Source organism: Acinetobacter sp. WCHAc060042, assembly GCF_003231195.1.
In the GTDB taxonomy this organism is placed as follows: Bacteria; Pseudomonadota; Gammaproteobacteria; order Pseudomonadales; family Moraxellaceae; genus Acinetobacter.
The window spans coordinates 1-115,343 of the sequence record NZ_QKVN01000002.1 but is presented as its reverse complement, the minus strand read 5'-3'; the positions used below and the strand labels follow the sequence as shown (position 1 = coordinate 115,343).

The window sequence follows — 115,343 nt, the reverse complement described above, 5'->3', positions numbered from 1 at the left end:
TTCCAAAGATTTATGATGAAAACTGTCTCATATTTACCTATTGAATGGATGATGTAATGACAAAGAGATGACGATTAAACATTTTAACTCACTTACTCCAACTCACTATACACTGCACAAAGTCTTCATATTGATCATTTGGTTTAAAAAATAAGTTGAGCTAAAAGCCAAATGTAGTGAACGTTATGAAAAAATAAGCCCAAACTCATCTTATTTAATACTTAAATTCGCTCATAGCTTTGAAAGATTTTACTCACTCCAGACTTTGATTTAACATATCCAGCTTTCGTTATATCCCTCCTTTTAAAGCTCAGTAATGCAATTTTTTGATTTAAGCCAACAGTTTAATTTAAGCAATATTTTAACCCCATATAAAACACTTGATGATTTGGCTAAGCAAGAGTGGGTTCTAAGTAAAGTTCGTGTAGAGCATGATTGTTTAAGTGATCAAGACAATATAGAAGGACAAGTGGTTTTAAAGTCCAACGAAAATATTCAAATCGAACTCGAATGGCTCATCCAAGATACTGGACATGAACTATTGATCCAGTTTAAAGGAATAGAAACGCCAGTAACCGAAGAAACCTTTGTCCTCATCAAAGGTGTCCAGTTAATAGATGAAAGTCGGAGTCCTCTTTCCTCAAGTGCACTCAGTCTCTGGCTAGATGGAACTTTATTTCCCTTACTACCACAACTACGCCAGCAAATTAAAGCACGATTGAATTTATGGGACTATGTTGAATATGATGATTAATACAAATCATTTATCCATCAGATCAACTAAAATGACTTAAAGTAAGCCTATTTCTTTAAATAAGCATTGATAAGCATCAGCTTTTTTCTCTAAAGCCAAAGGATAAGCGCGCGAAGAGGATGGCATGCGATACAGACTCAAGTCTCGTCCTGCAAAATGTGTCTCAGACTTCATTCCAATTTGTGGTTTTAAAGTCCCATTAGGCATAGACAGCATGAGCGTATCAGTGGCTTTATCACCGGTGGTCATGACATTATGACACTCGGGCATCTGTTTAAGTAAATATTGTAGATTGGTCGGGGTAACGATTTGTAGAAACTTATCCGAAGCATTGCCTTTTTGGCGGATCACTTTATAGGCTGTATCAAATATCGCAATACCTCGTTCATTTAAAAAAGTACGGATTTGTTGTTCTTTAAATGTCTTCTGCTCGATATTGAGAAAATAGTTTTTATCTTGAAAAAAACATAGACCAAATATTTTCCACATATCATTTTGAAAATTTGGATAATAAAAATCCATTTTCCAGCGTGTTTTCGGTGGAGGAAAACTACCTAGCATTAATAATTTGGCATTCTGTGGTAAAAACGGTTTGAGTGGATGTGTTTCAATTTCAACTGAGGTCGTCATAAATTATTTTAAACCCGTTCAAAATGCTGACGTATTTTTTCAGCTACTTGTTTGCCCCATAGCTGATAAATTTCTTTGCTCGGGTGAAAGCCGTCCTCTGCCATATCCAAATTCAGATTTTTAAATTTCTCTAAATCGTATTCAATCCAATCCATCTGCTGTTCTTGCGCAACAAATTGACTGAGTTTTAAATTCATCGCTTTAGCGTATTGACCAAATAACCATGCAAGTGGGTTTGGAAGTGCAGGAAACTGATCCATCGGAGGTACTCCCGATGCAATCGTCAGTTGTGGGCTAAATTTATGTTTGAGTATTTGATAAAGTTGTTTCTGTTTTACGATCCAAGCCCGTGGCGAGGTAAATTTTGTAATGTCATTGACACCGACAGAAGTAATAATCACATCAAAATGCCGTGTCTCAAGTGTTTGAATGGCATGAATGACTTGATCTGTGGTGAAGCCAGTCGTTGCATGTAAATAAAATTGAATACTAAATTCAGATGACAGCTCAGTTAAAATTGAACCTAATAATGCATCATCCTGCACATTTACACCAACACCTGCTGCCGCTGAGTCACCCAAAATGAGTAATGACAGTGTTTTGCCTACACCTTTTTTTCCAACGCGCTCACCAATTGGCTCGGGCAGTCGTGGTGTATTTTTTTTTACTTGGTAACCCTGTAAAAGAATGACAGGAACTAAAACAAGTGTATAAATTTTTAAGCGCATGTTAGCTAACTAGATCTTCGGTAGCCTAAATATAAAAACAGTATACGTTGAATTGAATCCATGCAAAGAATGAAAAACTGTAAAGTTAAAAAACATATTTAGAAAACTGCCATAACACGCAAAGTAAACATGTGGCAGTTTCTACATTCAAATTCACTATTTTTAATATATGAACGACTATAAACATGCCAGTTGAGCAATTTAACTCTCAGCAGATCAAGTCAAAAATCCATCTCTTTTCAGCTTAATTTTTTATTTTTCTAAATGACAAATATAATCAACCACTTCGCTTGCCATCATACTAAAGCGACTATTGGCAGGCACATCAAAACTTTCACCCGCATGATAAAGCATCATCTCAGTCTGTAGCCCAATTTTGACTTGGCATTGACCTGAAACAATTTCAATATGTTCCGCAACATGTGTTTCAAAAGTTAAAGGTTGATCTGTAGGCAAAATAACCCCTAGGGTCTTTCGTGAACCATCTTCACATTGAATGACATGACTGATTGAGCGCCCACCAAAGTGAACATTGGGTTTTTTTCTTACCGAAACAAAGTCGAACTGATTTGACATCTTCATCACCTCTTTTCTTCAATGCTACACTGATTTTATGACTAACTCATGAATCCATTCAAATGCTCATCTGACATAACAGTATTTGTTTAGAAATGCCCTGACATTGTTCAAGATAAAAAGGCTGATTTACAGCCTTTTTATCTCAAGGATTAGCCCAGTTTATTAACCAATTTCAGTGGTAAAACTTTCATCGCTAAACCGAGCGGTAACCAAGGCCATTTAGGAACATAGGCTTTTACTGGAGCTTTTTCAATTTCTACTGCCAAGAGTCGTGAACCTGTTTTTTCATCCACTTCAAAAGGCAGTGGTTTAGCACCCTCGTTGATTTCTGTACGAATATAGCCAGGGAAAATCGTGGTGACTTTGATTGGGGTATTCAGCAGTTCGGCACGGATCCCTTCAGCCAAATGTGCAACACCTGCTTTACTTGCACCGTATGCTGTCAAATGTTTCGGCATACCACGGACTGCACTCATAGACGAGATAACAACCAAATGTCCTGCATTTTGCTCACGGAAAATTTCAACCGCAGCTTCACACTGTGCCAAAGCTGAAATAAAGTTGGTTTCTACCGTAGCTTTATTAATTGCAAAACTTCCTTTACCAATACGACGCCCATCACCAATTCCAGCATTGACAATGACTCGATCTAAATGACCAAAGTCTTGTTTAAATGAGCGAAACACTTCGAAGACTTGTTCATAATTGGTCACATCTAAAACTTTAGTTATGACTTTTACCCCGTACTGGCTTTCAAGTTCTTGCTTTAAGCTTTCAAGGCGTTCCAAGCGCCGTGCACAAATAGCCAAATTGTAGCCTTTCTGTGCAAATTCGCGTGCCATACCTGCACCAATACCAGAACTTGCCCCTGTAATTAAAATTGTTTTAGCCATGTCTTAATCCTTCCCTTAGATCCATGTCAATAAGTTTGAGTTTTCGGCTTTAATAAAATGATGTTCATTGAGGCTTAACAGTTGTGGTTCATTCCCCACCAAGCGCAAAGTGGTCATGCTACTGTTGGCAATGGCCCAATTTAAAGCGAAGGTTTTATTTGGACTCAGTCCTAACAGCTTACCAGCCACCACAGAGATTACGCCGCCTGACGTAAATACCACTGCATAACGAGGCTTAGTTTGTGCCAGTTCATCACACAAATCTTGTAAAGCACCTTCAATCCGACTTTTAAAAGCAGGCCACGATTCATCATATTCATGATGATAGTCACCACCTGTCCAGCGTTCAATTGCCCCTTCAAATATCTTGGCTAAATAAGCACGTGGATTGGATTCTTTGGCCACATCAGCTTTGAGTAAGTGCGGCTCATTAAAACGCGGTTCATAGTGAGCAAAGACTTGCTGATGATTAAACTCATTCCATGCAGAATTGGTCAAAACATCCACTTCAGGAAAACATTCCGCCAAAGAAATACACGCGGTTTGCTGATGTCGTTGCATAGAGCCAGACACCGCTACAGGTGCTTCTTTTAAAATTTGATCAAAATATTGACCCAAAATTTTGGCTTGCAACTCTCCATTTGGTGAAAGTTGGTCATAACTTTCAGCACCAAAAGATGCTTGTCCGTGGCGAATGAAATAAATAGTGGTCATTTACCTAAAATTTCCTTCATTTTGACAATATATTTTTGTGCCACATCATTGGCCTCAATTTTCTGTAAACCAATCAGTTTGAGCGCGCGAATGTGTAAAGCATGAATGACTATCCAAAAATCTTTAAAGGCAGGGTTATTGGTCTGTTTATGGTGAAAACGATAATAAATCTGTTGTGCAATTACAGCTAAACGGAAAATGCCAAAGACTTCATAGAAAGTCCAATTGTCCGTTTCTAAGCCTGTTTTTTCTAAATAATATTCCACCACTTGTTTACGTGTGTACATTCCCTTTAAGTTAGTCGGCTGGCGACGTGTCGCTTTAAACAAAGCATTGTCAGATTCTTCAACCCAATAAGCCAAAGCCGAACCTAAGTCCATGAGTGGATCGCCAAGCGTTGCCATTTCCCAATCTAAAACGCCAATAATTTGCGTCGGATGATTCGGATCTAAAATGACATTATCAAAACGCCAATCATTATGAATCACACAGGTTTTTGAATCCGCAGGAATGTTGTCTTTGAGCCAATTCCGCACATATTTAAATGAAGGCACATTAATGGTTTTGGCTTTCTGAAAGCGTGCATCCCAACCTTCAACTTGACGGCGGCAGTAACCCTCACCCTTGCCTAGGTTTTCCAGTTCTGTGCCTTGATAAGGTACTTGATGCAACTCGATGAGTTTATCAATCACATTGACACATAACTCACGAACTTGGGTTTCACTGAAATTCAACTCTCTAGGCAAATTAGCACGTGGAATAATGCCTTCTACGCGTTTCATTACATAGAAGTCACAGCCAAGAACAGATTCGTCCTGACACAATGCAACCATTTCAGGTAAAACAGGATAAAAAGGACTTAAGTTTTTTTGTACATGATATTCACGTGCCATGTCATGTGCAGATTTGGCTTTGGTCCCTTTAGGCGGGCGACGTAAAATCAGGTCAAGATTGTCGTATTTCAACCGATACGTCCAGTTCGATGCACCACCAGAGTATTGTGTCACCTCGACCTGCCCTTGTAGATCGACACCTTGTGCTTTAAGCCAATTTTCCACAGCTACAGCGTCTAGTTCTTCACCTGCTCGAACTGTTCCACCTACATCAATCGCTGACATTTTCTTTTTCCCAAACTATCAATCTTTTCTTCACGTTTTAGAAGATCATCTATTCTTTTTAAACTGCGAACCAAATAGATGATCTATCCCACTCTTATTTTTTACGACGTGTACTATGTCCACGTTTTGCTAACTCTAATTTGGCAATCATGCCTTTATGCACTTCATCTGGTCCATCTGCCAAACGCAGTGAACGTGCTTGAGCAAAGAAGCCAGTCAAAGGTGTATCTCGTGATACTCCTGCACCACCGTGAATTTGAATGGCCATATCGACCACTTTTTCAAGCACACTTGGTGCAACCACTTTGATGGCAGAAATTTCTGTTAATGCCGCCATATTCCCTAAAGTATCCATTTTATACGCAGCATACAAGGTTAATAAACGTGCTTGATCAATCGCAACACGTGCATCTGCCACACGCTCAAGGTTCCCACCTAGTTTTAAAATTTCTTTGCCAAATGCAGTACGGCTCATCCCACGGTCAATCATTAACTCTAAAGATTTTTCCGCAGCCCCAATACAACGCATGCAGTGATGAATACGTCCAGGCCCTAAACGACCTTGCGCAATCTCAAAACCTTGACCTGCGCCACCAATAAAGTTAGAAACAGGTACACGAACATTATTAAAGCTAATTTCGCCGTGACCATGTGGAGCATCATAGTCACCAAAGACTGGTAACATCCGTTCTATTTTGACTCCAGCAGTTTCAACAGGCACTAGAACCATCGAATGTTGATGGTGGCGATCTTTGGTTTCATCGGGTGTATGCGCCATAAAAATAATAATTTTGGCATTTGGGTCACCTAAGCCTGAAGACCACCATTTACGTCCATTTAAGACAATTTCATCGCCTTCAATCACAGCTGTCGCTTGCATATTGGTCGCATCAGATGAAGCAACAGCAGGTTCTGTCATACAGAAAACAGAGCGAATTTTTCCATCTAGGAGTTGAGTCAACCATTGTTGCTTTTGCTCTTCTGAACCATAACGCCATAATACCTCCATATTGCCACTGTCAGGTGCATTACAGTTAAATACGGTCGGCGCAAGAAGACTCCGACCTGTGAGTTCTGCAATGTGAGCATACTCTTGTACGGATAGACCTTGGCCCAACTCTGGACACGGCAAAAACATATTCCATAAACCCGCAGCTTTTGCTTTTGCTTTTAGCACTTCAAGTTGTACAGGCCACTGCCATTTAGTCCAGTCCCCACCTTGATTGAGCTCATGTACTTCATGCCAGAACTCGGTTTCAATAGGTTCAATTTCATTTTGAATAAATTGTTTAGTACGTTGTACATAATCTTGAGCACGTGCTGATAGTTCAAACATGACGACTTCCTTCGATATATTTTGATATTTTCGCTTTACATCAACATAACCTGAAAACTAATATGAACAAAATGATTTTATTTTATAGACAAACATGACTAATATTCATAGTAAGTCCCCTATCGACATGGGACTTTTTCATCGTATTGATATTAATTTATACCCACTTTTTATTGCCATTTATGAGCAAAAAAGTATTTCAAAAGCAGCGCAGATCTTGTCGATTACACAATCTGCGGCAAGCCATGCCTTGCAACGCTTACGGGGGCATTTAAAAGATGATTTGTTCGTTCGTTCGGGCAGCCAAATGCTTCCAACCCCTTTTGCCGAGCAAAGTTATCCCATCATTAAAAGTGCTCTAATTGCAATTCAAAGTATCTCTATTCAGCAGCAAAGCTTTGATCCAAACATGGTAAACAGCTTAAAAATTGCCATTCATGATGAAATCGAACCTATTATTTTCCCAAAGTTAGTTGCTCACTTTCAGAAACTTGGCTTAAGTATTCAATTCGTAAGTAGCAAACTCGACCGCAAAACAGTCGATGCTGATTTGGTTTCTCAGCAAATTGATTTTGTGATTGACTTAGAGCAAAATTTTGGTGAAAGAATTCAATTTAATAGCTTAGTTAAGGACCAATTTGTCGCATGCACACTACTTAAACAGATTGATGCGAATACTTACTTGGCTGCCCCGCATATTGGTGTGTCTTCGCGGCGTACTGGCGTTTTGGTTGAAGACATTTATTTAAATCGGAAACAACTATCTCGGCAGGTCTTTTTACGCTGTCAACACTATTCCACTGCATTGCAAATTTTAGAGCAATACCCCAATGCAATTTTAACGATTCCTAAAAATATTCTGACTCATCTCAATATCTCCCCGTCTCTCAATATTTTTGATGTACCTATTGAACTGCCGAAAATGAATATTGGTATTTATTGGCATAAGAATTTGTCTGAGAATAAAAGACATCTTTTTTTGAAATCTGAAATTTTTAAAATTTTTGCTTAGGCTATTTGTTATTATATTTTTTGCTTAGGCTATTTTATAGAGTCAACCTAACCCGTATATAGATGCTTAATAGAAAGATTTTTTTGTACCTTGATTAACAAAACTATCATCCATTGGTTTAGTTTATTCATTATCGAGGCCGTGACAAAAAATTGTATCTGTATCCTAAATCACCATGTCAGTGTTCATGGTGAGACCGTATGGATGATGTAGTTGTGAATGTAGATAGATGTAAAAGTAGGCGATGAAATATGCATATTAAGCTTTGGTTGGAATCAAAGCACACACATCAGCTGTTGTTTTTTATAAAAATTATCTTAAATTATAAGCCTTCAGCTTTGCTTTCCAGACTGCATATCTAATGAAAACATGACTTGAAATTTGATGCTAATTCGCTTTATTGAATAACAGTATCGTAAACTCAGATCAAAGCTAATCCTACTAAATAGTCGCTTATTCGAAGCAGAAGCTTTAAAATAGAGATAAAAGACAACTGTAATGAATTAGCACATATAGGTATGCAACAACAAAAACCACACTATCCTTTGGGAGCTCATCTCATAGTCAAGCATTTTGGCTATACGCATCACGGCATCTATGCTGGGCGTGGGCGTGTGATTCATTATTCAGGTTTTGCTCATCTTTTTAGAAAGCATCCCATTGAAATGACCTCGATTGAAAATTTCAGTCATGGACGTAAAATTATTGTTAATCAATACCAAAACCCCAAGTATAAAGGCCGTAAGGTTGTGCGACGAATGCGGTCACGTATGCATGAAAACAACTATCATCTTATTATTAACAACTGTGAACACTTGTGTACCTGGGCCATTACGGGCGTTGAAAGCAGCCCACAAGTCATTAAGATGATGAACCGACTGACGACTATTGGTTACGTCAGTTCTGTAATGAGCTTTATGAACAGTCTCATGTTAACGCTCACCACGACCTGTTTTGCTTTGGTACTCTATATCAAGAAAAAATTACGTGATAAAGCCAAACGGCAGATTGGTAGCTATCTTGAGTTTAAAGAACAACGCTCTAAAAAAAATCACTAACGCGAACGAAGTTGAAATGGCGGAAACTTATCTTCAACCAAATTGAGTTGAATATCATACTCTAACCAAGCTTTCGCACCATCAAGCACGGTCGTAAAACCACCCGTAGCATCCATCACGTAATGCATCAACTCATTGCCCTGAAGCTCAATGTCATAGTTTCGAATCATGACATAGGTATTCATACTGTCGATTTGCTCAAATACGAAGTCAACTTTGGTTTTAGGTGCTCCCCATTCAATACTAATAAGTTCATGCTCAACGACTTGTAATACATGAATAGAGTGCGTAATTTGGTATTTATCCCATGTCCAATCCACAACAGCCCCTTTTTCAATATAACCCGATGACTGACTGAACCAAAATTTAGTGGTAATGAGTGGGTCAACGAAAGCATTAAACACAATATTCACAGAACGCCGAATCAACATTTGGGTTTCAATTACTGTAGTCATTTTTATATCCTAATCATTTTTAAGCTTAGTGATAGCACATCTTGATGAACCAAGAATATCGAAGAATTGTTATGGCTTAGATGATGCCGATCTTCTCTTGAGTATTTGTTTTAGTTAACGCAGATTCGCTTTATGTGGACTCATTTCGGGAGGTAGAGGATGTTTGAGAGAGCTGAGCATTTCACGTTCTATTCCACGAACAATTGCATCCAAAGCCAAATCGTTTTCCTGAAGCCCAAAAGGTTCTTCTAACTCTGCACTTAACGCATCTAAACCTAAAACAAGATAAGCAATTAATGCCACGATCACAGGTGACCAGAAACCTAAACTGGAACTTAGGCTAAAGGGCAAAATCACACAGAAAGAATACACGGCGCGATGTAATAGAACGGAATAAGAGAATGGTAATGGCGTCGATGAAATACGATCGCAACCTGCATGAATATCTCCCATTGCAACTGTATGCTGGCGTAAACCACTGTAAATAATGTCGCTAATTTCTCCTTGCTTATAAAGGACGGTCAAATCTTTTTGTGCAAGCTCTAATACGTATTGAGGTTGATTTGAATGATTCTTTAACACTTGCCACTCTTTATCTTTGAATTGTGTTTTTTCTCGATAATGTTCAAATGCATAGCTTTGTTTGCGTAAACGGTCACGGAGTAAATGACTAAATAACATGACGCGATACATTAAAACTTCACGCGCTGTATCATTTAATACATAGCTATCACGAATTATATGTCTCGAATTGGCAATCAATGCACCCCACAGCTTGCGCCCCTCCCACCAACGGTCATAACATGCCGTATTTCGAAAACTTAAAAATATAGAAAGAATCACACCAAACACGGTGAAACCAATAGTTGGTACCGCAGGAACAGAAACAAAATGCTGTGTAGATAAATAAACCAATAGCGTTGAAATCAGAACACCAACCATTAGTGCAGGAAAAACCTTGGGAAGTATGGTGCCACGCCATGCAAAGAGTAATGCAAAACTATTGGTTTTATCTCGAACAATCACAGTTCATTCCTCTTGATTTCGCTACGAAAAGGCTCAACCGAAGTTGAGCCTTATATCTATTTCCACATCCATAAAAGCATAGCTTTATTTAGTGTTTAAGCAAAAGCCTTATTTCGGCTTAAAACTATCTTTTAAGTCCAAAATACGGTTAAACACTGGTTTATCACTGCTATGGTCGTACTGATCTGCAACAAAATAACCTTCACGTTCAAACTGGAAACGTTCTTCAGGCTGTGCTTGTGCAAGTGCAGGCTCAATCACTGCTTGTACAGTTTTCAATGACTCAGGGTTGAGATGTACAAGGAAATCATCATCCGCATCAGGTGCTGCTTCGTTAAATAAACGATCATAAATACGGACTTCAGCTGGAATACCTTTAGTCGCAGATACCCAATGAATCACACCTTTAACTTTACGACCTTCAGGGTTTTTACCTAAAGTTTCAGGGTCAATTGAACATTTCAACTCAACCACTTCACCGTTTTCATCTTTAATTACTTCATCGCACTTAATCACATAAGCATGACGTAGACGAACTTCACCACCCGGAATTAAACGCTTGAAGCCTTTTGGTGGTTCTTCTTCAAAGTCTTTACGGTCGATATAAATTTCAGATGTTAATGGGATCACACGCTCACCCATGTCTACATTTGGATGACGTGAATGAGTTAAATCTATATCGTTAGGCAAATTTGTGAGTGTGACTTTGAGTGGATTCAATACTGCCATACCACGAGCAGCTGTATTTTCCAAAGACTGACGGATGCAGTATTCAAGCATTGCAACATCAACAATACCATCTGACTTCGATACACCTACACGCTTACAGAAGTCACGTAGACCTTCTGGGGTAAAACCACGACGTCGCATACCGACAACCGTTGGCATACGTGGGTCATCCCAGCCATTAACATAACCACCTTCAACCAATTTACGTAATTTACGCTTAGAGGTAATGGTGTAGTCTACATTTAATCGACTCGACTCATACTGACGTGGTACTGCTTCCGAGTGAACTTTTTCAACCACCCAGTCATAAAACGGACGGTGGTCTTGGAACTCTAGGGTACACAATGAGTGAGTAATCCCTTCAATTGCATCTGATAATGGATGCGCATAGTCGTACATTGGGTACATTTTCCATTTATCACCTGTTTGGTGATGCTCTGAATGGAGTACACGGTACAAAATAGGGTCACGCATATGCACATTTGGAGATGCCATATCAATCTTGGCACGCAGAACAGCTTCACCTTCTGCAAACTCACCATTGTTCATTTTTTCAAAACGGGCAAGGTTTTCTTCAACTGAAGTATCACGATAAGGCGAGTTTTTACCTGGCTCAATAAAGTTACCGCGGTTCAAACGAATTTCTTCAGGTGACTGTAAATCAACGTAAGCATCACCCTGTTTAATCAGTTGAATCGCCCATGTATGGAGTTGATCGAAATAGCTTGACGCATAGCGTGGTTCGCCATTCCATTCAAAACCTAACCACTTAACGTCATTGGCGATCCCATCGACATATTCTTGTTCTTCTGCATCAGGGTTGGTGTCATCAAAACGGAGGTTGCAAGAACCATCAAATTCGTTAGCAATACCAAAGTTTAGGCAAATCGCTTTCACGTGGCCAATATGTAAATAACCATTCGGCTCTGGTGGAAAACGTGTGACAACTTTTTGCGTACGTCCTTCGGCCAAATCTTCAGTAATTACTTGGCGCACAAAGTCTAAGCCTGGCTGTTGTTCTTGCTGCGCTGCGACAGAGGCATTGTTACTTGGTGTCGGGTTATTTGGCAGTGTTGAAACAACATCATTCGGCTTCATAGTTTAAAAATCACTTTGATGAAAAAATTGAGGAAAAATAGGCTGTGCTACATCAGCATAATTCTAACCGATCTATCGGCTAATTTATGAATATTTTACAGCCCCTTAAACGATATTTGATCTATTTTACAAAGAAAATAACGTTTTTACTTGCCTTGTAGTTTACAGTTTGCTTATGCTTCTCACAACCAAAAAACCCATGGCTTTGATGTCCATGATCAGGAGATTACACAATGAGTTTTCCTCAAGTCGAATTAAACACCAATAAAGGTCGTATTGTTCTTGAACTTAACAACGAAAAAGCACCGATTACTGTTGCTAACTTCTTAGAATACGTACGTGACGGTTTCTATGACGGCGTAATTTTCCACCGCGTGATCGACGGCTTCATGATCCAAGGTGGTGGTATGGATGAAAACTTCAAAGAAAAAGCAACACGTGATGCAATTGAAAACGAAGCTGATAACGGCTTAACCAATGACCTTGGTACAATTGCAATGGCACGTACACAAGCACCTCACTCGGCATCTGCTCAGTTCTTTATTAACGTGGGTAACAACTCGTTCCTTAACCACTCGGGCAAAACGGCTCAAGGTTGGGGTTATGCAGTTTTCGGTAAAGTAACTGAAGGCCTAGACGTAGTAAACGAAATTAAAGGCGTTCGTACTGGCAACCGTGGCTACCATGCTGACGTTCCACTAGAAAACGTTGTAATTGAATCTGCTAAGATCATTTCTGAATAAAAATCCCTCCTAACCTCCCTTTAAAAAAGGGAGGAAGTCCCTCTTTTTAAAGAGGGATTTAGGGAGATTAAATTAAAATGGAAACTTCCGTGACCTATCTGTTTATCGCCGATTTACACTTGTCACCAGATCACCCTCGACTCATTCGGGGGTTTTTAGATTTATTAGATGCTTATAAAAACAAAAATACCCAGCTGTATATTTTAGGCGATTGGTTCAACGCATGGATTGGCGACGACTACACAGCTCCTTGGCTAGATGAAATCGTAAGTGCGCTACAACAATTTTCAAATGTAGGCAATCATATCTACTTCTTAACAGGTAACCGTGATTTTGCTCTTGGACAAACATTTCTTGATCAATTCAATGGGGAACTTTTATCTGAGATCACGACACTTCATATTGCAGGGAGTATCATTCGTATTGAACATGGTGACCTACTCTGCACGGACGATATATCTTATCAGCGTTTCCGGAAGATTATTCGAAACCCACTATTGCTGAAATTATTAAAAAATACACCTCTCAGCTTTAGACAAAAACTAGCCAACGGCTTCCGTAAAAAAAGTCATCAAGCACAGCAGTTGAAAAGCTATGAAGTGATGGATGTGAATCAAGATGCGGTTCAAACAGCCCTAAAAAATGTCGATTTACTCATCCATGGACATACTCACCGTGCCAATATTCATGATGTCGAAAGTAAAAAAAGAATTGTACTTGGTGACTGGAAAGAAGATTCTGCTCAGATTTTAGAAATTGACCCGACACAAAATGATCATGCATTGTATTTAAACACGTGGCGGTATTAATCATCTTTTAAACATCTAATCCAAGCACACTATGTCGCCATTAACTTAAAGTACTACAATGATTCATTACTTATGTGTCCGTGTTTTTCTAAGTTCGGTGGGTGTAATTCCAAATAACTGTTTAAATTTACTGGTAAATTTTGATTGTGAATGATAGCCGCATTGCTCTGCAATTAGTCCTATTGGTTCCATTGTTGTTTGTATCAAATGTAAACCATACCCTAGTTTGGTTTGGCGAATCAAAGATAAAATATCAATTTCTTCGGCAATAAGTTTTCTTCTTAAGGTCGATTCACTCATTGCAAGTTGCGTTGATACCCGCTTCATATTCCATGCAATACTCACATCATGACTGATAATGTCATGTATTCGATGCCCAAGAGAAGGATTTCTCGCAATCGCGCCCACATCTGCATACCCTAAACAGTAAAGTAGCTGTAGGATCTCCTGCCTTCTAAAGTGCCACGTCTCAGGTGGGGAGACGAGTGACCATTCAATCAATTGCATTAACGTTGTTTTTAAAATATCGTGTATTTCCCCTTGAAAATAATTTTTCTGACTCACCCCTGCATGTTTGAATTGAACAAAATCCTGATAATCAAACTCTATAAGCACTGCAACATATTCATCATGTTCATTTGGAATATTTCTCATATCTATTTTTGGGCTATTCGATAAAAATACAAAGGAGCCTTGTGGGCATACAATCTCACCACTAGAGCCGAGCTGCTTTTCACCAGAAAGTACAAATATGATTAACGGTTTTATAATCGGAGCACTCAATATAAGTTGCTCTTGTTTAGATGAATACAACGAAAAAGGTAATTTTTTCTTTTCATTTACGAGTTTTTTTACTAACCCTAATACTTCTTGCATACATCAATAATCATATTAATTTTTGATAAAATACAGCCTAATGTGTATAAAGTCATATTAAATTCAAAATTTTAAGCGCACACTTAAAAAAGAATTGAGCAAATTCAAATTTTCCCAAAAACACTGTCTAAAGCAAAGTAAATGCTTGAAACATTGTGAGATGTATTTGGCTATATAGATTTAATCACGCTGATATAAAGCAGTTATTGTGCTGGAAGCCAGAGCATTTGCCCGAACCATATACCCTGTTAAAGCACCTGATGCATTTTCAGGTAGATCCAACTTCTTAGATAAAGCAAAAACTGTAAATTGATAACGATGTACACCATGTCCTTGGGGTGGGCATGCACCGCCAAAGCCTGCTACACCATAATCGTTTTTAATACTTAGGCTTCCCTTCGGCGCCAAGTTTCGACTAAGATCACCTGCCCCTGTCGTTAATACAGTCACATCTTTCGGAATATTAACAATTTGCCAGTGCCACCACCCACTCCCCGTTGGAGCATCGGGGTCATACGCTAGAACAGCAAATGCTTCCGTTCCTTTTGGCGCGCCATGCCAAGAAAGTTGTGGTGATAGATTTTGACCATTACACCCAAACCCTTGAAACTCCTGAGCTTGACTCATCAATTTATCTTGTGAAATATCGGTACTTTTCAGTATGAATTCATCGGCCCAAGATGTTGCACCAATACCCAACATACAACTAGAAATCAATAGTTTAGAAAATAAATGACGCATATAAGATAGCCCTATTGTTATACCTCTTGATATGTAAAGTATAAAATATCTAAATCCAGTCACTTATCCCAAAACCTAGCAACTTTTATCCTTTTAGGTGTCAAATACAAATCAATTGCCATAAGCCCGCTAGATTACGGCTATCCCAACCATTAACGTTTTACAGTGACCAAGAGAAAACTTGTAGATATAAAGCAACTCTAAACCATTGCGAAAAATATGCTGAAATTGGACCTAAAACTTATTTTATCTATTACAATTATTTTAAGTTCAATTTGACTGATGACTAATGGACACTCTGATTACTGCAAAAACACGATATACAACTAAAGCTTATGACCCGAATAGAAAGATCCCTCATGAACAGTTTGTTCGATTATTAGAAATTCTCCGCTTAACGCCATCATCTATTAACATCCAACCTTGGCACTTCTTCATTGCAGAAAATACAAACGCCAAAGAGCGAATTGCCAAAGCATTGGTGGGTAAATATGCATACAATGCACCCAAAGTTTTAGATTCATCACATACCATTTTATTTTGTACTAAAGCCGATATTTCTGAACAGCATTTAGAAAATTTACTTCATCAGGATGAGCTCAACGGACGTTTTAAAGACGATGCCGCTAAACAAGGACAAAAAGACAGTCGCTCTGGTTATGTAGACTATTATCGTAATGAAAAAGGCGATATTCAGCGTTGGGCGGAAAACCAAACCTTTATTGCTTTAGGCCAAATTCTATTAGCAGCCGCTAGTGAAAAAATTGATGCAACACCGATCGGTGGCTTTGATGAGTCAATCATTAGTGAAGAACTCGATTTAGCTGCGAAAGGTCTAATTCCCTCTGTACTACTCACATTGGGCTACCGTAGCGATGCCGACTTTAATGCCAAATTACCCAAGTCTCGACTAAACAACGTAGATATTTTCACGCAGCTGTAATGATAGCTATATATAAAGAAGGGACTCTAAGTCCCTTCTTTATATTTTAGGTCTGAAAATTGCTTATTTATTTTTAAGCTAAATCATTTCAATCTAAACAAAACAAAAATAGTGAGGTTACTGATGTCAGTTACACCGTATATGCCAATGAAGTTTGAGTGTGCTCGTTGCAATAAAATCTATTTACGTCAGTATGAAAATAAAATACACACCCATTACCCTAACTGTCCCAGTTGTGAGCAACCAGGTTTATTACTCGGTATTGCTGTGCTTGAAGATCTACTCAAACACCCTCAGTCTTTTGTCCGCAATTTTTTTAAACAGACATTGCATAAGCTAAACAAGCTACACTGGTAATACCCAATACAAGTCCAATCACTGTTGCGGGCTTCAGCTTTTCTTTAAATAAAACCAGTCCGCTCAGCACACCTAAAAGTACCACCATAATATTCATGCCCGCAAAAACCACCGCAGGGCTGTCCTTGAGTAGCAGATGTGCTTTGACATACAGTGCTATATTGGCAAAGTTCAACACGCCAAGACATAAACCAGCCACAACGTTTTTGGTTAAGCCGACATTTTTTGTGGTCACGGCAACATAACTAACTGACAATAAAAATGCACAAATAAACATCAGGTTTAATGCAACAGAAAATTGGACACCTAAGCCTGTAGTATATTTGAGTAAAATGTCTATCAGCGCATAACCAAACCAAACAAGTGCTAAATACCATACAGCCTGCTTTTGCCCCTCTCCGCCACCCGATGCATTGGTAAATAAAATGCACATCACGGCAGCAAGACCTAACCCTACCCCAACAATTTTCAACTGATTAAACTGTTCTTGAAAAATAAAATAAGCCGCCAATAAAGACAAAATTACCGATAAGCGTTGTGCGATTTCTGTTTTGACAATACCCGCATATTGCAAAGACTTGGCTAAAAATAAAAATACACTCGGCAACAAGACACCAAGCGTTATAATCAGCCACCAAGGTGTATTTGAAATAGAAATGTGGCTAAGATCAGGTTTAAACCAGAAATAGCATAACAAACTGGCTGAAGCATAGTTCCAGCTAATCATCTGAATTGGATCAAAACCTTTGTTTTTACCCCATTTTAAAAGAATGGAGACCACCACACTACAACAGGCCGCAGCAAATATCAGTTCCATAGCACACTCTTATTATTGTCGCCTTGAATATAAACACACATAGAAAAGCCCACATCAAGGTGGGCTTTTCCAATATAAATCATTCAAAATGAATTATTTATAATGTTCAACCATTTTCTCTAAAGAAATTGGACGAATCTTGTCAGCATTGCCCGCTGTACCAAATGCTTCATAACGGTCAACACAAATTTGTTTCATTGCATCTACAGTTTTTGCGAAGAATTTACGTGGGTCAAATTCACTTGGTTGTTCAGCCATCATACGACGCATTGCACCAGTTGATGCTAAACGCAAGTCTGTATCAATGTTGATCTTACGAACACCGTGCTTGATTGCTTCAACCAGTTGTTCAACAGGAACACCATAGGTTTCTTTGATGTCACCGCCATACTGGTTAATGATCGCTAACCATTCTTGAGGAACAGAGCTTGAACCGTGCATAACAAGGTGGGTATTTGGAAGCGCCGCATGAATTTCTTTAATGCGGTCAATCGCCAAAATATCGCCTGTAGGTGGACGTGTAAACTTATACGCACCATGTGAAGTACCGACTGCAATTGCAAGTGCATCGACATTGGTATCTGCAACGAACTGACGTGCTTCTTCAACAGAAGTAAGAAGTTGAGAATGATCGAGTACACCTTCAGCACCCACACCATCTTCTTCACCCGCCATACCCGTTTCAAGGCTACCTAAACAACCGATTTCACCTTCAACTGAAACACCGCATGCATGCGCCATTTGTACTGTACGACGTGTTACATCAACATTATATTCATAAGTTGTTGGTGTTTTACCGTCTGCACCCAATGAACCATCCATCATCACTGATGAGAAGCCCAATTGAATTGAACGTTGGCAAACGTCTGGATCTGTACCGTGGTCTTGGTGCATTACCACTGGAATGTGTGGCCATTCTTCAATTGCTGCCAAAATAAGATGACGTAAGAATGGAGCACCTGCATATTTACGCGCACCCGCTGATGCTTGTACGATAACAGGTGAATTTGTCGCATCTGCTGCAAGCATGATTGCGCGCATTTGTTCTAAGTTGTTTACGTTGAATGCTGGTACGCCGTAAGCATGTTCGCCGGCGTGATCCAAGAGCTGGCGCAATGAAATAAGAGCCATAATGTCCTCCCAGTTGATGCGACATATTCTACATGGTCAAAGGTTTCAATTCAGCAACAAATAACACTATTTAAAAAAAATCCCCGCAATTGCAGGGACTTTTTACAAATTTCACATCTAATTAATGTGCTTGAGCCGCTGAAGCTTCTACCGCAGTATCCGCTGTTGCAGCATCGGCTGGTGCATTTGCGACTTCAGCAGGAATATCTTTATTCTTTTCATCTAATACTGGCTGATCAATCGCATCAATTGCTGCTTGTTGTTCAGCTGTTACAGCTTCTTCAACTGCTGCTGTTTCAGATGCTGCAACGGGTTGTTCTGGTGCTTCATTTTTCTTACAAGCAGTCAAAGCTAGTGGTGCTAACAAAAGTGCAGCAAGAGTCATTTTTAAATTCATAATGTTTTCCTAGAACAGATGATTTAATGCCCTGTAGTTTATTTCAGCAATATTTCATTTTCATGACTAAATGATGAATAGATTTGTTAAGCCCATAAAAAAGGTTGACCTAAGTCAACCTTTTTTAAAACAACTTTAAACAAGATACTTATTGTGCACGTTCTAGTAATGCGGCAACTGCTGGAAGGGTTTTGCCTTCGACAAACTCAAGGAAAGCACCACCACCAGTTGAGATATAACCAATTTTGTCTGCAACTTCGTATTTATCAATAGCAGCTAAAGTGTCACCACCACCCGCAATCGAGAAGCCAGCCGATTCAGCAATCGCTAAAGATAAAGTTTTAGTGCCTTCGCCAAATTGATCGACTTCAAACACACCGACTGGGCCATTCCACAAGATCGTTTTTGACGTTTTTAGAATGTCTGCAAATGCTTTTGCTGTTTCTGGGCCGACATCCAAAATCATGTCATTGTCAGTCACATCTTCAACTTTTTTCACGACTGCTTTAGCAGCAGCCAATGAACCCAAGAAGTCTGCAAAATCAATTTCAGAAGCATCCGCCACGACAACATCCGTTGGAAGCGGTACAGAAACTTTTGCAGCAATTGCTTTTGCGGTGTCAATCAAATCATTTTCACACAATGATTTACCAACATTAAAGCCTGCTGCTGCCAAGAACGTATTAGCAATACCGCCACCCACAATCAACTGATCGCAAATATCAGAAAGTGATGTCAACACATCCAACTTAGTCGATACTTTAGAACCCGCAACAATCGCAACCATTGGCTTTTCAGGCGTTTGTAATGCGCGACCTAAAGCATCAAGTTCAGCTGCAAGAAGTGGACCTGCTGCTGCAACTTTTGCTAAACGTGCTACACCTTCAGTTGATGCTTCTGCACGGTGCGCTGTACCAAATGCATCCATTACAAATACATCACAAAGCGCCGCATATTTTGCTGCAAGTTCTGGGTTATTTTTCTTTTCACCTGCGTTAAAACGGCAGTTTTCAAGGAGTACCACTTGACCTACTGTAACGTCAACGCCATCGAGATAGTCCGTCACTAATTGAACGTCTTGACCCAATGCTTCAGTCAAATATGCAGCAACAGGTGCTAATGATTGTTCTTGTTTTGGCTCACCTTCAACAGGACGACCAAGGTGAGAGTAAACCATTACGGCTGCGCCTTGTGCTAACGCTGCTTTAATTGTTGGTAAAGCGGCACGTAAACGCGCATCACTTGTAATCACACCATTTTTAACAGGAACGTTTAAATCTTCGCGAATAAGAACACGTTTACCTGTTAAATCGAGGTCAGTCATACGCTGAAAATTCATGTAGAGCTCTCTTTCTATATATAAAAATCGCGTCGATTTTAAATGATTATGCAGAAAAAGGTTAGCTTCTTTTGCAGAAAAGCAAACGAAAGGCAAAGTTTTGCTATCATAGTGAAAAGTCTCACTCGATTTATCATTTATGTCTATTCATCCTGATCCAAATCTGAACCGTTTAAACGTTTTGGGTGAACCTTTAGCGAGCTGCTGTTACTCCCCAATTACTGGTTATTTCCGTAATGGTTTTTGTCATACAGCACCCTCAGATTTGGGACAACACACCATCTGTGTCGAAATGACCTCTGAGTTTTTAAATTTTTCGCAACAAGTGGGCAATGACCTCATTACCCCTGTGCCTGAAGTTAACTTTCCGGGACTACAACCGGGAGATTTTTGGTGTATCTGTGTGACTCGTTGGGTAGAAGCTTATGAAGCAGGTTTTGCTCCTCCAGTTAAAGTTCAAGCTTGCCATCAGGCCGTACTGTCTTACGTACCGCTGAATGTGCTCATGGAATATGCAGTCGAATGAATACTTCCGAAATTATCTTGGCATCCAGCAGTCAAACTCGTAAAGATTTGATGAATCGCTTACGCTTAGACTACCGTTGCATTGTCCCTGATATAGACGAATCGCCTCGTGGAGAAAGCCATGCGGATGATTTGGCTAAACGCTTGGCATTTGAAAAGGCGCATGTAATTGCTAGACGACATCCAGATGCGATTGTGATTGGTTCCGACCAAGTCGCATGGCGTGAAGGTGCGCCCGATATTTTTATTGGAAAACCATTGTCTGCTGAAAAGGCGATTAAACAATTACAAGCCAATTCAGACAAGATTGTCTACTTCAGTACCGCTTTGAGTGTTCAACAGCATTCTACTGGATTTGAACATAGTTTGGTTGAACACTATAAAGTTAAGTTCCGTAAACTTAGCCTGCCTGAAATTCAACGTTATATTGAACTTGAGCAACCACTCATGTGCGCTGGTAGTTTTAAATGTGAAAGCCTAGGGATCAGTTTATTTGAACAAATGATAGGACAAGATCAAACTACTCTTATGGGTATGCCGATGATCCAGTTATGTAATATTCTGCGTGAATTAAAAGTGCTTGTGCCTTAATTCTATAGAAAGATTTTTAGTTTATGTCTAATAAATTGAACAGCACTCAGTGTTGCTGTTCGCTTTTTAGTACTAAGCTTAATCACATTATTTGCTCTCTTTCATAAGTTATACTCACTCTTTTTGATTTCCTTCTGTCATATCTGATTCGCTATTTTCTGGGCTTTGTCTTTATTTAATATTATGTTTATTTGCTATGTTTTAAACATATTATTCTGTAAAAATTTTAATGTGAGTAGCCTAACGGCTGATGCAGGCGCTAGTTATTTAAATCAGCGAATCACTTTCAAATAAATCTAACGATACTTGCGCATAGGCCTTCGATCATAAGACAATACACAATATTGTTTTAAATTTGCTTAGGCTATTTTCATGTCCCAAACTCTTGATGTTCTTGGCGGTATTACAGCCGAACAATTCCTTACCGAATATTGGCAAAAAAAGCCTTTATTGGTGCGTAATGCTATTCCTGAAATTGCCAATCTCTTAGAACCAAGTGATGTAATGGAACTGGCTTTGGATGAAAATGTCACAGCCCGTCTCATCAAACAAAAAGATCGCGATCCAAATCAATGGTCGGTAAAGTCTTCTCCACTCTTAAAAGCAGATTTTCAAAAGATGCCGAAGCTTTGGACTTTGTTGGTTCAAGCCGTCGACCATTACTCTTTTGATTTGGCAGCGCTATGGAAAAAATTTCCATTTATTCCACAGTGGCGTCGTGATGACATCATGGTCTCTTATGCACCTAAGGGTGGTTCTGTAGGAAAACATTTTGACTTTTATGATGTCTTTTTGGTGCAAGGCTATGGTCATCGTCGTTGGCAGTTGGGTCAAATGTGCGATGCTGAATCTGAGATTGTTGCAGGCCAGCCTTTAAAATTACTGCCTGAAATAGACACCCATTTCGATGAAGTATTAGCCCCAGGTGACCTACTTTATGTACCACCAGGTTTAGCTCATTATGGCGTCGCTGAAGATGACTGCCTGACCTTCTCTTTTGGCTTCCGTATGCCAAACGTCACTGATATGGTTGACCGTGTAGGTGACAAACTATCAGATAATGCCCTGCTGCGTAATCCTTTGCTCGATATTGTCCGTGACCAACAAAGCCCGATCGGTCAATTGACACAAAACGAATTGGATTATTTAAAAGCAGAAATTCTAGCTCAGTTACAAAATTCAACTCTGCTTGAAGATGCTATTATGACCTTGATGTCAGAGCCGAAATATCCTGAAAATATTCCTGAAGCTGAAGAAATTGGCACGGGAGATTTGGAAGGTATTTTAGACCAAGGCTACCAACTCATTTTAGAGCCTGCATCTCGCCTACTTTATACGTATGACGAAAATGCGTTCTTGTTCTGGGCTAATGGTGAAGGATTGTGTATTTCAGACCAATTTGCACCATTACTTAAAAGTTTAGCTGATGGTGAGGCATTATTGCTTGATGAAAGTTTATATGATGCCGATATTCTAGAAGATATTGCAATGCTTATGAACGAGTCTGTTTTGATGCTTCTACCTCCTGAAGAAGTTTAATAACACCAAGTGCTGAGCCTCTTACTCAGCACTTTCACCTTCTCCAAAACTTAAACAAGCCTTGATTTTGGTACAGCCTTTTTTAGACTCAATTTCCAACTCAGCACCAATTTTTTCTAAACGCATCTTCATGCTTCGCATACCAATACTCATTCCATGATTCAGCACACACTCTACGTCGAATCCAACACCATCATCTTGAACAATTAAGACCAATCGAGTTGTGCTTGGATAATACATTTTGACTTCAATATGACTTGCTTGGCTATGCTTCACAATATTTGTCAAGCTTTCTTCAAGTACACGAATCAAAGTCAAACACTGTAAAGCCGTAGGCTGTATCTCCCATGTAGCTGGTATCGTCCAAGTCGCTTGAATATCCAATTCATCCATAATTTGACTAAAACGGTGCCGAACAGGTGCAATCCACAGCACTGGATTGTCTGGAATTTTATTATTCGTAGATGAACCATTATCAATAATTTGCCTTAAATCATCACGCAATAATTTAAGAATCGAAAGAAATTGTTGATTCGACATAGCACTAGAACTCTGCCCCACCAAAATCATCGAACGAACCAAAGATGCACCCAGACCATCATGTAGATCATGTGACAAGTGAATGCGCTCTTGTAGCCGAACGTTTTCAAGCTCTAATTGATGTCGCGCGTATAGGCTTGAAGATAAATTACTGGTGACAAAGTTCACACGTTGTTCTAGCTCATTATTAAATCTTTGTATTTTTTTGATATTTTTATCTAAACGAGTTGCAAGAATGATCACAATAAAGAAAGTGACAATCGGTGAAGTATAGGGGGATAATGGCTGATGATCATTGATACGCTCATCAAATAATAGTGAAACGTCATACATCATTACAATACAAACAACACTCAAACACACAGCAAGTAAAATGTAATCACGACGCTTTGTTTTATTCGCACGATAAACCACAAATAAAAAAGAGGCTAAGAATAAGGCAATACACAGAAGAAAAATTATCGCAAAAACGGTTTTGACCATCAGACTCGGGATAAATAAAATCGTAACAATACAAACCGCTGCAACCAAAAATAATGTTTTTTCTAACTCAGCAAACTTCACCTTAACAAAACGGAGCAAATAAATAGAAAAGCAAACACTGTATAAAACAAAATAAGTTAGGTTAGCTTTCATAACCCATAAAGAATTTGGATAAGGAAACACTTCCCGATTGATCACATTCCAAATAAACAGCACCCAAAACAAACAACTAATAGAGAACCAAAGAAAAGTTGTTTCATTGCGCCTAAAAAACCAGATGACAAAGCATACTAAACCTAAGGTTGTCGAAATCACCAAATTAACCTGAAATAGTGCTCTTTTATTCCAAAGCCGTCTTTGCTGCTTATCATAGGCTTTTGTAATATCTGAAAATTCTAAATTTCCTAAACCGGGGCTTTCATAGCTATTACCAACCACATACACCCAAATATCATTCTTTTGTTGTTTTAAACTTTCGACAGGAAGAATCCAAAAACGCGGAGTATTCCAACTTTTTGATAAAGGTTCAACTAAATGTTTATCTTTCCACATCAAATTACGGTTAAAAAAGACAGCACCCGCACTACTCATACCTTCTACTGAAAAAGCGATCGGTTCTTTTAACTCATGACTATCGCTACAGCTCCAATGCCACGCAAAATGGTACCAAACACCACCATCATAATATGGCCAACGCTTGGTCCATACATCAGGATTTTTAACTTCGACCCAGCCCGTTTTAGGCACTTCATTAATAGATGTTGTTTTGACTGCAGAAATTTTATCGACAATCACATTACAAGTGGAGCCAACACTGAAGCGGGTTTCTGCATAACTGGCAAGACTAAACGCACACAAACATAGTGTGAAAAAAAGGCTCAGCCAGCCATTTTTCATAAAAGACCTAAAGAACGTGCTGTACTCACAGCCTTGGTGCGTTTGGTAACTGAAAGCTTTCGATAAATATGCTTAATATGACTTTCAACAGTATAGCGAGACACAAATAACTGCTCTGCAATTTCTCGATTACTTAAGCCCTGTGCAACTAAGTTTAGAATCTCAGTTTCTCGATTCGTCAATTCGTCATAATCTTGACCATCTAACTGATCTACACGTTCTGTTTGGGGTGTAGTTGATGTTGAAATTTGATTCAGAATTTCACGAGCAATGAATGGATCTATAGGAGCCCCACCACGTAAAATGCTACGTATAGACATAAGTACTTCAGCATCATCACGCTCTTTCAGTACATAACCATTCGCCCCTGCTTTAATCGAGGCAAATAGGCTTTGTTGTGTACTCCAAGCCGAAATCACTAAAATTAAAGCACTTTGGTCAATGTCTCTGAGTTTTTCAATCAGCGTAATACCATTGCCATCTGGTAAACCCAAGTCGACCAATGCCAAAGAAATTGGTTGCGATGCAATTATTGCCATTGCCTCCGCTAAATTCTTAGCAAAAATCAACATGTCATGGCTATAACCTAATTCCGAGAGAATAAGGTCTAGGCGAGAGCGAATCATCGCTTCATCTTCTACAATTAAAACAGGTGCAGGCAAAACTGTTTCCGTATTTTTCACTGAAGCATCCCCTTTTTATCATTCTTTAACAACACTATACCGATGCTAACTCGAAGCAACCTATCCCTAGAAGTAAGTAATTTATCAATTTTTATTGTTGAAGAATACGCATTCATTAAAATCATTTTATCGACTTTAAAAACTGAAAGATACTAATCTATGTGTAATTGATTCCTCCATTTTTAACATTCGCCATATTCAAAATCTATTCACAGAATGAACAACAATTTATTACTTGTAGATGAAACAAAGACTTGGCACATTAGTCCTAAAACAACACGGAAGGAAGCCAAGCCATATGTCTAGCCCTGCTCAATCCATACGTCACAAATTACTCAATACTTTCTTTTCCAGACATTCTATTTGGCTGCTTTGTATTTTTATCTTTTTAAGTATTAGCTTTTTTCATTATAGCCATACCCCTATTTACATCAATTACTTTATCTCAAACACTTTCTTAAACAGTATTTGGCTCATTACAGGTTTACTCAGTTTTGTCGGTTTACATGATGTTTTGCAAAACAGACATTCTATTTTGAAGAACTACCCGATCATGGGACACTTTCGTTTTATCTTTGAAGATTTTCGACCTGAAATCCGCCAGTATTTCATTGAAGCGGATCAAGATGCACTGCCATTTTCAAGAATGCAACGCAGTCTAGTTTATCAACGCTCAAAAAACCAAAATGCAGATAAGCCTTTTGGTTCTATTGTCAATGTCTATGCAGACAACTATCGTTTCATGACGCATTCATTAAGTCCATGCAAACCTGCCGACCCAAAAACCTTCCGTATATTAGTAGGCAATGCGCAATGCTCTCAGCCTTATAGTGCATCTATTTTTAATATTTCTGCCATGAGTTTTGGCAGCTTGAGTGCCAATGCCATTCGTGCTTTAAACAAAGGCGCACAAATGGGTGGTTTTTACCACGATACAGGTGAAGGCAGCTTAAGCCCTTACCATCTAGAATATGGTGGTGATATTGTCTGGGAACTCGGTAGTGGCTATTTTGGCTGCCGTACTTTAGAGGGCCAGTTTGACCCAGAAAAATTTGCCATTCAAGCTAAACGCCCTCAGGTTAAAATGATTGAAATCAAACTATCTCAAGGTGCTAAACCTGGACATGGAGGTATTCTACCTAAAGATAAAATTTCTGAAGAAATTGCTCAAATACGAGGTGTCAGCCGTGACCATGACTGTGTTTCTCCTTCAAGTCACTCGGCTTTTAAAACACCGATTGAAATGATGCATTTTATTCAACAACTGCGTGAATTATCTGAAGGAAAACCTATCGGTTTTAAACTGTGTATTGGTCAGCCTTGGCAATTTATGAGTATTGTCAAAGCCATGCTACACACCCAAATTATTCCCGATTTTATCGTCGTTGATGGTTCCGAAGGTGGTACTGGTGCCGCACCGATTGAGCTCATTGACAATATGGGTGTACCGCTACGTGAGGGCTTGCTTTTTGTACACAATACGCTGGTTGGTGCAGGTTTACGTGATCAAATCAAAATCGGTGCCAGTGGTAAATTGGTCAGCGCCTTCGATATTGCAAGCATTATGGCAATCGGTGCGGACTGGGTGAATTCTGCACGAGGCTTCATGTTTGCTGTAGGCTGTATTCAAGCACAAAGTTGTCATACCAACCAGTGTCCTGTAGGTGTTGCAACTCAAGATAAAGAACGTCAAAAAGCACTACACGTTCCCACCAAAGCCGAAAGGGTTCTACATTTTCATGACAATACATTGAAAGCCCTTTCAGAAATGATTGCCTCAGCAGGTTTAAAACATCCAGCAGAAATTAAAGCCCGCCATTTAGCACAGCGCATTAATGACCGAGAAATTCGAAACTATGCGCAACTCCACTTTTGGTTAAAGGAAGGTGAACTGCTGTCTTGTGAAAATAAAGACGAGGAAAATTTTTATTTCCGTATGTGGAACATGTCCCAATTAGAACACTTCTAAATAAAAAGGAGGCTGATAGAGCCTCCTTTTTATTCTCGATAAGCAAAATCACAGACTATTAGTAATATCCACTAGATGAACCCTGCGCATGTAAAAAAGCAGGGATTAAACCTGTTAATGCAGCACGAATGTCAGCACGTTCATTGATCAATTGGTGCGAACCTTCCTCTAGCATTAGCAAGGTCTGTAAACGAAACTTCTCTCGAATGAACTCGATGTTATACCGCCAATCTACCGTCTGATCCAGAGCGCCTTGAGCCAACCACACAGGAATACGACAGGCTGGACGTTGTTCCATTTCCAGCATCCACTTTGACATCGCCAAAATCCAATCCATACCCATCATACGCGGTTGCAAGGGATCTTTTAAACGGACAAAGCGCAAAAATTCAGGATTATGATTATTGCGTCTAAAATGACGCGGTACTTGGCGCTTTATCCGACGAATAATGCCTAATCCAACTGAATTATGCCACCAAGCCGATTTCGCAGGACGAATCAATGGTGAAAGCAACAGAACACGCTGTACATAAGGGTTTTCACGGCGTTCGGCAAATTCGAGTAAATGATGCATTAAAATTGCACCACCCGTACTCTGCCCGATGCCTAACCACGGCTGTGGTAACTGATCAGCATGCTTTACATAACGCACTACAGCATGAAGCACATCTTGATAATGGTCAAAGTTTTGGATATTTGCAGGCGATCCATCACTCAGACCATGCCCAGGCAAATCATAAGTCAGTACGCTAAACCCTTGCTCAAGCAGCTCTTTAATGATGGGTTGGTAAATACCACTGTGTTCTAAGTAACCGTGCAATAAACATACGGTTCCCTTGATCTTCTGGATTTTGGGCGCAAAGACCTGTACATGCAATTTAAACAAAGGCATTTGTACATAACCTTGCCACTGCTCACAGTCCAAAGTGTCTAAACCATAGAGCCTACGGTATGAAATAATTTCAACAGACGCTTCATAAGACTGGTTTAAATTGAGTGGTTCTAAAAGTTGTGGTGTGGTCTCACGACTTGGGACAGGAAGCTCAAGTTGTTTGAGTACTGAAGGATTTAAAAAAGGAAGTTCAGGCATTATGGAATCTCCCTACAGTCACTTGAGCCGACAAGTACATCACGCACAGTTGCAAGCATTTCATAATTGGCACGGCGACTATGATCATAGTTTTGTTGACTTGGTCGCCAACGTGTTAATTGGGTCGGCATAGGTGCTTCTATCGGCTGGGTTTCTATACCATTTAAGGCAAATAGACGACGGGTACGTGGCATATGGTATTGATCTGTAATTAGAATCACTCTAGGTGCGCCACCTTTTTTCTGTAGTAACAAGGAACTAAAACGTGAATTTTCGCAGGTATTCATACTACGATCTTCCAACAGTTTTGCATCGACTCCTCGTGCCTTTAACCATTTTTGCATATACGGTGCTTCTACCCCACTCAGTACAATAGGCAGCTTAAACTGCTGTTCAACTTGTAATGTGGTTTCAAGTCGCAAACGGGTATATTCATTCACGACGATATCCTTACCATTCTTATCTAAAGTTAACCCGCCTCCTAGAACAACGATGGCATTCGGCATATTTAAAGCTGCTTTTTTCTCTTCATTTTGTGCATGGATTTGTGCAATATCTTGATAAATTTGCTCATCAACGGGCTGTTCTTCGAGTTGTTCAACCTTATGCGTTTTTAAGAACGCTAGATAATGCTCCATTAACGCTTTATTTTCTTTACTGTTGAGTTCTAATAGTTCTTTTACATTCTCTGTCGGGTCTACTTCTGAACTTGCAGTCTCAACCACCAAAGGAATTTGAGGCTTCTGTTCTTTTTCCTGTTCCTCTTTTTGCTCAGCAATAATCAACTCTTGTAAGGCTTTGTAGCGCGCCTGAATGGTGGTTAAGTTTTGTGAATTATGCTCTTTAATCTGTTCTTCCATGAGCTGTAAATAAGCTTGACGTGCTATCCACAAATCAGAACCCGGTTCTAAGCTTTCTTGCTCACTCAATGCTGCCATCTTTTGGCTCTGTGCGGCCACTTCGTTAACATCGACAGGAACAAAAGTATTAAGCGCAGCAACAATGAGCTTAGAATAAAAAGGCGTATAAATAAAAATCATTAAACAGCCGAAAAGCGCAAATAACACCGAAGCGATTTGCACTAAACGTACCATTTTATGGGTTTTACTCATACTTTTAATGATCCTGATGAGATTGAATTAAACCGAGCGAATTAAACAAAACTGGCTCAGGCTCTAGTAAAACTTTAAATTTATTATACACATCCCGTTGTACCGCTCGGTATGTGCTCTGTACATCGTCTAAATTTGCATTGGCATAGTTCACCAAGACCAACGCCTGCTTATGAAACATGCCCACCGCCCCAAGTTGCTTGCCTTTCCACCCCGACTGGTCGATTAACCAACCAGCGGCAATTTTAACATCACCATTTGACTGTGGATAATGTGGCAATTTGTCAAATTGTTGGGCTAAATCGTCATACGCCTGCTGACTCATAATTGGGTTTTTGAAAAAACTCCCTACATTTGGAAACTCTTTAGGATCGGGTAATTTACTTTGGCGAATCTGAATCACTTGTTGCTGCAAATTTAATGCAGTTAAGTTATCCCCTACAGCCTGTTTTAAATCACCATAACTAATTTTTAAGTCTTCGTGTTTCAAGAGTTTAAATGTGACATGAGTAATCACATAGCGATTTGGATCATCCTTAAAAATACTATGGCGATAACTAAATGCACAATCTTCAGCAGGAATATCACTAAATTGTTTCAGTTGTCTGTCATAGACCTGCACACTTTCAATGAACTCACCTGCTTCGACACCATAAGCACCGATATTTTGTACTGGGGATGCACCGACTAAGCCTGGGATCAAGGCTAAATTCTGTAAACCAAATAAACGCTGTTCTGTCGTCCAAAGTACAAAGTCATGCCAAACTTGCCCTGCACCAACTCTTATGGTTTGGGTATTCGCATCTTCAGACAGATTCTCTATACCTAGAATATTCATATGCACAACCAAAGCATCAATTTGTGCAGGCAGAAGCATATTACTTCCACCTGATAAAATCATGACATTCAGCGCTTGTTGCTGCGCATAATCTAGGGCTTCAACCAATTCATCTGCACTATGAATTTGAACATAATGCGATGCAACTGCATGTAAACTTAAAGTATTAAAAGGTTTAAGCTGTTTTTGTGTTTCGATTTGCATGCGCTAACCTTAATAACTTTCAATTTGTTGTTTAAAAATGTGAACCCATGCTTGGCTACTTGATTCACATTGATCCAATACACGCTCAAAACCATCAGATCCGCCATAGTAAGGATCAGGTAAGGCTTGCTGTGGATATTGCGTATCATGCTCAGACATGAGAGCGACTTTAGCACGTAGTTGCCCCGTACCAAATTCACGTGATGCTGTTTGATACAGCATCTGAATCTCATCAAAATTATTGTGGTCCATCGCTAAAATTAAATCAAAATGGACAAAATCACGGGTCTGTAACTGTCGTGCACGTAAACCAGACAAATCATAACCACGTTTCAAAGCATGTTCTTGGCTGCGTAAGTCAGGTGCCTTATTCGGATGATAGTTACTCGTCCCTGCTGAGTCGATTTCAATATTAAGTTGATGCGCATCACAAAAATGTCTGAGAACCACTTCTGCCGTGGGAGAACGACAAATATTTCCTAAACAGACACATAACACCTTATAGGGCGTTGTGAATGACATAACCACCTCGAAACAGCTTTATTTTCAAGTATCTTATGTTAAGTTATTTAGAGGATGAATCCTATAGAAGTACAAAACATTATTGTTGAATAAGATATAAAAAAGGATGCTGTATGAACTCATTTCAATTTCAAACTGTGCCGAATATTATTTCAGGCTTAGGCAGCATTCAACAGCTTAGAGAACTTTTAACAGCACGCCCTTATCAACATCTGTTATTGGTTACAGATGCAGGCATGCTACAACATCAACTGCATTTTCCCATCTTAGAAATTTTAGAGGATCTCTCTCTCACTTACAGTATATACAGTGAGGTTGAAGCAGATCCGGGTGAACAAATTGTTTTAAATGCGGTTAATTTTGCCAAACAGCAAAGGGTAGATATCGTTTTAGGCTTTGGTGGTGGCAGCTCGATGGACGTTGCAAAAATTATTGCCATACTCAGCCATCCTGCACAGCAGCAACAGTTAGCTGATCTTTATGGGGTAAATAATGCCCAAACACCTCGACTGCCGTTAATTTTAGTCCCTACCACGGCAGGGACAGGTTCTGAAGTTACCCCGATTTCAATTATTACCACAGGTGAAACGACAAAGACTGGAATCGTCGCACCTGTTCTTTTTGCCGATGTAGCGATTTTGGATGCGACTTTTACTGAAAAGCTGCCGCGTCATATTAGTGCAGCGACAGGCATTGATGCGATGGTACATGCCATTGAAGCTTATACCTCTAAAATCAAGAAAAATCCTTATGCAGACATGTTAGCGAAACAGGCTTTAAAGCTGCTGAATCAAAACCTCAGTTTGGTGCTAGAAGATGGTCGAAATTTAGAAGCCCGACAAAACATGTTGGTCGGTTCAATGTTGGCAGGACAAGCTTTTGCCAATGCCCCAGTAGGTGCTGTACATGCACTTGCTTATCCACTGGGTGGACATTTTCACATTTCACATGGACATAGCAATGCCTTAGTGCTGACAGAGGTTTTAAAGTTTAATCTTCCGCAAGCCAAGCACCATTATGCAGAGTTGATCTGCTGGCTCGACCCAAAAAGTACAGGTTGTACTGATGGTCTTTCTGATCTCTTTGTCGATCATATACAAAACCATTTAGACCGTAGCGGTTTAACCTTAAAACTCAAGGCGTTGAATGTTCCTGAACACTGTCTAGATCAACTTGCAACAGATGCCATGTTGCAAACACGCCTACTACAAAACAACCCAAGAGAACTAGAGTGGCAACAGGCACGCGAGATTTATCAAGCCATTTACAGCTAACCCATATAATTAACTTAGGCTATTTATAATCATATTTTAAGGATGACGTCGATGAGACAAGCCGCAAAGACACGTGATCAATTTCATTATTTTTTACCGATTCAGACACGTTGGTCGGACAATGACCTCTATGGCCATGTCAACAACGTCACTTACTATAGCTATTTTGATACTGCCGCAAATGCCTTACTGATTGAAAAAGCAAATTTTGATATTCACCAATCCCCTATTATTGGCTTAGTGGTCGACTCAGCATGTAGTTTCTTACATGAGTTGTCTTACCCTGAGATTATTGACGTAGGTGTGACTATTTCCAAAATAGGAAACTCTTCACTTACTTACGAACTCGCCATTTTTAAATTTGGTCAAGAAACGGCTTCGGCTCAAGGACATTTTGTTCATGTCTTTGTAGACCGTGAAACACGAAAAAGCACCCCGATTCCCTCTGAAATGCGGAGTGCTTTGCGCCACTACTTAAGCCATGACATTACTTAAGCTGAATATTGTGTAATTCACCATCAAAAGTTTGTACAAGACCTTTGACCGTATCTTCGTTTTGCAGTAACTCATGCGCACGTTGAAATGCTTTTTGCTTGCGCTGCGCCTGCATGGTGTAAGGCGTAATCGTTTCAACTTCTGCATATTTCACATCAAAACGCGTCTGTGGCCATTCAGCTTTGAGTGCATCTTCCAAAACATGGCGTAATTGGGTGAGGAGTTGCTCATAGCGTTGCGGTATCATAAACACCGATTCTGCATCAATCTGTCCCGTCATTAAGCCTTGCTGTGCCAATTCTTGTACCGCGGGTGATAAATCGCTGTTTCTAAACCAATACTCCCACTTCTCCACTGTCCATTCACCGACTAACTGCTGTGCTTGTAGTTGCAAAATATCTTGTGGCATTAAATCGGTTGGTGCAGATGTAACCTGTTCAGGTTGACTAGGCTCTACAACAGCAGTAACAGTTTGCTGATTTTCGTTTTCTACAGCTTGGCTGTCCTCAACATTCACGACTGAAAGCACTTCACTTTCTAAATCAAAAGATTCCGCTTGTACAACCTCAACTATTGCTACAGCAGGTTCAACGGGTACTTCATTTTGAGTTTCTGTTTCTAACGGTACAATTTCATCAAATAGGAAATCATCACTATTTGGCTCATCGTCATTGCTTTGCGCATTAAATTCATCCGCTTCATCCAAATCGAACAACACTTCATCACTGGAAGGATCGAAAACGATTTGATCGGATTGCTGAGATACTTCAACTGATGGTTTATTCTCTTCGGCGCTTTCTGAAAGATTCACATCATCAAGTTCAGAATTAAAGTCAGTCTCTGCATCCTCATTTATCGCAGTATCTTCAAATGCCGCGTCAATATCTAGGCTTTGAGCATCTTGTTGCAAAGCCGTTGCTGGAGCAGAAGTCGGTATTACCGTTTGTTGTACAGATTCAGCTACAGCGCTATTGGCCTGAGCTACCAGCACTTCATTCGGTTGTAATGGACGGAACGCCAACATGCGCAGCACCGACATTTCAAAGCCTTGTTCTTGCGTGACAGCTAGCTGTAATTCAGCACGTCCTTTACATGCAATTTGGTAATAAAGTTGTAAGTCTTGCGCAGCAATCTGCTGAGACAATTGCATGATTTTTTTATTAATTTCAGCGCTATATTTGAGGCTTAGTTCTGGTAAATATTGTAATAATGCCAATTCATGTAAAGTCGAAATCAACTGATCCAAAACTAAAGATACATCCAGTGCTTGCTGGCGGAATTGCATCAGCAACTCACTCACCCGTTGTTTCTGGTTTTGATGTATCGCAAGGATCAAATCATAAATAATGGTACGGTCGATTAAACCTAACATCTCTTTGACATCTTGGTGCTGGATAGAGCCCTGACCATAGGCAATCGCTTGGTCTGTCAAAGAAAGTGCATCACGTAATGAGCCTTGGGCAGATTCCGCAATTTGCCAAATCGCATCCTGCTCGGCGGGAATGCTTTCTTTATTTAAAATATTACCCAGATGCTCGGTAATTTCATCTACAGCCAACGGGCGTAGAGTGAATTGCAAACAACGTGAAATCACGGTAATTGGGAGCTTTTGTGGATCTGTCGTTGCAAAAAGAAATTTCACATGTTCAGGCGGTTCTTCCAATGTTTTGAGTAAAGCATTAAAAGAATGCGTAGATAGCATATGTACTTCATCAATCAAATAGACCTTAAAACGACCTTGCGTCGGTGCATAAGGCACATTATCTAAAAGCTCACGCGTATCTTCAACTTTAGTCCGTGATGCCGCATCAATTTCAATCAAATCAATAAAACGGCCTTCATTCACAGCAGTACAGGTTGGGCAAACTTCGCACGGTGTTGAAGTCACACCTGTTTCACAGTTCAAGCACTTCGCCAAAATACGGGCAATGGTGGTTTTTCCGACCCCACGCGTTCCTGTAAATAAATAAGCATGGTGCAAACGTCCGCGCTCTAAAGCACTGGTTAGTGCCCGAGAAACGTGGTTTTGACCCACTAGCTCATTAAAATTGCGAGGACGATATTTCCGTGCAAGTACTTGATACATGTATGCTCCTTTTTATAGGTCTAAGCATACTGTTTTTTTGCCAAAGAGTGAATGAATTACTTCACCCCGTTCTCGCATTTCTAAGCTATAAACCTGATTTAGATCAATAATTCAAAAACCATTCGCTCCATTTTTATCCCACTCTCTATCTCAAGCTATTTATACATTTAGATTATGGATTTGAAATAAAATGAGAGCTTTGCAAAAGTAAAAAAGAGGTAAATATTAAAATGAATTCGTAAAATACAGCTATTTAGAAAATTAAGCCGACTTCACCAGAATAAAATCACTCTGCATTTGGTATTTTTTACCGGTCACATCTTCACGTATTTCTAAAACACGATCCTCTAAATCGACATAAAGTAAGTTTCGCTTGGTCACGTTCACCAACTCTATCTTGTGCTGATCTTGAGCATTAAAACGAAGTAGTCCAGTCAAAGTTTTGACTTCGTTATGGCCACTCAAACTTTCTCGTTTTAGGGTGTAGGTCATGTTTTCATGCAGCTCAAGTGCAACTGCCATACCCGGACAGTCTTCACAACGGGACAAACATCCCATACACGGCGTTGTGCCCTGATAACCCCCAACCCACGCAGGAATAATCTGCTTTTGTTCTGCCACTTGGAGTTTAGACTGATCATGTTGCGTTTGATTCGCCTCGGAACAACCCCACAATAGTCCTGTAGCCATCAGAGGAATAAGAATGGGAGCCTTCATGTCACAAATCTTCAAAACCTAAACCGCGACGAACATAACATATTTTAGACGATGACTAAATCTCAGACCTGTCAAAACCAGCCTTTTTTACCTTTTAAGACTGCGTCCGCACAACGTAAACTTTCTTGGCTCAAAGCCCAAAGTCGATAATCCCCAGTTAAAGAAGCTGTAGCAAAGTTATGTGTATAAGCAAAACTTAAACCTCGCTCACTATCGCCCCAAGCTCCTGAACCATTAAAGCCCATATGACCAAAACCCTGCTCTGCGGTTTTGCCTAGGGTTAATATACGGTGATATCCCAAGCGCCAATGCATCGGTATCGGCATCACGCGATCTCGATAGCTATATTGCACTCGACTCAATTCAGAAAACACATCGGGACGAATCAACTGCTGACCTTTCCAAATCCCTTTTTGAGATAGCGTCGCATACACTTTGGCTAAACTATTGGCGGTAAAGACACCATTTGCCGCCGGAATGATCGCCTGAATCGCATCATCATGATAAAAGCTGACCTTTTTCATGCCTTTGGGAATCATGCCATCCTGAAAGTCTTGTGGATCTTGCCCTGACCACTGTATCGCTTTATCAAGCACTGAAACTTTACGCACCTTCGTGGGACTTGTTTGATTTGCTTGGATAGGTACAGGACGAGTAATAGGGCGTGCGATACGTTTTAATTCAGCACTGGGTGCGCCAAAGTAGACTCCATCTAGCTCTAGCGGCTCAACTAAATAGGTTTGAAAAAGCTCAGTTAAAGGTTTCCCCGTTGCTTTTTCCAAAGCACCACCGACTAGCCAACCGAAGGATAAAGGTTGATAGGCAGCATCTTCACCAATTGCAAAGCGTGGTTGCGCCTTTTCAAATACGTCTAACATATATGCCCAGTTCAACATTTCTGTCGCATCGGCAATGTTATTACGGATATCAAATAATCCGCTTTGATGACTCAACACATGTCTTAGCGTCATCTTCCCTTTGCCATTTTGGGCAAATTCAGGCCAATAATCCGCAATCGGTTGATCGTAACTCAGCACACCTTGACTGACTAAAATATGCGCCAAGGTTGCAAGTACGCCTTTGCCTGTCGAATAACACACCGACATCGTATTGACCTGCCAAGGAGAATCTACCGCTGCCAAACCCATATAGATATCAACAACCTTTTCACCCTGAAAATATAAAACACAGGCCGCACCGCCATATGCTGAACGAGCATCTTGTAAGCGGCTAAAGAGATGGGCAACACTTTGAAAACGTGGGTCAACGTAGCCTTGGTAATGGTTCGGATTCGCTTGTAAATATTGTTTTAAACTTTTCATTTACACATCCATGTATTTTGAAGCTGACATAAAAAAGCCCAGTGTAATCTAAACTGGGCTTTTTAAAATTATAGTGCTTTGATCTGTCCCGTCACATGCGGTTTTTGATTCTTACTATTTCGAATTAAGAAAGCAGTATTTGCCCCTTTTGTCGCAGTCATAAAATCGACTGTTGACGGCAAATACATCGGCAGTTTAAACCAAACATCTGCTTCATAAGCATCAGGCAATGTGATCGAAGCCAACGCTCGTGCCTTACTCCACATGCCGTGCGCAATGGCCTGTTTAAAACCAAAGGCTTTTGCTGTCACCGCATGAATGTGGATCAGGTTAAAGTCGCCCGAAGTCATTGCATAACGACGGCCTGTATTTTCAGAGACTTCCCAGACTGCATTCGGCTGATAATCTGAAGCCGTTGCTTCGACTAATTTTGGTGCTGTTTTACCATCGGTCTTTTGACGTGCTAAATACGTGGTTAAAGCTTCAACCACGACTTCATTACCAACTTTCACCGTGGTAATAAAATCAAACTGAACACCTTTATCATGTGGCTCAAGCGCGCCATATTTACATGATAAAGTGAGGGTTTCATTGACGCCAACTTTACGCATTTGTTTGACTTGATTGCGAATATGCACCAAACCTAACACTGGAAATGGAAACGGCTCTTGCCCCATCATGTGCATTTGTAAGCTTTGCGATAATACAGCCAAATAAATCGCAGGAATATAACCATTATTCTTAAAGCCACATACTTCGTTATAGGCTTTCAAATGCTTTTGATCGACATTAAAAGAATCTACCACATACTCAACCTGCGGTAAGACTTTTTCACCTTTTGGCTTTTTAAAGATCAAACCTTGAATGACTTTCGGATAAGCCATATATGGTTTTGGAAGTTGACTAAAATGGCGAGTCTTCATACTGAACCTTTGAGAAGTTTTTATTGCAATATTTTTTTGAAAGCTCCTTCTCCCTCAGGGAGAAGGTTGGGATGAGGGAAAATGCCATCCCATTTATAATATAAAGAGTTTATCTCCCCCTCTAAAGGAGAGATAAATTCAAGCTTTTAAATTAAGCACCCAACAAGCTTTGACCACAAACGCGTACCACGTTGCCGTTTAAACCAGTCGATGCTGTCGCTGCAAATAGAGCAATGGTTTCAGCAACATCTACAGGTAAACCACCTTGGCTCATCGAGTTCATACGGCGACCCGCTTCACGGATTGCAAATGGAATTGCAGCAGTCATTTGGGTTTCAATGAAACCTGGTGCAACCGCATTGATGGTAATACCATTCGTCAAAGTTGGAGCAGTAAATTTAACCACACCAATGACACCTGCTTTCGACACAGCATAGTTAGTTTGACCTAGGTTACCTGCAATACCTGAAATAGATGATACACAAACAATACGACCATTGGCATTTAAACCGTCATTCGCAAGTAAATAATCATTTACACGTTCAATCGCAGACAAGTTAATGTTAATCACCAAGTCCCAAAGCTCAGGCTTCATATTCGCCAAAGTTTTGTCGCGGGTAATACCTGCGTTATGCACGATAATATCTAAACCACCTTGAGCAGCTGCTGCAGCTTTAATTTTCTCACCAGCATCGTTTGCTGTGATATCAATTGCCAGTGTTGAACCACCAATCACACCTGCAACACGGTCAAGATCTGCTTGTTGCTGTGGTACATCTAAACAAATCACATGCGCACCATCACGTGCCAAGACATGTGCAATCGCTTCACCAATACCACGGCTCGCACCTGTTACTACAGCCGTTTTACCTGCCAGTGGTTTAGCCCAATCTACATCTACAACAGCCGCTTTAGAAACGCGAATCACTTGACCAGAAACATAAGCAGAACGTGGAGATGCTGTAAAACGTAAAGTTGATTCAAGATTTTCTTCTGCACCTGCATCCACATAAATCAAATGTGCTGCAATCCCCTTTTTAAACTCTTTACCGACAGACTTCACAAAACCTTCAAGCGCGCGTTGTGCAATCGCTTTTTTCACGCTACCCGCAGTTTCAGGGGTAGTGCCTACCACAATCACACGACCAGAAGCAGCCACTTGACGTGCGATAGGGTTAAAGAAGTTATATAACTCATTGAGTTGTTCTGATGACTCAATGCCAGATGCATCAAAAATAACAACTTTGAATTTAGACTCTTTGTCGCCTGCATTAAATGCACTTAAGTTTAAGCCCACTTGAGCCGCAGCTTGCTGTAACTGTGCATTGTTACCTGCATAGCTATTGGCGTGAACATTTGCCAACACTTGCGCAATTGCACCAGATAATGAACTGTTTGCTGCTGCACCCAGTAAAACAGCACCTTTAATCACAGGCGTTGCTGACTCAAAACGGTCTAAAAAAGTTGGTGCAGGTAAACCCAAATTTTTAATGACAAATTTACCAATTGGAGATTTTGCAAAAGTTTGGTATTGATCAGTCATGTTTTTATCTCTCATACAAATTAATTGTTGATGGATTCAAAGATATCCTTTTAACTTCAAAGTGATGTCTAGAGTCTTATATTTCAATAGTTCCATCGGTTTCTATAGAATCATACTTGAGTTATAGATGATATGTCTTGACCTGAAAGCCTGTTGCAATGTCATTCTAGTCAATTCAGCCATTTTTATAATATGCTAATGTACACCCTAAGAATAGATTAACATGCTTGGAAAAGCCTTATGAGCAAAACAACTCAAGAAAATCCAGCAGTGGAAAATTCTGCTACGGAAACTGTGTCAAATACATCAAAAAGTACATCTCGTAGAACTAAAAGTACTGGCACAACAACCCAATCAGTAAATAATACGACTAAGCCGACTCGCACTCGTGCTGCGTCAACTCGTAGTAAAAGCCCCGCTTCTTCTACAAATGCTTCAAAACCAAAAACTCAAACTGCTGTTCAACAGGATCAAACCATGAGTCAAAACACTGTTCGCCGCGTGGCTATTATCGGTGGTAACCGTATTCCTTTCGCTCGCTCAAATGGCGCATATTTCACCGCTTCGAATACAGATATGTTCACAGCAGCGCTAAACGGTCTTGTTGAACGTTTTAACCTTCAAGGTCAACGCCTTGGTGAAGTGGTTGCTGGTGCGGTACTTAAGCACAGCCGTGACTTTAACATGACCCGTGAATGTGTACTAAACACTGCACTTGCACCAGAAACACCTGCTTACGATATTCAGCAAGCATGTGGCACTGGCTTACAAGCAGCTTTCTTAGTTGCCAACAAAATCGCACTGGGCCAAATTGAAGTGGGTGTTGCTGGTGGTGTAGATACGACTTCTGATGCACCAATTGCGTTTGGTGATGGTTTACGTAAAGCATTGCTTGAACTCAACATTGCAAAAACAGGTAAAGACCGTTTAAAAGCTTTGACTAAAATCAATCTAAAAGACTTGATGGATGCGCCAAAAAATGGTGAGCCACGCACGGGTCTTTCTATGGGTGATCACCAAGCTATTACTGCACTTGAATGGGGTATTGCACGTGAAGCACAAGACGAACTTGCTGCATCTTCACACCAAAAAATGGCTGCGGCTTACGAAGAAGGTTTCTTCGATGACCTAATCACACCATTCTTAGGTTTAGAGCGTGACAACAACTTACGTGCTGACTCTACTGTTGAAAAACTTGCTAAGCTCAAACCAGCTTTTGGTAAAGGCGATGCGCGTACCATGACTGCGGGTAACTCAACCCCACTTACGGATGGTGCATCTTGTGTGCTTTTAGCGTCAGAAGAATGGGCCAAAGCAAACGGTCACGAAGTACTTGCTTACTTAACATTCCAAGAAACAGCTGCTGTTGATTTCGTTGAGAAAAAAGAAGGCTTATTGATGGCGCCTGCTTATGCAGTTCCACGTATGCTTGAGCGTGCTGGCATTACACTTCAAGACTTCGACTACTACGAAATTCATGAAGCATTTGCATCGCAAGTACTTTCTACTTTGAAAGCTTGGGAAGATCCAAAATTCTGTAAAGACCGTTTAGGTTTAGATGCTCCACTCGGTTCAATTGACCGCACTAAACTCAACGTAAAAGGTTCTTCACTTGCAGCAGGTCACCCATTTGCTGCTACGGGTGGTCGTATCATTGCTACTGCTGCGAAGTTGATTAACCAAAAAGGTTCAGGTCGCGTACTGGTTTCAATTTGTGCTGCAGGTGGTCAAGGTGTAACAGCGATTATTGAAAAATAATCTCGCCTTCGCCATGATAAAGCACCTCTTTTGAGGTGCTTTTTAACTGGTCAAAACCATCAATTTGCTCTATAGATAAAAAATAAAATAACCAAATACAAAACTATGCGAAATTCATCCTCATTGTTGGCTTATCTCAATACACCCATTCGCTATTATTATTTTTACCTCATTCCCTTAGGACTAGCACTCCTTATGGTCAGTTTTGATGTTCACTTTCAAGGTGTGTTTCCAAATACCATCGCATCCAACTTATCCAGTCCACATAAATTTCTCAATGACTTTTTTGCTATATGTACTTTCATATGTATTGTCGTTATTTTTATCAATTATTTTCGCGTACAGCTCAACAGACAACAAATCCAGCACATTAAACTACACTACGCAAAACTGAATACACAGCAACGTTCAATGTTTAGCCCGTTAGGCTTATTGTTTTTTATTTTTATGTTGCTCTTTTTCTGCTTAAGCTGGTTTTTGATCAGTGATGAAATCCCATACACAGATTCCAGTACAAAGAAAGGCGCAACCATGGTCTATCTAAAAGGCTTTGCTCATCCGTATATTAGCGCTGTAGTGAATAGCTTACACTATGCCCTCACGGTTCTTTTCGCCTTGATGATCCCTTATATTTTCAATGTTAGAAAATTCACATAAGAATCGCTGCACATTAAAAAAGCCACGACATTGCGTGGCTTATTTTTAATTTGAATATTGTGCTTCAGGTTGAATACCCAATTTAGCTTCCAGCATGTCATAACACCACTGGAAGATAAAGGTATAAACCAAAATACACATGGTTAAACTGAAGTCGAGTACGATGGCTTGCCAAATACTCATTTGCATTGCATATGCGACCATTGGGATAGTTGCAAGCATCAAACCACCTTCAAAACCAATCGCGTGAAGAACACGCACACCGATGGTTCTTTTTAGCTTTCTTTTCGCTTCAAACTTTTCAAAAAAATGGTTAAACACCATATTCCATATGACCGAAGTGACAGCCATGGCAATACCGAGTACACCTGTGACTTCTAAAGGCATATGGAATATGAAACTTAAGGCAACAGCAATGATCACCAATAGGATGATTTCATAGCTGAGCGCTTGAATAATCCTTCTTTTGGAAATCAACATTTTTAATTACTCTTTCATGATTGGATGTTGGCTATTTTATTTTTATAATACTGATTAATCGAGTTAGATTCTTTCAATAAAATTGAAAGATAAAAAATTATGAATATCAATCAAGAGCAACTGATTATTTTTAAAACTGTGATTGAGTCAGGCTCATTTTCAGCTGCTGCACGCAAGTTAGGGAAAGTACCATCGGCCGTGAGTATGTCAATTGCTAACTTGGAAATAGACTTAAACCTACAGCTCTTCTTACGCGAAGGACGTGAGCCTACAGCAACAGCACAAGCCATGACCTTGTACGAAAAGACCGAGCAACTACTGACTGAAATGAATCAATGGAAACAGCATGCATATGCCCTAAGCCACGGTTTGGAGTCCTCGCTCAACATTGTAGTGGTATCTGAGCTTCTACATATGCAATGGATCGACTACATCGCAATATTAGAAGCCGAATTTCCCAGTCTACAAATCAATATTTTTTCTGCACCTCAAGAAGATGCTCAGAAAATGTTACTCAATGGTACAGCACAACTAGCACTGATGTTTGAACGTGAACAACTGGAAAGCAGCGAACAGTTTGTAGAATTAAAACTCGAAACTTTAGTTCCCGTTGCCAATAAGGACTTTACTCTGGCGAAATTTTCACAAGTCAGTTTTGAACAAATTCAACACAGCCGTCAAATCGTGGTTGCCAGTCGCGATAAAAGCATTAAGCCAGAATTGCTCTATTCCAAACAGTATTGGCGGACAGACAACCATCACTCGGCTTGCGCCTTAATCATGCAAAACTTTGGCTGGGGTGTTTTACCCTTAGAAATGTTAAATGAAAGCCCTCAGCTCAAAAAGCAGCTCAAAATATTAGATCTGATGGATTTCACCCCCAAGTTTGAATATTTTGTGGACTTGGTCTGGAGTCGTGAAAGTGAATTGGGTGCGGCTGCACGTTTTTTAATCCAACACATCCGAAATCAGCGTAAAAAAGTATAATTACTGCTGTTAAAACGTCCGAATCTACTTGGGTTAAAAGCAGTTTGTGTTATAAATATTTTACGGGTAATAACTTTAAGAACGAACGATCAATGACACAAACCGCATTAAACCAATTAAAAAGCTTAACCACCATTGTTGCCGACAGTAGCGATTTAGCGGCGATTAACCAATTTCGCCCGCTCGATGCAACCACCAATCCTTCTCTAATTACAGCAGCTGCAAGTCAACCTGAAAATAAAGAGTTGATTGAAGACGCTTTCGCTCAAGCCAAAGCGGAAGGCTTTGAAGATGACTTACTTATTGAACGTACGATTGACATTCTTACCGTCAAATTTGGTGTTGAAATTCTCAAGTTGATCGAAGGTCGTGTTTCCACAGAAGTAGATGCAGCGCTGTCTTATGATACCAATGCCACCATCAAAAAAGCCAAAGAGCTGCTGGCGCTATATAAAAACTACGGCGTAGATCAAGATCGTATTTTAATTAAAATTGCTTCGACATGGGCAGGCATTCAAGCAGCGAAAGTGCTGGAAGCTGAAGGCATCCATACCAACTTAACGCTTTTGTTTGGTGTGCATCAAGCACATGCTTGTGCGGAAGCGAATGTCACTTTAATCTCACCTTTTGTTGGACGTATTTTAGATTGGTACAAAAAGGCCGAAGGCGTGGACAGCTATCCCGTTGAAAAAGACCCTGGCGTACTCTCTGTGAAGCAAATTTACCAGTTTTATAAAGCACATGGGGTCAAAACAGAAATTATGGGGGCAAGCTTCCGTAGTATTGACCAAGTGTTGGGACTAGCTGGCTGTGACCTGCTGACTGTTGCACCTAATTTATTGGCTGCACTTGAACAAGACACGCGTGAAGTCAAAGCACAACTGTCAACAAGTGATATTGCGCCAGCGACAACTGCACTTAACGCACTCGGTGAAACTGAGTTTAGAGATCAAATTGAACATGACCTCATGGCAACGCAACTGCTACAAGGGGGGATTGATGGATTTATTAAAGCTCGTCAACAACTGAACACACTGTTACGTCAGTCTTTTGGTTTAGATGAAGAAATTTCAGCTTAACTTGATTTTTCTTCTTTTAAAAGCCGATTTTGTTATCATGCAACATCGGCTTTTTTATTGAGAATACGTTGTGTTTGGTATTATCGACATCGGTACTTATATCATCGGTACAATTCTAATTGTGATTTTGCCAGGCCCAAATTCTCTTTATGTGATGTCTATCGCCTCACGATTTGGTATTAAGACGGGGTACTGGGGTGCACTAGGTGTTTTCACAGGCGATTTGATCCTCATTCTATGTACCGTGCTGGGTGCAACATCTCTTTTACATGCTTTTCCTTGGCTGTTTATTTTATTAAAAATTGTAGGTGCACTCTATCTGTCATATTTAGGTATAAAACTCTTGATTGCAGGAGTCAAAACCTGGAGCTCTAGCCCACAACAGCTTGCAGCAAGTACAGATCAGAGCACTTTACAAACCTTGTATCCTTTTCGCTCAGCGCTGACCATTAGCCTTTTAAACCCAAAAGCCATTTTGTTTTATCTGTCTTTTTTTGTGCAGTTTGTCGACCCAAATTATGCCTACCCAGCACTAAGCTTTGCCTTACTTTCCATTATTCTACAAATCATCAGTATGGCTTATCTCAGTATCCTGATTTTTTCAGGTATTAAGCTGGCGAGCTATTTCAACCAACAGTTTAAAGTTGCCGCCGTTGCAGTGGCGACCGTCGGTCTGCTGTTTTGTGGCTTCGGCTTAAAACTGGCACTTTCCACACTATAATTTTCGTGAATAATCTCATTATTTTCGACAAAAAATCCATCATGTGCTGTTTTCTTTTTCAAGAACCAGCGTATGATCCTTGAACAATAGTAATTTTCACTCATTCAAATTATGTTTTGATCTTCATGCAAAAATTATTTCAAGATTTCTCTGTTCCAGCAGTATTCGCAGGTTTTATTACCTTCCTCATTGGCATTAGTGTGTCTTCAGTCTTGGTCATTCAATCCGCCCAAGTCTTAGGTGCAAATACCGCACAAATCAACTCATGGTTCTGGGCTTTAGGTCTGGGTATTGGTTTAAGTGGGCTGCTTTTATCTTGGAAACTTAAATATCCTGTATCGACCTCATGGTCTACGGCAGCACTGGCCTTAATTATTGCGACAGGCAGTGGTTATAGTTTGCATGAAGCGATTGGCGCATTTTTGGTCTGTGGTTTAGTTACTGCCATTTTGGGCTTTTTCGGTATCTTTGAAAAAGTTCTGACGTATATCCCGCAAAGCCTAACCAGTGCCATGCTAGCTGGTGTGTTATTGAAGTTTGGTATTTCATTGTTCGCTAGTATGCAAGACCATTGGGGTTTTATTTTATCCATGCTGGCGGCTTATATTGTTTCTAAGCGACTTACTCCACGTTACTGCATTGTCATTACAGTGATTGCAGGCTTGTTACTCTGCCCGTTGTTCTTAGACTTCCATACTCCTCAAATCACATGGAGCCTAGCGCAACCTGTTTGGATGACGCCTGAATTTAGTATGTCTGCTATTTTAGGTTTAGCGCTGCCTTTATTTGTGATCAATATGGCATCGCAATACTTACCGGGTATTGCCATGATTAAAAGCTATGGCTATAACCCCCACGTCAATCAACTGATTGGTTGGACGGGTACCGCTCAAGCCTTACTCGCACCCTTTGGCTGTTATAGTGTCAATACCGCAGCAATTAGTGCTGCCGTCAGTTTAGATGAACAAGTTCACCCTGATCCATCGAAACGTTATATTGCGGGCATGAGCTGCGGTTTCTTCTACATCTTAATGGGACTATTCGCAGCCACCCTGACCAGTCTTTTGCTGTCTTTCCCTGCGATTTTTATTACAGCCTTGGCTGGTATTGCTTTGTTTGGCACGATTAGTCATAACATCGCGATTGCATTTGAAGCGGTATCAGACCGTGAAGCTGCGCTCATGACCTTCTTATTCAGCGCATCTGGGGTACAGTTCTTTGGTATTGGCTCTGCCTTTTGGGGACTACTCTTTGGTTTTGCAGTTATGCTTATATTTAAATTTAAAGCCAAAAAAGTTTAAGCCCTCATACAAAAAGCACCCTCGATGGGTGCTTTTTTTATTGTTAAATATTGCTAACTTGAAAAATTAATGCTGATAACTTCGTTGAATCAATTCTTGCTTAAGTTGCATCGTCTCAGACAGATTTTCCACCTCGGTAAATGCTGTGAGCCAAATACCATCTGCAGCATAGCGCAAAATTTTAAGTTCCAAGTCATTGTCTGTATCCTGATGTCGAGCCAAACGTTTTTCTAGCCACTCAATCCAATACTCATTAAAGGTACGATCCGTCAGCATAATCATCGAAATAGCTGACCAAGAATGCTCCAAGCCTAGCACCTGCTTTTCCAAAGTAATCTCGATATAGGCTCGGGTAAAGCAACCATAACGATCACGATCTTGGCTAATCAACTCATCAATAACACGATCTAATTGTTCAAGCTGTTCCACAACCATCGCTTCTAGTAGCTTTTGTTTGTTTGGAAAATGATGAAAAACGCCGCCCTTACTCACGCCAACCAAATCAGCCACTGCTTGTATGGAGACCCCAGTCACGCCTTTTTCAGCAGCCAAACAGATCGCATGTTGTAGGATACTTTGGCGAACCTGTTCTGGTGCCTTTTTACGTGGACTTGCTTGTTGCATCGAACTTAATGCCCTGTTGAATTTGAAAATAAGTTAATCACGACCACACCAGAAACAATCAGTGCAATACCGATCATTGCTGCAAAATCTAGACTTTGTCGGAAAACAAAGTAACCAATCAGAGCGGTTAAAACAATACCAACACCCGCCCAAATCGCATAAGCGATACCCAATGGAATCACTTTAATCACTTGAGACAATAAATAAAATGCCAACGAAAATAGAACCACTACGGCCAGAGAAGGCAATAGCTTGGTAAAACCTTCCGACTTTACCAAAAAAGTCGAACCAATCACTTCAGAAATAATTGCCATCGCCAGCAATGCATAAGCCATTAATATAGGATTCATCAGGAACTCAATAATTAACATACCAATCGGTCGGTATGTTATTTAAATACTAAAAATTAAACAAGTCTTTCTGTATACTTTTTTATTTTGTTTCAGTCGGCCTTGAGGTTTGCTTTATAAAATCAATGGTTCGATCAAAGGTGATCTGACTCGCTTGTTTGCTCATCATGAACTGATATTCATGCACCAAAAACTCCTTAGAGTCTGGATAAAAAGCCTCCGTGACTGCAACCTGATGCTGCTTCAACACCTCGACGAAAGGTAAAGACTGGCTCTTGGTTAAAAAGTCTTTATTTCCTCCACTGATAAAGACAGATGGATACTGTGGCGTAATATGTTCACTGGTTGAAATTGACTTTAAAAAAGCTGCATCTTCTTTACGCTCCCCTGTATAAGCTTGAACCAAGTTATAAACGCCCCATTCAATGAGCCTGAGTTCCTCAGGAGCGGTGTTTACAAAGCGATATAAGTCATAAATACCACAATGCAAAATTAGCCCTTTAAGCTGTTTCGGCTGAATGCTCGGCTTAAAATTGGATGCTTGAGCAAATGCGGGATTAGTCAAAAGTGCAGCATAATGACTGGCAATATTGGCTCCAGCAGAGTCTCCTGCTAAATACAGTTGGTTCGGGTTAATATGATACTGAGCAGCATTCAATTGTAAGAAATTCAGTGCATGATCGACTTGCTGTAACTGAGTGGGATAAATAGCCTCAGGTGCAAACTGATACTCTACCGAGACCACGTTAAAGCCTTGATTAGCTAAAAGCTTAAAATAACCTCGCGCATGCTTTTTTGACCCCGAAACCCATCCGCCGCCATGAATCCAAACCACCGTGGGCACTGTGTTTAATTGTTCAATATTTTTGGGTTGATAGATATCAACATTCAGCTCAGGACTAGCTTGATATGGAATATTATTGTGTACGATGACATCGGGAGGCGCAAAGCGATCTAGCATTTTCATTTGAATATTGGTTGCTGTATTGAACGTTCCCGCAATCAGTTTGGTGTTCTTTTCTACACTTTGACACGCACTCAAAAGCACAATCATGAAAACAGTACTAAGTACTTTTATTATTGATTGAAAAATCATACTGTTCGGCCCCACCCTTTTTTCAAATGATTCTAATACAATCTCTATCACATCGCATGATTAAACAGGTCACATTTCAGCCTCATTTAAACACTAGAAGCATCTTTTAGAGAATATTGCTTTAAATCTGAAACTTGAGTTTTTCACTCAAGATTTTGGAGACGTAAATCGGCTTTTTTTGAATTATTTTCTTTAAATTTCATGAATTTTCAATTTTTAGCCCGATCAAAATTGAACATTTAATGGCAGTGTGTTATCAATAAATCAAGAACTAAATCTTATACAAAAGGAGTCCCTCTGATGGCTTACCAACATATTTTAGTCCCTGTTGACGGTTCACAAATTTCTTTTTCTGCGGTTAAACAAGCGGCTGAAATTGCCAAAGTTTTTGGCAGTCAACTCACATTGATTAGCTTAGTTGCTGAAGACCCTCTCAAAGATGCTGATTTTTACTATACTTCTCCAATCATGAAAGACTATTTCATACAAGCCTACAACAATGCTGAGAAAGCCCTTCAGGATGCTGTTCAAATTGCACAAGAACAAGGTATAACAGCACAGTCTAAAATCATCAAAGGTGAAGTCTCTGAAGATGCTGTGGTCGAAGCAGCCGCTTCACTAAAAAATGACTTGATTGTGATGGGTTCACATGGCCGTAAAGGCTTTCAAAAATTCCTATTAGGCAGCTTTGCTCAAGATGTTCTCAAGTCTACTGAGCTCCCAGTTCTCATTGTTAAAGCTTAATCAACTATAACGCGTCTTTATATGAATTGATTTCGCATGTACTGCAAAATAATCCGCATAAAGATGCACCATTAAGGAGAAGATAATGAGCTACAAACACATTTTGGTTGCCGTCGATGAATCCCCGATGTCTTATGCTGCTGTTGAACAAGCACTTGAGTTGGCCAAAGATTTAAATAGTCGTGTAACACTCATGAGCGTGATTGCAGTCGATCCATTTGTCGGAGTCGACTTTTATAAAGTTGCACCAGCCATCACCGACTATTTCCTACATGCTGAAAAAGTCGCTCAAGACCGTTTAGCCGAAGTAAAGCTCTCATTTGACCGCGATGAAATTGAGGTGGATACCAAAGTGATTCGCGGCATCTCTCCTTCTGAAGGTATTATTCATGTGGCCGATGAAGTCGGTGCAGACCTGATTTTGATGGGCTCACATGGCCGTACAGGCTTTAAAAAGATGATGTTAGGTAGTGTGGCGCAAAATGTTCTCACACAGTCTCCGATACCTGTGCTGATCGTAAAAGTTTAAGTATTGTTTTAAACAAAAAAGACTGCCGAAGCAGTCTTTTTTTGTTTGGCAGAACTTGTTCACTTTATTAGCTTTTACTAATCTGCTGATGCAAATTTTGCAAATAATGCTCTGCTGCCGACTGTTGCATAAAAGTTTTTTGAAATAACCCCGAAGCCTGATGGTTATGCGGGCTATACTCAACATTGACTTGAAATGTTCCCAGTTCAGCACTTTTCGCAATACGAATAGCAATAATATGAACGGTATTTAAATAAAACCCATCTTCAATTTTAACTAACATATCTGTTTACACTCTACATGTTTGTGTGCCCAATAGCCTGTATACAGAAGCCGAAAAAATACAGAATATTGAGCTAATCATCTGTTATGCCATAACATTATACCCATAAAATGCGATTCAATTCACACTATTCACATGAATGTTCATTATTTAGAAAAATACCAATGTGAGCTCTTCATGCTGTCATTCTTCAGTTTGCATAAAAAAAGCCAGTCAGTAGACTGGCTTTTTTTATGCGTAGATCAGTTAAATACTTAACATACTGCTTAAAGTTTCACTGACATTTTTAGATTTCACTTGTGGTTTTAAAGCCTCAAGCTTTGCTTTCACTTCGCTACGCTGTGGCTCTGCCAAGCTATACCAGCGAGACAAAACTTGAAGTAAACGAGAACCAACAATTGGGTTTTTCTCATCTAAATATTTTGCCAGCCCAATGAAATGATCCACACCAAAACTCCATGTGTTCACTGGATTTGCATTTAAACCACCACTCACTGAACGAATACGGTTCGGTACGCCCAAATCATAATCGGCATGTGAAGTGAGGTATTGAATGGTGTCTTCTGTAGCACAAGGATGTGCCGCTTGAAGTGTGAACCACTGATCTAGTGACAAAGCCTCATCTTTAAAACGTAGATAAAAATCACGTAATGCAGCTTCTGCTTGTGGTGCATCGTTCCACACCAAGACACGTAATGCACCTAACCGTTCAGACATATTGCCTGTGGCTTCATATTGCTGATACGCCAGTTCAAAAGCAGTTTCATCACCTTGGCGAGCCATCATACTGAGCATGATATTTTTCAGTGCACGGACACCCATGGCTTGTGAGAACTCTTTTTGCAAATCTGGGTCTAAAGCCAAATACGTGTCTTTACAGAACGCCCCTAACTCACGTGCAAGTTTGTCAATCAGAGCATTACGCTGTTCTTGAACTTTCTCAGGTTCATAATCGGTGTCGATACGGCTACCTAAATATCCTTCACTTGGCACATCAAATAAACGCGATGCCAAGAGTGGATCTTGCTCAACAAGCGCAGGCAACGTGTTTTTAATGGCTTGAATATAAATATGCGCATCATGACCATTGAGCAAAATACGCTCAAGCAGTGTTTGTGTTGCTTGCCATTGGTTAAATCCATTGGTTTCGTATTGAATTAAGAATGCCAACTCTTCATCGGTATAGTTGAACTCTAAGTTGACGGGCGCAGAAAAATTACGCAGTAATGACACGACCGGCTTCGTGCTTAAACCGCTAAATACAATGCTGGCTTGGTCTTGATCAAAAAGATACACACCGTCTTTGACTGCATTTTCAAATAAACTGTCTGAGTTTAAAAGCAATTGCTCACCTGTTGCAGCATCGAACAGTGCTAAAGCAACAGGAATTGGAACAGCTTTTAGGTTCGGATACTTAGGATGTGCTTTTAAACTTTGCTTAAAGTTTAAGGTATAAGTTTGTGCAGCAGCATCATAGTGACCTTCAGCTTCTAACTTTGGTGTACCTGGTTGGTTATACCACGTTAAGAAGTTGGATAAATCTACACCTGAACCCGCGGTCAAAGCAGCGACCCAATCTTCAACTGTCACAGCTTGACCATCATGGCGTTCAAAGTATTCATCGGTTCCTTTACGGAATTTTTCTTTGCCTAATAAGGTTGCCATCATGCGGTTAATTTCCGCACCTTTTTCATAGACTGTTGCCGTATAGAAGTTATTGATTTCCACAAAATGGTCTGGACGCGGTGGATGAGACAATGGGCCTGAATCTTCTGGGAACTGATGCGCTTTGAGTACCGCAACGTCGTCAATACGTTGAACCGCAGCAGACAGTAAATCTTCTGAGAAAGATTGATCACGGAAAACCGTTAAGCCTTCTTTTAAACACAATTGGAACCAATCACGGCAAGTAATTCGATTACCTGTCCAGTTATGGAAGTATTCATGGGCAATCACCGACTGTACACGCATGATCGCGGCATCTGTCGTGTATTCTTCGTCAGCCAAAACACATGAGGTATTAAAAATATTGAGACCTTTGTTTTCCATCGCCCCCATGTTGAAAGCACTGGTCGCCACAATCATATAATTGTCTAGGTCATAGGGACGACCATAGTGTTCTTCATCCCAACGCATTGAATGCTTTAAAGCTTCCATCGCAATATGACATTTCGGAATATCTTTTTCTTCGGCATAAATTTCCAAAGCCACATCACGACCTTCGGAAGTCACATAACGGTCTTTTAAAACAGCCAAATCACCAATCACACAAGCAAATAAATACGCTGGTTTTTTGGTTGGGTCTTGCCAAATGGTATAGTGACGACCTTCTCCTGCCTCGCCCGCTTCAATTAAGTTACCATTAGCAAGCAGCACAGGATATTTTTTGTCAGCTTCTACACGTGTGGTAAACACTGAAAGAACATCAGGACGGTCTGGGTAAAAGGTAATTTTACGGAAACCTTCAGGCTCATTTTGGGTTACGAACAAATCTGATGCGGCTTGGTATAAGCCTTCAAGTTGTGTATTTGACTCAGGATGAATGATCACTGATGTCTCAAGCTTGATCTGATTTGGTGCATTGCGAATTACCAACTGCTCAGCATCAAGTGCATATTGCTCTTGGCTGAGTTGCTGACCATTCAGCACTAAACGCTTTAGCTCTAAATCACGCCCGAGTAGAACCAAATCACCTTCAGCTTGGCGCGTTAACTCCAGTACAGCATCAACTTTGCTATGCTCATCATAGACTTGAATATCGAGGTGAATGCTGTCTACTAAAAAAGATGGCTTTTGGTAGTCTTTTAAATAAACAGTTTGATCTGCCTCAATAATTGGATTTGCCGCAATATTCATGTCATGTCCTAATGCTATTGGTCTACAGCTTTATATTGTGTATGTTTTGATCATACGACAAGTTTGTCATGCTGTCTGTGTTCGTTGAATGATATTTATATGGGCACATTGAATTGGCTTTTCAATTGTATTTCCCTTGTCGCTATCCACTATCTTTATCAATTGAATAAGAAACAGGCAATTCCGTTCATTGTGCTGGTGTTGTTCTGCAATATTTACACCAGCACTCAAAACCAATTTCATACAAATGGTACAAATTCAATAAAATCAGGCTTTCTCAAAACTCTATAGCACTATAAGGGAGACGTTTTCGAATTTATAACTTAATTTTCAAATCGTCTACATTTTGTGCACAGTTCTTGCTTGTATCTCATTATGCATAGCGCATGATAAAACTTAGACAAAATAAAAGAGGTGTGAGATGTATTTAAAAGACCATATCGTCCGCGTCGAAAATATAAAAATGCTGCAAGCACTGGATGCTGCAAAAATTGATCATAAAGTGATTGCTATGTTTATGAGCTGTGAAGGAATGCCATTACAAGCACATGACGTCACCAGTATCTTAAACCACTATGATAACCTTAGTCGCAAAAAGCTCCCCAACAGGAAGGTTCAAGCTATGATTGAAGCCAAAAAATTAGGTAGAGAAGACGACTCTTTGCCTTGCCCCGTTTAAATTCGACTTCTACAAAAAATACGGCGCATGCCGTATTTTTTTGCCCTATATTCGCCCCTGCATCCCTTCTTCTATCTCGTCGTCACAAAGCGCCTCTGCTTGTTCAATTACACTGCAATTTACAACGCCTTTCTGAAATTTTAGCGTGTATAATTTGAGAAAATCCTGAGTTTCAGATTCATCCTATGTCGCTTCAAATTTTGCACAAACAACTTGATGAAAGCACGCCATGTCCACTGTGTCAGGCGGCTATGTTTTGGGTGGATGCTGAACAATACGATAAAGAAATTAACTTTCATGAATGTAGCCACTGCCAACATCGTGTTTTTAGTCATTCAAATCTAAATTGTCACTGTGACAGCTGTTTAGCGCAACGCAAAAAAATATTGAAAGAAACTCGCCAGCAAGAACAACGTAAAACTAAAAATCAAAAAGACATTTATGAGTTTGAGCTAGGTCAACTTAGTTTTATGCATAAATTATTTTTATTGGCCCTGCTTGATGACTACGTACAAGAACATACTCAACACCAAGAGTTTATTGATTGGGAACAGATCAAATATTTTAGCATCAGCCCCAATTACCTGTTTCAAAATAGCCTTGTTAAACAACTGGTAAAAGAACAAATCCTCGTTGCCAAAGATTTTGCCAGTGAAGCACATCAGTACTATATGAATGTCCGTTTAGATGGTTATTCGGAACCCAGCTTATTTAGCATTACCCAACAGCTTCGTTATTGGTTTTACGAGAACCTGAGCCTCGGTGTTCCATTTAAAACCTCAGATGAAGTCAAAAATGCCTTATACCAATTGCTTTATCAGGAAATTATCCAGTTTATGCAGTTTTACTGCCGTACTTGGGGCATTCAAATTGCGGGAAATAACAGTTTCCAAGTGTTTTGTTATCGTTTACTCGATGTACTCGCAGTCGGACAAATTTATTATTTAATCCAAACTGCATTGGAGTATTTGTACGAACGTAAAGCCTTACAAATACGCAATGAAAACTTTATCAATACCAACTTGTTGAAAAAAACCTTGCAACAATACCGTGAACGTAGTGTGGCTGAAAAATGGGAAACTTCAACGTTGCCTCGACCGCATAACTTACCATTCAGTAAAATGAGCGAAGTCTTGTTTTTCCGCTTCTTGGGTTATGACGAAACTATTTTCTTCCAACCTGTTTCACGTTCATGGCAAAAAATTGAACCGCGTTTAAGTTTCTATTCGCAAAAGCGCTGTATGTACTGTGGTTCAAATGAACTCACTGTAGACTACGATGCTGACCAATATGTGACATTATTTTGTCGTAAATGTAAGCACCAAGACCACTATTTCACCAAATAAGGGCACCCACTATGACCGAGCTTTTAGACCTTTCCTTGCTTAACTCAAAACAATCAATTCAAGACCAAACCGATGTCTTGGTGGAATATGTTGCTGAAGCTTGGACTGCCCTGCAAACACAACAACCTTTGGTGCAATGTATCACCAACAGTGTTGCAGCCAACTATGCAGCTAACGTTTTATTGGCTTCGGGTGCCTCACCTGCCATGATTGATAATCCCTTTGAAGCGGAAAGTTTCACCCGCATTAGTGCAGCACTTAGTATCAACCTAGGAACACCAACCTCTGAACAAATGCAAGCCATGCAAATCTCAGCTCAAACTGCGCAGCAACAAGGCATTCCATGGGTTCTAGATCCTGTTGGTTATGGTGCATTTTTAAAATGGCGCTCTGAAATGGTCGATCAGCTTTTAGCCTTTAAACCCACGATTATCCGTGGCAATGCTTCAGAGATCAGCACACTTGCAGGCAACCACATCGAAACCAAAGGTGTGGACAGTACTGCCAATAGCGCAGATGTCTACCAACAAGCAAAAACGCTTTTTGCACATTCAGGTGTGATTGCTATCTCAGGTGAATCTGACTATATCCTGTCTCAAGAACTTAATGCTGTGATTCAAGTCAATGGTGGTTCATATTTACAACCGAAAGTAACCGCTACAGGCTGTGCTTTAGGCGCATTGATCGCTGCCTATAGTGCGGTGACCAATCCTGTTATTGCAGCACTGTCTGCGCATATTCACTTTGCGATTGCTGGACAACTTGCTTATACCCAAAGTCAAAGCATTGGAAGCTTTGCCGTAGCTTTTATGGATCAAATTCACCAACTCAAAGCTGAAATGATTTATGAATATGCAAATATACAACTGATTCAAACATCTTGATAAGCGAAAATAAAGCTGTTCTTGACTCGCTTGTTAGGCGACTTCTCGCCCTAAGAGCAAGTTAAGTGCAGCATCTACTAATGTAAAAAGATCTAATTTACAAATACAGATCAACCCCATACCGATAAAATAGTCAGGTGCATGCTGCATATAAAAGTTGATATGTGGACTCGCCCGATTGCGTAGTCGAATTAATTGTTCAGGGGTTGTTTGTGGCAGCACACAAGGATGTACAAATACATCCTCACTACGTTGCTGTACATTCTCATGACGATTTTGCATGAGCTCAAGCACCTGCAAATACTCTTCAGGCATCTTAGCACCAACACGTGGATAAAAGCGCTTAGAACGTGAAGCAAACAAGCGATATACTTTCGGTTGCATCAAGCTTGAAACAAACCACAGCTGTCGCGTGGGATATTTGAGCCGATAACCTAAAGCCACTCGTATCGCAGACATCAAACTTCTGTTTTGATTCCTATAATCAGGTAAAAAGGCTGCTCGTGAATTCACGATATACAAAGTCTGCTGCTCTCTATTAAGCTTTAAAATGGCAATAATATTTTGACCGACGATTTTACCTCGATGATAAAAACGAATAATCGGTAATGCAACGACATCATGATTATAAAGCAGTTGATATAACTCATTTTGAACTGCATTTGGAAAAATTTTCCGATCAAAGCTTTCCAACTTCTTAAATAAGGCCTGTTGCTTCTCAGTCGAAAGCTTAGTGAAATCGACCATTTTTTCCATAAGATGCATGAGCTCTTTCCATTTTTATTTTTGGTAGCCACACTACCTTTATTTATTATCTGATATTAAATTATGGGATAAAAACCTACCTTTACTAAACTTCACCAGCTCAAAAAGGATAAACGCACATCGCCACTAAATTTTGCGCATAGCATAGCGTTTTTTTAATCAAACATCTAATGGTTAATTTATATACAAAAAATGCCAACATAAAGCTGACATTTTTTACAAAAGCTTAAAGCAAATCTTAAACTAGACGATGAACAATACTGACAGTTTTAATTCGATTTGAATCTAACTCAAGCACTTCAAAATGAACACCACGATAGTCTAACTGAGTTCCGACCTGAACATCACCATGGGTTTTATCAAGAATTAATCCAGCTACACTGATATAGCCTGCATCTTCCTCGACCAAATCCAGCATTCCAAGTTCGAGTTCAAGTTGGTACAAGTCTAGCATTCCTGTCGCCTTCCAAGTCTGATCATCTATTTTGATCAAATCAAGCTGTTCATCAGCGTCAGGAAACTCACCGGCAATTGCTTCAAACACATCAAGCGGTGACACCAAGCCTTGTACATTACCAAACTCATCACTCACCAAGACCAAAGAACCTTTTGATGTTCTCAAAGTATTAATGGCATCAATCACTTTCATTTTTTCGAAGATGTAAATTGGGCGATGACGCTTGATCAGATCTTTTAACTGTTCTTCATCATCGAGTACATCAAGCAGCTCTTTGGCACGTGCAATACTTATGACCTTATCTAAACTACCACGACACACTGGAAATAAGCTGTGTGGTACAGACAATACCTGCTCACGAATTTTTTCAGGGGAATCGTCTAAATTGACCCATGAAATTTGGCTACGTGGCGTCATGATTGAAGCCACAGAGCGTTCGGCCAATGTCAGCACACCACCGATCATATAACGCTCTTCATCCGCAAAAGCTTCTTGCGCTTGACGCTGTTCTGGGTCTTCAGCTTCGATTTTTCCGCCCATGAGTTTTAAAATAGAATCCGCAGTACGATGACGTAGTGGAATTTTAGCCTCATGTTTTGCCGCATTACGCTCACCAAACTGGTTAAATGCCTCGATCGCAATCGCGACACCAATACCCGAATAGATATAACCCTTAGGAATATGGAAGCCGAAACCTTCCGCAATTAGGCTGATACCAATCAATAACAGGAAACTAAGACACAAAATAACCACGGTTGGATGACGGTTTACGAAAGCAGTTAAAGGCTTAGATGCCAACAACATCACGGCCATCGCAACAATCATCGCTGCCATCATGACATAAACGTTATCTACCATACCAATGGCGGTAATTACTGAGTCCAGTGAAAAAACAGCATCTAGAATAACAATTTGTGCAACGACTGCGGTGAAACCTGCATAGACAACATTGCTTGTAACTTTAAGCTCAGGCTTACCTTCAATTTTTTCGTGCAACTCAGTAACGGCTTTATATACCAAGAATAAGCCACCAAAAAGTAAAATGAGGTCACGTCCAGAGAATGTCCATTCCAATATAGAAATAAGCGGTTGAGTCAATGTGACTAACCAAGATATTGCAAATAACAAACCCAAACGCATAATAAGTGCAAGGGATAAACCTATGACACGCGCTTTATCACGTTGTTCAGGGGGAAGTTTTTCAGCCAAAATGGCAATAAAGACTAGGTTATCAATACCTAAAACAATTTCTAATATAATAAGAGTAAGCAAACCAACCCATATTCCCGGATCTAATAGAAATTCCATTATTTCATTACTCCAGAATTATGTTTCTGTTTTAAAAGCATAAACCCACACGGCGACGGATCCATTTTTGTGACCTGTTCAACTAAAGATGAAATAATTATGCCTGAGATGTTTGCTTTGTAATATTTTTTTTATGGTTTTTAACAAAATTTTAATATTTAGATACTTATAGAGTGAAATTTACCCTTAAAGCGCCAAACTTGACTTTAGATATTGTCACTTAATGCCAATATTCGATGTTTAAAAATTCTAGACGCATTGGTCATTTTTTAAAAAATTAATTTTCAAACTCAATTTATTTGAATCAAATAAATGTTTTTTATACATTATTTATTTTAATAATAGTTAAAAAAAATCAATTTATAATATTTATGACCTTACGCATTGAAACTTTTTGTTAAAAACACTAGTTCACAAATCCATTTTTTTCACTAAAATGAAACACAGCCAAGATTGTTGTAAAAATAATCAATTGCTAAAACCAAGGATGCGCGGATTTCTAATCCAATCAAGTAATACAGAATAGGATTCATTGCTATGACCAATGAAAAGGCTTTGACTTTTAATAAAACGTCAAAAATGCTTAGCAATACTAGCTACGAAGGCTCATATCTCAACTTAGAATCATCATTTGATCAGCATCAAGTTAAAATTGTGGTTTCGCATAATAACCAAAAGTTTGAAATGCTCCTACCTATCGTTCTACAAGACGGTACCCCAATGGCTAAACTTTCTTTAGATTCTCACCAGAATGCTGAAGTAGAAGATGAAGTTATACAATTTGCGCAGACTATTGTTGGCTTTCACCAAAATAAAAGCAGTTATACCCTATCTGTTTAATAGCCACACTTAGCTTCAAATTACTGTTAAAAGATATTTCATCTGCAAATCTCTTTTAACAGTAATTTTATATTGCTAAGTATATGAGTGTTCACATAAAATGTGTTCAATTGATTTATAAAATAAAAATACGATTCACGGGGAATCCGTCACATGACCAAAAAGTATAGTAAGTTCCTACCAGGTTCTGAAGATTTTTCACTGGAAAACTTTCCATTTTACTGGGTAACTCAAGTACATGCTCAATATGTACTCAATGTTGATCACGCTTTGAAAAAATATGGTTTAGACAACTCTCGTCGTCGTATTTTACTTGCTCTCAAATCAAAACCACATGCCAGTGTTTCTGATCTATCTGACATGGTCGTCTCAAAAATGTCGACAACCACCAAAATTGTTTATCGTTTGAAAGATGAAGGATTGGTTGAAACTTATTCTTGTGAAGATGATGCACGTATCACTCGTGTCCTCCTCACAGAAAAAGGCACGGAGATGACCAGTAAAATTAATGATTTAACCAGTGTAGTACTTGAGCAATCATTTGAAGGTTTAACACCTTTGCAAATTGAAAAAATGATGGAAAGCTTGAAACACGTGTTTAAAAATTTAGCGCGCTAAACCGTTTAAAAGTCGAAAAAGTTGAGCTGGGGACTCTCTTTTTCGACTTTTATTTTGGGTACATAAGAACATTCAAACTCTTCAACAGGAAAGCCTTGTACAAAAGATTGAATATTTGACGATTTCCAGCTAAGCCATTCCTCTAAACGGTCATGTGGAATCACAATCACTGAACGCTTCACATCCCCCGGCTCATGGAACTCCCGCATCATTGGGTGGTCTATAGCATCCATCGTCAGCATGGTTGCTGACCGCACTACCTCGCCTGCTATGCGACAGATTTCATAAAGAGCGGCAACAAAAATAACCTGCCCATCTCGTCGTCTAACACCCCATCTCTGTGGTTTTTGCTCTATATATTTTGACTCATAGAATTCAAAAACTGGAATTACCCCAAACTGATATTTTGAAGTCGCTTCAATAAAACTAGCCTTTTGCAGAAGTGTCTCACTTCGAGCATTATAGGTTTTGCTTGCAATACTCTTATCTTCTGCCCACCTCGGGATTAAACCAAAATGCACCTTACGCCATTCAAATCCTATATTTGATTTGAACAATAAGGGCAGCTCATAACCTGGATACACCTCTTCCACATAATCAAAAGGAATTTCAGGTAGGCCAAACTGCTGTACTTGAGCAAGGGTTAGAGGTTTAAAATTAGCACACATAGCATCAAATCATTTTCGCTTTTTTGTCTCAAGCGAAGTTCTAAAATTAATCAATAGAGTAACATATCATCTTGGATATTTTACCCATAAGGCATAATCAACAAAAGCCCAAACTAAAGCCTTCAAAATACATCACTTAGCTTGAGCTAGAAAAGATATGCGAGACCTGTAAATACCATCTGCCAATATTGAGCACAACAAACGACAACCTAGCTTTTGTTAAAGCATACTTTTCTACTACCGTACGGCAAAAGTATAATCTTAGCTATTTATCTAAGTTTAGGCCCTAAATAATAAGTCTGCACCAGTCAAAGCGACTAAAAATAAAATGGGATAAAGACTCAATAAGATATTTTTTCCAATCAGTTAGTGAAATATTTAAGTCGAAGTCAGCTTATTGATGGCGAAACTTCATCCATAAATTCGCACCATATAGCAATCAAGATTGATACGCTCTGTAAGGCCAATACATTCATTAGAGCTCTTGTAAAAGTCAAAAAATGATCATGCATTGGTAATAAAATAAGTGTTGAACGTCACTTATCTCTTGTTGAAAAGCTTAGAATGAGGGCGGATTCTTCCTATCAATCCTCTCCCTAGCCTTCTCCTTTTAAAAGGAGAAGGAACTTTCATTGTGATTTCAATACAGCTCAAAAAATGACTTATGCAAGAAATCCATTTATCTTAGAACAAATCTAGTAGACATAGACCTTATTTTTACTCTTGGCTTTAGAGCAAACCAAGTGCTTGGTGGACTATATATCCTGTCGAAAGCTCAATAAAAGTTCTCTATGAATATAAATCTTTTTCATCTCAGTTGATTAATTTGTTTTACTGCCATATAAATTCGCCAATAAATATATGTACTGATAATAACTTCAAAAATAAGATCTATGACTATATTTAATTGCTTAAGCATTGCCTCTTCCAAACTGGAAGCAAAAACCAAAATTATGACTTGCAAGGAAATACCAACTATCAAAAACAACACAAGTGATTGAATTGTAATAGGTAGACTCAAAGCAATAATACGCTTTAAAAAATCACGACCTTTTTCACCCCCATTTACTTTAAAGATTGCATTTATCCAGCTAATCAACAAACCAATTTGCAGAATAAATGATGCCCACGCTGCGGATACGGTAGATTCGGGTGCAAGTGTAAGTGCTAAATAACTCAACAAGATAATAATGGCACTCACGATATAATAATTTTTAAAATCTGTTTCTGAGACTTTATTTAACTTCAAATCTTCTACTAATTTATTAACATTCCAGAAGTACATTGTTATTCCTTGTTCTTATACTATTTAAAATTGCTGATAAAAAAAGCCTCCGAAGAGGCTTTTTTAGCTTTACAGATTAGTCACCTGTATAACCTTTTAACTTCAAACGTGCAGCATGTAGAAGTGGCTCTGTATAACCTGATGGTTGCTCACCACCTTTAAACACTAGGTCATAAGCTGCTTTGTATGCATAACCATCGAAGCTTGGTGCCATTGGTGTATAAAGCGGATCGTTTGCGTTTTGCTCATCAACGATTTTCGCCATACGCTGCATCACTTCTTCAACTTGCGCTGCAGATACGATGCCATGACGCAACCAGTTTGCAACGTGTTGAGATGAAATACGCAAAGTTGCACGGTCTTCCATTAAACCAACGTTGTTGATGTCTGGAACTTTCGAACAACCTACACCTAAGTCAACCCAACGTACAACATAACCTAAGATCCCTTGAAGGTTATTTTCAAGCTCTTTAGTTTTCTCTTCTTCAGTCCAGTTAGTATCTGTCGCTAAAGGCGGTGTTAACAAATCGTCTAATGATAAAGGCTGAGTATTCAAGAGTTCTTTTTGACGCTCAGACACGTTGCATTGGTGATAGTGAATCGCATGAATGACAGCACCAGATGGAGATGGAACCCATGCACAACTTGCACCTGCTTCTGGATGTTCAATCTTGGTTTTGTACATGTCTAGAAGCATGTCTGGTTTTGGCCACATGCCTTTACCAATTTGTGCTTTACCACGTAAGCCCGCTTGAAGACCGATCATCACATTGCGGTTTTCATATGCTGGGAACCAAATTTGTGCTTTCACTTCGCCCTTACGAACAAATGGACCTGCTTCCATGAAAGTATGAATTTCATCACCTGTACGGTCCATGAAACCTGTATTAATGAAGATAGTACGGTCTTTTGCTTGAGCAATACAGTTTTTCAAGTTTACAGAAGTACGACGCTCTTCATCCATGATACCGATTTTTAACGTTTTTGCAGGCAAGCCAAGCGCTTGTTCTGAACGCTCAAACAACTCAACCGCAAAAGCAACTTCTTCAGGACCATGCATTTTAGGTTTTACGATATACATTGAACCTTTACGCGAGTTCTTGTTTTCGTTTTCACCTTTAATGTCTGCAAAAGACAATAACGGAGTGATTAATGCATCCATAATCCCTTCGTAGATTTCAGCACCATCTACAAGGATCGCAGGGTTGGTCATGAGGTGACCCACGTTACGCAGAAGCATCAATGAACGGCCATGAAGTTTCGTTTCACCGCCGATCAAATTTTTGTGCGTACGGTCTTTATTCAAAGTACGCGTAACGGTTTTACCATTTTTCTCGATAGACTCTGAAAGTGTACCTTTCATCAAACCTAACCAGTTACGGTAGCCTTCAACTTTCTCTTCTGCATCTACAGCAGCGATCGAGTCTTCTAAATCTTGAATTGTGGTTAATGCAGACTCAAGAACCAAATCTTTTACGCCAGCCGCATCTGTTTGACCAATTGGGCTATTTGCATCAATTTCGATAATAACGTGTAGGCCGTTATTTAAAAGTACGATTTCTGTTGGAGCAGATTCTTCGCCATTGAAACCTACAAATTGTGCTTCGTGTGCTAAGCTTGTTGTTGAACCATCTTTCAAGGTCACAACTAACTTTTTGCCTTCAACTGCATATTTTGTCGCATCAGCATGTGAACCATTTGCTAATGGGAAGGTTTCATTTAAGAAGTTTTTAGCAAATGCAATAACTTTATCGCCACGTACTGGGTTATAGCCTTTACCTTTTTCAGCGCCACCGTCTTCAGGGATCACGTCAAAGCCGTAAAGTGCGTCGTATAAAGAGCCCCAACGCGCGTTTGCAGCATTTAAGCAGTAACGTGCATTACGTACAGGTACCACCAATTGCGCACCAGCCAATAATGCGATTTCTTCATCTACATTTTCTGTGCTGATTTGGAAATCTTCTACTTCTGGTACCAAGTAGCCAATTTCAGTAAGGAAAGCTTTGTAAGCTCCAAGTTCAAATTTGTTGTTGCGGTGCCATTCATCAATCTTCGCTTGAATGTCGTCACGCTTAGCCAATAGTGCTTTGTTCTTTGGGCTAAGATCGACAACGACTTGTTCAAAGTTCTTCCAGTAAGCTTCACTGTCCAAACCTGAACCTGGAAGTGCTTCATTTTCGATGAAATCGTAAAGTTCTTTAGCAATCGCTAACTTGCCTTTTTGAATACGTGCAGTCATTGTCTTTCCTGATATTGCTACTTTTTATACAAGAGATTCTAGTATACCGATTTAAACTTGGCTGAATAGTAATATCACCGTGCGAAATAGTGAACATTTTTTATTTAATACCGTAAAAAAGCTACCAAATAATATACTGCTCAAAGCACAAGCACTATCAATTTACAAAATGCTCTTTAATAGTTTATTAAGTTTTTGAAATGTCGAAATTAGACTTAAGTGCAGTTTTGCTTATATTTCACACTTAAAACCAATATTCTCCCTGTTTTTCAACCCTGATTAAGCCATGTTTATAAAAAAAAGTCGATAAAATAAACAATGAAAATGCACATAAAAAAGCATCCTTTCGGATGCTTTAACTTTTAGATTTCTTCTTGTTGTTTACTTGCTTCAGCTTGTATTTGTCGATGCGCTTCATTCAAGTAATCATCTGATTGCATTTCCAATAAACGTGAACGCGTGCGTTCAATTTCAAAGGCTAATTTATCACCAGAGTACAAATCAATAATCGTATCTTCTGAGGTTAAAATCAGTTTTACCCCACGGTCATAAAACTCATCGACCAAATAAATAAAACGACGTGTCCCTTCAGAAAGATAGTCCGTTAAGTGCGGCACATTGCTTACCAACACCGTATTATAAATATTTGCAATTTCAATAAAGTCAGCAGGACTCCGTGGTTTTAAACACAGCTCAGAATACTCACACCATAAGACATCTTCAGTATGTCCCACCGTTTCCACAATACGATTATTAATAATAATTGGTTCATCTGAAATGGTTTGGGTTTGTGTCAATGCGCTAAAACGCTGTGCAATCCAACGTTGGTGTTCATGTGTTAAAGGCGATTTAAAGAGTTGCGCCTGTTTTAAAACACGTAAACGGTAGTCCACGCCTGCATCTACATTTAAAATCACACACTGTTGTTTCACCATTTCAATGGTTGGAATGAAACGATCACGGTGAATGCCATTTTTATATAAACCATCTGGTGCAATGTTCGAGGTCGCCACCAAGGTAATGCCACGGGCAAAAAGCTTTTGGAACAAATCACTGAGAATCATGGCATCCGTCACATTCGAGACGAAGAACTCATCAAAACAAATAACCACCGCTTCTTTATAAATTTGATCAGCAACTGCATCTAAAGGATTACGCTGACCTGAAAGCTTGTTGAGCTCACGATGCACGTGTTGCATAAAATGATGAAAGTGCATGCGCGTTTTACGGCGAAACGGAATTGAGTCATAAAACTGATCCATCAGCCATGTTTTACCCCGGCCTACACCACCCCACATATATACACCACGTGGAGAGGTTTGACGGCGGAAACGACGGAATGCCTTTTTTGATGCCTTAAAACGTTGAATTAATTCATGCCAAACGCGATCCAACTCGTGTACGGCCTGTGCTTGCGCGTCATCGGGCATAAACTGTCCAGATGCTAAGGCTTGAGCATAACGCTCGGCAGGAGATAAAGGGCTGAATGCGGTAGGTGAATTAAAATCTGACATATCATTTAATACTATTTTTAGGCTATATCAATTATAGCGGAGTGGAAAAGTTAATCTATAACACTTTGGCATGATTATGCTTAGGCTATTTCCCATATTGTCGTGGACTGTAACCAAACCAACGCTTAAATGCATGATTAAAAGCTGCAGGCTCTGAATAACCCAATAACTCTGCAATCATTTCAATGGAATATTCCTGATATTCCATCAAATGTAGTGCACGATCTTTCATTAATTGCTCACGAATTTGTTTATAACTGCTATTTAACTGTTGCAACTGGTGCCTCAATGTTCGCTCTGGCAAGTTCAGCGCTTGTGCTGTTTCTGCCATAGTCGGTAGTAACCCCCGCTGCAACTCCAAATAATCTTGTACACGTTGAATCAAACTTGGCTGTTCAGCGGTTTCTTCCAAACGTTGCAATTCTGCCTGACATTTGCCCGCATACACGTTGAAGGTCATAGCATCTGCTGAAGGAATAGGTATATTAAGCATACGCTCATCAAACCAAAATTCAGCTTGCTGTGTACCAAAACTCACTTGCTGACCATAAACCTGCCGATAGAGCGCAAGCTTCTTCGCATCTTCAGGTCGTGCAACAGGTAAAGTCATCCGAATCTCAGGCATCTCTAACCCAATCATCTTATAAATATCTTGTAGGAACTTATAGGTTCCCGCGATTTCAGAATGTGCTCGCAACTGTCCTAATGGTGTTTGCAAGTCACGTGGTAAATAACACAGTGCCACTTGCTCATTTTGTTTTTTCAAACCTAATAAGCCACTTAAATGCGTCAAACTCTGATAGCGGATACCCTGTTCCAATGCTGTGTGTGTCGTCGGGCTGGTCATCAACAACATGAGTAAAGGACCGTAACCTGCCAGAGCGTAATGCTGACCGATGAACAAGCCTTGCTCAGGCTCAATACCTTCTGCAATGATTTTCAAAATATCCCACTCTAGAGCAGGATGGATGATCACATTCGGATCAAGCGACTCTACACGCAAACCAATGCTTTGTAACTTTTGATCGACTGCGACTCCTGCTTTACGCATTCCTTGAATCAAATACATCAAGCCAAGTACAGAACGTTTCATAATCAATTAAAAGCAAAATATTGGGCTATGTTTTACTACAACCATCCAGCACTCAACAATTGCCGAATCTATCAATTTTAATGTCAGCTCTATCATAGATCTTGTTAAGCATTGCTCTACAATCAATCAAAACAAAAAAGGAAATTCTCATGCAGGCAGCAAATTCAAGCTTAAACACTCCTCATGCACGGATCGCTATTATTGGCGCAGGTTTTGGTGGCTTAGCTATGGCGATTCGCCTGTTAGAAAGTAATATTCAAGACTTTATCATTTTAGAAAAAGCCAGTGAAATAGGCGGAACTTGGCGTGAGAACCAATATCCAGGCGCTGCTTGCGATGTGCAGTCTCACTTATATTCTCTGTCTTTTTCACCCAAGACTGATTGGTCTAAACGTTATGCTGAAGCACCTGAAATTTATCAATACATGCAAACACTGACTACTCAACATCAATTGCAGTCTTATATCCGTTTTAATACCGAAGTCAGCTCAGCCCGTTACTTAGAAAATAAATGCATCTGGGAGTTGAAACTCAATCAAACAGAAATACTGACTGCTCAATTTGTGATTTTTGCCTCAGGTCCATTGCATGTACCACAAATCCCGTATATTGCAGGCATTGAGAAATTTACAGGCAAAGTTTTCCATTCATCACAGTGGGATCATAATTACGACCTTAACAATAAAAATGTTGCTTCCATTGGCACAGGCGGCAGTGCGATTCAATATATTCCTGAAATTGCAGAAAAAGTGAAGCAACTTTACGTACTACAAAGGACAGCTGCATGGGTTATTCCACGAGATGAAAGGCGCTATCTCCCCCTTGAGAAAACCCTTTTTGAACGTTTTGATTGGTTCCGAAAAATTCACCGTGCCCGACTTTATTGGTCAAATGAATCTCGTGTAGTTCCCATTATGAAACCACAGGTCATGAAATATGCACAAAAACTAGCAGAAGCCTATATTCGCCATCAAGTAAAAGATTCTGCGACTGCTGAGAAATTAGTTCCTAACTATATTATGGGTTGTAAACGAATATTGGTCTCCAACAAATATTATCCAAGCTTTAACCGTAAAAATGTTGAATTGATTACCGATGATATTTTGGAGTTAACTGAGGACAGTATCATCACCCAAGATGGGAAAAAGCGTGCAATTGACTGCCTGATCTATGGCACAGGTTTTGTGACCGACCCTCGTATTTACCTCAAATCTTTTAGCTGTACAGGACTAAATCATATCGAGCTGACAGAGGCATGGAAAAATGGCGCCGAAAGTTACTATGGGATTAGCACCAAAGGCTTCCCTAACTTATTCCAGCTTTTAGGGCCCAATACAGTCTTAGGTCATAACTCGGTTATTTTTATGATTGAGTCGCAAGTGAATTACATTTTACAGCTCATCGAGATGACACAAAAAACGCAATCTCAAGCGATCGTTGTGAAAGCAGATACTCAAGATCAGTTTAATCAACATCTACAAAGTCAATTTACCAATACCATTTGGCAATCTGGCTGTGTGAGTTGGTATCAACAAGAGGACGGGAAAAATTTCTCTTTATGGCCTACCTATACCTGGAAATATTGGCTGAAAACACGAAAAGTAAATCCTGCAGACTATCGTTTTTTAAATTCCAAGCAAGATAGTCAAGCAATCAATTAAGATCGCGGTCATAATAAGTCAGTATTTTTTCACACTTTATTTGACATGCAATCTTTTTGGTTGATTTTCCAGCTTCTTATTTGTTTGGCACTTGGATTTGTTTTGGCGCGTCGTTTACCCAAATGGCTTGAACGACTTGCGTTTCAAATCCTGCCTTATTTTACCTATATTCTCTTAATTGCAATTGCGGTTGAATTCTCAACCACATTACATAGCATTGCCCAACCTTTGCAGATACTTAATCATGCGGCTCTTTTAGCAGTTATGACCAGCCTCGGGGCTTTTGTTTGTTGCTATATCTTATTCAAACTTTTAGGTTATCAACCAAGTCATGGCAAAGTGTCCATGAGTCTAGTGACTAAGTCTTTAATCAATATCAGTTATGCATTTATTGCATTAGGATTGGGTTATGCTTTGGCAGAGCTATCATCAAGTTTCGGCTATACCCTTCATATCAGCACATGGAACTTACTCTTGGTTTTCATGTTCCTCATTGGGCTTGATTTGGCCTATTCACCACTCGATCGCTCATGGTTAAATTGGCAAATACTGCTCGTGCCACTTGGTTGTATCCTTGGTTCATTAATTGGTGCATTTGTGACTGCTTATTTTGTACCTGATTTGCAATTAAAAGATCTAATTATGCTGTCTCAAGGCTATGGTTTCTACTCGATGACGGGGATTGTGGTCACGGAATTAAAAAATGCACATTTGGGTAGTATTGCCCTCATGAACGACCTGTTTAGAGAAATCTTTGCAATTGTGTTCATGTACATTATTGGCTGGCGATATCCACGCTCTGCCATATCCTCCGCAGGAGCTACTGCCATGGATGTTACCCTACCTATGGTCAAACAAGCGTGTGGAAATGATTTTATCCCACATGCCATGGTAAGCGGTTTTATCTTGTCTGTGCTGGCGCCTATTGTTGTCAGTGTCTTGGCAGCAGTATAAGTCATCTCACGATCATCACGCCTCTTCACATGAGGTGTGATGCTGTACTCAACATTTCTCTTTTCATCTTTTAAAATAAACTGACTCAGCTTATATCAATTTTTTTCACCAGATCACCCACCGCCTCAACCATTGTTGCACCTAACTGATAGCTGAACAACAGCTATGGCTGATACCCAAGCAGATGAATTCGTGGAGTCTTCATCTTGTTCTGTTAAATCCGGCTTCATTTACAGTCGCACTGCATAATTCAGTATTTTGCTTTGCCGTAATCATCTTCAGCTCAAAAGATTCTTTAAAAAAAGAATGTATAAAAAAAGCCTTTCAAATGAAAGGCTTTTTAGAGTTTTATATTTAGAGCGTTGCTAGAATGTCTTTAAGCGTTTGACATGGGTTAGCAGACTGCGTAATTGGACGACCAATGACTAAATGAGTTGCGCCATCTAGCATGGCTTGCTTTGGCGTTACAATACGTTTTTGGTCATCTGCACTCGAACCCTCAGGGCGAATACCTGGAGTTACCAATGCGAACTCTGAACCAAGCGTTTCACGTAACATTTTTGCTTCTTGTGCTGAACACACTACGCCATCTAAACCACTGTCTTTGGTCAATTTTGCTAAACGTTTGACTTGTTCAAAGGGTTCAATATCGAGGCCGATATCGGCTAAATCTTCACGACCCATCGAAGTCAGGACCGTTACTGCAATGAGCTGGGTATTATAATTTCCCGCTTTTAAACGTTCGGCACAAGTTTCCATCATTTTTCGGCCGCCTGAAGCATGGACATTCACCATCCAAACGCCCATTTCTGCCGCAGCACACACCGCTTGCGCAGTGGTATTTGGAATATCATGAAATTTTAAATCTAAGAACACTTCAAAGCCTTCACGATGTAAAGCTTTAACGATAGATGAGCCTTCATGGGTAAATAATTCTTTACCAACTTTCACACGGCATAATTGAGGGTCTAATTGCCCAGCAATCGTCATTGCGTCATAATGACTTTTTGCATCTAAGGCAACGATAATACTCATGAGGAGACCCTTCAAACTGACAAAATTATGGCATTATACGGATTAAGCCTAAAACGACCAAGACTATTTTTTCTAAAAACTATTCAAAATTCAAACCAAGCTCTTTATTTATATAATTTTATATCATTATCAATAGATTAATGCACAATAAAAAACGCCTTTGGCCATATATCCAAAGGCGTTTAAATCAAACTAGCTTCAATATTTGGTAAAACAAAAACCTTACTTCATATTGTGGCTCAAAGCGGTGTAGATGGACGATCATTCGGATTGATATCTAACACCGTTTTTTCATGTCTTGTATGTGCTGCAGCTTCAGCAGCAGCCAACTGCGCCGCATGAATTTGTTCTTTACGGAGGTGATCAATATCTTTACGTAATCGCTTAATTTCCCAACTTTTCTGGAATACACGAAATACCTGAACACCAATCAACAAACCCAAAACAATCCCTAGCGCCATTGTTAACAATAACAACAAACCTAGACGCATTGCTGGAACCTGTATAAACAACAGATCAACAGTAAGCTCAGTTCCGTTTTGCAGTACTAAAGCTAAACAATAGCCAAACAGTACAATTAATAATGCGAATAATACGTAACGCATAAACACCCCGATAAATTTTATTAGTCTGCAGAATCGTTTACTGCATCACGTAATGCTTTACCTGGTTTAAAATGTGGAACAGCTTTAGCAGCCACCTCTACCGACTTACCTGTTTTAGGGTTACGACCTACACGAGGCTCACGATGGTGAAGTGCAAAACTCCCAAAACCACGAATTTCAATACGGCTATCAGAAGATAGTGATGCAATCATTTGATCAATCATAATCTTAACAGCTTCTTCCACTAGTGGCTCTGCTAAGTGTGGATTTTTTAGAGAAATACGCTCTATTAAGTCAGACTTATTAAGTGCTTCCGTAGTCATCTGCGACCTCTTTAATTATCAAGCTACCATGTAGATAGAATGATAATAACCTGTTTAAATACAAAACGGTAGCGTAATAAGTGAATACTACGCTACCGTTTATTGTATTTGTGTAAAAAGTATTAGTTAACTTACATTAACAATACAATTTAAACATCTACTTAGTTGCCCATTTGAGCTTTGATCAAATCACCAATAGTCTTAGGACCATTGTCTTGACCGTTAGCTGCTGTCTTCAAGTTAGCAACTGCTTCTTTCTCTTCAGCTTCGTCTTTCGCTTTGATAGACAAGTTGATAGAGCGAGATTTACGATCTACGTTGATGATTTTAGCTTCAACTTCTTGACCAACTTCAAGGAACTTAGTTGCATCTTCAACGCGGTCGCGATTGATTTCAGATGCTTTAAGAGTCGCTTCAACTTCGTCAGCTAACTTAACAGTTGCGCCACGAGCGTCAACAGCAGTTACAGTACCTTTAACAAGCGCACCGCGTTCGTTAGCAGCTAAGAAATCGTTGAACGGATCGCTGTTCATTTGTTTGATACCAAGGCTGATACGGTTGCCTTCAGCATCTACAGAAAGGATAACAGCTTCAACAGTGTCACCTTTCTTGTAACGACGAATCGCTTCTTCACCTTGTTCGTTCCAAGAAATATCAGACAAGTGAACTAGACCATCAATACCGCCTGGTAAACCGATGAAGATACCGAAGTCAGTGATTGACTTGATAGTACCTGAAACCTTTTCACCTTTGTCGTGGTTCTTAGCAAACTCTTCCCATGGGTTAGCACGAGTTTGTTTGATACCAAGAGAAATACGACGACGTTCTTCGTCAACTTCAAGAACCATAACATCAACTTCATCACCAATCTGAACAACTTTAGATGGGTGGATGTTTTTGTTTGTGTGGTCCATTTCAGAAACGTGTACTAAACCTTCAACGCCTTCAGCGATTTCTGCAAAACAGCCGTAGTCAGTTAAGTTAGTTACGCGAGCTTTAACGATAGAACCTTTAGGATAACGGCTCATGATCGCCAACCATGGATCTTCGCCTAATTGCTTAAGACCTAAAGATACGCGGTTACGTTCTTTGTCAAATTTAAGTACTTTAACAGTAACTTCTTGACCAACTTCAACCACTTCTGATGGATGCTTGATACGTTTCCAAGCCATGTCAGTGATGTGAAGAAGACCATCAATACCGCCAAGGTCAACGAATGCGCCGTAGTCAGTAAGATTTTTGATAGTACCAGTAACTGTTTGACCTTCTTCAAGCTGAGCAAGAAGAGCTTCACGGTCAGCTGAAGATTCAGCTTCCATAACAGCACGACGAGATACAACAACGTTATTACGTTTAGCATCAAGTTTGATTACTTTAAATTCTAACTCTTTACCTTCTAAGTGAGTAGTATCACGAATAGGACGAGTATCAACTAAAGAACCAGGAAGGAACGCACGAACTGGACCGATGTCAACAGTGAAACCGCCTTTAACTTTACCAGAGATAACACCAGTAACGATTTCGCCGTCTTCAAAGATTTTTTCAAGTTTAGTCCAAGTTTCAGCACGTTTCGCTTTTTCACGTGATAAAACTGTTTGACCCATGCCATTGTCAAGAGCTTCAACAACAACATCAACAGTGTCGCCAACTTGAACTTCAAGTTCGCGTTGTTCATTTAAGAATTCAGCGCGGTCAACAATACCTTCTGATTTAAGGCCAGTGTCAACTGTTACCCAGTCAGAATCGATGTTTACTACAACGCCTTGGATGACAGCACCCTTTTCAACGTTGAGGTTTAATTCGCTTTCTTCAAAGAGGGCTGCAAAAGATTCGGTCATGATATACCTGATAAAGTCAGCGGTCTTGGATCAGACAAGGCCGGTTTAGTTAAGCGTCTACATAGTCCATATTGAACTGATCAAGCTATGCTTCTGCTGAATATAAAATTCGTTAATTTGCTAATTGCTTATCTATATAAGCCGTCATGAGCTGAAACACCTCATCAATGTTCAATTCAGAACTATCAATGAGATAAGCATCAACCGCTGGTTTGAGTGGAGCAACTTCTCGCTCCATGTCACGTTTATCACGCGCCTCAATATTAGCTAAAATATCGTTTATTTTAGCATCCAGCCCCATACCCTGCAACTGCTTTACTCTTCGTTCAGCACGAGATTGGGCTGAAGCAGTTAAATAAATCTTCGCTTGTGCTTCAGGAAAGATTGATGTAGCCATGTCTCGACCGTCCGCAACCAAACCAGGGGGCTGTGCAAAAGCATGCTGGCGATCAACCAGTGCAGCTCTAAGTTCAGGAATCGTTGCAACTTTTGATGCAAACTCACCAACTCGCTCAGTGCGAATGGTTTGACTAACATCCTCACCCTTAAGCAAGACTTGTGTGCCTTGCGCAGTGCTTAAAAATTGTATGTCTAAATGTGTAGCAATTTCCACACATTGTGCCAACTCTGTCGCCACAACATCTAACAAATCATGCTGATGTAAGGACAATCCCAACAGACGATAAAGTGCACCTGAATCAAGCAAATGAAACTGATAATGCGCTGCTATTTTTGCAGCGAGCGTGCCTTTGCCCGAACCACTTGGACCATCAATCGTAATAATTTGAACTGTCATTGCTTACCCAAAGTTTGTTATACAGATTTAGCGAGTTTTGAAAAACCTAGTTTAATCGCAGATTTAAGCTGCGCAAGAATTAATTTACTGACAAAAGGCGCACGTGCCTGTAATTCAATCGTATAGGTCACTAAAGTTTTATTTGGATCAATTGCTTCGAACTCAATAATCCCGAGATGATGCTTGATGAGTGGATTTTTAATAATTTTGTATTCAATCCGCTCATTCACTTTCATTAGTGTGATTTGTTCTTGTAAAGGCTTAATAGGACCGAAGCCCATACGACGAACAGAACCTAGACCATCAGGGCGTTCTGGATCTGCCGAGTCTTTTACCCGAACCACTTGGACTGGTGCAAATGCAACGTTATACGTGGAGTGTTTAGACAGTAAATCAAACACCTGCTCTAAAGGCGCACTAAACTCTTTCTTAATCTGAATATGATTCATGGTCGATTCCAATATATTATTTGACAATTTTAATTGTCATTTTATTTTACATGAAATGAGCATTATACAAACATCTCTGTCACTTTTCTTGTAAACGAGATAGTCGTTTTTGCTCGCGACGCATTTTAAAAAATTGACTAAGTTGCAACGAGCATTGCTCATGCAAGCAACCTGCTTCAAACAAAAACTGATGATTATAATACCCTGTTTCAAATAGTTTACGGGCACTGATTAAAGAGCCTGCTTTGGGTTCAGTTGCTCCAAAAACCACTTTTGCAACACGTGCATGCACTAAAGCACCCACACACATGGTGCATGGCTCAAGCGTCACATATATGACCGCATCATCAGGTAAACGATAATTTTGTATATTTTTACAAGCATCTCGAAGAGCTTGAACTTCTGCATGTGCGGTAGGGTCATTCAATGAAATAGGTGCATTAAAGCCTGAACCAATAACCTTATTCTGGCTCACGATGACCGCCCCAACAGGAACTTCTCCTTTTGAAGCGGCAACTGCAGCTTGCTCTAAAGCAAGCTGCATCCATTCACTGTCCGTTTTTAAAACATCTGTCATAAAGTCAAATTAGATTAGGTCGTAATGCTTAAGAAGTTCGTTCCAACTTGCGATAGTTGTCGTTGGCGGATTTCCAGCAAAAATACCTTTTAAGCTATTATTAACCCCTTGTTTCCATGCTGGTGACAAATCTTTATCCACTAAGCGCGCGCGTACACCCTCAACGAAATCTGCATGGCGAATTTTCCAGTCAGAAATTTGTGTCTCAAGCTCAAAAACTTCATTCCACGAATGAACCTGTTTACCCCACTGCCATAACAACCATGTTAATGCAGCAGTTGTAGGTGAACCTTTTTGCAAGTTCTCACTGGCTTGACGAAGCCAATCGCTACGCGCATCACTTAAACCGACAATAGCATCATAATCATGCTCAAAGTTCACACCACGACATACACTATGAATCACATCCAACGAGTTTTGTAGTGGGCCTGGACCTACCGGGCGGTGCATACTATTTAAGGTATCATCAATCGCTCTAAAGTCACCTGCTGGATAATGGCTCCAATCAATATTGATCAACTTTTCAAGCACGGTACTACGTTGCGTATCACAAATATGGGTGGCCCAGCCTATACCATATGCGCCAGCTGCCGTCATAATTGAACCCGTTAAGCCAGTAAACAATCCAATAGCACCACGATCTGCCAAGAAGCGCGTTGCGCCAACATCTGGATACAAACCGATATTAATCTCAGGCATCGCCAAACGTGAATGCGGTGTGACCAAACGGAATGGCGCAGCCATAAACAGACCTAAACCACCACCCATCACATAACCTTCGCCCCACACCAATACTGGTTTTGCATAATTATGCAATAGTAGGTCCAGTGCATATTCTTGTTCAAAGAATTTATTTGCTGTCGCTACTTCGTCATTAATCACCAATTGACGCAGCTTACGCACATCACCACCCGCACAGAATGCTTTTGGTGTCGTAGAATCTAACCAAATGGCTTTAACATCATCATTATGAAAGTCTTGAAATACTTCAAATAGAGCAGAAACGATCGTTTCATCCAAAGCATGAAGTGATTTTGGTCGATTCAGACGAACAATGCGCCAACCATTTTTTGCTTCTTCTACAATCAAATCTGGATGGTAGTTTTTAGAAACGGGAGAATATGTCATGCGTCCAGCTGCCAGTCTATAGGCTCAATGCCATGTTGTTTAAGATAATTATTGGATTTTGAAAAAACTTTACAACCGAAGAATCCACCACGGTTTGCTGCCAAAGGTGACGGATGTGCCGCCTTTAACACCAAATGTTTTTCTTGATCAATCCGTTGTCCTTTCCGCTGCGCATATGCTCCCCAAAGAATAAAAACAATATGCTCTCGCTGTTCATTTAACACATCAATCACATGATCAGTAAAGTCTTCCCAACCTTGTTTTTGATGTGATGTCGGTTGACCAGCTTCAACGGTTAATACACTATTCAACAGCAAAACACCTTGCTGCGCCCAACGAGTTAAATCCCCATGTTTAGGTATTTCAATACCTAAATCTTTATTTAACTCATGGAAAATATTACGTAAAGATGGCGGTAAAGCAAGCCCTCTTTGTACGGAAAAACTGAGTCCATGCGCCTGATCGGGTCCATGATATGGGTCTTGTCCTAGAATCACTACTTTTACATTTGACAATGGTGTTGTATTAAATGCATTAAAAATCAGTGCATTTGGCGGATAAATCACTTTATTCGCCTTGATTTCTGTAACAAGAAATTGCTTTAACGCATCCATTTTTGGACTCAGTAAAAAATCACTTAATCCATATTTCCAACTGGCATCCAGCTGAATTTTATCAAGCTTGGTTTGCTGTTGTTCTGTTAAAGACATACTTGCGCCTTATTCCTTGACTTTATATTCTGTGACTAATTTCACAATTTGACTTGCAATTCTACATTCGGATTATGAAATTTGATACCTTCTTTTAACTTGCTATACATTTCAGTATCATTCCATTCTGCTTGAATTTGCTCTGAAAATTCTATTTTATTAAGAGCTAAAAGTCCCATCTGCTCATTTTCAATATCTTCAATAAAGCTTTGCGCATAACCCGTATCTGTTTCATGTACAATCACAGAATACACTTCCACATCACCCTCACCGTTTTGAGTTACAGTCGAAGCAAGTACTTGTTGGGCAAGGTAAAAGAAGATACGCGAAAATTGCTCAGCTGATGGTGAAACTGGTAAAGATACCCAACGCGCACTAAATGTTTTGCAGGCTTGAATATATTCAGGATCGTCGTTTTGCCAAAAACAAATTGCATGATCAAAAGAATCATAAAGATCTTTAATCACACCTTTGAGCAAACCAAAGTCATAGACCATTTGACCATGATCCAATTTAGAGGCTTTGAGAAGTAATTCTACTTTGTAGCTATGACCATGAATCGAACGCTTACAACGATCCGAAGTACAATTACGTACAATATGGGCATTTTCAAACTTAAATAACTTACGAATTAACATATGTCGTAATGCAATCAAACTTTCTGAGGATTAACTTTAATTATAAAGCAAAAGTTAATAGATGCTCATTTATTTTATTGTTGAAGTCGATTGACAAATCATATCAATCTGCCCAACGACGTTTAAAACGGTGCCATACTTCGATATGCCACATAAACTGTTTGTTCTTTTCGCACCAAATCACTACTAAATTGACGTTTACGCTCATTGAGCATCACGTCTATTCTTACTTTAAAATAATTGGATTGAACACCCAGAAAATCATTAACCGCAGCCCGTTGCTCTTCTTCAATCTGATTAAACGGATCAATTTCCCACAACTCACTGACATTAGAAAAATGTTTAAGACTGGCCTGTTGTTGTTTTTGCATGTTTTGAATAGCTGATATATCTAGTTTCGGGTCAATACTTGCCAATACCAACGCAGGTGCTGTATTTATATTCACCTTTAAGGCATTGCTCGATAATGCACTGACATAAGGTGCGATGAGTTGATAATTACGACCTTCAAAACCACGAACCAACTTCAACTGCTCGATATTATAAAAAGGTCGATTTGCTGGTAAATAACCTTGAGCTAAACTTTGATAATAAGTCGATTCTGCGCCCATCGACCCACTGACTTCGTCATTTTCATCTTGCCAGTCAATGACTGCTTCTGAAAGTTGTGCAGGCAATCCAACACGCTCTAACAATTTTTCAAACCAGAGTTTTGCAGCTTCATTGACTGTTCCGTCTGATTTAAGCAGCCCATTTAAATTAAATTTACCCGACTGATCTTCCAGACGCCCTGAAACAAAACCGTCCTCTACTGGAAAAGCAGGCATAGGCTTTGCCCACGTTTCTTGTAGATGATCAACATCCGCAGCATTCTGCGCATCATCCACCAACAATTCAGCAAAAAAAGCTTCAGCACTTTTTGCATATAACAAGGCTTGGTTTTGTCTCATTAGATAAGCAGTACTTTCAGCCGTATTCCGCTGATGTTTCGCAATAGTCGCTGCGAGGATAGTTGCTAAAGCCACCATCACCAAAATCGTAATCAGTGCAATACCACGCTGAAACCGCATCAAAAGGTGCCCCTATTCGCAACGAATATATTTAAAAACAAATGGTTTGGTATAAAGCCCGCGTGTTTCATGTCCTACAACTTAATCTTTTTGTTTTAAAAAGTCGGTATTTAACAAACTAAATACCCATTCATAACGCTCATCATTGACTGTGAGGTTTATTTTTAAACCGCGAGGCAACAGCTTGGCCTGTGCTAGATCATGATCATTTAATGCTGCTTCAGGCCACTGTGCTAATTCATTTGGATTGAGCACCATCACTTGAAATTGATCGACCGACTCCATTAAGACACTGGTTTCAGGTTGGTCATGACCTATTTGATTTAAGTTTTTATATTTATAACGATACAGTTTTTTTTCATCTGCTTTGTAAACATATTCAACCCGTTCTTCAGGTGGTATACCTTGCATTAAAGGATCTGTCACACCCGTTTTACTAAAACTAAGCTGCCCATCTTGCAGTACCAAAGCAGGCTGAATTTGATCAGCCACATTGGCTGTAATTGGAACAATTTGTACCGAGTCACGTAGCAATTGCTGATAAGCTTCTTGTAACTGCCCTAAACGTTGCTCATGTTGCGTATTTCGATCTTTGATCTTGATTAGATAATCAAACACTTTCCAGCCCAAAGCGGACAATACAGCAAAAATTGCAATCGCCACCAATAACTCAACCAAAGTGAAGCCTGAGCGTTGTTTCATGGCTGGCTTCCATCACGATGGTTAAAAAAGACCAAGCTCGTAACACCTGAATCCACTTTTCCAGTTTCAGTATTCACCAAGCTCACTTGAACATTGACACGTTGGACATTGGCACTGATCGTTGCCTGAGCCGATTTATCAATTTGCCAAGTTTCTCCTTGCTGAGTGATTTGTTTAGAGGCTGTACCTTGTAACCAATCACGATTGATTTCCATCATGGAAATTTCATTCAAAGCAACAAATTGAGCTTTGGTTCGTAAAATTGCATGTGCTGTAGACTGGGTATATTGCATACCTACTTTGGTTAAAGCGACCGCTGCGGTAGCAAAAATAGCCAGAGCAACCATCACCTCCAACAATGTAAATCCTGAGAAGTGGTTAATTCGCGCAAGATTCGATCTAAGGGGTACTGCCTCGCAAGAAAGACCCAAAGCTATGTTTGAGGGGCGAGGAGTCATGAAATACTGTTTCATCCGAGCACAAGAATGCAGGCGATGTTGTAAACTTTTAGCTCGCATTAATCTTACCTAAATGATCAATTTCAATTTCCGCCCCCACTGGTTCATTCGCATAATAAAATTGAATGCGTACAGGCTTAGCCTCCCCATTTCCCAGCCAAATCAATTTAGGGGCATTTTCTTGGATTAAATCATTATTTCCCGCTTTCGAAGCGTCATAATCTAAAGATTGCACTGCGAAAGAAACATTCTTGGCTAAAACTTGCTGAGGAAACTCTGTATATGCTTGCCACTTTTGCTGATTTTGCATCGTATTATTTTGTTGTGGTGTAAAAGCTGTTAGTTGTGGATTTTTATATTCAATCACATTATATGAAAAATCGGCGACATCAGTTGCAGGATGAATTTCTAATGCCAACACACGTGCCTGATCATTGGCTTCGCGTGCAATTTTCTGCACATCCATTATGAAAAAATCACGGGCTTGCGCCGCTTTACGTTGATCAACCCCATTGATATTCAACATCACCAATGATGCCATAATGGCCATAATCACAATCACCACCATCAATTCAACCAGTGTAAATCCTTGAATCCTTGAAGGTGGTTTCTGTTTCATAGATCTAATCCGCTAAGCAAAATATCCCGCGGCACCCATTTGTTTAGGCATCGCCAAAGCTTGGTCAATATAAGCAACACGCAAGGTATCACGCGAACCCAAATAACGTTGATAAAAACTAGAGTTTAAAATGGCTGCCGCACCATGCGTTAAAGACCAAATAGAAGCCAAATAATCGCGTACCGTCATTTGGCTGTCGATCGACTCTAAATACCGCTCCGTCATACGAATAATCAAACGCAAACGTTGCTTACGCACCTGATAAAGCTCGGTAAATAAATGATAGATCCCAACACCAGTGGTCGATAATCGCTCTTCGATTTGGTGAAATAACACCGTCCGTTCAGGATGATGCAAATGATGAAGCATAAAAAAAGCTAAATGTTCAGGGAACTGCTTATCCGTGTCCTGAATCATTTCAAGCAACATGCGCTCATTACGAATAATAAGCAACATATACAGTTCATCTTTACTTTGAAAATGCTTATAAAGCGTACCTTTTGCCAGATCCAATTCTGCTGCCAATGCATCAAGGGTCATTCCTGCTTCGCCATTTTCTAAAAGCAACTGTTCAGCCACTTGAAAAATTAACGCTTCTCTCGCTCGAAACTGAGCCTGACGATCCATCTTCACCCTATCACTCTCTTATACGCTTTTATCGTTTCAATTTTATTTACTTCATCTTGAGAAGGTTTTCAAAATTCTGCGTTGTGATGAAAGCCATCTCTTCCAAGGACTTATCATATACGTCTGCCAAGGCTTTTGCTACATAAGGAACGTACTTTGGTTCATTAGACTTTCCTCTATACGGCATAGGGGCTAAATAGGGGCTATCCGTTTCAATCAAGAGGCGGTCTAAAGGAACTTGTTTTGCAACATCACGCAGGTCTTGCGCATTTTTGAAAGAGACAATACCTGAAAATGACACATAATAACCACAATCTAAAACTGCCTTGGCTGTTTCCCAATCTTCAGTAAAACAATGCAAAATACCATGCGTTGATTTTTCAGCACGAATAATATCCACAGTATCTTGTTTCGCCGAACGGGTGTGCACAACAACTGGTTTTTTTACAGCTTGTGAAGCATGAATATGTCGTGCAAAACAGTCTTTTTGTTCTGCAATAAAATCTGTGCTATGAAAGTAATCAAGCCCAGTCTCACCAATCGCCCATACCTTTTCAGGTTGTGCAAGTTCAATTAAATAATCTGTACTTGCACGCGCCATAGTTTCAGGATCTTCACAAGGATGCACGCCAACGCTATAACCTACATCGTTATGACGAGCCGCTATTTTTGCCAATTCAATATGGTCATCAATATCAACCGAGATGCTCATAAAGCGATGAACGCCAGCTTCACGTGCCTGCGCTAATGCTAAATCTAAACTCCCATCATAAGGCGTTAAATCCAACATGGTTAAATGGCAATGCGTATCTACAAACACGGGCGTTTCCTACTTCACTTACATAATCACATAGTGTAACTAGTTCGACCTTCAGACTTAAGACCTGCAAGCAATTTTTCCGCCTCAGATTTGTAATAAATCCCTTTCTCTCCAGAAAGCTGAATCCCAAATCCTTGAAGTTTGATTCCATTTTGTTTTTGAGAAACCCAAATAACTTTGCCCGTCAGTGGGATTTTTTGCGACTGTTCTGGCAATGTTGCCAAAACAAAGACCTCCTCGCCCAATTTCACAGGCTGCTTAGATGGAATAAACAAACCACCACCTACAACAAAAGGCATATAACTGGCATATAACGTTGCTTTATCTGGAATATTGGCTTGAATAATTCCGCCCATACGTGGTTGCATAAAATTCCCCTGTTTTAAACATCCATCAACCGAATACACAATTGGTCGAGCACTAAATTAGTTTGTACATTTTGTTCAATATATTGTTTTGACTGTTGCAGCTCAGCATAAATTGAAAACAACGTTTCAAGTGAATACTGTTCTGCTAGCACACTGAAATCCAAATCAGTGTTTTTCAACTGTTGATTTAGCTTGACACAAATCAAATCTGACAACAAGTACTCAAACATTTGAATAAAATCACTGAATGCGAGCACTTTATTCCACTTGGTCGCAATTGCCATTGGCATATTTTTATCCACCACCAACTTTTGCCAATCTTTTAAAAATTCAGCCCGTTGAGCCAACCATTCACTCTCGGATAATACAATAGCCTGCAAAGGCATGTGGTTAGATAAATTCATCAGCAAATGTAGCTGTGCTAAGTCACTATTGGGCAAATGTTGATTTAAAAATTGCTCTGCTTGTTGCGGTTGAATCCGATCCAAAGCAAAGTGTTGTAAACGACTACGAATCGTTGCAGGCAGTTTTAAATAGTGGTCTGCCAATAAGATGATAACAACACGATCACCCGGTTCTTCAAGCGTTTTTAGTAGCGCATTGGCTGATGCAATATTCAATGCTTCAGCCGGCTCAATCATAACAACACGCCAACCATCCACGGTTTGTTGTACAAAAGGCAAAAGATCACGGATTTTTTCAATTTTGATTTTGGCATTTTGCTTTTTATTGTCTTCATCTGTGGTGATGTGAACATAGTTAGGGTGTGTATCCGCCTTTAACCACTGACAACTTCCACACTCACCACAGGCTAATTGCTTAGCTTGTCGATTAGCACACAACACCCAAGCCAAAAACTGCTCAGCAAAAGTCTCTTTACCACAACCTTTTCTGCCATAAAACAATAAGCCATGACCAATATTGGGAAATCGTGTCGTCAACGTTTCCCAAACACTTTGATGCCACGGATAAATCTGCTCAGGCAGGGTTTGTTTCATGTCTAAAACCTAAGTCCAATTATGCAAAATGAGCCACATCCATGGCATTGAGTCGGTCTAAATCTTCCTGAGTATCGACACCCGGTGGTAGATTCGCTTCTGCAACATCTATCGCAATACGATGACCGTTTTCTAAAACACGTAGTTGCTCTAAGCTTTCAAGTTTTTCAAGTGACCCCATGTCCCATGTCACATACTCTTGAAGCAATTTCACACGATAAGCATACAGCCCCAAATGGCGATAGGCTTGATGATGTAAGCTTGGTTCTGCTTGTTTTGCTGCATCACGGTCATAAGGAATAGTGGCACGACTGAAATATAGTGCTTGCTTATATTTCGACATCACAACCTTAACAATACTGTCACGTTTAAACTCATCTAGATGCTGAATGGGCTCACACAAAGTCGACATTGAACAATCAACCTGAGTCTCTAAAAGCTGTGCAACTTGCTTAACTAAACTTGCAGGCAATAGCGGTTCATCACCTTGAACATTCACAATGATATCTTCGCTGGCCCAGCCCTTAATTTTTGCCACTTCACTTAGGCGGTCTGTACCAGATGGATGATCTGTCGAAGTTAACACCACATCCACCCCTTCAGCTTTACAGAGATCATAAATTCGCTGATCATCTGTTGCGACGCACAAATCATCAAAACCCTCTACCTTTTTAGCCTGATCAACCACTCGTAAAATCATTTCGCGACCATGAATTTTAAGCAAAGGTTTACCAGACAAACGTGTGCTCGCAAAGCGCGCAGGGATAACAATGTGTTTCATAAAAAACCTTAAGAAATTTTAATACCAACAGAGGCAAGTTGTTGATGCAAAGTGTCATAACATGCGGCTGACAAAACAGCATCGACAGGAACAACCCAAATATCACGAGAATAACTTGGGTTTTGTTTCAACAAAGCTAAAATTTTAACGGCATCTTTTTCAGTAGTAATGATCGGATTGGCATCATCAAAGACTAAATCTTCTAATTCATATTCATGATGATCAGCAAATTCATGACACTGGAACTGCTGCACGCCCATCCCTTCTAAAGTGCGATAAAAGCGCTGAGGAAATCCAATCCCCACCACAGCATAAAAGTCATCTTGCCGATTAAATACTTTGGCTTCAGTGCTGTTCAACAAATAAGGCTCTGCGACCTCTAAATGCATATGCATCCTATATGTAGGATGATCGGCATGCTCAATTACTGTTCCTTCATTGAGCCTTGACTTTGGTTCACGCAAATAACCTTCAGGCAATAATTTCGCATTGCCTAAACCACGATTATTATCCAACACAATCCATTCAATTTGACGGTTCAATGCCCAGTGTTGCAGACCATCATCACTAATAATTAGATCAATAGGAGAATGCGATAACAGGAGCTCTATGCTTTCTTGTCGGTTTGGTCCCACAGCCATAGGTACATCTGTTGACTGCACAATCAAAGTAGGCTCATCACCGACATATTCGGGCACCGAGTTTAAGTCTACTAGTGCTGGAAAAGGCCCTTTTGCACCATAACCACGACTAATGACTCCGACTCGAATGTTTTTACTTTGCAAATAACTGACGAGATGAATCAACAGCGGTGTTTTACCACTCCCGCCTACGGTGATATTGCCAATCACCATCACAGGAACAGGAGCGGTATAGGCTTTTTTAATATTACACCGATACAGTTTTCGGTTCAGAAGAAAACCACCTCGATATAACCAAGACAGGGGTCGAAGCACAATTAACCACTTTGCCTGTGAGTTCCAAGCATCCTGAATAAACTGCGCACCTGACATGGCTTAGTTTTCCTCAAAATTACGCTGATGGAGCTGATAGTAGGCACCTTGTTTTGCAATAAGCTCGGCATGGCTACCTTGCTCTACTATACGCCCTTTATCCATCACCACAATACGGTCTGCATTTTCAATCGTCGATAAACGATGGGCTATCACAATCGTTGTACGGTCACGCATAGCTGCATCAAAAGCACGCTGAATAAAATACTCAGACTCATTATCAAGTGCACTGGTTGCCTCATCTAGAATTAATACAGGGGCGTTTTTCAAAATTGCACGAGCAATCGCAATACGTTGACGTTGCCCACCTGATAGATTAAGACCTTGTGCACCCAACTTGGTGTTATAACCTTGCGGTAATGCCATAATAAAATCATGAGCATACGCAGCTTTTGCTGCCGCAACAACCTCTTCATCAGAGGCATTTTCAAGCTGACCATAGGCAATGTTGTCACGCACAGTACGGTTAAATAAAACCACTTGTTGATTAACCATTGCAACTTGATTACGCAGACTATTGATTTCAATGTCGTATATATCTATACCATCAAATAAAATCTGGCCTGATGTCGTGTCTTGGAAGCGAACTAACAAATTTACCAAAGACGTTTTACCAGCACCTGAGCGCCCCACCAGCGCAACAGTTTCACCCTCTTTTACACTAAGGTTAAAGTCATGTAGAGCATGATGACCATCGGTATACACCAGATTCACATCTTTAAAGTCAATATTACCTCTTAGCGCAGGCGTTAAAGTGCCCGTATTTCTCTCTTCTGGTAAGTCTAAAATTTCAAAAACAGAATGTGCCGCAGCCATACCACGCTGAATCTTCTCATTCACATCTGTCAGTGCTTTAATCGGTTTGCTCAACATACCTGCTGCAGTAATGTAAGCCACAAATTGGCCCGCACTGGTGTCTTGCATGATTTCTGGACGCAACGCAATCCACATCACTACACTTAGCGAAATGGACATAATAAGCTGTACAATCGGACTATTTAATTGTTGTACAACCACCATTTTTAAGCCACGTCGCAAATTTTCCATAGACGTATCTTTAAAACGCTGTTGCTCATAAGTCTGACCACCAAAACCTTTGACCACCAAGTGACCATTGACTGTTTCTTGTACAACATGGTTCACATCACCCATGGTATTTTGTACTTGAATAGATAACTTACGCATACGCTTCGCAGCTTTACGAATAAGCAGACCTATCAACGGGGCAAAAATCAAAATACATAAAGTCAAACGCCAATTGCTATAAATGAGATAGCCAAGTAAAGCAATGGTAATCAAGCCTTGTTGAACAATGGTTTTTAAGGACTCTGAAGATGCAGCCGTTAACTGCTCAACATTAAACATGATTTTTGCAGTGATATGACCACTGTTATTATCGAGATAATACTGTGAGGGCAAGCGTAATAATTTAGCAAAGACGACTTGGCGAATGTTAAAAACCAAGTTTCTTGAGATCACTGCTGTAAAATAGCCACCCATAAACAAACCTAGCCCACGAAAAAACATCACCAGTACAACCAATAATGGAAATAGCGAAGTGAAACTTTGATCACGATGCTGAATTGCCTCAATAATTTTTTCAAGCAATTTAGCGACAGAAACTTCTGTCGCTGCATTTATAGCAAAACCAATAAATACAAGAATCGCTACGCCCCAATACGGTTTTAAATAGCTCAGTAGACGTAGATAAACTTTAAAATCGTGTTTCACTAATAACCTCGGGAAGGCACTTTCGTACTAATATTGACATTTACAAATCCAAGCTGACCAGCCACATCCATTACACGAATAACATCTTGATGAGTTGCTTTAGCATCAGCAGCAATCACAAACATTAGATCACGACGGTCATTAGAAATCTGTTTAATTGCGGTATTTAATTCTGATGTATCTTTCGATGCAATCGACTGACCATTGATTGAATAGTGTCCTGTGGAATCAACAACAACTTCAATTTTATGATCAAATGTCTTGGGCGGAACTCCCTGCGCATCGGGCAAGGTTAAATTCATACGGCTAAATTGATTAAATGTTGTGGTCAGCAATAAAAACACCAAAATAAACAATAAGCAATCAATCATTGGTGTGAGGTTGATATGAATATCTTCAACTTGTGTGCGCTTGAATTTCATCGTTCACCTTAGCTCGCTTGTTTAACCACAACATCATCATGATTTTCAAGCAACGTTTCAGATTGCTTATAAAATAAAGCAGCATGAAACAAGGTCGATTGCTGTTCCAGTTCAGCAATATATTCTTGTACTAAACGCTGAAAATAGCGGTAAGCAAACAGTGCTGGAATCGCAATGAACATCCCTGCCGCTGTCGTAATCAAAGCTTTTGAAATCCCTGGAATCATCAAAGTTGGATTACTGCTGTTACCAATATCAATCATTAAGAACGACTCGATAATACCAAGTACTGTTCCTAATAAGCCTAACAACGGAGCAACAGCACTGAGTGTACCTAGAAAATTAATATTTTTTTCAAGATAGCCAATTTCCTGAGACGCTGTTGCTTCCATCTGTGCACGTGCAAACTGTTCACCTTGAGTTTTACTTTGGTAACCCACTTCCAAAATTCGCCCTAATGTTGTCGTCTGTAAACCAGACTGTTTAAGTTTAGGCAAAATGCTTTGTATGCTTTGTGTTGGAGTCAAAAGTAAATCTTTAGGTAGAACCGTCGATTTTTTCAGGCGAATAAAACGCTCCAAGCTAATCGCAACAGTAAAGATTGAACAGAGTACAAGGGGGAGCATGAGCCACCCCCCTGCTTTTACCAATTCCCACATAACACTTCCCCAAGTATTTATAAATTGAAAATAAAATTATTCAGCCAAACAAATATTCAGAATACCATCCAACTCATCGAGTGAATGATAATGAATCGTGAGCTTACCTTTGCCTTGTTTATTATGATCAATTTTGACATTTGCGCTAAAACGATCCGTCAAACGTTGCGTCAACTGCTGAATATCAGGCGCAATTTCCGTTTTTTCTTTTTCTTGCTTAGGTGCATTAAAATCACGAACATATTGTTCAGTCTGACGTACAGACAAACTCTTCTCAATTACTAACTCTGCAACTTTGAGCTGATCTTTTGCCTTCAATGTTAAAATGGCACGCGCATGCCCCATATCGAGTAAGCCCTGTTGCATAAAATCTTTCACAGGTTCAGCAAGACTCAATAAACGAAGTAAATTACTTACTGTGGTACGCGCCTTACCCACCGTGTCAGCGATTTCCTGATGACTCAAGCCAAATTCATCATGAAAACGTTGTAATGCCATCGCCTGATCGACAGGGTTTAAATCTTGGCGCTGAATGTTTTCGATTAAAGCCAGTGCAATGGCAACTTGATCGCTCAAGTCCCTCACAATAGCAGGAACTTCTGTTAAGCCTGCAAGTTGCGCCGCACGCCAACGACGTTCACCCGCAATAATTTCATAAGGATGTTGTTCATTGTCAATTGGACGAATCACAATCGGCTGCATCACCCCATGTTTTTCAATAGATGCAGCTAGCTCTTGTAAGTCTTGCTCATTGATAAAACGACGTGGTTGATATGCACCGCGTTGTAATAAATGAACATCAATCTGCTTGAGTTGACCATGATCAAGCGCTTGTGCTTCAAGTTGTAATTTCTCTTTTTGGATTGAGCCAAGTAAGGCATCTAAACCACGACCTTTTGCTAGTCCACGTTTCTTAACGGTCATGCGTTACTTCCTTTTTTCACTTTGCTTTTCTTAATCATTTCAGCAGCCAAATGTAAATAAGCCACTGCGCCCTTTGAGCTTTTTTCAAAATAAATCACAGGTAAACCATGTGCTGGCGCCTCAGCCAATCGCACATTACGCGGAATGACCGTGTCATAGAGTTTCTTACCGAAGTATTGTTCTAATTCTTCAGATACATCCCGTGTCAGAGCATTACGTGCATCATACATAGTACGTAATACACCAATAATTTTTAACTCTGGGTTCAATGCTTGTTGAATACGATCAATCGTTTGTGTTAAATCAGCCAAACCTTCTAAAGCGTAGTATTCACATTGCATTGGAATCATCACACCATCCACTGCGGCCAAAGCATTCACCGTAATCAGACTTAAACTTGGTGCACAGTCTACAATGATGTAGTCAAATGCTTGTTCGACCTCTTTCAGTGCTTCGCGAAGGATAAACTCGCGACCTTCTTGCTCAGCAATCGCCAACTCTACGCCAGCCAAATCACGGTTTGCACCCAAAACTTTATAGCCAACCTCAGCTTTGGTAATTGCAGTTTCAATCGGCACTTCGCCCAGCAACACATCGGTCACTGAATATAGTAAGTCATTTTTTTGAATGCCTGAACCCATGGTCGCATTACCTTGCGAGTCCATATCAACCAATAACACCCGCTTTTTCAGTACTGCTAAAGATGCAGCCAAATTTACTGCGGTTGTGGTTTTACCAACACCACCTTTTTGGTTCGCAATCGCAATAATTTGTGCCATGACCCGCCCAATCCTTTGAATTTTTTAGATACGTTTTAATAAAAGTAAGTGGCGTTGTTCGTCCAAACGTGGAACCTTTAACGCAATAATTTCACAGCTAAATTCATCTTTAAATGCTTCGACTTCATCCTGTGGGATCAAACCTTTCATCGACGCGATAATGCTGTCTTGATGCATATATGGTTTAGATGCACTGATGAAATCCGTTAAAGATGCAAATGCGCGACTGGTAATAACATCAAACTGCCCAAGCTCGTTAATGCTCTCTTCATTCTCAACACGCGTTTGAACTGCAATTACATTGGTCAATTTTAAGTCTGCAATAAACTGCTTTAAAAAACGAATTTTTTTACCATTTGAATCAAGCAGAACGCATTGACGCTCAGGTTGGCAAAGAGCAATAATCATGCCTGGCATGCCACCACCCGTCCCAATATCCAGTAAACGGCCCTGCGGTAAATCTCTTAAAATACTTAAACTATCTAATAAATGCTTTACCAGCATTTCTTTAGGATCACGAATCGCTGTTAAATTGTAAGCTTTGTTCCACAGCACAAGGGCATCTTGATACTTCAGCAATAGATTTAATGCTTCTTCACTCAAATCTAAGCCAAGCTTTTGACTACCTTGCTTTAAGTCTTGAAAAAATGGATGCATAAAGAAGACATCTCAATAAAATTAAACTGAAGTATACCGATTTCTAAGCCGTGGAACAGTAGTTAACGCTTAGTGATTATGCACTTAAACGTACTTACCTCGACGAATCTGTAGATCTAGATCACTTAATCGCTCAGGTGTGCCAACATCTACCCATGTTGCCTGCATTTTTTCAGCAGAAATTTTACCGGCCGACATCGCTTCTTTTAACAAAGGTGCCAATGGTCTCTTACCTGCGTCTAGTCCATCAAACATACGTGGATGAAGCACAGCAACACCACTATAAGTTAGCGCCTCACCCGACTGCTCTTGTTCAAAGGTATAAGCCCGTCCTTGATTTAAAATAAAATCCCCTTTGGGATGCTGCACTGGATTGGCAACAAAAACCAAATGGGCTAAATCCTCTCCCAAATCAACATTGAGTAATGATGCAAAGTCAAAAGTCGTCCAGACATCACCATTGATTAAGATAAAAGGTTGTGTACCCAAAAGTGGCAAAGCATTAATGATGCCACCTGCCGTTTCTAACCCTTCTTCCTCACGAGTCCAGCGAATATCGACCCCAAACTGTGAACCATCACCCAAAGCACCAATCAATATATTCGCCAGCCAAGCTGAATTAATCACAATTTCTGTGACCCCAATTTGTTTGAGCTTCTCAATATGCCAAACAATTAAGGGCTTGCCACCGACTTCGAGCAAGGGTTTAGGTTTATACAGTGTGAGGGGGCGCATACGGTTGCCTAGCCCTGCTGCCAAAATCATCGCCTTCATGCAACAACCTCATATTTGCCATATTTTGCTTCAAACTTCGGCATCACTTTATCGCACATAAACTGCATAAAAGGTTGTAGTTCTGCATAAGGTTTACTTTCTTCAAGTAAATACCACATCACCCGTGGTAAATCTTTGAGATAACCTGATTTGCTATCACGCTCAAATAAACGTACAAAAATGCCCAAAATTTTAATATGTCTTTGAATCGCCATTAAATCAGCATCTTGCTTAAACTGCTCAAAGTCACGCCCTTCTTTTGCTGTAGCAGGCAACAAGCCATAAAACACTTTAAACCACTGATAAACCCGCTCAGGATTCCACTGTACATATGCATCGCGTGTAATTGAAATCAGATCGTAAGTATCCGCACCAATCACCGCATCCTGAAAGTCAATCACACCTTGCTCTTGCTCATCGGCCAAAAGCATCAAATTTCGACTGTGGAAATCACGGTGCACAATCACTTGTGGCTGTGCTAAAGCAGCATTGGCTAAAATCGCAAAGGTACGTTTAATCAACGCAGATTCAGCATCGGAGGGTTTAATCTGTAAACTAGGCAGTAACCAGTCAGTCAACAGACTCATTTCCGTCATTAATTTTTCATAAGAATATGCAGGAAAATGCCCTTTACCATCAATGGATTGCAATTGAATCAACTGCTTAAAGCTCTGCTCATAATGAGCATCGACCGTATTATCATCCAACTGTGTGGACAGCAAAACATCACCAAAATCTTCAAGCAACAAGAAGCCTTGATTTAAATCTTTCGCAACAATATGCGGTACCCGAACACCATTAGCATCGAAAAATTCATCAATCGTCACAAAAGGCACACAATCTTCTTTTTCTGGTGGTGCATCCATGAGCATAAATGTTTTATTATTCAATTTGATTCTTGCATAACGACGGAAGCTTGCATCGCCTGCTAAAAAGTTAATTTCAAATTGATCTGAACCAAGTACAGATGAAATCCAAGTTTGTATCAATTGTTCACGTTGTGTATTCATTTGCGATAAATTCTAATACAGGCTGAGTTTTTAAAGTGCTAAGTGTAGCCACTTATCAACTTTTTCTCTATGATGCGACAATAATTAATTGCGATTAAGCATACTTGGTAAATGAGACACATGAAGCATCAGTTTAAATTTAATCCTTTAGCGACTGCGATATTTACCCTTCTTTGTGGTAGCTCAATCACAAGCTATGCTGCAACATCGTCTACTTCTATTTCAGACGAACAACAATCACTGAAACAAGCTTTACAAGAAAGCTATCCAGGGCAAAAGTTCTACGAGCAATACTATGTTGATAAATCGTCTCCTGAAGCTCAGCAGCGACAAGGCAAGTATTTAAGCTCAGCCTATTGTCAAGGAACATGGTTGACGCCTGTAAGCCCTGAAACCAAAGCTGTTGATGCTGCCAATGCAACCTCTACAATCACTGCGGATTATGGTCATTACAATCCACAAGGCGACTCTGTTCTTGAAGGCAATGTGCTTATTGACCAAGAAGGGCGTCAAATTCGTGCCGATAAAATCACCATTGATCAGACACAGACTTTTGCCAATGCAGAAGGTCGTGTGCAAATGGCACAAAGTGGATTATTGGCTCAAAGTGATCAAATCAATTACAACCTCAAAACCCAGCAAGGTGACTTAAAAAATAGTTTTTATATTGCTGAAGAACAACATGCGCATGGACGTGCAGAACAAATTTTACGTCAGTCGCAAACGACCACTACCTTAAAAAATGCAACTTATAGTACATGTCCGCCAGAAAAGGCACCGACTTGGAAAATTCAAGCAGATGAAATAAAACTCAATCAAGAAACAGGCCGTGGTGAAACGCGTGGTACCAAACTTTATATTAAAGATGTGCCTGTACTTGCAGTTCCTTATTTCAACTTCCCTATTGATGACCGACGCACTACAGGTATCTTGACACCAAGTTTCGGCTTCACCAATGATGGAGGCATCGAACTTGCAGTCCCTGTTTATTTAAATTTAGCACCAAACTACGATGCAACCATTACGCCTCGTTACATCAGTGACCGCGGACCTATGATTGAAGGTGAGTTTAGATATCTCACTGAAAATTTCGGTTCTGGCCAAATTTGGGGTGGTTTCCTTTCATCTGATCGCAAGTATGATGATCAAGACCGTAAAGACTTACACTTTTTACATAACTGGCAAATTAACGAACAATTTTCGACAAACCTCGAATATAACTACGCATCAGATAAAGACTATTTTACGGACTTAAGTAATAATCCAAATACAAAAACAGATCTAAATCTTCGTCGTGCATGGGAACTCAACTATAAAAATGGGATCCCAGGCTTAAAAGCTCAGCTTAAAATTGAAGACTTCCAAACACTGGATGAAACAACACCCTACGTTGACCGTCCTTATGCCCGCTTACCTCAGTTTTTACTCAACTATAAAACTGGTAATGCTTTAGGCTTAGAATACGAATTTAATAATGATACAGCCTACTTTAAAAAGGATTTTGGTACGATTGATGGCGATACCAACGACAGTTTCGAACCAAGTGGTACACGTGTCTACAATGACTTTTCTGTACGTTACAACTATCGTACACCTTGGGCATTTGCGATCCCACAGATCTCTATTCGTAATGTAAATACATTCTATGACCAAGACACGATAAATGAATTTGATAGCACGAATCGTTCATCAAAAGACAAATCATATACTGTTCCACAAATTACCTTTGATGCTGGCTTAACCTTTGAAAAAGAAGGCACATTCTTACAAACCCTCAGTCCGCGCATGTTCTATGCGTATGCTCCATATAAAAATCAAGATGGTGCACCAAACTTTGACTCTGTAGCCGCATCCATTAACTATGATCAACTATTTAGCCCTAATCGTTTCTACGGTCATGACCGCTTAGAAGACAATAACTTCTTGTCGTTAGGGCTCAGTTATAGCTTATTTGATACTGTCGGTCTGGAACGCTTAAAAGCAAGTGTTGGTCAAAGCTATTATTTTGAAGACCGTCGTGTGACTCTTGATCAAACCACAGATTTGTTTGATAACGAAAAACATACTGGTCCAATTGTTAGCGTATCAAGCCAACTCTCACAAAACTTTACCCTTGGTGCTAATTCGGCTTGGATGTCAAATGGCGACAATGCTCAACGAGATTTACAGTTGTATTACACAGGGGATAAAGGCAATTTATACAATGTGGGCTATTACTACCGCAAAGAAATCGCGAACCGCCAAGAGCACTACGATCAAGTGGTTGCATCTTTTGTACAACCTGTACATAACAACTGGCGTATTATGGGCCATGCTCAGTATGACCTTGACAATAATGTCGCGCGCGAATACTTACTAGGTGTCAATTATGAAGCATGTTGCTGGGGTATCTCGGTGTATGGGCGCGAGTATTACAACGACTTAGATGACGTTAGCGATTCAAGTGTAAAACCAAACCGTGCAATTATGGCTGAAGTCACCCTAAAAGGCTTAGGAGGACTAAACAGCAAACTTTCATCATTACTAGAAAATCGTATTCTAGGCTTTAACAATATTAATCAGACTTGGACAGACCGTTAATGAAGACAAAACAGTTCAAACAATTTTTTAAAGCGAGTGCTTTAGCTTTAGCTCTCGCAACCGCTATTCCAACTTTTGTACACGCGTCGGATGAAGTTGTTGCTGTTGTCGATAACAGTGTTATTTTAAAAAGTGACTTAGAAGCAAGCATGGCTGAAGTTAAGCACCAACTTGAAAGTCAGAAAAAACAAGTTCCACCTGAGCAGTATTTAGCACAGCAAGCTTTAGAACAACTGATTATTCGTCAAACCCAGCTTGAACAGGTTAAACGCTACAACATTCAACCTGATGAGAAAAGCTTGAATGATGCTGTTTTAAATGTCGCAAAACAATCTGGAACAACAAGCCTAGAAGCATTTCAACAAAAGTTGGACAAAATGGCACCAGGAACCTATGCCTCTTTGCGTAGTCGTATTGCTGAAGATTTAGCGATTAGCCGTTTACGCCAACAAATCGTCACCTCTCGTATTCAAATCTCAGATCAAGACGTTAAGAACTTCTTAAATACCCCACAAGGTCAAGCTGCATTAGGCAATCAAGTACATGTCTTACATGTGCGTGTTTCTGGTGACAATGCTGACGCTGTGGCGAAACAAGTCAAAAACGTTCTCGCAAGCGACAATGATGTTGCTGCAATTTCTAAAAAATTCAGCACAGCCAACACCAAAGTTGAAGGTGCAGATATGGGCTTTAGAGCACTTTCTGATATTCCAAGTGAACTTGCTGCACGTGTGAGTCCACTCCAAGTTGGACAAACCACTGACCTTATTACAGTCCGTGATGGCGTACATATTTTAAAGTTAGTTGAACGTAAAGGTGCAGAGCAAAAAGCCATTGTACCCCAATATAAAGTACGTCACATTCTTATTCAGCCATCAGAAGTAGTTAGCCCTGAAAACGCAAAACAAATGATCGACAACTTGTATAATCGTGTAGAAAAGGGGGAAGATTTTGCAATTTTAGCTTCGACCTATTCAAACGATACAGGTTCAGCACGTGATGGTGGTAGTCTTGGTTGGGTTAGCCCTGGCGTCATGGTGCCTCAGTTTGAAGAAACCATGAAGAATACCCCTGTTGGACAAATTAGCAAACCATTCCAGACTCAGTTTGGTTGGCATATCCTACAAGTGACAGAAACACGTCAGCAAGATATGACGACTGAATACCAAGAGCGCATGGCACGCCAAGTTTTAGGTGAACGTCAATTTGATGCTGAACTAGATAGTTGGTTACGTGAAATTCGAAACAAAGCTTATGTTGAGATCAAAGATCCAAATTTAGACCGTAAAAATAACAAGTCTTAAAATGTGGCACAAAAAAACCAGCATTCATGCTGGTTTTTTATGACAAAGTCATTTAAAAAATTTTAAATAAAAAAAAGCCTCTCAGCAGAGAGGCTTTTTTTATCAATTAACGATTGTTTTCGTCGTCTTGAGAGTCTTCAAATTTTGATTCGCCATCAAAACCTGCAGATTGACCACCGAAGCCACCTTGACCACCAAAGCCGCCTTGACCACCGAAGCCACCTTGTTGACCGCCGAAGCCGCCTTGACCGCCGAAGCCACCTTGACCGCCGAAGCCACCTTGACCACCGAAGCCACTTTGACCACCAAAGCCACCTTGTTGACCACCAAAGCCACCTTGTTGACCACCAAAGCCACCTTGTTGACCACCAAAGCCGCCTTGTTGACCAGCACCAGCAGGCGCACCAGCAGGACGTGGATTACGTGCAGGAACAACAGTAGAAATTGCATGTTTGTAAACCATTTGGCTTACCGTATTTTTTAATAAAACAACATATTGGTCGAAAGATTCAATATGACCTTGTAATTTAATACCATTTACAAGGAAGATAGATACAGGAATACGTTCTTTACGGAGAGAATTTAAGAACGGATCTTGCAAAGTTTGACCTTTAGACATGTTATAACTCCAAAAAAAATTAAAAATCAGCGCAAAAAACTATCTTTATTTTTCAATTAAAAATTATAAAAAAGACAGTAGCTAAATTTTGCTTTATCCGTAGCAGTTTCGCAAGTCTTCTTGTGCCTGCGTGATCGTTGAATAGGTTGTAAATTTATGTACTTCTTGCAAAGATCTTAACCAAGTGTATTGACGTTTGGCAAGTTGTCGTGTCGCAAAAAGTGCTTTATCCTCCATTTCTTGTTGTTTTTCGACAGTTTTATCTCCTTTTTGTAAAAATTCGAGTGCTTGTCGATACCCAACTGAGCGCATAGAAGGTAAATTTTCCTTTAAATCGTATTTTTTCATAAGAGCTTCCACTTCATTCAAAAATCCGATATCCCACATAATTTTCAAGCGCTGTGCAATTCTTTGGTGCAATTCAGCTCGATCTGGCACTAAGGCATAATTATGAAAACTATAACGATAAGGTACATTTTTAGGCTGTTCTGCCTGAAGCTTAGTAATGGGCTGCCCAGTCAACTTATAAACTTCTAAAGCACGAATAATCCGTTGTTTATCACTCACTTTAAATTTATCGCACGCCAAAGGGTCCACACTACATAATTCTGCATAAACTGCGTTCCAGCCCTCACTTTCAGCTTTAGACTCAATCTCAGCACGAACAGCATAATCAGCACTAGGTAAATTACTCGAAAGCCCCTCTAATAGTGCTTTAAAATAGAGCATGGTTCCACCGACTAAAATCGGAGTTTTGCCACGTAAATGCATATCGTCAATCAAGCGACATGCATCTTCAACAAAATTTGCAGCGGAATACACTTCTAAAGGTGTAATAATATCAATCAAATGATGTGGATATTGCAGCAACTCCTCTTTGGTCGGCTTAGCTGTACCAATATCCATATCCTTAAAGACCAGTGCTGAGTCTACAGAAATGAGTTCAAAATTCCCTTGCTCATAGAGCTGACATGCCAAAGCAGTTTTACCACTTGCAGTTGGCCCCATTAAATTGATGACCGGCAATTGAGTTGACATGTACAACTACTCTCCTCGAGCAAAAAGCTTATCTAGTTGAGCCAATGGAAACGCACGCCAAGTTGGGCGACCATGGTTACATTGGCTGGCAAATTCAGTTTGTTCCATTTGACGAAGCAAAGCATTCATTTCAGCAAGACCTAAAATGCGATGCGCGCGGACAGCACCATGACAGGCCATACCCGCTAAAATTTGATCACGCTTTTGCAGTAAGCCGTGCACTTCATCATTTGGATCCAAATCATTAAGTAATTCAGGCACCAGTGCTTCAAAATTGGCTTTATGTAAAATCGCAGGTACACCACGAACAATCACCTGCTCATCACCATATTGATCAATTTCAAGACCTAAACGCGCCAATTGATCTTTGAGCTCTTCCACTCGTGTCGCTTGCATCCGTGTAATATTAATCACTTTGGGAATGAGTAACTGCTGAGAAGTCCAAAACTCTGGTTTATCCCATGCGGACTTCATTTGCTGTAGCAGAATACGTTCATGGGCTGCATGCATATCAACAATAATCAGTCCTTCTGTATTTTGAGCCAACACATAAATACCGTGTAATTGTGCAATGGCTATTCCCAACGGATGTTCATCGACTTTAGGGCTTTGCACTGTAAAATCAGCCAAAGGCTGAGCTTGATCAACACTAGATGACGTATCACGCAAAGGCGCTAAATAGCTTTGCAAGGCATTATTGAGCTGTTGTGAACCCTGATAACGCGAAGTTTGCGTAGAATAATGAACACCTTGCGGTTGATTTGAACTAAAGTCAGTGAGCACATCCGATGGGGCTTGCTCACTATTTTGTTCAGACTCAACATGACGATGCAACTGCAAAGGCTCTTGATAGCGAGGCTGCACAGACATCAAAGCTTGATCCTCTGCAATCTTCATTGCATCAGATAAATCTGCGGTTGCCGTTTGAAACTGCGATAAAGTCTCTTTGGCATAGTGCCGGACAAACTCATGCACTTCACGCTGATTTAAAAAGCGAATTTCATGTTTAGTCGGATGTACATTGACATCAATATTTTCAGGATCGACTTCCAGAAAAAGTAAATAACCCGCATGCTGATGACCATGTAAAATACCGTCATAAGCCATACGTAGCGCATGAGAGATGGTTTTATCTTTAACAATTCGACCATTCACATAAACATACTGCAAGTCTGCTTGCGCACGAGCATCGGAGGGATGTCCCAACCAACCTGTTAAACGCATGTTGATACTATCCGCATCCATCCAATACGCATTTTCAGTAAATGCACGACCGAGTAACTGTTGTACGCGCTGAAAACGTAGTTCACCACTATCGGCAATCGGTAAGTTCAACTTGATGTTTTGATTATGTTCAAGCACAAAACGAATATCGAAATGAGTCAATGCTAAACGTCGAACGATTTCTTCAATATGACCAAACTCTGTGCCAGGTTTTTTGAGAAATTTGCGACGTGCAGGCACATTAAAAAATAAATCTTGTACCCGAATATGTGTACCTTTCGGCGCAGCTACAGCCTGAATCTCTTGATGGTCAAACGCAGTTCCATTAACTTCGACTTGATAGCCAATCCCATCATCCGCTTGACTACTGGTCAAGGTTAAACGCGAAACCGCTGCAATAGACGCCAAAGCCTCTCCACGAAAACCCAAGCTGACAATTGCATGTAAATCTTCTACAGTTTGGATTTTACTGGTTGCATGGCGCATCACAGCCAAAGGGAGATCTTCAGCGTGAATCCCTCGACCATTGTCCATGATTTCAATTAAAGTACTGCCGCCTTGCTCTACCCGAATAATCAACTCTGTCGCACCTGCATCAATTGAGTTTTCGAGTAACTCTTTGACCACAGACGCAGGGCGTTCAATGACTTCACCTGCTGCAATTTGGTTGGCTAAAGCAGGATTTAGAGTATGAATACGACGTATCTTTAAATCATCACGCATTGTTTAATTGGCTCTCTAAAGCTTGTAATAATGCTACTGACTGAAAACTCAATGTGGCATGTCGTGTCAGCTCATCTTCAGATTTTTGAATATCAATAATTAAGTCCGCCGCAGGGATTTCATCACCCCCTTTAGATGGCCATTCAAATAAAAACAGTGCATTGGGTGTTTCTAAATAGTCACGAATGCCCATTAACTCCAACTCATACGGATCGTTTAAACGATACAAGTCAAAATGGAAAATATCATGCCCTTGCACTTGGTAAGGTTCAACCAAGGTATAGGTTGGACTTTTCACTGAACCTTGATGCCCTAAATGCAGTAAATAATGACGTGTTAAGGTGGTTTTTCCTGCCCCCAAATCGCCAATCAAATACACCACACCCGTCGTAAAATGCTGTGCCAAAATTTTCGCTAAATTTTGGGTATCTTGTTCATTATTGAGTGTTAAGTTGAATGAATACTGCATAATACTCACGACAAGTGGCAAAAGAGCAATTATGATAGCACCGCACTCATAAAATGCCCAAGTCGCAAGTTTGAAAACTCGTATTTTCCTGTATCAACCGCCTAGATATTACCTACAAAAAACATGTCCAACCACCAAACTTCTGAATTTTGTCCACCTATGCTCAATGGCGTCAGTGCCAGTAAGGTGTACTTACCTAAACTTCAACCTATGCCTAAAAGCATATTTGCTTATTTATGTGCGCAATTTCAGCACATTGGAGCTGCGGAATGGCGACAGCGTTTTCATGATGGCTTGGTCTATGACGCTGTAGGTAATGTGCTCAGCACAGATTCGGCATATCTTGAAAATCAACATGTGTTTTATTACCGCTTTTTAGCGCGTGAAATTGAAGTACCATTTCAGCATGAGATTTTATTTGAAAATGATCATTTCTTAGTGGTAAATAAGCCGCATTTTCTAACTATCAGCCCAACGGGACAATATGTTCAACAAACTCTTTTAGTTCGCCTAAAACAACAGACAGGTATTGAGCATTTAACCCCTATCCATCGCTTAGACCGTGAAACTGCAGGCTTAGTCCTTTTCTCCAAGCGCATTGAAACGCGTGGGGCTTATCAACAAATGTTTGCGGAACGGCGGGTGCAAAAGACCTACCATGCAATTGCACCTTTTAACCCAGAACTTAATTTCCCACGAACTGTAAGGTTACACATGCAAAAAGGTGAACCGTTCTACACTATGCGGGTATTAGACAAAGCACCCAATAGTGAAACAGATATTTCGCTGTTGGAATATGACTCAACATGGGCAAAATACGAGCTTAAACCACATACAGGAAAACAGCATCAACTGCGTGTACACCTTAATTCTTTAAGCTGCCCGATTAAAAATGACCCGTTCTATCCTAAAGTTGTACACAAAACCGACGATGATTTCAGCCAACCATTACAGCTTTTAGCCAAAAAATTATCATTTAAAGACCCAATAACTCAACAACTTATGCTGTTCAACTCTCACTTTGAATTGACACTGTAATATAATTGTCATTACAAAATAATTTAAAATTCCATTGTATGAATATTGAAATTACAATGAAATTGATTAAAATAACTTCTACCCTTTAAGTGATTCAAATTATTTAATAAATCATGAGAAAAACAGAAGTCTATCAAATTCGACTCGATTCCCAAGAAAAGAAACAAGCATTTGCCGTGTTTAAACAATTGGGGATTACACCTGCACAAGCCGTTCGTTTGTTCTTCAAACAAGTGGTTTTAACCAAATCTATCCCATTTTCAATTGAAAATCAGAACATCAACTTAGAGCAACTCATTAAATTACGTAAGTTAAAGCAAGAACAAAAAGCAGTCGAACAAATCACAAGCCCCGACTCTACAGCCACTAATGATTTATTTGCCGATGATGAACACATTGATCTATTTGAAGAATTAGCTGCAATTTTGGGTGAGAGTGACAAAACTTAACAGTGTTGCATTTCTAAACAAATTTTAGAAATATCCTGTTCAAAACTTCGGTATGCTTCATGTAAACATTATAAAAAACAGCATGGAGTAATACATGATCGTAAGACGTGCCACCTTAGAAGACTTAGAAAAACTTGCTGTATTATTCGATGAATATCGCCAATTCTATGGCGCATCTTCCAACTTAAGCCTTTCCCAAAAGTTCCTCAAACTTCGTCTTGAAAATGAACAAAGCGTGATTTTTATTCATGTCAAAGACGATGTGATTACTGGTTTTGTCTTATTATACTTAGGCTTTTCTTCCGTGGCTTGTGCAACGTATTATATTTTAGATGATGTCTATGTCTCACCGCCACATCGTCGTCATGGCTCTGCAAAACAACTCATTGATACCGCAATTTTGTTTGCTCGTCATGAAAAAGCGATTCGCATAACACTTGAAACGCAAAAAAATAACTACCAGTCCCACAGCCTATATGAAGCCATGGGCTTTGTAGCGGATAGCGAATTTAAAACCTATCACTGCTTCTTATAGCTACTGATTTATATGCCGTTTTCATGAGGGCTGCTATGACGAGTCTTGGCTAAAGCGACTTGTTCCTCATTTAAATACACCCATCTTCCCTCGACTAAATCAGACAATGTGATTAAGTCGAGTTCTCCAATTTGCTGACGATGCAAACATTCCACCTTATTGCCGACAGCTGCAAGCATACGCTTTACTTGATGATACACTCCCTGATGCACCGTCATTTGCAGTTCACATTCAGCTAATCGTTTTACCCCTGTTGCTGCAAATATCCCTTTTTCATTACGTAACTCAACGCCTTGTTCTAACTGCTGGATTTGTTCATCTGTAAGAGGATCAGCCGTTTGCATGCGATACACTTTGGCCACATGCTTTTTAGGATGTGTCAATGCCTGTAAGAATTGACCATCATCAGTAAGCAACAACAAGCCAGTCGTGTCTTGATCCAGACGTCCAACACACTGAATACCACGATTCAAGAGCACATCATCAAACAAATCGAAAACACTAAAGTGGTGTGTTGCCTGATGTGAACATTCATAACCCTGAGGTTTATTTAAGGCAATATAGACTTTTTCACGATATTCAAAACTCTCATCATGTACTTTGAAGTGCAAACCATCTAATTTGAGTTTATGTTTAGGGTCTGTAATGATCTGCCCATCAATTTCGATGGTTGCATTTTTAATCAACTGTTGGCAATGCTTCCGCGAACCGAATCCTTGCGACTGCAACATTTTTTCCAACAGCATCAGCACACCACTTTTTCAAATAAAGGCTCATTTTATACTGAAATACAGGAACATCAATCAAAGGACTCGGATCATTCGGCAGACTGGCTAAAAAAACGTTACAATGCACATGTTTTTTTGACCAGTCTCCCCCCTATGCCGAACTTAGATTTGAACCTGATCGTCCTCCTCATCCTGCTGGCTTGCGGTATTTTCAGTCACAATTCTGCGGTAACCATTGCTGCGGCTGTACTCATTATTTTACGCATGACGCCACTGAGCGAATACTTCCCACTAATCCAACAACATGGATTAAATATCGGCATTATTATTTTAACGATTGCCGTTTTAGTGCCTATTGCCAGTGGTAAAATTAGCGGTGAAAGTATTTTTAAATCTTTCTTAAGCCTTAAATCATTATTAGCGATTGCGATTGGCGTTTTAGTTGCGTGGTTAGGTGGACGCGGTGTGAAACTCATGTCGAATCAACCAGATGTAGTTGCAGGTCTGTTGGTTGGAACTGTAGCAGGGGTTGCATTACTGCGTGGTGTACCTGTGGGCCCATTAATTGCCGCAGGTCTTCTGACCTTATTAATTGGGACGGGACAATCTTAAATACATGTATCGTAGCTGAAGTCACATTTCAAATATTCACTGAGTTGGCGCTATTTTTGCTTTATCTAAATTAGGCATGACTTTATGGAATAATCAATTAAATGTAGACAAACCAATAGATACTGTATTTAAGAATACTCAGGCATCGCATAGATTTTAGTGTTATTGAATTAACTTATAATATTTTTGAACAACCTAATTTTTATGTGATAAAGAACGTATAATATTTTTCATTTCACTCTCTATTTATGTCCATTCAAAAAAATAGCAGCCCATCAACAAGTCACTTATCTGTCATTATTTTAGCCTTGGCACTCGGTGGTTTTTGTATTGGTACGACTGAATTCGTTGCGATGGGACTCATCCAAGAGATATCGCAGAGTTTCAAGCTTAGTATCCCTATCACAGGGCATTTTATTAGTGCTTATGCTTTGGGCGTGACAATTGGCGCGCCTGTCATTGCCATTTTGGCTGCAAAAGTGCCACGAAAAACACTTCTAATTGGACTCATGTTGTTTTATGGCATTGCCAATGCAAGCACCGCACTTGCAAATAGTTATGAGTCTATGCTGATTTCTCGTTTTATCGCAGGCTTTCCACATGGCGCATACTTTGGTATTGCTGCTCTCGTGGTTGCAGAGTTTGCTGGTAAACAAAAGCGTGCTTTTGCTGTTGCAATGCTGATGATGGGCCTAAATGTCGCGACCGTGATTGGCGTACCTCTTGCAACTTGGCTCGGACAACTCTATGGTTGGCGGGCAGGTTTTGAGTTTTCGGCATCTATCGCATTTTTAACTGTTGTCGCGATTTGTTTTGGCCTACCCCAAATGCAACGTGATCACACTGCAAGCATTCAAAATGAGCTCCGCGGACTTAAAAATACACAAATGTGGATGACTCTTGCTGTAGGGGCAATTGGTTTTGGTGGACTCTTTTCGGTTTATAGTTATGTATCACCCATTTTGACTGAATATACCCATGCCAGCATTCAAGTTGTTCCTTTTGCACTGGCATGTATCGGGCTAGGTTTAGTGATTGGAGGTGCTGTTGCAGGACACTTTGCCGATAAAAACCTAAACAAAGCCATCATCTGGGTATTGATATCCAATGCCTGTTCTTATGTGCTTTGTGCATTATCAATGGATCATCTTGCGACGGCTCTTATTGCGCTATTTTTAGTGAGTTTCAGTATTGCTGGTCTAGGACCTTTACTGCAAACCCGCTTAATGGATGTTGCTGGTCATGCCCAAGGTCTAGCTGCTTCACTCAATCACTCTGCCTTTAATATTGCCAATGCTTTTGGTGCTTTTATTGGTGGCTGGCTCATTAGCCAAAATCTGGGCTGGTTAGCACCGATTTGGGTAGGTACCTTATTAAGTCTAGGCGGTCTAATCATCTTGCTACTCGCCTTTCAGCATGAAAAAAAGTCAATGTCTATATCTAAAGATGATGTAAATCAAACCTGTTAGACCAATCTAGATTTCTATTCAGATAAAGTAAGGCATGTTTATCAACATTCGATTTGAACGTTGATAAACATGCCTCTTTACACCGATTTATTCAGGTAGCTTCTTCCCACAATGTGGACAATACGCATACTGATCACGCTCTTGCTTTAATGATTCTTCTTTTTGCTCACGTATAAGCTGCAAAATAATATCTTGTGTTTGTTCTTTGGTCAGTCCAACCTCTTTACGAACTTCCTCAATTTTTTCTGTTTCTAGGACAAAGTCAATGTCGCTATTCTGGATTAACTCTCGAAATCTGAGTTCTAGTTGTTCTTTGCGCTGCTCTAGTTCATTGGCCAAACCATTTGCCAAAATACCTGCGGGTAATGCTGCTAAACCTACACCTAAAATAGTAATGATCGCACCCAAGAAACGTCCTAGCGGTGTAATAGGTGTCACATCGCCATACCCTACGGTGGTCAGTGTAACCACAGCCCACCACATGGAAGCTGGAATAGAACTAAAAACCTCAGGTTGTGCCTGACTTTCAATCAAATACACCCCCGCAGCCGCCATAATGATCATAATCATTAAAATGAAAATAACCGCTTGAAATGAGCCTTTTTCGCGCTCAATGACCCGCAATAGAATTTGTAGAGAGACAAAGTAGCGGGTTAACTTGAGAAGTCGGAGCAAACGAACGATTCTTAAAAAACGTAAATCGAACTGAACAAAGAAGTTTAAATATGCAGGTAAAATCGCCAAGAGGTCGATAATTGCCCCGCCACTTTTGACCCAATTTAGGCGGTTTTTCCAATCCGACTCAAAACTATTAGCTTCAGCAATTGACCAAAAACGTAAGAGATATTCAATCGTAAAAACGATGATCGAGAAGATTTCAAAATAATAAAAAAAGTCCTGATACAACACATAGTACTTCTGTACCGACTCCAACAGCACAGCAGCAGCATTACTCATAATCAGTACAATGAGGAAATAGTTCAGCCCTCGGCTTAAGGGTGTCTCATAGTCTTCATTATGCAAATTGTTATAAACAAATTTGCGTAACATGTACCAAGCTGTCAATTTCATTACGATTTTACGTTATTCTTATCCCTTAAAATTCAGTTTAACCGAACTTAACAGCAAAGTAAGTAAGAAATTTCGGTATGAATCGTACAACTGCGGCAGCATTATTCAATATAGAGTAAGGCCAAGCGCACTTGGTCATAGCCCATACGCGGATTGGTTAACTCTACAATCGGACGTAGTTTAATTGCGCCATCTTCACTAAAGTGTTCAGCTTGCTGACGTTTCATGAGACGTTTATAAATTTTTCGCACTTGCTCTACCACTTCTTCGCCTGGATGAGCTACAGAAATGTCCAAGCCCTGTTCTTTATGTAGCTTCGCCAAATGGTTGATAATCGTTGCAGCCGTCAACCCTCGCTCTTGGGCGATATCGGCAATTTCATAACCACCTTCAAAAAGTTCACGTGTTTCATCGAGTGTTGCAGAAGCATAGTTGGCTTTACCTGCATTACGGGCAATTTTCTTTTCATTACGCTCAATCTCAACTTCATTGAGCGTTCCGCCACAGTGACGAATAAAGGCCTTGTGTTGTGGCTCTAGATCAATGACCTCAAAGTGTGTTTCAGCTTCATCGGAAAGTTCTTGGAAACGTCGATCTGCTTTAATGGCAAGACTGTCTAGCTCTAAGGCTTGTTCATTAAAACCCAGTAGTCTTAAACCATCCAAAGTCTTTAACCGTGACAAAGCCACATAGCCCTGTCCTTTTTCAAAAGTATGGCTCAGGTTAATTTCTGCTGCTGCTAAAGTCATGCCTTGAGATTTGTGAATGGTGATGGCCCACGCTAAGCGCAATGGAATCTGCTGAAAACTGGCAATGGTTTTACCTGCATCATTGTCCACCGACCATGTTTCAGGCTCAACCACCAGTACTGTACCATCAGTCAGTTTTACTTTTGGTAAGACTCCGAAATCATCATCTTCTTCAAAGCCGACCACCTCGCCCAAACTACCGTTAATATAACCCACGTCAAAGTTGTTTTTTACAAACATCACTTTGGCATTTTTCTTGAGAGTGAGGTTTTCAGGTGCGCGCACAGACGACTTTAACGTTTCAATAAGCTTGTCATTGCCATCACACACCGCCTCAAACTGACGACCTTCATTTTCAATTTCATTCAAATGTTTGAAGTTGATGGTGTCCACGTCCATATTATGTGTGTATAAACGTGTGAATGTTTCACCAATATCCTGCTGACGTGTGGCTTGTAAAGCTTGCAAATGCTCGGAGCGGATCGTTTGGCTACGGATAGCATTTAAAATATCGTTGAGGTAGTCATTGCCCTGACGGTGCTGCTCGGTCAAATAGCACACACGAAACTTGGCTTCCACCCAAGCATCAGACATAAAACAGAACTTATCGCGATTACGTTCTTCATTTTTCCCCACGGGCGGTAACTGGAAGAAATCTCCTGCAACAATGACCTGAATCCCACCAAATGGTTCTTCACTTTCTTTAAAGAATTTTAAAACTTTATTGACCAAATTGAGCTGTTTCGCATGTAGCATCGAAATTTCATCAATAATTAACACTTGGGCATTTTCTAAATGCTCTTTTAAATATTTACGTTCTTTCATGCGTTTGAGTTCATCTTCCCCTAACGCATCTTTAATACCTATACCAGCCCAAGTATGAATCGTCATACCATTCATATGTGTTGCAGCTATACCTGTAGAGGCTGTGATCGCCACAGGCACTTTACGGGCTTTTAAGTAATTAATGTATTGGTTCAATGTATAGGTTTTTCCTGCACCAGCGGAACCAGTTAAAAAGACATTTTCGCCCGCTTTTAGAAGTTTGAGTGCAGTTTCTTGCTTCATAAGACCTATACCATTGATGAACGGCTATAGCCTACCGAGTTTTTGCTAAAAAGTTAAGCAGATCTCGTCATATAGAAGTTCTTGTGCGACAAATTAAGTCGAGTGTTGTTGAAATTTTAACAGCCCTCTTGTCGTTCTTGGTTGAGCATCGCAATAAACTGCTCTGCCACTAACACATCGTCAGGAAGTGCCTTTTGGTTGTTTGGATATTCCAACTGATCAAATAACAACTGCCCCGCGATATAATAGCAGCCAAGTGTTAAGTGGCGCTGTGCATCCGTATGACTCATATGAAAGGCCACGTATTCATTGACAATAATTCGTTCAGCAAAGCTTGCCGCTAAACAATGTCTAAACCGACGAGACTCTGCGATGATGCGATCAATATCTTTAAGCTCCTCAAATACCCAACTTTCAATAAAATAATAAGCTTCATGACTGATCGGTTGCCATGACACATGGCCGACTTTCCGTTTCAGTTCAGCAAGTAACTCTTGGCTATGTAATTGATCATGCCATTGCACAGCCTGATGAAATAGGCCATTCCATGTGACATTTTTTAAAACATCCTTTTGCGTCTCGAAATGTTCAGGTAAATAATCCCGGACATAAGCATCAAACACCGAAACCCGCAATGGCGGATGATTCAGATAAAAAAGTTGTCTAAAGCTTTCGATAGGCAGTTTGTACTGCTGCAATTGGCGATAAAAATCACGATGTTGTTGGTTTTCTTCACTAAAATAAATCGCTAATTCAACAGGTAGTTTTTGTGCAATTTTATCTAAATGCTGAATGTAAGCCTGCATGACTCGACTCAATTTTGTATAAACTTTTTTACCCCATTCGGGTTGCTGCTGTACTACACGGTGCAGTAGTTCTAACCATTCATCCAAATACAAAATCGACGGGCTGATTGCTATACGCTGATCATCCATATCTTGGCGTCTATTTTTTAAGACGACATGCTGGTTGGCTTCCAACTCAAACCATTGCTGTTCTATAGCATGTTCATAACAGCTTTGGATAAACAAACGTGCTGCAACATGCTGAAAGTACCTTAAAGCTACTAAAATAATTTCAGGATGATAAGACTGTGTATCCAAATAACTCAAAGCAGTCACAGCAACACGTACACTACTATGTTGAATGTTGTGGCTAACCCAGTCTGTCACGACAGCTTTTTGTTTGAATAGCCAATTCACTGTACGTTTTTCATCGAAAATAGGGAGTTTAGCAACTTTTTTTTGCCAAACTTTGGTCTGCACCTCTAAAAAATGTTGCTTTGCCAGCAAATCAGGCAATGACCAAAGATCACGATTCATTAAACGTGCAAAACCCAACAGTTCAGGCTGCTCTTTCGCATGCGGATACAGTAAATAAATATCATGCCCATGATCTATCAGCTCTTGTAAACAAAAACGTTCAGGAAATGCTGTTTCTACGATGCGATAAACATGTGGTTCTAGAAATTGCTTGGCACTAAAACACAGCTCATCATAACTATGCATCAAGGACTGAATAGGCAGAATATCCTCTGCTTGATCTGCATCTAAGTAACATAACTGCTCAAGTAAAGTCAGCAAATTGTTATCCGTTGCTGAAAGTTCTATTCTGCCCACATATTGACACAGTTGCTGAAAGAGCTCTGCATGGCTGTGCTCTATTTCAGTCAAAATCGTTTGGATTCGGCTTAGCCCCCCAACCACAACAAAAACCTGTTGCAATAACAACTGGCGTAACTGTTTTACTTTATTACGTAAATACAAAGAATGCTGTGGAGTCTGCTCACCCACCCAGAAGACAATGTCATGTAAACAAAACTCTTCAAGTGATTCAGCGTAGTGCCCCTTATACATAAACTGTGGGACACAAATCGTTTTGTTTTCGGTCGGTGGATAGAACTGAATATGAAAGCAATGGTTTAAAATTTGAATCTGGCGTTGCTTTGCATCAATCCCCAAAACATTGTGCACACTGAGCGTGGAGAGAAACATAGACTGCTCATGATAAAGCTGCTGAACACTCGGAACAACTTGCCTTAACACGACGGCAAAGTTTTGATATTGCTTAATCCTATCGTTTCTGTCCACAGTGAATCCTCATCGAATTTGGCGACGTTCATCCCGCTTCAAAACCAATATAAACAATTCCACACATGCAGGCTATGCCTTTTCATCATAGCTATTTTTTCGATTTAGAATCAGTATTTTCCATTTCCTTACGTATGGTAGGTATTTGGTAGGTACACAAGTTTTTTGAATCATTCGATACTCTAAAAACGGTAATGAGCACCGATAACAACATAAATATGGTAAAAGGAATCGCACCATGGCTTTTAAAAATATTGCAGATCAAACGAACGGTTTTTATATCCCTTGTGTTTCACTGTTTGGCCCAGGCTGTGCCAAAGAAATTGGTGGTAAAGCACAAAACCTCGGTGCGAAGAAAGCACTGATCGTAACCGATGCTGGCTTATTCAAATTTGGCGTAGCAGACACCATCGCAGGATATCTCAAAGATGCTGGTGTTGATAGTCATATCTTCCCAGGTGCGGAACCAAACCCAACTGACATTAACGTACATAACGGTGTAACTGCTTATAATGAGCAAGGTTGTGACTTTATCGTGTCTTTAGGCGGTGGTTCGTCTCATGACTGCGCAAAAGGTATTGGGCTTGTCACTGCTGGTGGTGGTCATATTCGTGACTACGAAGGGATTGATAAAAGCACCGTTCCAATGACTCCTCTGATTGCAATCAACACAACAGCAGGTACAGCTTCAGAAATGACGCGCTTCTGTATTATTACCAATACAGATACTCATGTAAAAATGGCGATTGTAGACTGGCGCTGTACTCCTCTTATTGCAATTGATGATCCTAAACTAATGATTGCAAAACCTGCAAGCTTAACAGCAGCAACAGGTATGGATGCATTAACCCATGCGGTAGAGGCTTATGTATCAACAGCTGCTAACCCAATTACCGATGCTTGTGCCGAGAAAGCCATTTCGATGATCAGTGAGTGGTTAAGCCCAGCCGTTGCAAACGGTGAGAACCTTGAAGCACGTGATGCCATGAGTTATGCACAATACTTAGCAGGTATGGCATTTAACAATGCATCTCTAGGTTATGTTCATGCAATGGCACACCAACTTGGTGGCTTCTATAACCTACCACACGGTGTATGTAACGCAGTTTTACTGCCACATGTATGTGAGTTCAACTTAATTGCCTGCCCTGATCGTTATGCACGTATTGCAGAACTGATGGGAGTCAACACCGCAGGTTTAACTGTGACAGAAGCTGGCTATGCTGCCATTGATGCGATTCGTGAATTATCTGCATCTATTGGTATTCCATCAAGCTTGTCTGAACTGGGTGTAAAAGAACAAGATTTGGGCATTATGTCTGAAAACGCGCAAAAAGATGCCTGCATGCTGACTAACCCTCGTAAAGCAACCCATGCTCAAGTGGTTGACATCTTTAAAGCGGCGCTCAAATCAAGTGCTTCAGTAGTAGATTTTAAAGCGGCTGTCTAAGTTCTCTCCTTAACACTTTGTTTGCTTTGACAATTTAAGTGGAATGAAACAGACGTCCATACTGTTTCATTCGGGTAAGCCTAATCCTTGCTTACCTTTGCACTTAAATTGTCTTTTTTTATTTGTGGTTGACAAAAATTCTGACTTCATCAAGGATAAGGGAACTCATGACAATAACAACCAGAGTGAACTATGTCAGCACTACAAAACCCGCTTGCGTATCAACCAGATGTCCTTGGTGAAGACTACGAACAACTCAAACTCAGTTTTGCTAATGACTACGAAGGTGAAGTTTGCGCAACTCTCATTCGTAAAAAAGCCACGCAAACCACAACCAAAGCAGTGCTGTATATTCATGGATTTATTGACTACTTCTTCCAAACAGAAATGGCTGAACAGTTCAATCAGCATGGTTACGACTTTTACGCACTTGATTTAAGAAAATATGGTCGCTCCCGTTTAAGCCATCAAAACTACTACAATGTCCGTGATCTGCGCGAATATGACGATGAAATTACTCAAGCTCTTGAGATTATAGGTGCTGAAGGTCATCTTTCTGTTGTACTGGTAGGACACTCGACTGGCGGTTTGATTACCACACTATATGCAGCGCACCATCCACAACACCCTCTAATCAAAGCGCTATGGGCCAACAGTCCTTTTTATGATTTTAATATGCATCCAATTAAACGCAAACTTGGCGTGCCACAACTCAGCCGACTTGCAAAGCATTTCCCAGACTTAAAATTTCCAAGTGAACTGAATAAGTGGTATGTACCAAGCCTACATCAAAGTGAACACGGCGAGTGGAACTTTGATTTGCAGTGGAAACAACCAAGTTATTCTATGGTTCGCATCAGTTTTGTCCGTGCCATCCATGAAGCGCAAAAAGAAATTCATCGTGGCGGTTTAAAGCTTTCTGTTCCTGCACTGATTATGCATTCACATCAAACACTCAACCCCAAAAAATGGGGCGTAGCTGCACAAACCAGTGATGTAATTTTAGATGTCAAAGACATTGAAAAACAGGCGAAAAATCTACAAGGTGACATCTGTGTCGAGACCATTCAAAATGGTTTACACGACTTAGTCTTATCTGCACCAGATGTTCGTGCCGAAGTCTATACCAAGCTATTTCAGTGGCTAGAACAAAAGAATATTTAATCGCAAAATTTTTATTAACCTATTCCATAACTCAAATCAAAACTATTAAATTTTGTATTTCTCAAGTAGCTGATGCGCCGGGTGTCCACTCGGTGTCAGCTCAATAAGTCGTTCAACAGCATCAATTGCTTCTGGGTAGCGTGCTACATGCTTAAAGAGCATATCAGTTTCATTGGCTTTAAAAATCGCGCTACTTAAACGTGACTCCAAACAGTCGCGCCATGCGCAAAGAAACGGACTTTCTGTTTTAGGCAATAACACACCTGAGCAAAGCTTTAAAGCCGTCTCGATATATGCAGCATCTAATGCCTGCTCTGCTTGTAGGAAATCTGCTTCTATATGCGCCAAAATTCGGTAAGGACGAGATCCCAACATTCCCCCCAACAAATCCCTTAATTGCGACATTTCTGCTTTAAGTGTGCCTATACTCACTTTTCGCTCACCATATAAAGCCTGATGTAAGGTATCTAAAGTCATACCTTGTGGACATAGCGCTAAAATAGTCAGAATTTCAATTTGACGTGGTGTGAGCACCATCACTTTGCCATTAAAAAGCACTTGTGGCACACCAAAAGCACGAATATACAGTTGTTGACGCTGGTATTCCAATAATGCTGTTTGAATGATAGATGCACAGCGCTCTGCTGCCAGTAAACCAAGGCTATTATGATTTTTCCATGTGGTCGATAAATCAATTACCCCCAAAACATGTTTTGAATAAGGGTCGATGATTGGTGCTGCATAGCAAACCCAATCATGGATGGAACTCATATAATGTTCATTAGAAAACACACAACTCGATTGTTGGGTTTTAAGTGACAATGCCAATGCATTAGTCCCCACCAACTCCTCTCTCCACTGCCCGCCTTCTACAAAATGTACACTTTCCGCAGCATTACGCATTTGCTTACTTGAAGCACTCCAAATAATCGTACTACCAATATCACCCACAGCAACGACCATTGAGGACTGCTGTGCAATATGCTTGAGCTCATCCGCGCAGTAACTTAAAGCATGTTGTAATGCTGAACCTTGTGACATCGAACCTTCAGAAATGGGCGCTGCAAAACGATCCTTAGGAATCTCTGCCGAATTAGAACGCTGCCACGAACTTGCAATGCTTTTTCCGAGCTGTTCAGCTTGTACCGTCGAAATACTGCTGCTGGTTCTAAGCTTTTCTATTTCTTGTCTTTTCTGTATTAAATGTTGCATTGCCATCATTCCTTATTCTCAAAACAATTCCTGATACACATCCACTGTATTGCATGGTTGTAAACATTTGTCGGAAGCTTGTAAACCTGCATCCTTCCAACCTTTTTCCAACCTTATATTAGGTATGCTACTTAAATATTGTACTGATGTACCTTATACCAAAGCTGTAGATGCTTTTAAAAAATCAATAAGCAAAGGAACTTCAATATGCGCTACGTAGACCCTAACCAACCTGGTTCAAAAGTAGAATTTAAAGCACAGTATGAAAACTTTATTGGTGGCGAGTGGGTTGCTCCAATAAAAGGTGAATACTTTGAAAATATCTCTCCTGTCGACGGTAAAGCCTTTACTAAAATCCCACGTTCATCTGCTGAAGATATTGAGCTTGCTCTCGATGCTGCACACAAAGCTAAAGCACAATGGAATAAATCTTCTCCAACTACACGTTCTAATTTACTCCTTAAAATTGCTGATCGTCTAGAGGAAAATCTAGAGAAATTGGCTGTAGCTGAAACTTGGGATAACGGTAAACCAGTACGTGAAACCTTAGCTGCAGATATTCCACTTGCAATTGATCATTTCCGATATTTTGCAAGTTGTATTCGTGCACAAGAAGGTGGTATTTCTGAAATTGATGAAGACACTATTGCCTATCACTTCCACGAGCCATTAGGTGTTGTGGGACAAATTATTCCATGGAACTTCCCAATTTTAATGGCAACATGGAAAATTGCTCCAGCCCTTGCAGCAGGTAACTGTATTGTTCTTAAACCAGCTGAGCAAACGCCTGTAAGTATTTTAGTCTTGGTTGAACTGATTCAAGACTTACTCCCACCAGGTATTTTAAACATTGTAAATGGTTATGGAGTTGAAGTAGGTCGTCCACTTGCAACTAACCCACGTATTGCAAAAATTGCATTCACAGGCTCAACCGCTGTTGGGCAAATGATTATGCAGTATGCAACTGAAAATATTATTCCAGTAACTTTAGAGCTTGGTGGTAAATCTCCTAACATCTTCTTTGAAGATATTATGGATCAAGACGATGATTATCTTGACAAAGCGCTTGAAGGCTTTGCTATGTTTGCGTTGAACCAAGGTGAGATTTGTACTTGCCCTTCACGTGCATTAGTTCAAGAAAGCATAGCCGATAAATTCTTGGAAAAAGCAATTGAACGTGTCAAACGCATCAAAACAGGTCACCCACTAGACACTGAAACGATGATTGGTGCACAAGCTTCTTTAGAACAACAAGAGAAAATTTTAGGCTGTATCGCAACAGGACGTAATGAAGGTGCTCAATTACTGACGGGTGGTAGTGAACGTAATGAAGTGGGTACAGGTTTCTATATCGAACCAACCATTTTCAAAGGCACAAACGACATGAAAATTTTCCAAGAGGAAATTTTTGGACCAGTGCTTTCGGTTACAACGTTCAAAGACTTTGATGATGCGATTAAAATTGCAAATGACACCATTTACGGTCTAGGTGCAGGAGTATGGTCACGTTCTGCTCATACGTCTTATCGCGCGGGTCGTGCAATTGAAGCGGGTCGTGTTTGGACCAACTGTTATCATATCTACCCTGCGCATGCGGCATTTGGTGGTTACAAAAAATCTGGCATTGGTCGTGAAAACCACAAAATGATGCTTGATCATTACCAACAAACTAAAAACTTGCTTGTAAGCTATGCCACTAAACCAATGGGCTTCTTCTAAGCATAAATATATTTGTGCATGATGTGTTTAGGGTGATTCGTTACCCTAAACACCTTCAACCTTCAACCTTCAACCTTCAACCTTCAACCTTCAACCTTCAACCTTCAAC

116 protein-coding genes (1 of these 116 running past the window's edge) are annotated in these 115,343 nt (G+C 40.1%); 39 read left to right on the top strand and 77 right to left on the bottom strand.

The genetic code is table 11. The features are described 5' to 3' along the window. Both DPG01_RS01575 and DPG01_RS01570 read left to right on the top strand, forming a co-directional pair. A protein-coding gene (locus DPG01_RS01575; protein WP_110973992.1) for a phospholipase D family protein crosses the window boundary here: on the top strand, nt 1-57 show its 3' portion. 1,497 nt of this gene lie to the left of the window's left edge; the window shows 57 of its 1,554 coding nt (coding positions 1,498-1,554); the start codon falls outside the window, past its left edge; the stop codon is at nt 55-57. Between the two features lie 259 nt (nt 58-316). After that, entirely contained in the window at nt 317-754 is a 438-nt protein-coding gene (locus DPG01_RS01570) for a hypothetical protein (protein WP_110973991.1), read from the top strand. Between the two features lie 36 nt (nt 755-790). Here DPG01_RS01570 and DPG01_RS01565 read toward each other — a convergent pair whose 3' ends face one another. The 7 genes from DPG01_RS01565 to DPG01_RS01535 all read right to left on the bottom strand — a co-directional run bounded on the left by DPG01_RS01565 (nt 791) and on the right by DPG01_RS01535 (nt 6,752). Then, complete coding sequence (locus DPG01_RS01565) at nt 791-1,384, bottom strand: uracil-DNA glycosylase family protein (RefSeq protein ID WP_110973990.1); 594 nt, start codon at nt 1,382-1,384, stop codon at nt 791-793. Nucleotides 1,385-1,392: 8 nt separating this feature from the next. Continuing rightward, on the bottom strand, nt 1,393-2,112 hold the full coding sequence (locus DPG01_RS01560) for an SGNH/GDSL hydrolase family protein (protein WP_110973989.1): 720 nt from the start codon (nt 2,110-2,112) through the stop codon (nt 1,393-1,395). A gap of 252 nt (nt 2,113-2,364) precedes the next feature. After that, the gene (locus DPG01_RS01555; RefSeq protein WP_110973988.1) at nt 2,365-2,688 is read right to left on the bottom strand and encodes a pyrimidine/purine nucleoside phosphorylase; all 324 of its coding nucleotides are present in this window, start codon (nt 2,686-2,688) and stop codon (nt 2,365-2,367) included. Nucleotides 2,689-2,840: 152 nt separating this feature from the next. After that, the gene (locus DPG01_RS01550; protein WP_110973987.1) at nt 2,841-3,584 is read right to left on the bottom strand and encodes an SDR family oxidoreductase; all 744 of its coding nucleotides are present in this window, start codon (nt 3,582-3,584) and stop codon (nt 2,841-2,843) included. A 15-nt stretch (nt 3,585-3,599) separates the two neighbouring features. After that, nucleotides 3,600-4,298, bottom strand: coding sequence for a histidine phosphatase family protein (locus tag DPG01_RS01545; protein ID WP_086210065.1), 699 nt, complete (start codon nt 4,296-4,298; stop codon nt 3,600-3,602). Further along, complete coding sequence (locus DPG01_RS01540) at nt 4,295-5,416, bottom strand: phosphotransferase family protein (RefSeq protein ID WP_110973986.1); 1,122 nt, start codon at nt 5,414-5,416, stop codon at nt 4,295-4,297. The genes DPG01_RS01545 and DPG01_RS01540 overlap by 4 nt, the downstream gene beginning before the upstream one ends. Nucleotides 5,417-5,510: 94 nt before the next feature. Next, nucleotides 5,511-6,752: an acyl-CoA dehydrogenase family protein gene (locus tag DPG01_RS01535; RefSeq protein ID WP_086210067.1), complete on the bottom strand. Its 1,242-nt coding sequence runs from the start codon at nt 6,750-6,752 to the stop codon at nt 5,511-5,513. Nucleotides 6,753-6,846: 94 nt separating this feature from the next. Between DPG01_RS01535 and DPG01_RS01530 the strand changes: the two genes are divergently transcribed. Both DPG01_RS01530 and DPG01_RS01525 read left to right on the top strand, forming a co-directional pair. Further along, nucleotides 6,847-7,764, top strand: a complete 918-nt coding sequence (locus DPG01_RS01530; RefSeq protein WP_110973985.1) for a LysR family transcriptional regulator — start codon at nt 6,847-6,849, stop codon at nt 7,762-7,764. A 518-nt stretch (nt 7,765-8,282) separates the two neighbouring features. Beyond that, nucleotides 8,283-8,822 carry a lecithin retinol acyltransferase family protein gene (locus tag DPG01_RS01525; protein ID WP_086210069.1) on the top strand — a complete coding sequence of 180 codons (540 nt, stop codon included), beginning with the start codon at nt 8,283-8,285 and terminating at the stop codon, nt 8,820-8,822. On the opposite strand, the gene DPG01_RS01520 is transcribed toward DPG01_RS01525, so the two are convergent. The 3 genes from DPG01_RS01520 to DPG01_RS01510 form a co-directional block, all read right to left on the bottom strand. After that, a complete protein-coding gene (locus DPG01_RS01520) occupies nt 8,819-9,277 on the bottom strand; it encodes an SRPBCC domain-containing protein (RefSeq protein WP_110973984.1) in 459 nt (152 codons plus the stop codon). The two genes, DPG01_RS01525 and DPG01_RS01520, sit on opposite strands and share 4 nt — an antisense overlap. A 114-nt stretch (nt 9,278-9,391) precedes the next feature. After that, nucleotides 9,392-10,303, bottom strand: a complete 912-nt coding sequence (locus DPG01_RS01515) for a bestrophin family protein (RefSeq protein ID WP_110973983.1) — start codon at nt 10,301-10,303, stop codon at nt 9,392-9,394. Nucleotides 10,304-10,411: 108 nt separating this feature from the next. After that, nucleotides 10,412-12,130: a glutamine--tRNA ligase/YqeY domain fusion protein gene (locus DPG01_RS01510; RefSeq protein ID WP_110973982.1), complete on the bottom strand. Its 1,719-nt coding sequence runs from the start codon at nt 12,128-12,130 to the stop codon at nt 10,412-10,414. 233 nt (nt 12,131-12,363) lie between these two features. On the opposite strand from DPG01_RS01510, the gene DPG01_RS01505 reads away from it, so the two are divergent. Further along, nucleotides 12,364-12,873 (top strand): peptidylprolyl isomerase, encoded by a 510-nt coding sequence (locus DPG01_RS01505; protein WP_110973981.1) that lies wholly within the window; start codon nt 12,364-12,366, stop codon nt 12,871-12,873. 89 nt (nt 12,874-12,962) lie between these two features. After that, nucleotides 12,963-13,682 (top strand): UDP-2,3-diacylglucosamine diphosphatase, encoded by a 720-nt coding sequence (locus DPG01_RS01500; RefSeq protein ID WP_110974015.1) that lies wholly within the window; start codon nt 12,963-12,965, stop codon nt 13,680-13,682. A 66-nt stretch (nt 13,683-13,748) separates the two neighbouring features. Here the strand turns inward: DPG01_RS01500 and DPG01_RS01495 are convergent, their stop codons facing one another. Both DPG01_RS01495 and DPG01_RS01490 read right to left on the bottom strand, forming a co-directional pair. After that, complete coding sequence (locus DPG01_RS01495; RefSeq protein WP_086210074.1) at nt 13,749-14,558, bottom strand: helix-turn-helix transcriptional regulator; 810 nt, start codon at nt 14,556-14,558, stop codon at nt 13,749-13,751. A gap of 180 nt (nt 14,559-14,738) precedes the next feature. Then, the gene (locus DPG01_RS01490) at nt 14,739-15,260 is read right to left on the bottom strand and encodes a YbhB/YbcL family Raf kinase inhibitor-like protein (RefSeq protein WP_228156951.1); all 522 of its coding nucleotides are present in this window, start codon (nt 15,258-15,260) and stop codon (nt 14,739-14,741) included. A gap of 328 nt (nt 15,261-15,588) precedes the next feature. Here DPG01_RS01490 and nfsB point away from each other — a divergent pair, with 328 nt between their 5' ends. Together nfsB and DPG01_RS18865 are read left to right on the top strand one after the other, a co-directional pair. After that, nucleotides 15,589-16,242, top strand: coding sequence for an oxygen-insensitive NAD(P)H nitroreductase (nfsB, locus tag DPG01_RS01485; protein ID WP_110973979.1), 654 nt, complete (start codon nt 15,589-15,591; stop codon nt 16,240-16,242). A 123-nt stretch (nt 16,243-16,365) separates the two neighbouring features. Next, nucleotides 16,366-16,599: a hypothetical protein gene (locus DPG01_RS18865; RefSeq protein WP_086210077.1), complete on the top strand. Its 234-nt coding sequence runs from the start codon at nt 16,366-16,368 to the stop codon at nt 16,597-16,599. Here DPG01_RS18865 and DPG01_RS01475 read toward each other — a convergent pair. The 4 genes from DPG01_RS01475 to DPG01_RS01460 all read right to left on the bottom strand — a co-directional run bounded on the left by DPG01_RS01475 (nt 16,559) and on the right by DPG01_RS01460 (nt 20,283). Beyond that, complete coding sequence (locus DPG01_RS01475) at nt 16,559-17,416, bottom strand: DMT family transporter (RefSeq protein WP_110973978.1); 858 nt, start codon at nt 17,414-17,416, stop codon at nt 16,559-16,561. The two genes, DPG01_RS18865 and DPG01_RS01475, sit on opposite strands and share 41 nt — an antisense overlap. 93 nt (nt 17,417-17,509) lie before the next feature. Next, nucleotides 17,510-18,547, bottom strand: a complete 1,038-nt coding sequence (gene fba, locus DPG01_RS01470; protein WP_086210079.1) for a class II fructose-bisphosphate aldolase — start codon at nt 18,545-18,547, stop codon at nt 17,510-17,512. A gap of 121 nt (nt 18,548-18,668) precedes the next feature. After that, nucleotides 18,669-18,944: a hypothetical protein gene (locus DPG01_RS01465; RefSeq protein WP_086210080.1), complete on the bottom strand. Its 276-nt coding sequence runs from the start codon at nt 18,942-18,944 to the stop codon at nt 18,669-18,671. Nucleotides 18,945-19,092: 148 nt separating this feature from the next. Further along, nucleotides 19,093-20,283: a phosphoglycerate kinase gene (locus DPG01_RS01460; protein ID WP_110973977.1), complete on the bottom strand. Its 1,191-nt coding sequence runs from the start codon at nt 20,281-20,283 to the stop codon at nt 19,093-19,095. Between the two features lie 139 nt (nt 20,284-20,422). On the opposite strand from DPG01_RS01460, the gene DPG01_RS01455 reads away from it, so the two are divergent. The 3 genes from DPG01_RS01455 (at nt 20,423) to DPG01_RS01445 (ending at nt 22,938) form a co-directional block, all read left to right on the top strand. Continuing rightward, the gene (locus tag DPG01_RS01455) at nt 20,423-20,809 is read left to right on the top strand and encodes a DUF2237 family protein (RefSeq protein ID WP_110973976.1); all 387 of its coding nucleotides are present in this window, start codon (nt 20,423-20,425) and stop codon (nt 20,807-20,809) included. Beyond that, nucleotides 20,806-21,399 carry a Maf family protein gene (locus DPG01_RS01450; protein ID WP_110973975.1) on the top strand — a complete coding sequence of 198 codons (594 nt, stop codon included), beginning with the start codon at nt 20,806-20,808 and terminating at the stop codon, nt 21,397-21,399. The genes DPG01_RS01455 and DPG01_RS01450 overlap by 4 nt, the downstream gene beginning before the upstream one ends. A 372-nt stretch (nt 21,400-21,771) precedes the next feature. Beyond that, nucleotides 21,772-22,938 (top strand): cupin domain-containing protein, encoded by a 1,167-nt coding sequence (locus DPG01_RS01445; protein WP_110973974.1) that lies wholly within the window; start codon nt 21,772-21,774, stop codon nt 22,936-22,938. 21 nt (nt 22,939-22,959) lie between these two features. On the opposite strand, the gene DPG01_RS01440 is transcribed toward DPG01_RS01445, so the two are convergent. Then, on the bottom strand, nt 22,960-24,858 hold the full coding sequence (locus DPG01_RS01440; RefSeq protein ID WP_110973973.1) for a 7TM diverse intracellular signaling domain-containing protein: 1,899 nt from the start codon (nt 24,856-24,858) through the stop codon (nt 22,960-22,962). Next, complete coding sequence (locus DPG01_RS01435; protein ID WP_086210086.1) at nt 24,855-25,541, bottom strand: LuxR C-terminal-related transcriptional regulator; 687 nt, start codon at nt 25,539-25,541, stop codon at nt 24,855-24,857. The genes DPG01_RS01440 and DPG01_RS01435 overlap by 4 nt, the downstream gene beginning before the upstream one ends. Nucleotides 25,542-25,839: 298 nt before the next feature. On the opposite strand from DPG01_RS01435, the gene DPG01_RS01430 reads away from it, so the two are divergent. Then, a complete protein-coding gene (locus DPG01_RS01430; protein WP_110973972.1) occupies nt 25,840-27,510 on the top strand; it encodes an FMN-binding glutamate synthase family protein in 1,671 nt (556 codons plus the stop codon). 58 nt (nt 27,511-27,568) lie between these two features. Here DPG01_RS01430 and DPG01_RS01425 read toward each other — a convergent pair whose 3' ends face one another. From DPG01_RS01425 to DPG01_RS01410, 4 genes are read right to left on the bottom strand one after another with little or no spacing between them, the layout of a single operon-like run. After that, a complete protein-coding gene (locus tag DPG01_RS01425) occupies nt 27,569-28,600 on the bottom strand; it encodes an alpha/beta hydrolase (RefSeq protein ID WP_086210088.1) in 1,032 nt (343 codons plus the stop codon). Beyond that, the gene (locus tag DPG01_RS01420; protein ID WP_110973971.1) at nt 28,600-29,712 is read right to left on the bottom strand and encodes a YdcF family protein; all 1,113 of its coding nucleotides are present in this window, start codon (nt 29,710-29,712) and stop codon (nt 28,600-28,602) included. Before DPG01_RS01420 ends, DPG01_RS01425 begins: the two co-directional genes overlap by 1 nt. 4 nt (nt 29,713-29,716) lie before the next feature. After that, nucleotides 29,717-30,754: a UDP-N-acetylmuramate dehydrogenase gene (gene murB, locus DPG01_RS01415; RefSeq protein ID WP_110973970.1), complete on the bottom strand. Its 1,038-nt coding sequence runs from the start codon at nt 30,752-30,754 to the stop codon at nt 29,717-29,719. 9 nt (nt 30,755-30,763) lie between these two features. After that, nucleotides 30,764-31,276 carry a low molecular weight protein-tyrosine-phosphatase gene (locus DPG01_RS01410; protein WP_086210091.1) on the bottom strand — a complete coding sequence of 171 codons (513 nt, stop codon included), beginning with the start codon at nt 31,274-31,276 and terminating at the stop codon, nt 30,764-30,766. A gap of 113 nt (nt 31,277-31,389) precedes the next feature. On the opposite strand from DPG01_RS01410, the gene DPG01_RS01405 reads away from it, so the two are divergent. Both DPG01_RS01405 and DPG01_RS01400 read left to right on the top strand, forming a co-directional pair. Next, complete coding sequence (locus DPG01_RS01405) at nt 31,390-32,550, top strand: iron-containing alcohol dehydrogenase (RefSeq protein ID WP_110973969.1); 1,161 nt, start codon at nt 31,390-31,392, stop codon at nt 32,548-32,550. 51 nt (nt 32,551-32,601) lie between these two features. Then, complete coding sequence (locus DPG01_RS01400; protein WP_110973968.1) at nt 32,602-33,045, top strand: acyl-CoA thioesterase; 444 nt, start codon at nt 32,602-32,604, stop codon at nt 33,043-33,045. Here the strand turns inward: DPG01_RS01400 and dnaX are convergent. The 5 genes from dnaX to DPG01_RS01375 form a co-directional block, all read right to left on the bottom strand. Further along, a complete protein-coding gene (dnaX, locus tag DPG01_RS01395) occupies nt 33,038-35,131 on the bottom strand; it encodes a DNA polymerase III subunit gamma/tau (protein ID WP_110973967.1) in 2,094 nt (697 codons plus the stop codon). The genes DPG01_RS01400 and dnaX overlap by 8 nt on opposite strands. Nucleotides 35,132-35,392: 261 nt before the next feature. Beyond that, nucleotides 35,393-35,848 carry a copper resistance protein NlpE N-terminal domain-containing protein gene (locus DPG01_RS01390; protein ID WP_110973966.1) on the bottom strand — a complete coding sequence of 152 codons (456 nt, stop codon included), beginning with the start codon at nt 35,846-35,848 and terminating at the stop codon, nt 35,393-35,395. A gap of 71 nt (nt 35,849-35,919) precedes the next feature. Beyond that, nucleotides 35,920-37,170 carry a serine hydrolase domain-containing protein gene (locus DPG01_RS01385; RefSeq protein ID WP_110973965.1) on the bottom strand — a complete coding sequence of 417 codons (1,251 nt, stop codon included), beginning with the start codon at nt 37,168-37,170 and terminating at the stop codon, nt 35,920-35,922. A 68-nt stretch (nt 37,171-37,238) separates the two neighbouring features. After that, a complete protein-coding gene (locus tag DPG01_RS01380; RefSeq protein WP_110973964.1) occupies nt 37,239-38,093 on the bottom strand; it encodes a MaoC family dehydratase in 855 nt (284 codons plus the stop codon). 151 nt (nt 38,094-38,244) lie between these two features. Continuing rightward, entirely contained in the window at nt 38,245-39,636 is a 1,392-nt protein-coding gene (locus DPG01_RS01375) for a 3-oxoacyl-ACP reductase (RefSeq protein WP_110973963.1), read from the bottom strand. 240 nt (nt 39,637-39,876) lie between these two features. Here DPG01_RS01375 and DPG01_RS01370 point away from each other — a divergent pair, with 240 nt between their 5' ends. Further along, nucleotides 39,877-41,394, top strand: coding sequence for an acetyl-CoA C-acetyltransferase (locus DPG01_RS01370; RefSeq protein WP_110973962.1), 1,518 nt, complete (start codon nt 39,877-39,879; stop codon nt 41,392-41,394). 105 nt (nt 41,395-41,499) lie between these two features. Then, a complete protein-coding gene (locus DPG01_RS01365) occupies nt 41,500-42,051 on the top strand; it encodes a hypothetical protein (protein ID WP_110973961.1) in 552 nt (183 codons plus the stop codon). 45 nt (nt 42,052-42,096) lie between these two features. Here the strand turns inward: DPG01_RS01365 and aceI are convergent, their stop codons facing one another. Beyond that, complete coding sequence (gene aceI, locus DPG01_RS01360) at nt 42,097-42,531, bottom strand: chlorhexidine efflux PACE transporter AceI (protein ID WP_110973960.1); 435 nt, start codon at nt 42,529-42,531, stop codon at nt 42,097-42,099. A gap of 99 nt (nt 42,532-42,630) precedes the next feature. Here aceI and DPG01_RS01355 point away from each other — a divergent pair, with 99 nt between their 5' ends. From DPG01_RS01355 to DPG01_RS01340, 4 genes are all read left to right on the top strand, one after another. Further along, a complete protein-coding gene (locus DPG01_RS01355; protein WP_110973959.1) occupies nt 42,631-43,518 on the top strand; it encodes a LysR family transcriptional regulator in 888 nt (295 codons plus the stop codon). 92 nt (nt 43,519-43,610) lie between these two features. Further along, nucleotides 43,611-44,597: a transaldolase gene (tal, locus tag DPG01_RS01350; protein ID WP_110973958.1), complete on the top strand. Its 987-nt coding sequence runs from the start codon at nt 43,611-43,613 to the stop codon at nt 44,595-44,597. Between the two features lie 70 nt (nt 44,598-44,667). Next, nucleotides 44,668-45,318 carry a leucine efflux protein LeuE gene (leuE, locus tag DPG01_RS01345; RefSeq protein ID WP_110973957.1) on the top strand — a complete coding sequence of 217 codons (651 nt, stop codon included), beginning with the start codon at nt 44,668-44,670 and terminating at the stop codon, nt 45,316-45,318. A 125-nt stretch (nt 45,319-45,443) separates the two neighbouring features. Continuing rightward, complete coding sequence (locus DPG01_RS01340) at nt 45,444-46,619, top strand: benzoate/H(+) symporter BenE family transporter (protein ID WP_058869719.1); 1,176 nt, start codon at nt 45,444-45,446, stop codon at nt 46,617-46,619. A gap of 66 nt (nt 46,620-46,685) precedes the next feature. Here DPG01_RS01340 and DPG01_RS01335 read toward each other — a convergent pair whose 3' ends face one another. The 3 genes from DPG01_RS01335 to DPG01_RS01325 form a co-directional block, all read right to left on the bottom strand. Then, nucleotides 46,686-47,243 (bottom strand): TetR/AcrR family transcriptional regulator, encoded by a 558-nt coding sequence (locus DPG01_RS01335; RefSeq protein ID WP_058951890.1) that lies wholly within the window; start codon nt 47,241-47,243, stop codon nt 46,686-46,688. Between the two features lie 5 nt (nt 47,244-47,248). Then, on the bottom strand, nt 47,249-47,593 hold the full coding sequence (locus tag DPG01_RS01330) for a DMT family transporter (protein ID WP_005401176.1): 345 nt from the start codon (nt 47,591-47,593) through the stop codon (nt 47,249-47,251). 82 nt (nt 47,594-47,675) lie between these two features. Beyond that, complete coding sequence (locus DPG01_RS01325) at nt 47,676-48,689, bottom strand: alpha/beta hydrolase (RefSeq protein ID WP_110973956.1); 1,014 nt, start codon at nt 48,687-48,689, stop codon at nt 47,676-47,678. A gap of 300 nt (nt 48,690-48,989) precedes the next feature. Here DPG01_RS01325 and DPG01_RS01320 point away from each other — a divergent pair, with 300 nt between their 5' ends. Beyond that, complete coding sequence (locus tag DPG01_RS01320) at nt 48,990-49,433, top strand: universal stress protein (RefSeq protein WP_058869721.1); 444 nt, start codon at nt 48,990-48,992, stop codon at nt 49,431-49,433. An 85-nt stretch (nt 49,434-49,518) separates the two neighbouring features. Further along, nucleotides 49,519-49,962 (top strand): universal stress protein, encoded by a 444-nt coding sequence (locus tag DPG01_RS01315; RefSeq protein WP_004696899.1) that lies wholly within the window; start codon nt 49,519-49,521, stop codon nt 49,960-49,962. 67 nt (nt 49,963-50,029) lie between these two features. Here the strand turns inward: DPG01_RS01315 and DPG01_RS01310 are convergent, their stop codons facing one another. Both DPG01_RS01310 and pepN read right to left on the bottom strand, forming a co-directional pair. Next, nucleotides 50,030-50,245 (bottom strand): hypothetical protein, encoded by a 216-nt coding sequence (locus tag DPG01_RS01310; protein ID WP_004696898.1) that lies wholly within the window; start codon nt 50,243-50,245, stop codon nt 50,030-50,032. 246 nt (nt 50,246-50,491) lie between these two features. After that, complete coding sequence (gene pepN, locus DPG01_RS01305) at nt 50,492-53,101, bottom strand: aminopeptidase N (RefSeq protein ID WP_110973955.1); 2,610 nt, start codon at nt 53,099-53,101, stop codon at nt 50,492-50,494. 421 nt (nt 53,102-53,522) lie between these two features. On the opposite strand from pepN, the gene DPG01_RS01300 reads away from it, so the two are divergent. From DPG01_RS01300 to thiM, 3 genes are all read left to right on the top strand, one after another. Next, nucleotides 53,523-53,780, top strand: coding sequence for a hypothetical protein (locus DPG01_RS01300; RefSeq protein ID WP_086210111.1), 258 nt, complete (start codon nt 53,523-53,525; stop codon nt 53,778-53,780). A 185-nt stretch (nt 53,781-53,965) separates the two neighbouring features. Then, nucleotides 53,966-55,126, top strand: a complete 1,161-nt coding sequence (locus DPG01_RS01295) for a hypothetical protein (RefSeq protein ID WP_110973954.1) — start codon at nt 53,966-53,968, stop codon at nt 55,124-55,126. Between the two features lie 11 nt (nt 55,127-55,137). After that, entirely contained in the window at nt 55,138-56,010 is an 873-nt protein-coding gene (gene thiM, locus DPG01_RS01290; protein WP_086210113.1) for a hydroxyethylthiazole kinase, read from the top strand. 33 nt (nt 56,011-56,043) lie between these two features. Here the strand turns inward: thiM and DPG01_RS01285 are convergent, their stop codons facing one another. Together DPG01_RS01285 and DPG01_RS01280 are read right to left on the bottom strand one after the other, a co-directional pair. Beyond that, a complete protein-coding gene (locus tag DPG01_RS01285; RefSeq protein WP_086210114.1) occupies nt 56,044-56,775 on the bottom strand; it encodes a hypothetical protein in 732 nt (243 codons plus the stop codon). Nucleotides 56,776-57,013: 238 nt separating this feature from the next. Next, complete coding sequence (locus tag DPG01_RS01280; RefSeq protein WP_110973953.1) at nt 57,014-58,540, bottom strand: TerC family protein; 1,527 nt, start codon at nt 58,538-58,540, stop codon at nt 57,014-57,016. A 537-nt stretch (nt 58,541-59,077) separates the two neighbouring features. On the opposite strand from DPG01_RS01280, the gene DPG01_RS01275 reads away from it, so the two are divergent. Further along, complete coding sequence (locus tag DPG01_RS01275; RefSeq protein WP_110973952.1) at nt 59,078-59,380, top strand: hypothetical protein; 303 nt, start codon at nt 59,078-59,080, stop codon at nt 59,378-59,380. Between the two features lie 153 nt (nt 59,381-59,533). Then, nucleotides 59,534-59,998 carry a MarR family winged helix-turn-helix transcriptional regulator gene (locus DPG01_RS01270; RefSeq protein ID WP_086210117.1) on the top strand — a complete coding sequence of 155 codons (465 nt, stop codon included), beginning with the start codon at nt 59,534-59,536 and terminating at the stop codon, nt 59,996-59,998. Between the two features lie 5 nt (nt 59,999-60,003). On the opposite strand, the gene DPG01_RS01265 is transcribed toward DPG01_RS01270, so the two are convergent. The 5 genes from DPG01_RS01265 to DPG01_RS01245 all read right to left on the bottom strand — a co-directional run bounded on the left by DPG01_RS01265 (nt 60,004) and on the right by DPG01_RS01245 (nt 66,797). After that, entirely contained in the window at nt 60,004-60,666 is a 663-nt protein-coding gene (locus DPG01_RS01265; protein ID WP_110973951.1) for an SOS response-associated peptidase family protein, read from the bottom strand. Between the two features lie 808 nt (nt 60,667-61,474). Beyond that, nucleotides 61,475-61,951: a hypothetical protein gene (locus DPG01_RS01260; RefSeq protein ID WP_110973950.1), complete on the bottom strand. Its 477-nt coding sequence runs from the start codon at nt 61,949-61,951 to the stop codon at nt 61,475-61,477. Nucleotides 61,952-62,027: 76 nt separating this feature from the next. Continuing rightward, entirely contained in the window at nt 62,028-64,190 is a 2,163-nt protein-coding gene (locus DPG01_RS01255) for a malate synthase G (protein WP_110973949.1), read from the bottom strand. A 362-nt stretch (nt 64,191-64,552) separates the two neighbouring features. Further along, nucleotides 64,553-65,704: a cell division protein ZapE gene (gene zapE / locus DPG01_RS01250; RefSeq protein ID WP_086210121.1), complete on the bottom strand. Its 1,152-nt coding sequence runs from the start codon at nt 65,702-65,704 to the stop codon at nt 64,553-64,555. A gap of 85 nt (nt 65,705-65,789) precedes the next feature. Beyond that, entirely contained in the window at nt 65,790-66,797 is a 1,008-nt protein-coding gene (locus tag DPG01_RS01245; protein ID WP_110973948.1) for an AraC family transcriptional regulator, read from the bottom strand. 149 nt (nt 66,798-66,946) lie between these two features. On the opposite strand from DPG01_RS01245, the gene DPG01_RS01240 reads away from it, so the two are divergent. Further along, on the top strand, nt 66,947-68,458 hold the full coding sequence (locus tag DPG01_RS01240) for a flavin-containing monooxygenase (protein ID WP_110973947.1): 1,512 nt from the start codon (nt 66,947-66,949) through the stop codon (nt 68,456-68,458). 45 nt (nt 68,459-68,503) lie between these two features. Next, nucleotides 68,504-69,412, top strand: coding sequence for a lysine exporter LysO family protein (locus DPG01_RS01235; protein ID WP_086210124.1), 909 nt, complete (start codon nt 68,504-68,506; stop codon nt 69,410-69,412). A gap of 354 nt (nt 69,413-69,766) precedes the next feature. On the opposite strand, the gene pyrF is transcribed toward DPG01_RS01235, so the two are convergent. From pyrF to DPG01_RS01095, 28 genes are all read right to left on the bottom strand, one after another. Then, on the bottom strand, nt 69,767-70,447 hold the full coding sequence (gene pyrF, locus DPG01_RS01230; protein ID WP_110973946.1) for an orotidine-5'-phosphate decarboxylase: 681 nt from the start codon (nt 70,445-70,447) through the stop codon (nt 69,767-69,769). A gap of 239 nt (nt 70,448-70,686) precedes the next feature. After that, entirely contained in the window at nt 70,687-71,052 is a 366-nt protein-coding gene (locus DPG01_RS01225) for a lipopolysaccharide assembly protein LapA domain-containing protein (protein ID WP_086210127.1), read from the bottom strand. 20 nt (nt 71,053-71,072) lie between these two features. After that, complete coding sequence (locus DPG01_RS01220; protein ID WP_086210128.1) at nt 71,073-71,375, bottom strand: integration host factor subunit beta; 303 nt, start codon at nt 71,373-71,375, stop codon at nt 71,073-71,075. 161 nt (nt 71,376-71,536) lie between these two features. Beyond that, the gene (gene rpsA / locus DPG01_RS01215; protein WP_086210129.1) at nt 71,537-73,213 is read right to left on the bottom strand and encodes a 30S ribosomal protein S1; all 1,677 of its coding nucleotides are present in this window, start codon (nt 73,211-73,213) and stop codon (nt 71,537-71,539) included. A gap of 112 nt (nt 73,214-73,325) precedes the next feature. Beyond that, entirely contained in the window at nt 73,326-74,009 is a 684-nt protein-coding gene (cmk, locus tag DPG01_RS01210; protein ID WP_110973945.1) for a (d)CMP kinase, read from the bottom strand. 17 nt (nt 74,010-74,026) lie between these two features. After that, the gene (locus DPG01_RS01205; RefSeq protein ID WP_110973944.1) at nt 74,027-74,458 is read right to left on the bottom strand and encodes an SRPBCC family protein; all 432 of its coding nucleotides are present in this window, start codon (nt 74,456-74,458) and stop codon (nt 74,027-74,029) included. 79 nt (nt 74,459-74,537) lie between these two features. After that, nucleotides 74,538-75,035: a tRNA adenosine(34) deaminase TadA gene (gene tadA, locus DPG01_RS01200; protein WP_110973943.1), complete on the bottom strand. Its 498-nt coding sequence runs from the start codon at nt 75,033-75,035 to the stop codon at nt 74,538-74,540. A gap of 9 nt (nt 75,036-75,044) precedes the next feature. Then, entirely contained in the window at nt 75,045-76,163 is a 1,119-nt protein-coding gene (locus tag DPG01_RS01195; protein ID WP_110973942.1) for an enoyl-CoA hydratase/isomerase family protein, read from the bottom strand. Then, the gene (gene ung, locus DPG01_RS01190) at nt 76,160-76,873 is read right to left on the bottom strand and encodes a uracil-DNA glycosylase (protein WP_086210134.1); all 714 of its coding nucleotides are present in this window, start codon (nt 76,871-76,873) and stop codon (nt 76,160-76,162) included. Before ung ends, DPG01_RS01195 begins: the two co-directional genes overlap by 4 nt. Before the next feature lie 41 nt (nt 76,874-76,914). Further along, nucleotides 76,915-77,511 carry a 6-pyruvoyl trahydropterin synthase family protein gene (locus DPG01_RS01185; protein ID WP_110973941.1) on the bottom strand — a complete coding sequence of 199 codons (597 nt, stop codon included), beginning with the start codon at nt 77,509-77,511 and terminating at the stop codon, nt 76,915-76,917. 122 nt (nt 77,512-77,633) lie between these two features. Continuing rightward, nucleotides 77,634-78,581 (bottom strand): type II secretion system minor pseudopilin GspK, encoded by a 948-nt coding sequence (gene gspK / locus DPG01_RS01180; RefSeq protein ID WP_162900258.1) that lies wholly within the window; start codon nt 78,579-78,581, stop codon nt 77,634-77,636. A gap of 81 nt (nt 78,582-78,662) precedes the next feature. Next, nucleotides 78,663-79,283 carry a type II secretion system minor pseudopilin GspJ gene (gspJ, locus tag DPG01_RS01175; RefSeq protein WP_110973939.1) on the bottom strand — a complete coding sequence of 207 codons (621 nt, stop codon included), beginning with the start codon at nt 79,281-79,283 and terminating at the stop codon, nt 78,663-78,665. Then, the gene (locus DPG01_RS01170; RefSeq protein ID WP_404814565.1) at nt 79,280-79,741 is read right to left on the bottom strand and encodes a type II secretion system protein; all 462 of its coding nucleotides are present in this window, start codon (nt 79,739-79,741) and stop codon (nt 79,280-79,282) included. Before DPG01_RS01170 ends, gspJ begins: the two co-directional genes overlap by 4 nt. 49 nt (nt 79,742-79,790) lie before the next feature. After that, entirely contained in the window at nt 79,791-80,360 is a 570-nt protein-coding gene (locus DPG01_RS01165) for a type II secretion system protein (RefSeq protein WP_110973937.1), read from the bottom strand. Between the two features lie 12 nt (nt 80,361-80,372). Beyond that, nucleotides 80,373-80,987, bottom strand: coding sequence for a TetR/AcrR family transcriptional regulator (locus tag DPG01_RS01160; RefSeq protein WP_110973936.1), 615 nt, complete (start codon nt 80,985-80,987; stop codon nt 80,373-80,375). A 46-nt stretch (nt 80,988-81,033) separates the two neighbouring features. Next, complete coding sequence (locus DPG01_RS01155; protein ID WP_110973935.1) at nt 81,034-81,807, bottom strand: TatD family hydrolase; 774 nt, start codon at nt 81,805-81,807, stop codon at nt 81,034-81,036. A gap of 26 nt (nt 81,808-81,833) precedes the next feature. Continuing rightward, entirely contained in the window at nt 81,834-82,175 is a 342-nt protein-coding gene (locus DPG01_RS01150) for a PilZ domain-containing protein (protein ID WP_110973934.1), read from the bottom strand. A 14-nt stretch (nt 82,176-82,189) separates the two neighbouring features. Further along, nucleotides 82,190-83,173: a DNA polymerase III subunit delta' C-terminal domain-containing protein gene (locus DPG01_RS01145; protein ID WP_110973933.1), complete on the bottom strand. Its 984-nt coding sequence runs from the start codon at nt 83,171-83,173 to the stop codon at nt 82,190-82,192. A 19-nt stretch (nt 83,174-83,192) separates the two neighbouring features. Next, nucleotides 83,193-83,954: a 3-deoxy-manno-octulosonate cytidylyltransferase gene (kdsB, locus tag DPG01_RS01140; protein WP_110973932.1), complete on the bottom strand. Its 762-nt coding sequence runs from the start codon at nt 83,952-83,954 to the stop codon at nt 83,193-83,195. A gap of 8 nt (nt 83,955-83,962) precedes the next feature. Continuing rightward, the gene (gene lpxK, locus DPG01_RS01135) at nt 83,963-84,967 is read right to left on the bottom strand and encodes a tetraacyldisaccharide 4'-kinase (RefSeq protein ID WP_110973931.1); all 1,005 of its coding nucleotides are present in this window, start codon (nt 84,965-84,967) and stop codon (nt 83,963-83,965) included. A gap of 3 nt (nt 84,968-84,970) precedes the next feature. Then, complete coding sequence (msbA, locus tag DPG01_RS01130; protein ID WP_110973930.1) at nt 84,971-86,698, bottom strand: lipid A export permease/ATP-binding protein MsbA; 1,728 nt, start codon at nt 86,696-86,698, stop codon at nt 84,971-84,973. Then, a complete protein-coding gene (locus DPG01_RS01125; protein ID WP_086210146.1) occupies nt 86,698-87,120 on the bottom strand; it encodes an ExbD/TolR family protein in 423 nt (140 codons plus the stop codon). Before DPG01_RS01125 ends, msbA begins: the two co-directional genes overlap by 1 nt. 8 nt (nt 87,121-87,128) lie before the next feature. After that, nucleotides 87,129-87,779 carry a MotA/TolQ/ExbB proton channel family protein gene (locus DPG01_RS01120; RefSeq protein ID WP_110973929.1) on the bottom strand — a complete coding sequence of 217 codons (651 nt, stop codon included), beginning with the start codon at nt 87,777-87,779 and terminating at the stop codon, nt 87,129-87,131. A 36-nt stretch (nt 87,780-87,815) separates the two neighbouring features. Continuing rightward, nucleotides 87,816-88,703, bottom strand: a complete 888-nt coding sequence (locus tag DPG01_RS01115) for a ParB/RepB/Spo0J family partition protein (RefSeq protein WP_086210148.1) — start codon at nt 88,701-88,703, stop codon at nt 87,816-87,818. Beyond that, complete coding sequence (locus DPG01_RS01110) at nt 88,700-89,482, bottom strand: ParA family protein (RefSeq protein WP_086210149.1); 783 nt, start codon at nt 89,480-89,482, stop codon at nt 88,700-88,702. Before DPG01_RS01110 ends, DPG01_RS01115 begins: the two co-directional genes overlap by 4 nt. 24 nt (nt 89,483-89,506) lie before the next feature. Continuing rightward, nucleotides 89,507-90,139, bottom strand: a complete 633-nt coding sequence (gene rsmG / locus DPG01_RS01105; protein ID WP_086210150.1) for a 16S rRNA (guanine(527)-N(7))-methyltransferase RsmG — start codon at nt 90,137-90,139, stop codon at nt 89,507-89,509. Nucleotides 90,140-90,223: 84 nt separating this feature from the next. Continuing rightward, nucleotides 90,224-90,913 carry an N-acetylmuramate alpha-1-phosphate uridylyltransferase MurU gene (gene murU / locus DPG01_RS01100; RefSeq protein ID WP_110973928.1) on the bottom strand — a complete coding sequence of 230 codons (690 nt, stop codon included), beginning with the start codon at nt 90,911-90,913 and terminating at the stop codon, nt 90,224-90,226. Further along, entirely contained in the window at nt 90,910-91,923 is a 1,014-nt protein-coding gene (locus tag DPG01_RS01095; RefSeq protein WP_110973927.1) for an aminoglycoside phosphotransferase family protein, read from the bottom strand. The genes murU and DPG01_RS01095 overlap by 4 nt, the downstream gene beginning before the upstream one ends. A gap of 120 nt (nt 91,924-92,043) precedes the next feature. Here DPG01_RS01095 and DPG01_RS01090 point away from each other — a divergent pair, with 120 nt between their 5' ends. Together DPG01_RS01090 and DPG01_RS01085 are read left to right on the top strand one after the other, a co-directional pair. After that, nucleotides 92,044-94,503: an LPS-assembly protein LptD gene (locus DPG01_RS01090; protein WP_110973926.1), complete on the top strand. Its 2,460-nt coding sequence runs from the start codon at nt 92,044-92,046 to the stop codon at nt 94,501-94,503. Beyond that, nucleotides 94,503-95,807: a peptidylprolyl isomerase gene (locus tag DPG01_RS01085; protein ID WP_086210154.1), complete on the top strand. Its 1,305-nt coding sequence runs from the start codon at nt 94,503-94,505 to the stop codon at nt 95,805-95,807. Before DPG01_RS01090 ends, DPG01_RS01085 begins: the two co-directional genes overlap by 1 nt. Before the next feature lie 106 nt (nt 95,808-95,913). Here the strand turns inward: DPG01_RS01085 and hfq are convergent, their stop codons facing one another. The 4 genes from hfq to tsaE form a co-directional block, all read right to left on the bottom strand. After that, nucleotides 95,914-96,426 carry an RNA chaperone Hfq gene (hfq, locus tag DPG01_RS01080; protein WP_110973925.1) on the bottom strand — a complete coding sequence of 171 codons (513 nt, stop codon included), beginning with the start codon at nt 96,424-96,426 and terminating at the stop codon, nt 95,914-95,916. Between the two features lie 93 nt (nt 96,427-96,519). Beyond that, entirely contained in the window at nt 96,520-97,464 is a 945-nt protein-coding gene (gene miaA / locus DPG01_RS01075; protein WP_110973924.1) for a tRNA (adenosine(37)-N6)-dimethylallyltransferase MiaA, read from the bottom strand. Between the two features lie 6 nt (nt 97,465-97,470). After that, complete coding sequence (gene mutL / locus DPG01_RS01070; protein ID WP_110973923.1) at nt 97,471-99,411, bottom strand: DNA mismatch repair endonuclease MutL; 1,941 nt, start codon at nt 99,409-99,411, stop codon at nt 97,471-97,473. Continuing rightward, nucleotides 99,404-99,880, bottom strand: a complete 477-nt coding sequence (tsaE, locus tag DPG01_RS01065; RefSeq protein ID WP_110973922.1) for a tRNA (adenosine(37)-N6)-threonylcarbamoyltransferase complex ATPase subunit type 1 TsaE — start codon at nt 99,878-99,880, stop codon at nt 99,404-99,406. Before tsaE ends, mutL begins: the two co-directional genes overlap by 8 nt. Before the next feature lie 123 nt (nt 99,881-100,003). Here tsaE and DPG01_RS01060 point away from each other — a divergent pair, with 123 nt between their 5' ends. The 3 genes from DPG01_RS01060 to DPG01_RS01050 all read left to right on the top strand — a co-directional run bounded on the left by DPG01_RS01060 (nt 100,004) and on the right by DPG01_RS01050 (nt 101,902). Further along, a complete protein-coding gene (locus tag DPG01_RS01060) occupies nt 100,004-100,918 on the top strand; it encodes a pseudouridine synthase (RefSeq protein ID WP_213065988.1) in 915 nt (304 codons plus the stop codon). A gap of 113 nt (nt 100,919-101,031) precedes the next feature. Next, on the top strand, nt 101,032-101,367 hold the full coding sequence (locus DPG01_RS01055; protein WP_086210159.1) for a type II toxin-antitoxin system RelB/DinJ family antitoxin: 336 nt from the start codon (nt 101,032-101,034) through the stop codon (nt 101,365-101,367). A gap of 94 nt (nt 101,368-101,461) precedes the next feature. Next, nucleotides 101,462-101,902 carry a GNAT family N-acetyltransferase gene (locus tag DPG01_RS01050; RefSeq protein ID WP_086210160.1) on the top strand — a complete coding sequence of 147 codons (441 nt, stop codon included), beginning with the start codon at nt 101,462-101,464 and terminating at the stop codon, nt 101,900-101,902. An 8-nt stretch (nt 101,903-101,910) separates the two neighbouring features. Here the strand turns inward: DPG01_RS01050 and DPG01_RS01045 are convergent, their stop codons facing one another. Beyond that, a complete protein-coding gene (locus DPG01_RS01045) occupies nt 101,911-102,648 on the bottom strand; it encodes a pseudouridine synthase (protein WP_110973921.1) in 738 nt (245 codons plus the stop codon). 135 nt (nt 102,649-102,783) lie between these two features. Here DPG01_RS01045 and DPG01_RS01040 point away from each other — a divergent pair, with 135 nt between their 5' ends. Together DPG01_RS01040 and DPG01_RS01035 are read left to right on the top strand one after the other, a co-directional pair. Beyond that, complete coding sequence (locus tag DPG01_RS01040; protein ID WP_086210162.1) at nt 102,784-103,242, top strand: DUF441 domain-containing protein; 459 nt, start codon at nt 102,784-102,786, stop codon at nt 103,240-103,242. A 248-nt stretch (nt 103,243-103,490) separates the two neighbouring features. Next, a complete protein-coding gene (locus DPG01_RS01035; RefSeq protein ID WP_110973920.1) occupies nt 103,491-104,711 on the top strand; it encodes an MFS transporter in 1,221 nt (406 codons plus the stop codon). Between the two features lie 87 nt (nt 104,712-104,798). On the opposite strand, the gene DPG01_RS01030 is transcribed toward DPG01_RS01035, so the two are convergent. The 3 genes from DPG01_RS01030 to DPG01_RS01020 all read right to left on the bottom strand — a co-directional run bounded on the left by DPG01_RS01030 (nt 104,799) and on the right by DPG01_RS01020 (nt 109,689). Then, complete coding sequence (locus tag DPG01_RS01030) at nt 104,799-105,782, bottom strand: ion transporter (RefSeq protein ID WP_086210164.1); 984 nt, start codon at nt 105,780-105,782, stop codon at nt 104,799-104,801. A 101-nt stretch (nt 105,783-105,883) separates the two neighbouring features. Further along, nucleotides 105,884-107,599, bottom strand: coding sequence for an AAA family ATPase (locus tag DPG01_RS01025; protein WP_086210165.1), 1,716 nt, complete (start codon nt 107,597-107,599; stop codon nt 105,884-105,886). 116 nt (nt 107,600-107,715) lie between these two features. Next, entirely contained in the window at nt 107,716-109,689 is a 1,974-nt protein-coding gene (locus DPG01_RS01020; protein ID WP_110973919.1) for a hypothetical protein, read from the bottom strand. A 238-nt stretch (nt 109,690-109,927) separates the two neighbouring features. Between DPG01_RS01020 and mdh the strand changes: the two genes are divergently transcribed. After that, nucleotides 109,928-111,139: an iron-dependent methanol dehydrogenase gene (gene mdh / locus DPG01_RS01015; protein ID WP_086210167.1), complete on the top strand. Its 1,212-nt coding sequence runs from the start codon at nt 109,928-109,930 to the stop codon at nt 111,137-111,139. Nucleotides 111,140-111,331: 192 nt separating this feature from the next. Next, a complete protein-coding gene (locus DPG01_RS01010) occupies nt 111,332-112,303 on the top strand; it encodes an alpha/beta hydrolase (protein ID WP_110973918.1) in 972 nt (323 codons plus the stop codon). A gap of 45 nt (nt 112,304-112,348) precedes the next feature. Here the strand turns inward: DPG01_RS01010 and DPG01_RS01005 are convergent, their stop codons facing one another. Continuing rightward, a complete protein-coding gene (locus DPG01_RS01005) occupies nt 112,349-113,524 on the bottom strand; it encodes a helix-turn-helix domain-containing protein (RefSeq protein WP_086210169.1) in 1,176 nt (391 codons plus the stop codon). Nucleotides 113,525-113,722: 198 nt separating this feature from the next. On the opposite strand from DPG01_RS01005, the gene DPG01_RS01000 reads away from it, so the two are divergent. After that, nucleotides 113,723-115,234, top strand: a complete 1,512-nt coding sequence (locus DPG01_RS01000; RefSeq protein ID WP_086210170.1) for an aldehyde dehydrogenase family protein — start codon at nt 113,723-113,725, stop codon at nt 115,232-115,234. Nucleotides 115,235-115,343 lie beyond the last annotated feature (109 nt).

Bases quoted from the DNA above. Each gene is read 5' to 3' on its own strand.
- DPG01_RS01570 (WP_110973991.1), top strand. From the start codon at position 317: ATGCAATTTTTTGATTTAAGCCAACAGTTTAATTTAAGCAATATTTTA.
- DPG01_RS01565 (WP_110973990.1), bottom strand. From the start codon at position 1,384: ATGACGACCTCAGTTGAAATTGAAACACATCCACTCAAACCGTTTTTA.
- DPG01_RS01560 (WP_110973989.1), bottom strand. From the start codon at position 2,112: ATGCGCTTAAAAATTTATACACTTGTTTTAGTTCCTGTCATTCTTTTA.
- DPG01_RS01555 (WP_110973988.1), bottom strand. From the start codon at position 2,688: ATGTCAAATCAGTTCGACTTTGTTTCGGTAAGAAAAAAACCCAATGTT.
- DPG01_RS01550 (WP_110973987.1), bottom strand. From the start codon at position 3,584: ATGGCTAAAACAATTTTAATTACAGGGGCAAGTTCTGGTATTGGTGCA.
- DPG01_RS01545 (WP_086210065.1), bottom strand. From the start codon at position 4,298: ATGACCACTATTTATTTCATTCGCCACGGACAAGCATCTTTTGGTGCT.
- DPG01_RS01540 (WP_110973986.1), bottom strand. From the start codon at position 5,416: ATGTCAGCGATTGATGTAGGTGGAACAGTTCGAGCAGGTGAAGAACTA.
- DPG01_RS01535 (WP_086210067.1), bottom strand. From the start codon at position 6,752: ATGTTTGAACTATCAGCACGTGCTCAAGATTATGTACAACGTACTAAA.
- DPG01_RS01530 (WP_110973985.1), top strand. From the start codon at position 6,847: ATGACTAATATTCATAGTAAGTCCCCTATCGACATGGGACTTTTTCAT.
- DPG01_RS01525 (WP_086210069.1), top strand. From the start codon at position 8,283: ATGCAACAACAAAAACCACACTATCCTTTGGGAGCTCATCTCATAGTC.
- DPG01_RS01520 (WP_110973984.1), bottom strand. From the start codon at position 9,277: ATGACTACAGTAATTGAAACCCAAATGTTGATTCGGCGTTCTGTGAAT.
- DPG01_RS01510 (WP_110973982.1), bottom strand. From the start codon at position 12,130: ATGAAGCCGAATGATGTTGTTTCAACACTGCCAAATAACCCGACACCA.
- DPG01_RS01505 (WP_110973981.1), top strand. From the start codon at position 12,364: ATGAGTTTTCCTCAAGTCGAATTAAACACCAATAAAGGTCGTATTGTT.
- DPG01_RS01495 (WP_086210074.1), bottom strand. From the start codon at position 14,558: ATGCAAGAAGTATTAGGGTTAGTAAAAAAACTCGTAAATGAAAAGAAA.
- DPG01_RS01490 (WP_228156951.1), bottom strand. From the start codon at position 15,260: ATGTTGGGTATTGGTGCAACATCTTGGGCCGATGAATTCATACTGAAA.
- nfsB (WP_110973979.1), top strand. From the start codon at position 15,589: ATGGACACTCTGATTACTGCAAAAACACGATATACAACTAAAGCTTAT.
- DPG01_RS18865 (WP_086210077.1), top strand. From the start codon at position 16,366: ATGTCAGTTACACCGTATATGCCAATGAAGTTTGAGTGTGCTCGTTGC.
- DPG01_RS01475 (WP_110973978.1), bottom strand. From the start codon at position 17,416: ATGGAACTGATATTTGCTGCGGCCTGTTGTAGTGTGGTGGTCTCCATT.
- fba (WP_086210079.1), bottom strand. From the start codon at position 18,547: ATGGCTCTTATTTCATTGCGCCAGCTCTTGGATCACGCCGGCGAACAT.
- DPG01_RS01465 (WP_086210080.1), bottom strand. From the start codon at position 18,944: ATGAATTTAAAAATGACTCTTGCTGCACTTTTGTTAGCACCACTAGCT.
- DPG01_RS01460 (WP_110973977.1), bottom strand. From the start codon at position 20,283: ATGAATTTTCAGCGTATGACTGACCTCGATTTAACAGGTAAACGTGTT.
- DPG01_RS01455 (WP_110973976.1), top strand. From the start codon at position 20,423: ATGTCTATTCATCCTGATCCAAATCTGAACCGTTTAAACGTTTTGGGT.
- DPG01_RS01450 (WP_110973975.1), top strand. From the start codon at position 20,806: ATGAATACTTCCGAAATTATCTTGGCATCCAGCAGTCAAACTCGTAAA.
- DPG01_RS01445 (WP_110973974.1), top strand. From the start codon at position 21,772: ATGTCCCAAACTCTTGATGTTCTTGGCGGTATTACAGCCGAACAATTC.
- DPG01_RS01440 (WP_110973973.1), bottom strand. From the start codon at position 24,858: ATGAAAAATGGCTGGCTGAGCCTTTTTTTCACACTATGTTTGTGTGCG.
- DPG01_RS01430 (WP_110973972.1), top strand. From the start codon at position 25,840: ATGTCTAGCCCTGCTCAATCCATACGTCACAAATTACTCAATACTTTC.
- DPG01_RS01425 (WP_086210088.1), bottom strand. From the start codon at position 28,600: ATGCCTGAACTTCCTTTTTTAAATCCTTCAGTACTCAAACAACTTGAG.
- DPG01_RS01420 (WP_110973971.1), bottom strand. From the start codon at position 29,712: ATGAGTAAAACCCATAAAATGGTACGTTTAGTGCAAATCGCTTCGGTG.
- murB (WP_110973970.1), bottom strand. From the start codon at position 30,754: ATGCAAATCGAAACACAAAAACAGCTTAAACCTTTTAATACTTTAAGT.
- DPG01_RS01410 (WP_086210091.1), bottom strand. From the start codon at position 31,276: ATGTCATTCACAACGCCCTATAAGGTGTTATGTGTCTGTTTAGGAAAT.
- DPG01_RS01405 (WP_110973969.1), top strand. From the start codon at position 31,390: ATGAACTCATTTCAATTTCAAACTGTGCCGAATATTATTTCAGGCTTA.
- DPG01_RS01400 (WP_110973968.1), top strand. From the start codon at position 32,602: ATGAGACAAGCCGCAAAGACACGTGATCAATTTCATTATTTTTTACCG.
- dnaX (WP_110973967.1), bottom strand. From the start codon at position 35,131: ATGTATCAAGTACTTGCACGGAAATATCGTCCTCGCAATTTTAATGAG.
- DPG01_RS01390 (WP_110973966.1), bottom strand. From the start codon at position 35,848: ATGAAGGCTCCCATTCTTATTCCTCTGATGGCTACAGGACTATTGTGG.
- DPG01_RS01385 (WP_110973965.1), bottom strand. From the start codon at position 37,170: ATGAAAAGTTTAAAACAATATTTACAAGCGAATCCGAACCATTACCAA.
- DPG01_RS01380 (WP_110973964.1), bottom strand. From the start codon at position 38,093: ATGAAGACTCGCCATTTTAGTCAACTTCCAAAACCATATATGGCTTAT.
- DPG01_RS01375 (WP_110973963.1), bottom strand. From the start codon at position 39,636: ATGACTGATCAATACCAAACTTTTGCAAAATCTCCAATTGGTAAATTT.
- DPG01_RS01370 (WP_110973962.1), top strand. From the start codon at position 39,877: ATGAGCAAAACAACTCAAGAAAATCCAGCAGTGGAAAATTCTGCTACG.
- DPG01_RS01365 (WP_110973961.1), top strand. From the start codon at position 41,500: ATGCGAAATTCATCCTCATTGTTGGCTTATCTCAATACACCCATTCGC.
- aceI (WP_110973960.1), bottom strand. From the start codon at position 42,531: ATGTTGATTTCCAAAAGAAGGATTATTCAAGCGCTCAGCTATGAAATC.
- DPG01_RS01355 (WP_110973959.1), top strand. From the start codon at position 42,631: ATGAATATCAATCAAGAGCAACTGATTATTTTTAAAACTGTGATTGAG.
- tal (WP_110973958.1), top strand. From the start codon at position 43,611: ATGACACAAACCGCATTAAACCAATTAAAAAGCTTAACCACCATTGTT.
- DPG01_RS01340 (WP_058869719.1), top strand. From the start codon at position 45,444: ATGCAAAAATTATTTCAAGATTTCTCTGTTCCAGCAGTATTCGCAGGT.
- DPG01_RS01335 (WP_058951890.1), bottom strand. From the start codon at position 47,243: ATGCAACAAGCAAGTCCACGTAAAAAGGCACCAGAACAGGTTCGCCAA.
- DPG01_RS01330 (WP_005401176.1), bottom strand. From the start codon at position 47,593: ATGAATCCTATATTAATGGCTTATGCATTGCTGGCGATGGCAATTATT.
- DPG01_RS01325 (WP_110973956.1), bottom strand. From the start codon at position 48,689: ATGATTTTTCAATCAATAATAAAAGTACTTAGTACTGTTTTCATGATT.
- DPG01_RS01320 (WP_058869721.1), top strand. From the start codon at position 48,990: ATGGCTTACCAACATATTTTAGTCCCTGTTGACGGTTCACAAATTTCT.
- DPG01_RS01315 (WP_004696899.1), top strand. From the start codon at position 49,519: ATGAGCTACAAACACATTTTGGTTGCCGTCGATGAATCCCCGATGTCT.
- DPG01_RS01310 (WP_004696898.1), bottom strand. From the start codon at position 50,245: ATGTTAGTTAAAATTGAAGATGGGTTTTATTTAAATACCGTTCATATT.
- pepN (WP_110973955.1), bottom strand. From the start codon at position 53,101: ATGAATATTGCGGCAAATCCAATTATTGAGGCAGATCAAACTGTTTAT.
- DPG01_RS01300 (WP_086210111.1), top strand. From the start codon at position 53,523: ATGTATTTAAAAGACCATATCGTCCGCGTCGAAAATATAAAAATGCTG.
- DPG01_RS01295 (WP_110973954.1), top strand. From the start codon at position 53,966: ATGTCGCTTCAAATTTTGCACAAACAACTTGATGAAAGCACGCCATGT.
- thiM (WP_086210113.1), top strand. From the start codon at position 55,138: ATGACCGAGCTTTTAGACCTTTCCTTGCTTAACTCAAAACAATCAATT.
- DPG01_RS01285 (WP_086210114.1), bottom strand. From the start codon at position 56,775: ATGCATCTTATGGAAAAAATGGTCGATTTCACTAAGCTTTCGACTGAG.
- DPG01_RS01280 (WP_110973953.1), bottom strand. From the start codon at position 58,540: ATGGAATTTCTATTAGATCCGGGAATATGGGTTGGTTTGCTTACTCTT.
- DPG01_RS01275 (WP_110973952.1), top strand. From the start codon at position 59,078: ATGACCAATGAAAAGGCTTTGACTTTTAATAAAACGTCAAAAATGCTT.
- DPG01_RS01270 (WP_086210117.1), top strand. From the start codon at position 59,534: ATGACCAAAAAGTATAGTAAGTTCCTACCAGGTTCTGAAGATTTTTCA.
- DPG01_RS01265 (WP_110973951.1), bottom strand. From the start codon at position 60,666: ATGTGTGCTAATTTTAAACCTCTAACCCTTGCTCAAGTACAGCAGTTT.
- DPG01_RS01260 (WP_110973950.1), bottom strand. From the start codon at position 61,951: ATGTACTTCTGGAATGTTAATAAATTAGTAGAAGATTTGAAGTTAAAT.
- DPG01_RS01255 (WP_110973949.1), bottom strand. From the start codon at position 64,190: ATGACTGCACGTATTCAAAAAGGCAAGTTAGCGATTGCTAAAGAACTT.
- zapE (WP_086210121.1), bottom strand. From the start codon at position 65,704: ATGTCAGATTTTAATTCACCTACCGCATTCAGCCCTTTATCTCCTGCC.
- DPG01_RS01245 (WP_110973948.1), bottom strand. From the start codon at position 66,797: ATGAAACGTTCTGTACTTGGCTTGATGTATTTGATTCAAGGAATGCGT.
- DPG01_RS01240 (WP_110973947.1), top strand. From the start codon at position 66,947: ATGCAGGCAGCAAATTCAAGCTTAAACACTCCTCATGCACGGATCGCT.
- DPG01_RS01235 (WP_086210124.1), top strand. From the start codon at position 68,504: ATGCAATCTTTTTGGTTGATTTTCCAGCTTCTTATTTGTTTGGCACTT.
- pyrF (WP_110973946.1), bottom strand. From the start codon at position 70,447: ATGAGTATTATCGTTGCCTTAGATGCAAAAAGTCATTATGACGCAATG.
- DPG01_RS01225 (WP_086210127.1), bottom strand. From the start codon at position 71,052: ATGCGTTACGTATTATTCGCATTATTAATTGTACTGTTTGGCTATTGT.
- DPG01_RS01220 (WP_086210128.1), bottom strand. From the start codon at position 71,375: ATGACTACGGAAGCACTTAATAAGTCTGACTTAATAGAGCGTATTTCT.
- rpsA (WP_086210129.1), bottom strand. From the start codon at position 73,213: ATGACCGAATCTTTTGCAGCCCTCTTTGAAGAAAGCGAATTAAACCTC.
- cmk (WP_110973945.1), bottom strand. From the start codon at position 74,009: ATGACAGTTCAAATTATTACGATTGATGGTCCAAGTGGTTCGGGCAAA.
- DPG01_RS01205 (WP_110973944.1), bottom strand. From the start codon at position 74,458: ATGAATCATATTCAGATTAAGAAAGAGTTTAGTGCGCCTTTAGAGCAG.
- tadA (WP_110973943.1), bottom strand. From the start codon at position 75,035: ATGACAGATGTTTTAAAAACGGACAGTGAATGGATGCAGCTTGCTTTA.
- DPG01_RS01195 (WP_110973942.1), bottom strand. From the start codon at position 76,163: ATGACATATTCTCCCGTTTCTAAAAACTACCATCCAGATTTGATTGTA.
- ung (WP_086210134.1), bottom strand. From the start codon at position 76,873: ATGTCTTTAACAGAACAACAGCAAACCAAGCTTGATAAAATTCAGCTG.
- DPG01_RS01185 (WP_110973941.1), bottom strand. From the start codon at position 77,511: ATGTTAATTCGTAAGTTATTTAAGTTTGAAAATGCCCATATTGTACGT.
- gspK (WP_162900258.1), bottom strand. From the start codon at position 78,581: ATGCGGTTTCAGCGTGGTATTGCACTGATTACGATTTTGGTGATGGTG.
- gspJ (WP_110973939.1), bottom strand. From the start codon at position 79,283: ATGAAACAACGCTCAGGCTTCACTTTGGTTGAGTTATTGGTGGCGATT.
- DPG01_RS01170 (WP_404814565.1), bottom strand. From the start codon at position 79,741: ATGACTCCTCGCCCCTCAAACATAGCTTTGGGTCTTTCTTGCGAGGCA.
- DPG01_RS01165 (WP_110973937.1), bottom strand. From the start codon at position 80,360: ATGAAACAGAAACCACCTTCAAGGATTCAAGGATTTACACTGGTTGAA.
- DPG01_RS01160 (WP_110973936.1), bottom strand. From the start codon at position 80,987: ATGGATCGTCAGGCTCAGTTTCGAGCGAGAGAAGCGTTAATTTTTCAA.
- DPG01_RS01150 (WP_110973934.1), bottom strand. From the start codon at position 82,175: ATGCAACCACGTATGGGCGGAATTATTCAAGCCAATATTCCAGATAAA.
- DPG01_RS01145 (WP_110973933.1), bottom strand. From the start codon at position 83,173: ATGAAACAAACCCTGCCTGAGCAGATTTATCCGTGGCATCAAAGTGTT.
- kdsB (WP_110973932.1), bottom strand. From the start codon at position 83,954: ATGAAACACATTGTTATCCCTGCGCGCTTTGCGAGCACACGTTTGTCT.
- lpxK (WP_110973931.1), bottom strand. From the start codon at position 84,967: ATGTCAGGTGCGCAGTTTATTCAGGATGCTTGGAACTCACAGGCAAAG.
- DPG01_RS01125 (WP_086210146.1), bottom strand. From the start codon at position 87,120: ATGAAATTCAAGCGCACACAAGTTGAAGATATTCATATCAACCTCACA.
- DPG01_RS01120 (WP_110973929.1), bottom strand. From the start codon at position 87,779: ATGTGGGAATTGGTAAAAGCAGGGGGGTGGCTCATGCTCCCCCTTGTA.
- DPG01_RS01115 (WP_086210148.1), bottom strand. From the start codon at position 88,703: ATGACCGTTAAGAAACGTGGACTAGCAAAAGGTCGTGGTTTAGATGCC.
- DPG01_RS01110 (WP_086210149.1), bottom strand. From the start codon at position 89,482: ATGGCACAAATTATTGCGATTGCGAACCAAAAAGGTGGTGTTGGTAAA.
- rsmG (WP_086210150.1), bottom strand. From the start codon at position 90,139: ATGCATCCATTTTTTCAAGACTTAAAGCAAGGTAGTCAAAAGCTTGGC.
- murU (WP_110973928.1), bottom strand. From the start codon at position 90,913: ATGAAGGCGATGATTTTGGCAGCAGGGCTAGGCAACCGTATGCGCCCC.
- DPG01_RS01095 (WP_110973927.1), bottom strand. From the start codon at position 91,923: ATGAATACACAACGTGAACAATTGATACAAACTTGGATTTCATCTGTA.
- DPG01_RS01090 (WP_110973926.1), top strand. From the start codon at position 92,044: ATGAAGCATCAGTTTAAATTTAATCCTTTAGCGACTGCGATATTTACC.
- DPG01_RS01085 (WP_086210154.1), top strand. From the start codon at position 94,503: ATGAAGACAAAACAGTTCAAACAATTTTTTAAAGCGAGTGCTTTAGCT.
- hfq (WP_110973925.1), bottom strand. From the start codon at position 96,426: ATGTCTAAAGGTCAAACTTTGCAAGATCCGTTCTTAAATTCTCTCCGT.
- miaA (WP_110973924.1), bottom strand. From the start codon at position 97,464: ATGTCAACTCAATTGCCGGTCATCAATTTAATGGGGCCAACTGCAAGT.
- mutL (WP_110973923.1), bottom strand. From the start codon at position 99,411: ATGCGTGATGATTTAAAGATACGTCGTATTCATACTCTAAATCCTGCT.
- tsaE (WP_110973922.1), bottom strand. From the start codon at position 99,880: ATGCAGTATTCATTCAACTTAACACTCAATAATGAACAAGATACCCAA.
- DPG01_RS01060 (WP_213065988.1), top strand. From the start codon at position 100,004: ATGTCCAACCACCAAACTTCTGAATTTTGTCCACCTATGCTCAATGGC.
- DPG01_RS01055 (WP_086210159.1), top strand. From the start codon at position 101,032: ATGAGAAAAACAGAAGTCTATCAAATTCGACTCGATTCCCAAGAAAAG.
- DPG01_RS01050 (WP_086210160.1), top strand. From the start codon at position 101,462: ATGATCGTAAGACGTGCCACCTTAGAAGACTTAGAAAAACTTGCTGTA.
- DPG01_RS01045 (WP_110973921.1), bottom strand. From the start codon at position 102,648: ATGCTGTTGGAAAAAATGTTGCAGTCGCAAGGATTCGGTTCGCGGAAG.
- DPG01_RS01040 (WP_086210162.1), top strand. From the start codon at position 102,784: ATGCCGAACTTAGATTTGAACCTGATCGTCCTCCTCATCCTGCTGGCT.
- DPG01_RS01035 (WP_110973920.1), top strand. From the start codon at position 103,491: ATGTCCATTCAAAAAAATAGCAGCCCATCAACAAGTCACTTATCTGTC.
- DPG01_RS01030 (WP_086210164.1), bottom strand. From the start codon at position 105,782: ATGAAATTGACAGCTTGGTACATGTTACGCAAATTTGTTTATAACAAT.
- DPG01_RS01025 (WP_086210165.1), bottom strand. From the start codon at position 107,599: ATGAAGCAAGAAACTGCACTCAAACTTCTAAAAGCGGGCGAAAATGTC.
- mdh (WP_086210167.1), top strand. From the start codon at position 109,928: ATGGCTTTTAAAAATATTGCAGATCAAACGAACGGTTTTTATATCCCT.
- DPG01_RS01010 (WP_110973918.1), top strand. From the start codon at position 111,332: ATGTCAGCACTACAAAACCCGCTTGCGTATCAACCAGATGTCCTTGGT.
- DPG01_RS01005 (WP_086210169.1), bottom strand. From the start codon at position 113,524: ATGATGGCAATGCAACATTTAATACAGAAAAGACAAGAAATAGAAAAG.
- DPG01_RS01000 (WP_086210170.1), top strand. From the start codon at position 113,723: ATGCGCTACGTAGACCCTAACCAACCTGGTTCAAAAGTAGAATTTAAA.